Source organism: Paraburkholderia youngii (genome assembly GCF_013366925.1).
GTDB lineage: Bacteria > Pseudomonadota > Gammaproteobacteria > Burkholderiales > Burkholderiaceae > Paraburkholderia > Paraburkholderia youngii.
In genome coordinates this window covers 4354220-4467731 of the sequence record NZ_JAALDK010000001.1, presented here as the reverse complement: position 1 = coordinate 4467731, position 113512 = coordinate 4354220, and the positions used below count along the sequence as shown (strand labels likewise).

102 protein-coding genes and 4 pseudogenes (2 of these 106 cut by a window edge) are annotated in these 113512 nt (G+C 65.1%); 44 read left to right on the top strand and 62 right to left on the bottom strand.

The features are described 5' to 3' along the window. From G5S42_RS20505 to G5S42_RS20485, 5 genes are all read left to right on the top strand, one after another. Window positions 1–460 carry the 3' end of an amidohydrolase family protein gene (locus G5S42_RS20505; RefSeq protein ID WP_176108464.1) on the top strand. Its footprint begins 542 nt before the window's first position, so the window shows 460 of its 1002 coding nt (coding positions 543–1002); its start codon lies off the left edge, out of view; its stop codon occupies window positions 458–460. Between the two features lie 33 nt (window positions 461–493). Beyond that, on the top strand, window positions 494–1732 hold the full coding sequence (locus G5S42_RS20500) for an aromatic ring-hydroxylating dioxygenase subunit alpha (protein WP_176108463.1): 1239 nt from the start codon (window positions 494–496) through the stop codon (window positions 1730–1732). 82 nt (window positions 1733–1814) lie between these two features. Beyond that, on the top strand, window positions 1815–2798 hold the full coding sequence (locus G5S42_RS20495) for a PDR/VanB family oxidoreductase (protein WP_176108462.1): 984 nt from the start codon (window positions 1815–1817) through the stop codon (window positions 2796–2798). A 54-nt stretch (window positions 2799–2852) separates the two neighbouring features. Beyond that, complete coding sequence (locus G5S42_RS20490) at window positions 2853–3635, top strand: crotonase/enoyl-CoA hydratase family protein (protein WP_176108461.1); 783 nt, start codon at window positions 2853–2855, stop codon at window positions 3633–3635. 7 nt (window positions 3636–3642) lie between these two features. Beyond that, window positions 3643–4968, top strand: coding sequence for a 3-hydroxyacyl-CoA dehydrogenase (locus G5S42_RS20485; RefSeq protein WP_176108460.1), 1326 nt, complete (start codon window positions 3643–3645; stop codon window positions 4966–4968). Between the two features lie 272 nt (window positions 4969–5240). Here the strand turns inward: G5S42_RS20485 and G5S42_RS20480 are convergent, their stop codons facing one another. The 5 genes from G5S42_RS20480 to G5S42_RS20460 form a co-directional block, all read right to left on the bottom strand. Continuing rightward, entirely contained in the window at window positions 5241–6401 is a 1161-nt protein-coding gene (locus G5S42_RS20480; RefSeq protein ID WP_176108459.1) for a porin, read from the bottom strand. A gap of 512 nt (window positions 6402–6913) precedes the next feature. Then, window positions 6914–7636 carry a GntR family transcriptional regulator gene (locus G5S42_RS20475; RefSeq protein ID WP_176108458.1) on the bottom strand — a complete coding sequence of 241 codons (723 nt, stop codon included), beginning with the start codon at window positions 7634–7636 and terminating at the stop codon, window positions 6914–6916. 156 nt (window positions 7637–7792) lie between these two features. Beyond that, window positions 7793–9178: a spinster family MFS transporter gene (locus G5S42_RS20470; protein ID WP_176108457.1), complete on the bottom strand. Its 1386-nt coding sequence runs from the start codon at window positions 9176–9178 to the stop codon at window positions 7793–7795. A gap of 371 nt (window positions 9179–9549) precedes the next feature. Continuing rightward, window positions 9550–10224, bottom strand: coding sequence for a response regulator (locus G5S42_RS20465; RefSeq protein ID WP_176108456.1), 675 nt, complete (start codon window positions 10222–10224; stop codon window positions 9550–9552). A gap of 496 nt (window positions 10225–10720) precedes the next feature. Beyond that, window positions 10721–11440 (bottom strand): response regulator, encoded by a 720-nt coding sequence (locus G5S42_RS20460; RefSeq protein WP_176108455.1) that lies wholly within the window; start codon window positions 11438–11440, stop codon window positions 10721–10723. 466 nt (window positions 11441–11906) lie between these two features. On the opposite strand from G5S42_RS20460, the gene G5S42_RS20455 reads away from it, so the two are divergent. The 3 genes from G5S42_RS20455 to G5S42_RS20445 all read left to right on the top strand — a co-directional run bounded on the left by G5S42_RS20455 (window position 11907) and on the right by G5S42_RS20445 (window position 13603). After that, window positions 11907–12593 carry an NnrU family protein gene (locus G5S42_RS20455; RefSeq protein ID WP_176108454.1) on the top strand — a complete coding sequence of 229 codons (687 nt, stop codon included), beginning with the start codon at window positions 11907–11909 and terminating at the stop codon, window positions 12591–12593. A gap of 153 nt (window positions 12594–12746) precedes the next feature. Continuing rightward, window positions 12747–13091, top strand: coding sequence for an SDR family oxidoreductase (locus G5S42_RS20450; protein WP_176108453.1), 345 nt, complete (start codon window positions 12747–12749; stop codon window positions 13089–13091). Between the two features lie 47 nt (window positions 13092–13138). Next, the gene (locus tag G5S42_RS20445; protein WP_176108452.1) at window positions 13139–13603 is read left to right on the top strand and encodes a RidA family protein; all 465 of its coding nucleotides are present in this window, start codon (window positions 13139–13141) and stop codon (window positions 13601–13603) included. Between the two features lie 65 nt (window positions 13604–13668). On the opposite strand, the gene G5S42_RS20440 is transcribed toward G5S42_RS20445, so the two are convergent. From G5S42_RS20440 to G5S42_RS20415, 6 genes and pseudogenes are all read right to left on the bottom strand, one after another. Next, window positions 13669–13857 carry a copper chaperone gene (locus G5S42_RS20440; protein ID WP_217709927.1) on the bottom strand — a complete coding sequence of 63 codons (189 nt, stop codon included), beginning with the start codon at window positions 13855–13857 and terminating at the stop codon, window positions 13669–13671. Between the two features lie 187 nt (window positions 13858–14044). Continuing rightward, window positions 14045–15349 carry an HlyD family secretion protein gene (locus tag G5S42_RS20435; protein ID WP_176108450.1) on the bottom strand — a complete coding sequence of 435 codons (1305 nt, stop codon included), beginning with the start codon at window positions 15347–15349 and terminating at the stop codon, window positions 14045–14047. A gap of 34 nt (window positions 15350–15383) precedes the next feature. Continuing rightward, window positions 15384–16904 (bottom strand): efflux transporter outer membrane subunit, encoded by a 1521-nt coding sequence (locus G5S42_RS20430; protein WP_176108449.1) that lies wholly within the window; start codon window positions 16902–16904, stop codon window positions 15384–15386. Window positions 16905–16958: 54 nt separating this feature from the next. Further along, complete coding sequence (locus G5S42_RS20425; protein ID WP_176110353.1) at window positions 16959–17396, bottom strand: MarR family winged helix-turn-helix transcriptional regulator; 438 nt, start codon at window positions 17394–17396, stop codon at window positions 16959–16961. A gap of 106 nt (window positions 17397–17502) precedes the next feature. Next, a pseudogene (locus G5S42_RS20420) lies at window positions 17503–19069 on the bottom strand (DHA2 family efflux MFS transporter permease subunit). 79 nt (window positions 19070–19148) lie between these two features. Beyond that, entirely contained in the window at window positions 19149–19586 is a 438-nt protein-coding gene (locus G5S42_RS20415; RefSeq protein WP_176108448.1) for a MarR family winged helix-turn-helix transcriptional regulator, read from the bottom strand. Window positions 19587–19883: 297 nt separating this feature from the next. Here G5S42_RS20415 and G5S42_RS20410 point away from each other — a divergent pair, with 297 nt between their 5' ends. Beyond that, a complete protein-coding gene (locus G5S42_RS20410; protein ID WP_176108447.1) occupies window positions 19884–20594 on the top strand; it encodes an SDR family NAD(P)-dependent oxidoreductase in 711 nt (236 codons plus the stop codon). 32 nt (window positions 20595–20626) lie between these two features. Here G5S42_RS20410 and G5S42_RS20405 read toward each other — a convergent pair whose 3' ends face one another. The 4 genes from G5S42_RS20405 to G5S42_RS20390 form a co-directional block, all read right to left on the bottom strand. Next, a complete protein-coding gene (locus tag G5S42_RS20405; protein ID WP_176108446.1) occupies window positions 20627–21580 on the bottom strand; it encodes a LysR family transcriptional regulator in 954 nt (317 codons plus the stop codon). A gap of 79 nt (window positions 21581–21659) precedes the next feature. After that, complete coding sequence (locus G5S42_RS20400) at window positions 21660–22760, bottom strand: NAD(P)H-dependent flavin oxidoreductase (protein WP_176108445.1); 1101 nt, start codon at window positions 22758–22760, stop codon at window positions 21660–21662. A gap of 58 nt (window positions 22761–22818) precedes the next feature. After that, complete coding sequence (locus tag G5S42_RS20395) at window positions 22819–23028, bottom strand: hypothetical protein (protein ID WP_217710223.1); 210 nt, start codon at window positions 23026–23028, stop codon at window positions 22819–22821. Between the two features lie 127 nt (window positions 23029–23155). Further along, on the bottom strand, window positions 23156–23431 hold the full coding sequence (locus tag G5S42_RS20390; protein ID WP_176108444.1) for a DUF1488 family protein: 276 nt from the start codon (window positions 23429–23431) through the stop codon (window positions 23156–23158). On the opposite strand from G5S42_RS20390, the gene G5S42_RS20385 reads away from it, so the two are divergent. Beyond that, complete coding sequence (locus G5S42_RS20385; protein ID WP_176108443.1) at window positions 23426–23578, top strand: hypothetical protein; 153 nt, start codon at window positions 23426–23428, stop codon at window positions 23576–23578. The genes G5S42_RS20390 and G5S42_RS20385 overlap by 6 nt on opposite strands. A 23-nt stretch (window positions 23579–23601) precedes the next feature. Here G5S42_RS20385 and chrA read toward each other — a convergent pair whose 3' ends face one another. The 4 genes from chrA to G5S42_RS20365 form a co-directional block, all read right to left on the bottom strand. Further along, window positions 23602–24843, bottom strand: a complete 1242-nt coding sequence (gene chrA / locus G5S42_RS20380; protein WP_176108442.1) for a chromate efflux transporter — start codon at window positions 24841–24843, stop codon at window positions 23602–23604. 141 nt (window positions 24844–24984) lie between these two features. Beyond that, a complete protein-coding gene (locus tag G5S42_RS20375; protein WP_176108441.1) occupies window positions 24985–26025 on the bottom strand; it encodes a zinc-dependent alcohol dehydrogenase family protein in 1041 nt (346 codons plus the stop codon). 140 nt (window positions 26026–26165) lie between these two features. After that, window positions 26166–27437 (bottom strand): MFS transporter, encoded by a 1272-nt coding sequence (locus G5S42_RS20370; protein ID WP_176110578.1) that lies wholly within the window; start codon window positions 27435–27437, stop codon window positions 26166–26168. A 117-nt stretch (window positions 27438–27554) separates the two neighbouring features. Further along, the gene (locus tag G5S42_RS20365) at window positions 27555–28445 is read right to left on the bottom strand and encodes a helix-turn-helix domain-containing protein (RefSeq protein ID WP_176108440.1); all 891 of its coding nucleotides are present in this window, start codon (window positions 28443–28445) and stop codon (window positions 27555–27557) included. Between G5S42_RS20365 and G5S42_RS20360 the strand changes: the two genes are divergently transcribed. Together G5S42_RS20360 and G5S42_RS20355 are read left to right on the top strand one after the other, a co-directional pair. Continuing rightward, the gene (locus G5S42_RS20360) at window positions 28435–28626 is read left to right on the top strand and encodes a hypothetical protein (RefSeq protein WP_176108439.1); all 192 of its coding nucleotides are present in this window, start codon (window positions 28435–28437) and stop codon (window positions 28624–28626) included. The genes G5S42_RS20365 and G5S42_RS20360 overlap by 11 nt on opposite strands. A 46-nt stretch (window positions 28627–28672) precedes the next feature. Continuing rightward, complete coding sequence (locus tag G5S42_RS20355) at window positions 28673–29689, top strand: alcohol dehydrogenase (protein ID WP_176108438.1); 1017 nt, start codon at window positions 28673–28675, stop codon at window positions 29687–29689. 134 nt (window positions 29690–29823) lie between these two features. Here the strand turns inward: G5S42_RS20355 and katG are convergent, their stop codons facing one another. Next, the gene (gene katG, locus G5S42_RS20350; protein WP_176108437.1) at window positions 29824–32082 is read right to left on the bottom strand and encodes a catalase/peroxidase HPI; all 2259 of its coding nucleotides are present in this window, start codon (window positions 32080–32082) and stop codon (window positions 29824–29826) included. 533 nt (window positions 32083–32615) lie between these two features. Here katG and G5S42_RS20345 point away from each other — a divergent pair. The 5 genes and pseudogenes from G5S42_RS20345 (at window position 32616) to G5S42_RS20325 (ending at window position 40450) form a co-directional block, all read left to right on the top strand. After that, window positions 32616–33860 (top strand): tyrosine-type recombinase/integrase, encoded by a 1245-nt coding sequence (locus G5S42_RS20345; protein ID WP_176108436.1) that lies wholly within the window; start codon window positions 32616–32618, stop codon window positions 33858–33860. A gap of 180 nt (window positions 33861–34040) precedes the next feature. Further along, window positions 34041–34682 carry a hypothetical protein gene (locus tag G5S42_RS20340; protein WP_217709926.1) on the top strand — a complete coding sequence of 214 codons (642 nt, stop codon included), beginning with the start codon at window positions 34041–34043 and terminating at the stop codon, window positions 34680–34682. Window positions 34683–35119: 437 nt separating this feature from the next. After that, a pseudogene (locus G5S42_RS20335) lies at window positions 35120–35721 on the top strand (DUF2760 domain-containing protein). Next, the gene (locus G5S42_RS20330) at window positions 35718–37577 is read left to right on the top strand and encodes an Hsp70 family protein (RefSeq protein ID WP_176108435.1); all 1860 of its coding nucleotides are present in this window, start codon (window positions 35718–35720) and stop codon (window positions 37575–37577) included. The pseudogene G5S42_RS20335 and the gene G5S42_RS20330 overlap by 4 nt, the downstream one beginning before the upstream one ends. After that, a complete protein-coding gene (locus tag G5S42_RS20325; protein ID WP_176108434.1) occupies window positions 37574–40450 on the top strand; it encodes an Hsp70 family protein in 2877 nt (958 codons plus the stop codon). The genes G5S42_RS20330 and G5S42_RS20325 overlap by 4 nt, the downstream gene beginning before the upstream one ends. On the opposite strand, the gene G5S42_RS20320 is transcribed toward G5S42_RS20325, so the two are convergent. Together G5S42_RS20320 and G5S42_RS20315 are read right to left on the bottom strand one after the other, a co-directional pair. Further along, window positions 40447–40725 carry a hypothetical protein gene (locus tag G5S42_RS20320; RefSeq protein ID WP_176108433.1) on the bottom strand — a complete coding sequence of 93 codons (279 nt, stop codon included), beginning with the start codon at window positions 40723–40725 and terminating at the stop codon, window positions 40447–40449. The two genes, G5S42_RS20325 and G5S42_RS20320, sit on opposite strands and share 4 nt — an antisense overlap. A gap of 143 nt (window positions 40726–40868) precedes the next feature. Then, window positions 40869–41711: an EamA family transporter gene (locus G5S42_RS20315; protein ID WP_176108432.1), complete on the bottom strand. Its 843-nt coding sequence runs from the start codon at window positions 41709–41711 to the stop codon at window positions 40869–40871. A gap of 121 nt (window positions 41712–41832) precedes the next feature. Here G5S42_RS20315 and gcvA point away from each other — a divergent pair, with 121 nt between their 5' ends. Next, window positions 41833–42723 (top strand): transcriptional regulator GcvA, encoded by an 891-nt coding sequence (gcvA, locus tag G5S42_RS20310; RefSeq protein ID WP_176108431.1) that lies wholly within the window; start codon window positions 41833–41835, stop codon window positions 42721–42723. A gap of 78 nt (window positions 42724–42801) precedes the next feature. Here the strand turns inward: gcvA and G5S42_RS20305 are convergent, their stop codons facing one another. The 5 genes from G5S42_RS20305 to argG all read right to left on the bottom strand — a co-directional run bounded on the left by G5S42_RS20305 (window position 42802) and on the right by argG (window position 49714). Beyond that, window positions 42802–44901, bottom strand: coding sequence for a D-(-)-3-hydroxybutyrate oligomer hydrolase (locus G5S42_RS20305; RefSeq protein WP_376776950.1), 2100 nt, complete (start codon window positions 44899–44901; stop codon window positions 42802–42804). A 231-nt stretch (window positions 44902–45132) separates the two neighbouring features. Further along, window positions 45133–45291, bottom strand: a complete 159-nt coding sequence (locus G5S42_RS20300; protein WP_176104968.1) for a BBE domain-containing protein — start codon at window positions 45289–45291, stop codon at window positions 45133–45135. 189 nt (window positions 45292–45480) lie between these two features. Next, window positions 45481–47034, bottom strand: a complete 1554-nt coding sequence (locus G5S42_RS20295; RefSeq protein ID WP_176108429.1) for an MltF family protein — start codon at window positions 47032–47034, stop codon at window positions 45481–45483. Window positions 47035–47168: 134 nt separating this feature from the next. Beyond that, on the bottom strand, window positions 47169–48200 hold the full coding sequence (locus tag G5S42_RS20290) for a sensor domain-containing diguanylate cyclase (protein WP_312883580.1): 1032 nt from the start codon (window positions 48198–48200) through the stop codon (window positions 47169–47171). 179 nt (window positions 48201–48379) lie between these two features. Next, window positions 48380–49714, bottom strand: coding sequence for an argininosuccinate synthase (argG, locus tag G5S42_RS20285; RefSeq protein WP_176108428.1), 1335 nt, complete (start codon window positions 49712–49714; stop codon window positions 48380–48382). 300 nt (window positions 49715–50014) lie between these two features. Between argG and G5S42_RS20280 the strand changes: the two genes are divergently transcribed. Together G5S42_RS20280 and G5S42_RS20275 are read left to right on the top strand one after the other, a co-directional pair. Next, window positions 50015–51232, top strand: coding sequence for an amidohydrolase family protein (locus G5S42_RS20280; protein WP_176108427.1), 1218 nt, complete (start codon window positions 50015–50017; stop codon window positions 51230–51232). Between the two features lie 62 nt (window positions 51233–51294). Further along, complete coding sequence (locus G5S42_RS20275) at window positions 51295–52224, top strand: LysR family transcriptional regulator (RefSeq protein ID WP_176108426.1); 930 nt, start codon at window positions 51295–51297, stop codon at window positions 52222–52224. Between the two features lie 18 nt (window positions 52225–52242). On the opposite strand, the gene phnX is transcribed toward G5S42_RS20275, so the two are convergent. After that, window positions 52243–53046, bottom strand: coding sequence for a phosphonoacetaldehyde hydrolase (phnX, locus tag G5S42_RS20270; RefSeq protein ID WP_176108425.1), 804 nt, complete (start codon window positions 53044–53046; stop codon window positions 52243–52245). 48 nt (window positions 53047–53094) lie between these two features. After that, window positions 53095–54348, bottom strand: coding sequence for a 2-aminoethylphosphonate--pyruvate transaminase (locus tag G5S42_RS20265; RefSeq protein WP_176108424.1), 1254 nt, complete (start codon window positions 54346–54348; stop codon window positions 53095–53097). Window positions 54349–54466: 118 nt separating this feature from the next. On the opposite strand from G5S42_RS20265, the gene G5S42_RS20260 reads away from it, so the two are divergent. Beyond that, window positions 54467–55366 (top strand): LysR substrate-binding domain-containing protein, encoded by a 900-nt coding sequence (locus tag G5S42_RS20260; protein ID WP_176108423.1) that lies wholly within the window; start codon window positions 54467–54469, stop codon window positions 55364–55366. A 114-nt stretch (window positions 55367–55480) separates the two neighbouring features. Here the strand turns inward: G5S42_RS20260 and G5S42_RS20255 are convergent, their stop codons facing one another. Then, a complete protein-coding gene (locus tag G5S42_RS20255) occupies window positions 55481–56227 on the bottom strand; it encodes a glucose 1-dehydrogenase (RefSeq protein ID WP_176108422.1) in 747 nt (248 codons plus the stop codon). A 662-nt stretch (window positions 56228–56889) separates the two neighbouring features. On the opposite strand from G5S42_RS20255, the gene G5S42_RS20250 reads away from it, so the two are divergent. After that, window positions 56890–57777 (top strand): LysR family transcriptional regulator, encoded by an 888-nt coding sequence (locus G5S42_RS20250; protein WP_176108421.1) that lies wholly within the window; start codon window positions 56890–56892, stop codon window positions 57775–57777. 35 nt (window positions 57778–57812) lie between these two features. Here G5S42_RS20250 and G5S42_RS20245 read toward each other — a convergent pair whose 3' ends face one another. From G5S42_RS20245 to G5S42_RS20235, 3 genes are all read right to left on the bottom strand, one after another. After that, on the bottom strand, window positions 57813–58184 hold the full coding sequence (locus G5S42_RS20245) for a copper resistance CopC family protein (protein ID WP_176108420.1): 372 nt from the start codon (window positions 58182–58184) through the stop codon (window positions 57813–57815). 19 nt (window positions 58185–58203) lie between these two features. Next, window positions 58204–59133, bottom strand: a complete 930-nt coding sequence (locus G5S42_RS20240) for a hypothetical protein (RefSeq protein ID WP_176108419.1) — start codon at window positions 59131–59133, stop codon at window positions 58204–58206. Between the two features lie 108 nt (window positions 59134–59241). Further along, window positions 59242–59700, bottom strand: coding sequence for a DUF2946 domain-containing protein (locus G5S42_RS20235; RefSeq protein ID WP_176108418.1), 459 nt, complete (start codon window positions 59698–59700; stop codon window positions 59242–59244). A 206-nt stretch (window positions 59701–59906) separates the two neighbouring features. Here G5S42_RS20235 and G5S42_RS20230 point away from each other — a divergent pair, with 206 nt between their 5' ends. Continuing rightward, the gene (locus tag G5S42_RS20230; protein WP_176108417.1) at window positions 59907–61256 is read left to right on the top strand and encodes a TAXI family TRAP transporter solute-binding subunit; all 1350 of its coding nucleotides are present in this window, start codon (window positions 59907–59909) and stop codon (window positions 61254–61256) included. Between the two features lie 27 nt (window positions 61257–61283). Here the strand turns inward: G5S42_RS20230 and G5S42_RS20225 are convergent, their stop codons facing one another. The 3 genes from G5S42_RS20225 to G5S42_RS20215 all read right to left on the bottom strand — a co-directional run bounded on the left by G5S42_RS20225 (window position 61284) and on the right by G5S42_RS20215 (window position 64310). Then, the gene (locus G5S42_RS20225; protein ID WP_176108416.1) at window positions 61284–62195 is read right to left on the bottom strand and encodes a ProQ/FinO family protein; all 912 of its coding nucleotides are present in this window, start codon (window positions 62193–62195) and stop codon (window positions 61284–61286) included. Between the two features lie 91 nt (window positions 62196–62286). Further along, the gene (locus G5S42_RS20220) at window positions 62287–63651 is read right to left on the bottom strand and encodes an ATP-binding protein (protein ID WP_176108415.1); all 1365 of its coding nucleotides are present in this window, start codon (window positions 63649–63651) and stop codon (window positions 62287–62289) included. Then, the gene (locus tag G5S42_RS20215; RefSeq protein WP_176108414.1) at window positions 63648–64310 is read right to left on the bottom strand and encodes a response regulator; all 663 of its coding nucleotides are present in this window, start codon (window positions 64308–64310) and stop codon (window positions 63648–63650) included. Before G5S42_RS20215 ends, G5S42_RS20220 begins: the two co-directional genes overlap by 4 nt. Window positions 64311–64532: 222 nt before the next feature. Between G5S42_RS20215 and G5S42_RS20210 the strand changes: the two genes are divergently transcribed. From G5S42_RS20210 to G5S42_RS20200, 3 genes are read left to right on the top strand one after another with little or no spacing between them, the layout of a single operon-like run. Next, window positions 64533–65945, top strand: coding sequence for a TolC family protein (locus G5S42_RS20210; RefSeq protein ID WP_176108413.1), 1413 nt, complete (start codon window positions 64533–64535; stop codon window positions 65943–65945). Continuing rightward, window positions 65935–67059: an efflux RND transporter periplasmic adaptor subunit gene (locus G5S42_RS20205; protein WP_176108412.1), complete on the top strand. Its 1125-nt coding sequence runs from the start codon at window positions 65935–65937 to the stop codon at window positions 67057–67059. The genes G5S42_RS20210 and G5S42_RS20205 overlap by 11 nt, the downstream gene beginning before the upstream one ends. Then, window positions 67056–70112 (top strand): efflux RND transporter permease subunit, encoded by a 3057-nt coding sequence (locus tag G5S42_RS20200; protein WP_176108411.1) that lies wholly within the window; start codon window positions 67056–67058, stop codon window positions 70110–70112. Before G5S42_RS20205 ends, G5S42_RS20200 begins: the two co-directional genes overlap by 4 nt. A 37-nt stretch (window positions 70113–70149) precedes the next feature. Here the strand turns inward: G5S42_RS20200 and hpnK are convergent, their stop codons facing one another. The 3 genes from hpnK to G5S42_RS20185 are packed head-to-tail and all read right to left on the bottom strand — an operon-like array spanning window position 70150 to window position 72615. Continuing rightward, window positions 70150–70983, bottom strand: coding sequence for a hopanoid biosynthesis-associated protein HpnK (gene hpnK, locus G5S42_RS20195; protein WP_176108410.1), 834 nt, complete (start codon window positions 70981–70983; stop codon window positions 70150–70152). Further along, complete coding sequence (hpnI, locus tag G5S42_RS20190) at window positions 70980–72245, bottom strand: bacteriohopanetetrol glucosamine biosynthesis glycosyltransferase HpnI (RefSeq protein ID WP_176108409.1); 1266 nt, start codon at window positions 72243–72245, stop codon at window positions 70980–70982. The genes hpnK and hpnI (G5S42_RS20190) overlap by 4 nt, the downstream gene beginning before the upstream one ends. Window positions 72246–72264: 19 nt before the next feature. Further along, complete coding sequence (locus G5S42_RS20185) at window positions 72265–72615, bottom strand: hypothetical protein (RefSeq protein WP_176108408.1); 351 nt, start codon at window positions 72613–72615, stop codon at window positions 72265–72267. A 384-nt stretch (window positions 72616–72999) separates the two neighbouring features. On the opposite strand from G5S42_RS20185, the gene G5S42_RS20180 reads away from it, so the two are divergent. Continuing rightward, window positions 73000–73659: a response regulator gene (locus G5S42_RS20180; protein ID WP_013089566.1), complete on the top strand. Its 660-nt coding sequence runs from the start codon at window positions 73000–73002 to the stop codon at window positions 73657–73659. Beyond that, complete coding sequence (locus tag G5S42_RS20175; RefSeq protein ID WP_176108407.1) at window positions 73656–75059, top strand: ATP-binding protein; 1404 nt, start codon at window positions 73656–73658, stop codon at window positions 75057–75059. The genes G5S42_RS20180 and G5S42_RS20175 overlap by 4 nt, the downstream gene beginning before the upstream one ends. 60 nt (window positions 75060–75119) lie before the next feature. Here G5S42_RS20175 and G5S42_RS20170 read toward each other — a convergent pair whose 3' ends face one another. From G5S42_RS20170 to G5S42_RS20145, 6 genes are all read right to left on the bottom strand, one after another. After that, window positions 75120–76181 carry a lysylphosphatidylglycerol synthase domain-containing protein gene (locus G5S42_RS20170; protein ID WP_176108406.1) on the bottom strand — a complete coding sequence of 354 codons (1062 nt, stop codon included), beginning with the start codon at window positions 76179–76181 and terminating at the stop codon, window positions 75120–75122. Continuing rightward, complete coding sequence (locus tag G5S42_RS20165; protein ID WP_246392040.1) at window positions 76178–76357, bottom strand: hypothetical protein; 180 nt, start codon at window positions 76355–76357, stop codon at window positions 76178–76180. The genes G5S42_RS20170 and G5S42_RS20165 overlap by 4 nt, the downstream gene beginning before the upstream one ends. 26 nt (window positions 76358–76383) lie before the next feature. Then, window positions 76384–77544: a bacteriohopanetetrol glucosamine biosynthesis glycosyltransferase HpnI gene (gene hpnI / locus G5S42_RS20160; RefSeq protein ID WP_176108404.1), complete on the bottom strand. Its 1161-nt coding sequence runs from the start codon at window positions 77542–77544 to the stop codon at window positions 76384–76386. Beyond that, the gene (gene hpnJ, locus G5S42_RS20155; RefSeq protein ID WP_176108403.1) at window positions 77541–78962 is read right to left on the bottom strand and encodes a hopanoid biosynthesis associated radical SAM protein HpnJ; all 1422 of its coding nucleotides are present in this window, start codon (window positions 78960–78962) and stop codon (window positions 77541–77543) included. The genes hpnI (G5S42_RS20160) and hpnJ overlap by 4 nt, the downstream gene beginning before the upstream one ends. A 380-nt stretch (window positions 78963–79342) precedes the next feature. Further along, window positions 79343–79753 carry a hypothetical protein gene (locus tag G5S42_RS20150; RefSeq protein ID WP_176108402.1) on the bottom strand — a complete coding sequence of 137 codons (411 nt, stop codon included), beginning with the start codon at window positions 79751–79753 and terminating at the stop codon, window positions 79343–79345. Window positions 79754–79789: 36 nt separating this feature from the next. Next, window positions 79790–79993, bottom strand: a complete 204-nt coding sequence (locus G5S42_RS20145; RefSeq protein WP_007181784.1) for a cold-shock protein — start codon at window positions 79991–79993, stop codon at window positions 79790–79792. Window positions 79994–80286: 293 nt separating this feature from the next. Between G5S42_RS20145 and G5S42_RS20140 the strand changes: the two genes are divergently transcribed. Further along, window positions 80287–81732 (top strand): NAD-dependent succinate-semialdehyde dehydrogenase, encoded by a 1446-nt coding sequence (locus G5S42_RS20140; RefSeq protein WP_176108401.1) that lies wholly within the window; start codon window positions 80287–80289, stop codon window positions 81730–81732. Between the two features lie 134 nt (window positions 81733–81866). Further along, on the top strand, window positions 81867–82487 hold the full coding sequence (locus G5S42_RS20135; RefSeq protein WP_176108400.1) for a GNAT family N-acetyltransferase: 621 nt from the start codon (window positions 81867–81869) through the stop codon (window positions 82485–82487). Between the two features lie 53 nt (window positions 82488–82540). Here G5S42_RS20135 and kdgT read toward each other — a convergent pair whose 3' ends face one another. Then, window positions 82541–83545: a 2-keto-3-deoxygluconate transporter gene (gene kdgT / locus G5S42_RS20130; RefSeq protein WP_176108399.1), complete on the bottom strand. Its 1005-nt coding sequence runs from the start codon at window positions 83543–83545 to the stop codon at window positions 82541–82543. Between the two features lie 306 nt (window positions 83546–83851). Here kdgT and G5S42_RS20125 point away from each other — a divergent pair. The 5 genes and pseudogenes from G5S42_RS20125 to G5S42_RS20105 all read left to right on the top strand — a co-directional run. Beyond that, window positions 83852–83973 (top strand): annotated as a pseudogene (locus tag G5S42_RS20125) (5-dehydro-4-deoxy-D-glucuronate isomerase); the annotation flags it as partial. Between the two features lie 6 nt (window positions 83974–83979). Continuing rightward, window positions 83980–84750 carry a 2-dehydro-3-deoxy-D-gluconate 5-dehydrogenase KduD gene (kduD, locus tag G5S42_RS20120; protein WP_176108398.1) on the top strand — a complete coding sequence of 257 codons (771 nt, stop codon included), beginning with the start codon at window positions 83980–83982 and terminating at the stop codon, window positions 84748–84750. A gap of 150 nt (window positions 84751–84900) precedes the next feature. Then, window positions 84901–85752 (top strand): DNA-binding transcriptional regulator KdgR, encoded by an 852-nt coding sequence (gene kdgR / locus G5S42_RS20115; protein WP_246392039.1) that lies wholly within the window; start codon window positions 84901–84903, stop codon window positions 85750–85752. Between the two features lie 650 nt (window positions 85753–86402). Next, a complete protein-coding gene (locus G5S42_RS20110) occupies window positions 86403–86786 on the top strand; it encodes a hypothetical protein (protein ID WP_176108396.1) in 384 nt (127 codons plus the stop codon). A gap of 75 nt (window positions 86787–86861) precedes the next feature. Continuing rightward, window positions 86862–87110 (top strand): hypothetical protein, encoded by a 249-nt coding sequence (locus tag G5S42_RS20105; RefSeq protein ID WP_026228520.1) that lies wholly within the window; start codon window positions 86862–86864, stop codon window positions 87108–87110. Between the two features lie 46 nt (window positions 87111–87156). Here the strand turns inward: G5S42_RS20105 and G5S42_RS20100 are convergent, their stop codons facing one another. After that, entirely contained in the window at window positions 87157–88539 is a 1383-nt protein-coding gene (locus G5S42_RS20100; protein ID WP_176108395.1) for an MFS transporter, read from the bottom strand. A gap of 353 nt (window positions 88540–88892) precedes the next feature. On the opposite strand from G5S42_RS20100, the gene G5S42_RS20095 reads away from it, so the two are divergent. Then, a complete protein-coding gene (locus tag G5S42_RS20095) occupies window positions 88893–89783 on the top strand; it encodes a helix-turn-helix domain-containing protein (RefSeq protein ID WP_176108394.1) in 891 nt (296 codons plus the stop codon). Between the two features lie 35 nt (window positions 89784–89818). Here the strand turns inward: G5S42_RS20095 and G5S42_RS20090 are convergent, their stop codons facing one another. From G5S42_RS20090 to G5S42_RS20070, 5 genes are all read right to left on the bottom strand, one after another. Continuing rightward, window positions 89819–91009, bottom strand: a complete 1191-nt coding sequence (locus G5S42_RS20090) for a 4-hydroxybenzoate 3-monooxygenase (protein ID WP_176108393.1) — start codon at window positions 91007–91009, stop codon at window positions 89819–89821. Between the two features lie 254 nt (window positions 91010–91263). After that, entirely contained in the window at window positions 91264–92835 is a 1572-nt protein-coding gene (gene ilvA / locus G5S42_RS20085) for a threonine ammonia-lyase, biosynthetic (protein WP_176108392.1), read from the bottom strand. Window positions 92836–93198: 363 nt separating this feature from the next. After that, window positions 93199–94464, bottom strand: a complete 1266-nt coding sequence (locus G5S42_RS20080) for a virulence factor family protein (protein ID WP_176108391.1) — start codon at window positions 94462–94464, stop codon at window positions 93199–93201. Beyond that, window positions 94461–97052: a bifunctional lysylphosphatidylglycerol flippase/synthetase MprF gene (gene mprF / locus G5S42_RS20075; protein WP_176108390.1), complete on the bottom strand. Its 2592-nt coding sequence runs from the start codon at window positions 97050–97052 to the stop codon at window positions 94461–94463. The genes G5S42_RS20080 and mprF overlap by 4 nt, the downstream gene beginning before the upstream one ends. A 367-nt stretch (window positions 97053–97419) precedes the next feature. Further along, a complete protein-coding gene (locus G5S42_RS20070; protein ID WP_013089588.1) occupies window positions 97420–97563 on the bottom strand; it encodes a hypothetical protein in 144 nt (47 codons plus the stop codon). Between the two features lie 230 nt (window positions 97564–97793). Between G5S42_RS20070 and G5S42_RS20065 the strand changes: the two genes are divergently transcribed. Continuing rightward, the gene (locus tag G5S42_RS20065) at window positions 97794–99197 is read left to right on the top strand and encodes an MFS transporter (RefSeq protein WP_176108389.1); all 1404 of its coding nucleotides are present in this window, start codon (window positions 97794–97796) and stop codon (window positions 99195–99197) included. A 65-nt stretch (window positions 99198–99262) separates the two neighbouring features. Here the strand turns inward: G5S42_RS20065 and G5S42_RS20060 are convergent, their stop codons facing one another. From G5S42_RS20060 to G5S42_RS20040, 5 genes are all read right to left on the bottom strand, one after another. Continuing rightward, window positions 99263–99757: a DUF421 domain-containing protein gene (locus tag G5S42_RS20060; protein WP_176108388.1), complete on the bottom strand. Its 495-nt coding sequence runs from the start codon at window positions 99755–99757 to the stop codon at window positions 99263–99265. Window positions 99758–99846: 89 nt separating this feature from the next. Then, window positions 99847–100512 (bottom strand): glycosyltransferase family 2 protein, encoded by a 666-nt coding sequence (locus tag G5S42_RS20055; protein WP_176108387.1) that lies wholly within the window; start codon window positions 100510–100512, stop codon window positions 99847–99849. Beyond that, the gene (locus tag G5S42_RS20050; RefSeq protein WP_176108386.1) at window positions 100509–101114 is read right to left on the bottom strand and encodes an SAM-dependent methyltransferase; all 606 of its coding nucleotides are present in this window, start codon (window positions 101112–101114) and stop codon (window positions 100509–100511) included. The genes G5S42_RS20055 and G5S42_RS20050 overlap by 4 nt, the downstream gene beginning before the upstream one ends. A gap of 33 nt (window positions 101115–101147) precedes the next feature. Further along, window positions 101148–102302: an acyl-CoA dehydrogenase family protein gene (locus tag G5S42_RS20045; RefSeq protein ID WP_176108385.1), complete on the bottom strand. Its 1155-nt coding sequence runs from the start codon at window positions 102300–102302 to the stop codon at window positions 101148–101150. 120 nt (window positions 102303–102422) lie between these two features. Further along, window positions 102423–104393: a PAS domain-containing hybrid sensor histidine kinase/response regulator gene (locus G5S42_RS20040; RefSeq protein WP_176108384.1), complete on the bottom strand. Its 1971-nt coding sequence runs from the start codon at window positions 104391–104393 to the stop codon at window positions 102423–102425. Between the two features lie 280 nt (window positions 104394–104673). On the opposite strand from G5S42_RS20040, the gene G5S42_RS20035 reads away from it, so the two are divergent. After that, the gene (locus G5S42_RS20035; protein WP_176110575.1) at window positions 104674–104907 is read left to right on the top strand and encodes a hypothetical protein; all 234 of its coding nucleotides are present in this window, start codon (window positions 104674–104676) and stop codon (window positions 104905–104907) included. 48 nt (window positions 104908–104955) lie between these two features. On the opposite strand, the gene G5S42_RS20030 is transcribed toward G5S42_RS20035, so the two are convergent. Next, window positions 104956–106014 (bottom strand): NAD(P)/FAD-dependent oxidoreductase, encoded by a 1059-nt coding sequence (locus tag G5S42_RS20030; protein WP_176108383.1) that lies wholly within the window; start codon window positions 106012–106014, stop codon window positions 104956–104958. Window positions 106015–106256: 242 nt separating this feature from the next. Between G5S42_RS20030 and G5S42_RS20025 the strand changes: the two genes are divergently transcribed. Continuing rightward, complete coding sequence (locus G5S42_RS20025; RefSeq protein WP_176108382.1) at window positions 106257–106694, top strand: carboxymuconolactone decarboxylase family protein; 438 nt, start codon at window positions 106257–106259, stop codon at window positions 106692–106694. Between the two features lie 42 nt (window positions 106695–106736). Here the strand turns inward: G5S42_RS20025 and G5S42_RS20020 are convergent, their stop codons facing one another. Then, the gene (locus G5S42_RS20020; protein ID WP_018435610.1) at window positions 106737–107597 is read right to left on the bottom strand and encodes a LysR family transcriptional regulator; all 861 of its coding nucleotides are present in this window, start codon (window positions 107595–107597) and stop codon (window positions 106737–106739) included. Window positions 107598–107746: 149 nt separating this feature from the next. Between G5S42_RS20020 and G5S42_RS20015 the strand changes: the two genes are divergently transcribed. From G5S42_RS20015 to G5S42_RS20005, 3 genes and pseudogenes are all read left to right on the top strand, one after another. Further along, window positions 107747–109147 (top strand): DHA2 family efflux MFS transporter permease subunit, encoded by a 1401-nt coding sequence (locus tag G5S42_RS20015; protein ID WP_176108381.1) that lies wholly within the window; start codon window positions 107747–107749, stop codon window positions 109145–109147. Window positions 109148–109189: 42 nt separating this feature from the next. Then, a pseudogene (locus tag G5S42_RS20010) lies at window positions 109190–109681 on the top strand (LysR substrate-binding domain-containing protein); the annotation flags it as partial. After that, window positions 109678–109905, top strand: coding sequence for a hypothetical protein (locus tag G5S42_RS20005; protein ID WP_176108380.1), 228 nt, complete (start codon window positions 109678–109680; stop codon window positions 109903–109905). The pseudogene G5S42_RS20010 and the gene G5S42_RS20005, both read left to right, overlap by 4 nt. Before the next feature lie 39 nt (window positions 109906–109944). Here the strand turns inward: G5S42_RS20005 and G5S42_RS20000 are convergent, their stop codons facing one another. Then, window positions 109945–110127 carry a hypothetical protein gene (locus G5S42_RS20000; protein ID WP_176108379.1) on the bottom strand — a complete coding sequence of 61 codons (183 nt, stop codon included), beginning with the start codon at window positions 110125–110127 and terminating at the stop codon, window positions 109945–109947. 2 nt (window positions 110128–110129) lie between these two features. Between G5S42_RS20000 and G5S42_RS19995 the strand changes: the two genes are divergently transcribed. Together G5S42_RS19995 and G5S42_RS19990 are read left to right on the top strand one after the other, a co-directional pair. After that, window positions 110130–111248 carry a glycosyltransferase family 2 protein gene (locus tag G5S42_RS19995; protein WP_176108378.1) on the top strand — a complete coding sequence of 373 codons (1119 nt, stop codon included), beginning with the start codon at window positions 110130–110132 and terminating at the stop codon, window positions 111246–111248. Between the two features lie 166 nt (window positions 111249–111414). After that, window positions 111415–111636, top strand: a complete 222-nt coding sequence (locus G5S42_RS19990; RefSeq protein ID WP_176108377.1) for a hypothetical protein — start codon at window positions 111415–111417, stop codon at window positions 111634–111636. Between the two features lie 134 nt (window positions 111637–111770). Here G5S42_RS19990 and G5S42_RS19985 read toward each other — a convergent pair whose 3' ends face one another. Together G5S42_RS19985 and G5S42_RS19980 are read right to left on the bottom strand one after the other, a co-directional pair. Further along, window positions 111771–113078 (bottom strand): MFS family transporter, encoded by a 1308-nt coding sequence (locus G5S42_RS19985; RefSeq protein ID WP_176108376.1) that lies wholly within the window; start codon window positions 113076–113078, stop codon window positions 111771–111773. A gap of 286 nt (window positions 113079–113364) precedes the next feature. Next, window positions 113365–113512, bottom strand: partial view of a SpoVR family protein gene (locus G5S42_RS19980; protein ID WP_176108375.1) — the end only. The gene runs 1376 nt beyond the window's last position; only the last 148 of its 1524 coding nucleotides appear in the window; its start codon lies beyond the right edge, outside the window; its stop codon occupies window positions 113365–113367.

Genomic DNA, 113512 nt, shown 5'->3' with positions numbered 1-113512 from the left:
CGAGTCGTACACGCTCAAGTTCATCAACGAAGAGAACATCGCCGTGATCTCGCTGCTCGAATCGACGGTGTTCGAGAAGTATCCGAACCTGAAGATCATCGTCGCGCACGGCGGCGGCGCAATCCCCTACCAGATGGGCCGCTTCCGTTCGTGGGCCGCGCGCCGCAACAGCCCGCAAACCTTCGACGAGCAGCTCAGGAAGCTCTACTTCGACACCTGCAACTACTCGAAGGATTCGATCGAGCTGCTGCTGAAGGTGGCCGGCACCGACAACGTGATGTTCGGCACCGAAAAACCGGGCACGGGCAGCGCGCGCGATCCGATCTCGGGCCGTGACTACGACGACATGAAGCCGGTGATCGAAAGCATCGAGTGGCTGACCGACGAGCAGCGCAAGAACATCTTCGAATGCAACTGCACGCGCGTCTACACGCGTGCCTTCCGCCACTACAAGGACTGACGCGCAAACCGCGAAGCCCGCAGAGGAGAGATCATGGCAATGACTCGTGAGGACAATGAGCTGCTGACCCGCGTCGAGAACGGCGCGCCGATGGGCGACATGATCCGCCAGCACTACTGGATTCCGGCCGTGCCGTCGGCGAAGCTCGAAGCCGACGGCGCACCGGTGCTGGTGCGCTTGCTCGGCACGAACTACGTGGCGTTCCGGGCGACTGACGGCCACGTCGGCGTGGTGGACGAACTGTGCCCGCATCGCCGCACGTCGCTGATGATGGCTCGCAACGAGGACAACGGCCTGCGCTGCATCTTCCACGGCTGGAAGATCGATGCGACCGGTGCCGTCGTCGAAGCGCCGAACCAGGTCGGGGACCAGGCGCAGTTCTGCAAGCGCGTGAAGACCGGCCAGTACCGCGTTCAAGAGCGAGGCGGCCTCGTGTGGGTGTGGCTCGGCAAGGGCGACACGTCACCGGTGTTCCCCGAACTGCCGTTCATGGACCTGCCGCCCGAACACCGCTCGGTGACGAGCGTCGAAGTGCCGACCAACTGGGTGCAGGCCGTCGAAGCCTCGATGGATTCGTCGCACGTCGGCGTACTGCACGAATCGACCACGCAGATCACCGCGGGCGGCGGAAACGAACGCATGCTCATGTCGAAGGCGCTCGCGCCGCGCTTCGAGTTCGAAGATCGTCCGTATGGTTATCGCTATGCCGCGCTGCGCGACATGCCCGACGAGAAGGTCTACGCACGCGTGAACAACTTCGTGATGCCGTGGTACGGCATCATCTGCCCGCCTGATGCGAAAGGCCCGACCACGGTGTTTTTCTCGACCCCGGTGGACGACGTGACGCACCGTGCCTGGTTCGTGCAGTACAACCCGCACCGCCCGCTCGGCATGACGATCATGTCGGCCACGCCGGACGTCTGGAATTTCCCGCCACTGCCGCCGGGCACGCGCGAGGAATCGTTCGGCCAGAACCGCGACCTCATGAAGCGCGGCCACGCGACGGGCTTCTACCAGCACCTCGGCACGGAAGACTTCGCGATGTTCCTCGGCCAGGGCGCGATCTACGACCGCACCCAGGAACAGCTGTGCTCGGCCGACGGCGCCGTGCTGCGCGTGCGCGCATTGCTGCTGAAGGCAGCGCGCGAGTTCATGGCCGGCAAGACGCCGACCCTCGCCGAGAGCCCGGAACTCGATTACTCGAAGGCCGTCTCGGTCGGCGGCGTGATTCAGGCCGGCGCCGATTGGCGCTCGCTTGCGGACTCGAAGTAGCACCGCGAAATAAAACCCTGCAGTAAAACCGCGCGGCGTTCCCGCGCGGTGAGACCGATGCAATCTCCACGGAAAGACCACCATGCTCGCGCCTACTCTCAAGCTGCGTGTCGCGTCAGTCAGCGCGCCGACCTCGCTGATCAAGTCCCTCACGCTCGAAGCTGAGGACGATGCGCTGCTGCCCGGCTACGAGCCGGGCGCACACATTCAGGTTGAGATCCCTGCGGCCGATGGCGGCGTCGCGCAATGGCGCTCGTATTCGCTGATCAACACTGATCCGCAAGTCGATACGCGCGCGGGTGTGCGTGCCTACCGCCTCGGCGTCCGGCGCGAGGACGAAGGCCGCGGCGGTTCGCGCTTCATGCACACGCTGCAGGCGGGCGCCACACTCACGGTGCGCGCACCCGTCAACCACTTCCCGCTCGCCGCACCGCCCTCGGTCATCCTGATCGCGGGCGGCATCGGCATTACGCCGATGGCGGCTATGGCGGCGGAACTGAGCAGGCAGAACCGCGACTACTCGCTGCACTTCTCGGGCCGCACGCGCGATGCGCTGCCGTTCGTCGAAGAACTGCGTGCCGTCGCGGGCAAGCGCCTCGTGCTGCACGCCGACGACGACAACGCGACGCGCCTGTCGATCGAGGTGCTGCTCGACGGCGCCGAGGTCAACCAGCCGATCTACGTGTGCGGGCCGTCCGGCATGATCGACGCGGTGCTCGCGGCGGCACGCCAGCGCGGTTGGCACGAGTGCGACCTGCATTACGAACTGTTCAGCGAAGTTGCACCGCAGGACGGCGACAGGACCTTTGAAATCGAACTCAAGTCCTCGGGCAAGGTGCTGACCGTGCCCGCCGACAAGTCGGTGCTCGACACCCTGCTCGATAACGGCGTCGACGTCATGTACGACTGCCGTGCCGGTTACTGCGGTCTGTGCTCGACCCAGGTGGCGAGCGGCGACATCGAGCATCGCGACACCTACCTCTCCGATACGGACAAGGCGGGGGGGAAAGTCATGCAGGTGTGCGTGTCGCGCTGCAAGAGCGAACGCCTCGTGCTCGACCTATGACCTGTCGCCCGGTCATCCTGAACATCACCAGACAAACATCCAACGGAGCGCCGCATGAGCGAAACCCAGGTTACCTATGAACTCGACGGCGCCGTTGCGCTGATCGGGCTGAATCGTCCCGAGAAGCGCAACGCGATCAACGAGGAAGTGATTGCGCAACTGCGTGATGCCGTCAACCGCGCCGGCGACGAAGCCATGTGCGGCGTGATCTACGGCCATGGCGGCAACTTCTCCGCTGGTCTCGACCTGCGCGAGGCGCTGTCGCGCGCCACCGGCCAGACCGCCCCGCCGAAGAAGCGCCGCCGTCATTCGTGGCACGAAGTGTTCGACCTGATCGCGCGCGGCCCTATTCCGTTCGTCGCGGCGCTGCACGGCGCCGTGGTCGGCGGCGGTCTCGAACTGGCGACGGCGGCACACGTGCGCGTCGGCGACAACTCATGCTTCTTCGGGCTTCCCGAAGGCCAGCGCGGCATTTTCGTGGGCGGCGGCGGCACGGTGCGCATCCAGCGTGTGGTCGGCTATACCGTCATGGCCGACATGATGCTGACGGGGCGTCTGCTGACCGCCGAGGAAGGCCAGCGCGAGCACATCATCACCTATCTGACGCCGATCGGCGGCGCACTCGACAAAGCCAGGGAAATCGCCGCAAAAATCGCGCAGAACGTGCCCGACACCAACTGGCGCATCACCAACCTGCTGCCGCGCGTGAACGATCTCTCGCATGAGGACGGCCTGTTCCTCGAGTACATGAGCTCGAACATGATGCGTTCTCCCGAAACCGCCGCACGTCTGCAGAGTTTCGTGGACGGAAACGCCAAACTCGTCAAGCCGGAGTAAAGCAACGATGAATGCACCCGCAGAACTCACGCCGCAGGAAGCTGCGGCACTGGCCCATGTGAAGGCCGCCGAAAAGCTCGCCGCGCAAATCCCGGTTGCCGCCGGTGTCAAGCCGCGCGATATCGGGCGCGCAGCCGTGATCGGCGCGGGCACGATGGGCGGCGGTATCGCGATGGCGCTCGTGGCGGCCGGCATCCCGGTCACGCTGATCGACGCGAACGACGAAGGTCTGCAGCGCGGCCTCGCACGCATCAGCGACAACTATAACCAGAGCATCAAGCGCGGCAAGCTGGACGACGCCACGCGCGATGCGCGGCTCGCGCTGATCACGGGCTCGACCGCGATCGCCGACGTCAAGGACGCGGACATCGTCATCGAGGCGGTGTTCGAAGATCTCGGCCTCAAGCAAGGCATCTTCCGCGAACTCGATCGCCACGCGAAGACTGGCGCGATCCTCGCCACCAACACGTCGGGCCTCGACATCAACGAGATCGCGGCTGTCACGACGCGCGCGCAGGACGTGGTGGGCGCGCACTTCTTCAGCCCGGCGCACGTGATGCGTCTGCTCGAGGTCGTGCGCGCCGACAACACCTCCGACGAGGCGGTCGTCACGCTGATGGAACTCGGCCGCCGCATGGGCAAGGTGGCGGTGTACTCGCTCGTGTACCCCGGTTTCATCGGCAATGCGCTGTTCCGCAACTACAATCGCGAAGCCCACTTCCTCGTCGAAGACGGCGCGCTGCCGCACGAAGTCGATGCCGCGCTCAAGGATTTTGGCTATGCGATGGGTATTTTCGCGGTGCACGACATGGCCGGCAACGATGTCGGTTACCAGACGCGCAAGGCACAGATGGCCACGCGTCCGAACGATCGCCGCTGGAACGACCTCATCATGAAACTGGTCGAGATGGGCCGCCTCGGACAGAAGAACGGCAAGGGCTGGTACCGCTATGAAGCGGGCGACCGCACGCCGCATCGCGACCCGGAGATCGAGCAGTACATCGTCGAGGAATCGGCACGCCTGGGTATCACGCGCCGTTCGATCCCCAAGGTAGAGATCATCAAGCGCTGCATGTACGGCATGATCAACGAAGGCGCGAAGCTGCTTGAACAGGGTATCGCGCTGCGCGCGAGCGATATCGACGTCGTGTACGTGACAGGCTACGGCTTCCCAGCCAAGCTCGGCGGCCCTATGTACTACGCCGACCAGATCGGCCTCGCCAATGTCTATCAGGACATCAAGCGCCTGTACGAAGAGTACGGCTACTGGTGGAAGCCTGCGCCGCTGCTCGAAAAGCTCGCGGCCGGCAACGGCAGGTTTGCCGATCTCTGATCTCCGCCATCAACCATGCTGCCCGCTTCACGCGGCAGCATGACTCGAATAGAAAGGCCAGACCTCATGTGAATGAGTATCTGGCCTTTCTTTCTTGACGAAGCACAACCCAGGTGTTTCGTTGTTGGCGCGAAAGCTCTCCCAGATGCACAACGAGGCAACCGGGCGTGATCCGGTCTGCAGGACGAGCAAACGCCACGCATAAGCGTGGCGTCCGAGGCATGGCATGCCGGGAAACCCCATGCATACCTGTACGGCTTGTTCCTGACCGGTCAGAACAGGTGACGAATACCGACTTGCACGGAGAGCTGGTTGGCGGTGCTCGAACGCCCGTTCCCAAAGATTGCATTCGTACCGACGCTGGCGCCGTATGACATCGGCGTCGAGATCAGGAAGTTGTCAGCAAATTGGCGACCAGCAAATGCATGCTGGAGGGTGCCGAAGGCATACACGTCCGTACGCTTGGACAACCGATAGTCGGCACCCAAGCTATACAGATTGAATTTGCCGAGCCGACGCTGATCCATATAGGTAAAACCAGCGCCGAACGTCATAAACGGCGAAGCCTCATAGGTTAGGCCTGCTTCATAGCCGCTTGACACAACGGTGCCAAGCGTCCGGCTATTCGCACTCGTGTACGTGTAGACACCGTTCAAGGCGAAACGATCACCGAGACGCACTTGACCAGCCAACGCTGCCGTGTAAATCGCATCGGCCTGTAGGGCGTATTGCGCCATCGTACCTGCGCCCGGTCCACCAGTTGCACCGACGGCACCGCCTTGCGTGCGGGTAAAGCTTGCGGCCAACGAGTACGGCGCCTTCAACGAACCGGTCGGGCTGTACTTCAGGCCAGCACTGAATACGCTTGCGGCACCGTTGAACGTTCCGCCGAGACGTCCCGGCGTATTGCTGAAACCATACATCACGCCAGCACCGAAGCCATGCCAGATCGGCGTTTCATAGCGCACCATGTTGCTGACTGGCTCACCCGCCAGACGGTCGACGTCATACGAACCGTGGAACGCATACGACGGGGCGAACTGGGCAACGTTCGTGTAGTACGAAATGTAGTCGTAGATGAAGTCGTAGTCGTAACCGGCAATCAGGGTACCGAACCTGTCGCTCGTCAGACCGACAAAAGCGCGGCGGCCGAACAGCGCGCCGCCGTGACTCGCCGTACCGGTATTCAGCGAGAAACCGTTCTCGAGCGTGAAGATTGCCTTCAGACCGCCGCCAAGGTCTTCGACGCCACGCAGACCCCAGCGCGACGCCTGATTGATGCCGTCGTCGAGCTTGAACTGCGAGCTGCCTTTTACGTTGTTCACGTAGGTCAGGCCATTGTCGATAATGCCGTACAGCGTGACGCTGCTTTGTGCATGCACACCTACCGAAGCCAGCGCTGCAATCGCGCCTGCCAATAGTTTCTTCCTCATGTCCACGTCTCCACCTATCTCATTTTTTCAGATCAAACGTAATTTGCTGGTCAGCTTCGCACCGGATCCGAACCATCCCGGTTCCGGTCACCCAACCCCGCCCGCTACACTCGCCAGTGGCTTTAATATTCCACCGACCGATTCGTGGAATACTAATTTGGATTTTGATGCATACCTGTTGCAGCGCGCAAGAATACATTTAGGATATCGACCTATCGTTTTCCCTCACCGGTCATGCGAGCAGACCACGCGGCGCGCAAAGGCTTGCCAGAACTGGGCCTTGGAGGGGATAGCGGGAATGAAGGTGGGAACTGCAGGAATGGGAAGCGTAAATCGCGCGGCGCAGCGATGTATGCGTACAACAGAGTGTAGGTATACCTATTGCGTCTGGCCGTCAGTTCAGTTTGGCAGCCAAAAGAAATGCCCCCAGGGAGCTCAGCTCAAAAAACCAGGGGGCAACGAACGGCAGGGGAGCGGGACTCGACCATCCCGGAAGACGCCAATACGGCGCATCAACGATCGTCGTAAGGCGGTTCCGTTGAGGAAGAACCACCGTCACGCCCAGGCGTGGGCGCACTCGCGAAGTACTCTTCCGGCAAAGTGGCGAGGAACTCCGAAAAGCCCGGCGAGTGCTCGGCCATGGCGGCTTCGGCGGCGGCTTCGTCGCCGGAAAGCAACGCCTGGGCGAGCTTCTGGTGATCGGTGATGGCCTTCTCGCGGCGGCTCGGCGCGAGGAACGGCTTGGGCCGGTAACGCGAGATCAGGCGGCGGATGGAACGAATCTGATCAGCCAGATAATCGTTGTGGCAGGCGTTGCAGAGCACTTCGTGGAATGCCACATTGGCGCGGGCGAAAGCGCGCGGATCGTTTTCCTGCAAGGCGGCGACGCCATCGTCGATCGCCTTTTGGAGCGCCGCTCGCTGTTGGTCGTTCATTCGCCGCGCGGCGAGGCGGGCCGACACCACCTCAAGCTCGCTGAGCAGTTCAAGCACGTCACGCAGTTGCGGCACCGACATCTTGCTCACGAATACGCCCTGCCGCGGCACGATCTGTACATACCGCTGCGCGGCGAGCTGCTGAAGCGCCTCGCGGATCGGCGTGCGCGAGACATTGAAGCGCGTCGCCAGTGCTCGCTCGTCCAACGTTGCGCCCGGGACCAGCTCACCTCGCTCAATTTCCGCTTCGAGAAGGGCCTTGATTTCAACCGACCGGCTTATTTTTGGGATCTGGCTCATCGAACGAGAATGACAGACATAAAAGGTTTAACAGAAAAAATGAATTCCTATGATACCGCAGAGGTATACCAGACATGGATTTCCCGACTAGCGATAATGGGAAACGGCGCCGTATTTGCATACGGCGCCGTCGGGACAACGCTCGCCAAACAGGTCTTACGAATTCTTCAGATGACGCGTCGCACGGAGGTAATGGAAGGCCGACCAGATTAGCACCACGCTCGCCGTCAGCATCGCGTAGCGCACACCATTGGCCGAGGCGTCATGACATGCCGATGCAAATGGACCCTGCAACACGGCCGCGGCACCATGCGGTCCTTTCGGCACGGTACACACCGCGTGGAAATCACCTTGCGTGAACAGGTGCGATGCGAAACGATCACTGAGAAAACCCACCGTCGGCGTACCGAGGCCCTGGCCGATCAGGTTCATCAGCAGGAACACAATGGCCGACGCGGTAGCACGCATGCGCGGCTCGACGATGCTCTGCACCACCGCGAAGGTCGGGCCGTTCCACACGTTCAGCAGGATCGTGCCCATGAACAGCAGCGCGACGCTCAGCTGCCACTGATCTGCGAGGAAGGCTAGTGCCAGCAGCGGGAAACCAAGTCCAGTACCCAGCGCCGGGATTCGCGCATACCAGCGGCGATCGTTGACGCCGACCCGGTCCGCACACACGCCGCCGAGCGTAGTGCCGATGATGCCGCCGACGCCGAGCACCAGACCGAAAATCACGCCGGCCTGGGCAAAGCTCATGCTGTAGACGCGGATGAAATACATCGGGATGAACAGGTTGATACCGTACTGGCCAAACGCACCGATCACCGTGCCGAGCAGCATCTGCACGAAGGCGCGGCTCGAGGTCAGCCGCTTGAACACCACGCTCAGGGGCGGAGCACTGGCGCTGGTGCCGGCTGCGACACCATCGGCGCCGCCGCGCTTGGGCTCACGCAGTGTCAGCCATGCCAGCAGGCCAAACACGAGCCCCGGCAGGCCCACCACAAAGAACACTGGACGCCAACCCAGATGCTCCACGAGCCAGCCGCCTCCGAACGCGCCGGCCAGCACGCCGATCGGCGGTCCCAGCGCATAGACGGCGAGCGCGCTCGCCCGGCGGCGCGGACCGAACTCGTCGGCGATCAGCGAGTGCGAGGTCGGCGTGCTGCCGGCTTCGCCGATACCCACGCCGAGGCGATACAGCATCAGTTGCCAGAAGCTGCCTGCCGTGCCGCAAAGCGCGGTCATCGCCGACCAGGCGACGATCGAGATCGAGATCAGTACGACACGGTTGAATTTGTCAGCCAAACGCGCAATCGGCAGACCAAGCACCGAATAGAAAATCGAAAACGCGAGGCCGCCGAGCAGCCCGACCTGATAATCACTGAGGCCCATGTCTATCTTCACGGCCTGACCAACAACCGCGACGATGATGCGATCGACGAAGCTCGACGCATAGATCAGCACCAGGACCAGCAAAAACCATCCGCGATACCAGCTGCTGCTCGATCTCGTGCCCACATTCTGGGCGATCAGTTCTTCCATATTGCGCGTCTCCACTCGTTCGGGGCTCGGGCGGCCAAGCAGGCAACTCACCTACCCTCTATATCGAAACCTTCTTGTATGCCACGATACCATCGTGGAATTTCAAGTCGATTTTGATGCATAACTGGTGGTCGCGCAATCGGAACATGACCTTGAAGCGTCATCGTTTTCACCTAGCCCAACTTGCGAACGCGTTGCCTTTGGGCAGCCATCACAACGGACCACGCGCTACAGATTGTTTGCTGGTATGGAGCGCCCTCACCGGCAGCAGTCGCGCAGTCCAACATCGGGAGCGTCGCCAGGGAAGCCGGCACCCGGGCCACGCTCGCGCTGATTCAGGCCTGAGGCCAAAAACTCACGCGCGGACTCTGCTACGAATTGGCCGGCTCCGCGGACGGCACCAGGCCGCTTTCCATTCCATAACGCACCAGGTCCGCGTCTCGCTCGATACTCAGTTTGAGCATTGCCGAGCTCTTTTGCGTGCTGATCGTTTTTTTACTGCGACGCAAAAGCTCGCCAATTTCCGTCACAGTCATCCCGGAAACAAACAGGCGTACGACCTCCAGTTCACATCGCGTCAATGGGGCTCCGGCCGTGTTGCCGCGCGCACCCGGGTTGATCGTGTCTGAGATCGACGCCACGCGCGGCGACAGATAGCGACCATTCGCGTAGGCGGCATGTACCGCGATCGTCAGGTTACTGATCGGATCAGCCTTGCTGAAAATACAGCAGTGGCCTCCCTGCATCAGCAGCCGCACAACCGCCGGATTTTCCATCATGCTCAGCACAACCACCCGCACGTTCGGAGAGTGCTGGCGAATGGCAGCGAAAAGAGCCAGTCCGTCGCCATAACGTCCGCCGGGCATCACGTAGTCCGAGACAACCACGTCACAAGGCGAGTTGGTCAGCGCAGCCATCAGTTCGGTCGAATTTTTCGCCGTGCCAACAACCGAGATCGTGTTGCTTCTTTCGAGTTCGTATCGCACGCCTTCGAGAATCACTGGATGATCGTCTGCGAGTATTACGCGAATTCTTGATGTGGTCATAGTCGACTTCCGTCGCAATGTAATTTGAGGCGTTAGAGACGCCATTAAAGTGAGGGGCGGAATTCAAGTTGCATTTCCACGCTTCTCGTGTCGTGTCCTATTGACAATGAACGGGCAAGACTTTATCTACGCCGCATCGGATCAGTAATAGGCTTAGTCTTATAAGTGAGAAATATCAGAAAATAGGACAGGCGTACGTTCGCGGTCTTGAGCGGTCTGTGTGCGGTCGCGACCGTGTTCCGGCGCAGTGACGGTGACTCAATCCAGATGTTTCGTGCAATGCGTAGTTTTTCGTCCCGATGGCGCATGTAACGCGTGACGACGGACGCGCCTATGCCACTTCGAGAGCCAAGATTCCGGACCTGCACTTGCCACGTATGCGTTCTTCAGTGCGACTATCCGGTCAACGACGGAATGCAAATCCGCAAGAATGCAAGCATCCCGTCACGGCTTTACCTTCTCAATGTTATTTGCAAGGGCGAATCGCTTCCTGCATTTATTCTGTGGAGGAAGAACCGTCCGGCATCTTCTGCGATGAAGTCACCAGCCCATTTTCCATCGCATACCGAAACAGATCGACTTCTCGTTCAATGCCGAGTTTTTCCATCGCCTTTGATTTCTGTGTGCTGATGGTTTTCTTGCTGCGACTCAATTTCTCGGCAATCTCGTTCACAGTCAGCCCGGATGCAAAAAGACGCACAACTTCGGACTCGCGCTGACTCAGCACGTCCGATGAGCCCCTGCCCCGACGGTTCCAGTCGATCGACTGGACTATCTGATTGATCGTTGGCGAATAGTATTTGCCGCCGCTATGGACGGCATGAACGGCGGGAATAAGGTGGGCGCCAGCATCGGATTTGCTGACGATGCACGTTACACCTTGTGTAACGAGCGCACGAATCACCGCCGGGTTGTCGAGCATGGTTAGAACGACGATCTTGATCTCGGGATAGCGACGTTTGATCAGAGAGAACAGCGCGATTCCGTCACCGTAGTCGCCCGCAGGCATTGCGTAATCGGATACGAGAACGTCGCACTCTGTGCTCGTTAGAAGCGCGATCAGCTCAGTCGAATTCCTCGCTGTCCCTACCAGCTGGATTGTCTTCACCTCTGCGAGCTCATGCGAAATACCGCTGAGCATGACGGGGTGGTCATCGGCAAGGATGACCCGAATGGCGAACGCATCCATATTGTCAATATCATCGAGATAGGACATTTGTATGATAGTCAGCGGCGGGATGTTTGCTCTGCGGGTTTACCTTCACGTTTTGCGATCGTCGGTTTCTTCGCAGCCAAACACCTGAGGCGTTTAATTTATTGCGTGGAAGGTCGCCGCAGTCCATCCTCGTCATCGTTTACTCCCGTATTCGAGTCTAAATCTCCAGCGAGCGCACTTCCCGGCGCCTCAACCAGCGACCTGCCGCGGTGGCCAGGCAGCGCTTGCAGAACATGATCTCTCTGCCTTGCAAAGTTGGCTTCGGCGATCGTTCGATCACCTACTCTCTTTAGCGAGGGGCCGCTCCCGTCCCGTCGACGGGCCATGTAGAGGCTTGTGACCCGAGCCGGATGCCCGCGCGCGGCAATCGAACTCGCGAGACGCCCGCCGCGCTCGTTGCGGCACACGAAGTAGTATTCTCCAGTGCACACGTTCGACCGATCATCTGATTCGAGGAGCCGAGCCCATGGAAAGCACACTTGTCGTGGCGGCATTCGCTTTTGTCGGTAGCCACTTTCTCCTGTCCCATCCGCTGCGGGCCGGTATGGTCCGGGCAATCGGCGAACGGGCCGCCATGGGCGTCTATTCGCTGATCGCGATACTGACGTTCGGCTGGATGGTCATGGCTTACGACCGAACGCCCGTCTCCGAGCCGCTATGGCCGGCAGGCAACGTGCTGTGGGCGATTGTGACCGTGGTCATGCTGATCGCATCGATCCTTCTGATGGGCTCGCTGATCCGCAACCCGGCGTTGCCCACCGTTGGCCGGTCCGCCGCTCTTCCCGACGCGGCGCACGGCGTGTACGCGGTGACACGTCACCCGATGATGTGGTCGTTCGCGCTTTGGGGGCTGTGCCATATCGCCGTGCTCCCGGTCACCCGGAACATCGTGCTTGCCGGGGCGATCGTCATTCTCGCGCTGGTCGGTGCCGCGTTGCAGGACCGCAAGAAGCGGCGTCTGCAACCGGATCTGTGGCCCGCATGGGAGTCGCAGACGAGCTATCTGCCGTTCGCGGCGATCGCCGCCGGCCGCGCGCGGCTGGGCGGGTTCGGCATGCACGCGCTGATTGGCGGCGTGGTGTTCTGGCTCGTGGCGACCTGGGCGCATATCCCGCTCTCCGGCTGGCCCGCGGGCATCTGGCGCTGGCTCTAGCCGGCCGATTCCACGAGACTTGTTCTCGTGGCGCAAGACTCTTTGTCCACGGTGTGTGTTCGAATTCGCGGCGGATGCGCCTACAGTGCGCTGCATCGGGTCCATCGATTCGAACGGCCAGCAGGCCGAATCAATCTCGCTGTGAGACAAACCATGAGCACTTCCAGGGCCGTCATCGTCACCGGCGCCTCGCAAGGCGTCGTCGCTGAAACCGTCAAAGCTTTCCGCGCGCAGGGTCATCGCGTCGTCGCCACGGCTCGTTCCATCGCACCGGCCGTCGAGGCCGACGCCGGTATCCGCGCCAACGCGGTGTCGCCCGGCATCATCAAGTCGCCGATGCATCCCGCGGAATCGCTCTCGACGCTCGCCGGGATGCATCCGGTCGGGCGCATGGGCGAGATGAGCGACATCGTCAACGCGATCCTCTACCACGACTCGGCACCGTTCGTGACCGGCGAAATCCTGCATGTGGACGGCGGCCAGAGCGCAGGCCAGTGAATGATCTAGCGCCGCCCGTGCTCGCCACCACACTCAAGGAGCCCATCATGTCCGTCAAACAGAAACTCGCCGAACTCGGTCTCGAACTGCCTACTCCGCCGCAACCGCTGGGCAGCTATACAGCTGTCAGCGAAGCCGGCAACCTGCTCTTCATCTCCGGGCAGGTGCCGCTGTCCGCCGGCAAAATGATTTACACGGGCCGTGTCGGCGAGACCCTGACGCTCGAAGAGGGCCGCAAGGCGGCCCAACTCGCCGCGCTCAACGCGCTCGCGCAGATCTCGCAGCATCTCGGCGGCTTCGAGCGCCTGCATCACATCGTTCGCGTCGAGGGGCACGTCAGTTCGGCCGATGGCTTCTACGATCAGCCCGCCGTGGTCGACGGAGCTTCGGATCTGTTCGCCGCCGTGCTGGGTAACAAGGCGGGACATGCGCGCTCGGCGTTCTCGCATAGCCAGGGGCCCGCCAACGCCGCTGTCGTGATCGTCGTCATTGCTGAGATCCTGGCTGCCTGACCGACGCGTGCGACGCGCGACGCTTGCGCTGCCCGCCGACCACATCCGCGCGAGCGTCGTTCATGTCACCACTCCTTGATGGCCACGTCGTAGTCCTCGTCGTAGAACGCGACCAGAAACTCTTCGGGCATCAGCCACGAGTCGACGCTGACGCTTTGCGTGCCAACGTCGACCGCGACTTTCGCGTCGGGGTCCACCGACTTCATTGCATGCTCGATCATCGAAACATCGTCTGCGCGGATTTCGGTTTTCATCGAGAACTTCACGTTTCCCCTCCTCAGTCAGCAACGTTGGATACCGAACGGGACGATGCCCGTCCAGACATGGCGTGTCATGAACCAGCCGCTGACCTCGCACCGATCGCACCGTCGAATGACGATGCCGATACTAGCGCCGCCTGCCGTTTCCTGCTCTGTCGCCGCAAGCTCGCCCTGAATCGGATCAACCTGCGTTCGTCTTGCGCTGATGCGTCGCCACACGCTGCGATTGCGGTTGAGGTTGCGCCGCCATCGCGCGCGAGACCATTTCGTTTTGCTTGATGATCTTGTTGATCTCGGCGTCGGCCAGCGCATCGTACTGCGCGAAAACATCGGTGCTGTAGCGCGTGTTCCGCGCCGCGCCGAGCTGCGAACCGGATTCGTCGCGCGTGTCGGCATCGACCGTCATCGACAGGCCGATACGCAGCGGATGCGCGGCCAGCTCGGCCGGGTCGAGCGCGATGCGCACCGGCAGCCGCTGCACGATCTTGATCCAGTTGCCGGTGGCGTTCTGCGCCGGCAGCGTCGCGAACGCGCTGCCCGTGCCGGCTGAGAAGCCCTCGATACGACCGTGATACCTCGCGCCTCTGCCGTAGACGTCCGAGCTCAGCGTGACCTGCTGGCCTACCCGCATGTGCTTGAGCTGCACTTCCTTGAAGTTCGCGTCGACCCACACGCCGTCGAGCGGCACGATCGCCATCAGCGGCGTGCCCGGCGCGACGCGCTGGCCGACCTGAACCCGGCGTTGCGCGACGTAGCCGGTCACCGGCGCGGGCAACGTATCGCGCGCATAGGCGAGCCACGCGGTCCGCACTTTCGCGGCGGCGGCCTGCACGTCTGGATGCTGCTCGACCGTCGTGCGGTCGGTCAGCGCGTGATTGGCTTCGCCCTGCTGGCGCGCAGCGTCGAGCGCGGCCTGCGCGACGCTGACGGCATCGCGGGCGTGCGCGATGTCTTCGGCGGACACGGCGCCCGTGTCCGCCACGGCCTCGCGCCGGCGCAGGTCGTCGCGGGCTCGGGCCAGATCGGCTTCGCGCTGCGCGACGTTCGCCGCGTAGAAGTCATTGTTGACATACAGGCCGGAGACGCGCCGCACGGTCTGGCCGAGTTGCGCTTCGGCATCGGCGAGCGCGAGCTTTGCATCGGCCGGATCGAGCGTGACGACGGGGTCGCCTTGCTTGACGATCTGCGTGTCGTCGGTGTTGACCGCGATCACTGTGCCCGTGACCTGCGGCGTCAGTTGCACGAGATTGCCGCTGACGTACGCGTCGTCGGTTTCCTGATGATAGCGGCCCTCGGTGTAGTAGTAACCGCCGTAGGCCGCGCCCGCGAGCACGACCGCGGCACCGAGCAGCGCGATCAGGCGCTTGCGGCTCGACGGGGGCGTCGCCTTGTTGTCGCCTTCGGGCGTGGCGGGCGCTTGCGCGCCGCTCTTGTGTTCGGCTTCCTGATCCGCCAGTTCGCGGTCGGTCGTGATCGAATCGCTCATTGCAGTTCTCCTGATAGGTTTCCCGGCGTGCCGTTCAACGTGCGGCAACCGTGGGATTGACTTGACTGGCGGATGCGCGAGCCGCGTCCGCATGATGGTCGGTGCCCGCCGACGTATCGACATAGCCGCCGCCCAACGCCGACGCGAGCTCGATCTGCTGGTCGCGGCGGTTCATCTTCAGATTGGCGATCGCCTCGTCGGCGTTCAGTGCGGTGACGTCGGCATTGAGCACGGTCAACTGGTTGGTCAGGCCGGCCTTGTATTGCGTGGTCGCGAGGCGATCGGCATCGCTCGCGGCCTGCTGCGCGGCCAGCGCATCGCCGAGCTGCGCGTCGCTCGCGCGAATCTGCGCGAGCTGCGTGGCCACGCCGCTCAGCGCGCCGATCAGCGTCTGGTTGTAGGTCGCCACCGCATAGTCGAACTCGGCGTAGCGGCCCTTCAACTGCGCGCGCAGCTCGCCCGCATCGAAGATCGGCAAGTGGATCGCCGGGCCCACCGACGCGGTGCGGCTCGCGGCGCTCAGGAAGCGGCCGAAGCCAAACGCGTCGAGACCGATCGCGGCGCTCAGGTTGATGTCGGGATAGAACTCGGCCTTCGCTTCTTTCACTTCGTGCGTGATCGCGTCGACGCGCCAGCGCGCCGCGACGATGTCGGGCCGCCGGCTCAGCAGATCGGCCGGCAGGTTGTCAGGCAGACGCACGTCGTCGCCGACGCCGAGCGTCGGCCGCGTGATCGCGAGTCCGCGGTCGGGACCCTTGCCAAGCAGCGCCGCCAGTTGATACCGGGTGGTCAGGATGCTGCCGTCGAGCGCGCTGACACGGGCACGGCTCGTCGACAGATTCGCCTCGGCCGTCTTGCGCTCCACTTCGGTGTCGAGACCGTTTGCGATGCGGCCGGAGGTAATGCGGTCGATCTGCTCGCGCCGCGCGACTTCCTGTTGCGCGATATCGCGTAACGCGTAGAGCCGCGCCAGCTCGTTGTACGTGCGGGCGATCGAGGTGTCGAGCGTGAGCCTGACGACCTGCTCGTCGGCCTCGGCAGCGGACGCCTCCGACACAGCCGCGCGCAGCGCTTCGCGGTTCTTGCCCCACAGATCGAGATCGTAGGAAGCGCTGAGCAGCCCCTTGTTCTCCGTCTGCCACGAGCCGGCATAGGGCGGCGGGATCAGCGCGCTGCTGCTGAACTGCTGGCGCGTCAGCGAGTACGAAGCGTCGACGCGCGGCAGCGTGCCCGCCTTCGCCGTTTCGCTGTAGGCTTGTGCCTGTTCGACCCGGGCGCGCGCCTGGGCAAGCGTCGGACTGCCTTGCAGCGCCTCGGCGATCAACGCCTTCAGTTGAGCGTCGCCGAACTGGTCGGCCCAGTCCGGGGACGGCCAGTTCCCATGCTCCTGCGGCAGGCTCCGGGCCGTTTCCAGCTGTTGTGGCTGATTGATCTGCTTGTCGCTGTGGATGCCCGCATAGTTTGCACAGGCTGCCAGCACTGCGAATGAGATCACCGAAACACCGAGCTTCAGCGTACGGGCGACGGTGTTTGCCCTGGAAGTCTGCGTATTCATTTTCTGACAAATCAGATTAATGGGTGAAAAAAACGCGGCCCACGGCCGCGCCGCTCAATCGCCTGTGAACTTGCGAAGCAGGCGGTCCAGCTCGGCAAACTCGGCCTTCGTGAATTTGCGCAAGCGCGCGTTCAACACATGCGGTGCGACTTCCGGAATCCGCGCGGCGGTTTTCTGCCCCTGCGCGGTCAACGTCAGATTGACCACGCGGCGATCTTGCGGGTCGCGCGAACGTTCCAGCAGCCCTTTCGATTCCAGCTTGTCCAGCATCCGCGTCATCAGGCCGGTGTCGATTCCGAGCAGCTTCGACAGCTCGAAAGGCGTAGTTGCCACACCCTGCTTCAGCGAAAGCAGGATGCCCATCTGCTGCCCGTTGATGTCGAGGTCCTTGAGCGCCGCGTCCATTTCCGCGACGACGACGTTGCGGGCCTTGACGAGCCTGAAGCCGATACTCTCTGTAAGCATGAAGTTCTTCGTCGTGTAGTGGTCCATGGCGGCGTCCTCCTTGTTGATTTTCACAATATCTGCATTATCAGATAATGTCAAGAAGAGGATTGTGTGTTTCATTTTCCGTCCGAACCGGGTTGCCCAATCGGAATCAGTGTCCGCCGGCGGCTGCCGCGCCCGCGGCACCACCTTTGGTCGGCTTCGTCACCCAGATCAGCGGGATGATGACCACAAAGATCACCGCCGAGATCCAGAAGATGTCGTTCAGGCCCAGCATCGTCGCCTGCGCGTTCAGCGAGGCTTCGTAAAACTCCGTGGCCTTGGGAATGCCCGCGTCCAGCGCCGCCTGCAGGTGCGCGATCGCGCCGGAAAAAAACCGGGGGTCCTCCACGCTGCTTTGCTCGGCAAGTCGCGCATGGTGCAGGATCGTACGATCGCTCCATGCGTTGCTCATCAGCGACGTGCCCACCGCTCCCGCGAAAAATGCGCACGAAGTTGGACAGACCCGCCGCCGCCGGAATCTCCTCCGGCTTCAGACCCGACAGGATGATCGCGGTCAGCGGCGTGAAGAACAGCGCGGTCGGAATGCCTTGCAGCAAAGTGGGCAGCACGAGCGTCCACGCGTCGATGCCGGTCGTGTAGTTGGAACGCATGAAGAACACCCCGGCGAATCCGACGAACGCAAGCGTGGCGAGCACCCGCATGTCCGAGCGCGGCATGATCTTGCCCATCACCGGCGCGAGGATCACGGCGAAAATGCCGAGCGGCGCGGTCACGAGCCCCGCATCCACCGCCCGGTAGCCGAGGAAGCCCTGAATCCACTGCGGCAGGATCACGAGGTTGGCGAAGAAGATCGCGTAGGCGACCGAAATCGCAATCGTGCCGCCGAGGAAGTTACGTCTGGCGAAAAGCCGCAGGTTGACGATCGGCTTTTCCTCGGTCAATTCCCAGATCAGGAAAAACAGGAAGCTGACCGCGGCGACGATCATCAGCGCCCAGATCACCGGCGAGCTGAACCAGTCGAGGTCGCGGCCCTTGTCGAGCATGATCTGCAGCGGTGCGACCCATGCGATCAGCGAGATCAGGCCGACCTTGTCGATCGGGAGCTTGCGCGACGGCGTCTCGCGATCGCGGTAGATCGCCCAGATCGCGCCCGCGGCAAACAGGCCGACCGGCACGTTGATGTAGAAGATCCACGACCAGCTGTAGCTGTCGGTGATCCAGCCGCCGAGCGCCGGACCCGCGATCGGCCCGACCGTCGCGGTCATCGCCCACAACGCCAGCGCGTTCGAACTTCTTTCCTTCGGAAACGACGCGAGCAGCATGGCCTGCGACAACGGCACCAGCGGCCCCGCCACCGCGCCCTGCACGACGCGGGCGACGAGCAGTACCAGCAGGTTCGGAGCGAGTCCGCACGCCGCCGATGACAGCACGAACAGCAGAATCGCCCAGACAAACAGCTTGACCTGGCCGATGCGCTGCGTGAGCCACCCCGTCAACGGAATCGACACCGCGTTGGCCGCGGCAAACAGCGTAATAACCCATGTGCCTTCGTCGATCGACACGCCGAGGTTGCCCGAGAGCGTCGGAATCGCGACGTTGGCGATCGACGAATCGAGCACGTTCATGAAGGTGGCGAGCGCTACGGCAAACGTGCCGAGTGCGAACTTTGCGCCAGTCAGCTGGGCCGGCGCGCCCGGGTTGGTCGGTGGATTCATGTCCTCGTCTCGGTTCGGAGCGCCCTTCAGTGCCGGGCGATTATCTGCATTGTCAGATAAGTGGTTGAAAAAAACCGCCTTAGCGGTCGAGCAGTCTTGAAAGAAGCAGGCTCAACGCGTCGAAGTCCGACTTCGAGAAGTGCGAAAGCCGCTCGCTCCATGCTCCCTGGACAACCCGTGTGTGGCGCGCGGCGATGGCCCGCCCTTTCTGCGTCAATGAAACATTGACGAGTCGACGATCCCTGCCGTTGCGGGCGCGCTCGATCAATCCGCTGTCTTCGAGCCTGTCCAGCACGCGGGTCATCCGTGTCGGGTGGACGCCAGCCAATTTCGACAGGGCGGCCGGTGTTTTCGCGCTCCCGCGCGCCAGCGTGAGCAGAACGCCGCGCTGCTGCAGATTGAGTCCTGCATCCGCGAGCCCTGCCCTGAGTTCGCTTGCAATCAGCTGACGCACCTGACCCAGCATGGACACCAGCTTCTGCGTCCGCTCGAAGTCTTCGTTGATCGAATCGTCCATCGATCGCCTCTTCGGTATCTGACTTCAATATATTTGACTATGCAGATTTGTGCAAGCGCATTTCCTCGCCGTATGCGCTGCGCGGTGCAAAACTGAATTGATCTACCGGCGACAATCGCGACCGGCACCGACAGAACGACTGCCGACACGTGTCATCACTCACCGCTTGTTCCTGCGGCTCACAACTGTTTGTCCGCGCCTTGTGTGCAAAAGCGCAGCACGACTGCATAAATTAGTAGCCATCGGAGCCAACAGTCCGATCACAGATTGCTGATCCAACCAACTTCGAGGTTCACTATGAGTCAGTCTCCCAAAGTCATCGTGGTCACCGGTGCATCGCAAGGCATCGGCGCCGAAACCGTCAAGGCATTTCGCAAGCTCGGCCATAACGTGGTCGCGACATCGCGCAGCATCAAGCCGTCCGACGATCCCAACCTCGTCACGGTGGCCGGTGACATTGCCGATCCGGCCACCGCCCGACGCGTGATCGACACAGCGGTGGCACGTTTCGGTCGTGTCGATACGCTCGTGAACAATGCGGGCATTTTCGTGGCCAAGCCGTTCACGCAGTACACGGCCGAAGATTACGCGACCATCACCAGCATCAATCTCGCGGGCTTCTTCCACATCACGCAGTTGGCGATCGCCGAGATGGAGAAGCATGAGCGCGGCCATGTGGTCAGCATCACGACGACCCTCGTCGATCACGCGATCGACGGTGTGCCGTCCGTGCTGGCCTCGCTGACCAAGGGCGGCCTCGCCGCCGCGACCCGCTCGCTTGCGATCGAGTACGCGAAGCGCGGCATTCGCGCCAATGCAGTTTCGCCCGGCATCATCAAGTCACCGATGCATGCGCCCGAAACCCATGCGGCGCTCGGCGCATTGCATCCGGTAGGTCATATGGGCGAGATGAGCGACATCGTGAATGCGATCCTCTATCTCGACTCGGCGCCGTTCGTGACCGGCGAGATCCTGCATGTGGACGGCGGCCAGAGCGCGGGCCACTGAGCGGGGCCATGCGATGAAGACGCGCGCGCCGCTCAGTGCGCGCGCGTGCGTGGCGCGGGCACAGGGGGTGTCGTGGGCGTGGCCAACTGCTCGATCAGAAATTCGACGAAAACCCGCACGCGCGAAGTCAGATAGCGCGCGTGCGGATAAAGCAGGATGAATGGCCGCGTACGCCCGCCCGCTTCGCGCAACACTTCCACGAGCCGACCTTCGCGCAGGTCGTCGGCCACGACGAAGCGATAAGTCTGAAAGAGACCCGCGCCGGCACGCGCGAGCGTCACGCCGGCGAGCGCATCGCCCGAGGTTCCATAGCTTCCCCGGGTCAGCACGTCGCCATTGTCAGCCGAGCCCTCGAAGGTCCACGCGAGATGACGCCCGCTGCTCGGCATTTCGAACTGGATGCACTCGTGAGTCTGCAGGTCCTCGACGGTGTTCGGCACCCCCGCGCGTTGCAGGTAGGTGGGCGTCGCCACCACGACCATTTCCGCATCTTCGAGCTTGCGCGCGACGAGGTTTGAATCGGCCGGTGCGCGTCCGCGTATCGCCAGATCGAAACCTTCGTCCGCGAAGTCGATGTTGCGGTTGCTCAGGTGCGTCTCGACCTGGACTTGCGGATAGCGCTCGCGAAACGCCGGCAGCAGCGGCAACACGCGATAGTGCCCATACGGCGTCGGCATGCTGATGCGCAGCATGCCTGCCGGTGTGGTTTGCTCGCCCGTCACTTCGCGCTCGGCGTCCATCAGTTGCGACAACGCCTGACGGCACTGCTCGAAGTAGCGCCGCCCCGCGTCGGTCAGACGGATCTGGCGCGTCGTGCGCACGAACAGGCGCACGCCGAGCCGTTCCTCGAGCCGCGCCACCGAGCGGCTCACCGCCGCCGGCGTGACACTCGCGGCGTTGGCCGCGAGCGTAAAGCTTCCGAGCTCCGCCGCGAAACAGAAGAGCTCGATGCTGCCCAGCAGCAGATCGTCGAATTTGCGTTGCATGCCTGTCTCCCTTTGTTTTTTTGTTTCGAGGATGCGTGCCGATGTTTTCGATCGATGCGAGGCATGAAAATCAGACTGCTCAGTTCCACACCGATTGCAGCCGCTCGATACTTTCACGCGTTTCGCGTTCGAGTTGCGCGATCAGTTCGCCGGCGGGCATCGAACGCGCAAGCGGCGCGGCCTGCCCCGCCCATTGCGCGCCGTAGCCGAACTCACCCTTGGCTTTGGCGGCAGCATTGAGCGCCTTGCCGGCGTCGTAAGTGATCGGATAGGAAGGCGTTTGCGGGGCCTGCGGGTCCTCGCCGAGCGCCGTGAAGCGATTGACGATGCTGCGCGCGAGGCGCCCCGATATGGCCGAAGTGAATGTCGTCGAGCGCGCCGCATCGCTGAGCAACGCGCTGCGATAAGCGTCGTCGATCGAGGTCTCCGGGCATGCGACGAAGGCCGTGCCCATTTGCGCCGCCTGCGCGCCCAGCGCAAGCGCGGCCGCGATGCCGGCGCCGTCCATGATGCCGCCCGCCGCGATCACGGGCAGGTCGAACTCGCTCGCCAGCAGACGCGTCAATGCGAACGTGCCGAGGCGCTCGTCGCGCGAGGTCGTGTCGAATATGCCGCGATGACCGCCCGCCTCGATGCCCTGCGCGACGATCGCATCGACGCCTGCTTCGACGGCCGTCGCCGCTTCGTCGAGATTGGTCGCGCTCGCCAGCAAACGGATGCCCGCGTGCTTCAGTTGCGCGATCACCGCATCGGGCGGCAAGCCGAAATGGAAGCTGACGACGGCCGGCTTCTCCGCGAGCAGCATCGCCTGCATCGCGGTGTCGACGACGAAGCTCGTGTAGATCTCGGAGAGCGCTTGCGGCGGCGTCGCGCCGTATTGCCGGAACACCGGTTCGAGCCAGGCGAGCCATGCACGCTCGACGGCCGCATCGGGTGTGGCCGGGCGATGGCAGAACACATTGATGTTGAACGGTTTCGTGGTTAGCTCGCGGGTCTGGTGGATCGCGCGGCGCGCGTTCTCCGCGTTCATCGCGGCAACGCCGAGCGAGCCCAGACCGCCCGCGTTCGACACCGCGGCCGCGAGCGCCGGCGTGGTGACGCCGGCCATCGGCGCCTGAATGATCGGCTTGTGGATGCCGAGCGTGCGCAGTAACGCGCGATTGTCCGCTTGAGTGCTCATGTTCCCTTCCCACCGGATGCGTTAAAAGGTTCAATGTACCTGCCGGCTTGCCTGCCTGTCAGGCTCCAGCGCGGCCGTGCGCCCAGCGCGCGAGGCCACCGCAGGCGATCAGCCGCGCGCCGGTCACGAAGAATACACGGTGATGATCGGCTCGATCGACTGGTTGGCGAGCAGATGCATAGCCGCCTACCAAACCGGCGATCAAACGCAGCGCGATCAGCTCGTCAACATTGTGCGCCACGCCGATCAACGGCAGCGCCAGGGCCATACCGATCGCCGGTACAGACGAAACCGTCGCATTCATTTCGCGCTGCGCGCGGCAAACGGATCGACGGCGAGTGCGAGAAGGAGCGCCACCGCGCCAATCGCGTAGAGCACCGGATAATTGCCGCCGGTCACGCGGAGAACCTGAAGAACCCGCTGTGCAGCAGCACGGGCTTCGCGCCGACCTCCTCGAGCAGCTGTTTGGCGGCCTGCTCGATCTGATAGCGGTGCGCGAGGAACGCCTGGACCAGATCGTCCTCGCGCAGCGAGCGCGCGCCGAAGTGATCTTCGAGCGCCTCGGCGGTAATCGCGCACTGCACGGACCGATCGTCGACGTGCGCCGGAAACGCCAGCACCAGATCGCGGGCGCAGTATTCGGGCATGCAGGATGGAAAGGAAATATGCATGGTGACGCCCCCAAGCGCATGAAGTGCCGCGACGTCTCCAGCTTAATCACGCAATCCACCGCGGATTTGACGTACGTCAAGGCGGCGTTCCGCGTCATCAGCGGCGGCGTCGCGTCGTGGTGCGGCAAACGCACCGAGGCCGCGTGATCATCCGTGCGCCATTAGCGCTGTCAGAGCGGGTGCCACACGGTTTGAGCAACGCCGGCCGCCACACACAGCACGACAACCGCAAGCGGCGGCACCTTCCAGCGCAGTAACAGCAAAAAGCCGATACACGCGACCGCGAAATCCGTCGCGGACAACACCGCGCTCGTCCACACCGGCGAATAGAGCGCGGCGGCCAGCAGCCCGACCACCGCGGCATTGACGCCGGCAAGCGCCGCCGCCATCGCCGCACGCGCTCGCAGCGCCTGCCACCACGGCAATGCGGCGAGCACGAGCAGCAGTCCCGGCAGAAAGATGCCCACTGTCGCCAGCAGTGCGCCGCTCCAGTGTCTCGGTGGCAGCGCCATCATCCAGCCGAGAAACGCCGCGAACGTGAACAGCGGTCCGGGTACCGCTTGGACCGCGCCATAGCCGGCCAGGAAGTCGTTGGGCGAGACCCATCCGGTCGCGACGGTTTCACGCTGCAAAAGCGGGAGCACTACGTGCCCGCCGCCGAACACGAGCGCGCCCGAGCGATAGAACGCGTCGAATACGCGCAGGCCTTGCGAGGGCCCGCTTGCCGCCCATAGCGGCAACGCGAACAGCAATGCGCAAAACACCACTAGCGCGACGATGCCGGCCGTGCGCGACACCTGAAAATCGCCGGCCCGCAGAGGAGTGGCGCGTGGCGCTTGCGCCGCCGTGGTTCGGCACAGCGCGACACCGAGCACGGCGCCAGCGCCGATCACGATCAGTTGGGCGTAGACGGTGCCAAGCACACTCAGCAATGCGAGCGATGCGAGCGCGATCGCCGCGCGGCGGCGATCCGGACAAAGACGCCGCGCCATGTCCCAGACGGCCTGCGCGACGACGGCCACCGCGACGAGTTTCAGGCCATGGATCACAGCCGTGCCGAGCGCCCCGCCGAGGTCCGGCGCGATCGCGGCAAAGGCCAGCATCACGAGTACCGACGGCAGCGTGAAGCCGCACCAGGCGGCAAGGCCCCCAGCCCACCCGGCCCGCAGCAACCCGATCGAAAATCCCGCCTGGCTGCTCGCGGGGCCCGGCAGAAACTGGCATAGGCCGATGAGGTCGGTGAAGGCTTCGTCGTCGAGCCAGCGGCGCCGCTCGACGAACTCGCGCCGGAAGTAACCGATGTGAGCGATCGGGCCACCGAAACTGGTCAGCCCGAGTTTGAGAAATGCGCTGAACACCTCGATAACGCGCGTGAACCGTGAGCGGCGCGGCGACGACAAATCAGTATCCATGGATGGGCGGGGCGAGCGATGTCGATTTCGCGAGGTGGCGGAGCCACGGGTCGGCGACAGGGCCTCGTGTTTTGACGACGCACAGTATAGAGGTCTGCCGCGCGACCATGCGCGCCACCGCTCCGGCTCGCCGCGCCCCGCCTAAGACGCCTCGATCAACACCTTCAGCGCGCGCGTGCTCGACGCGCTGGAGAACGTCTCGTAAGCCGAAAGAATATCGTCGAGCCGGAACCGATGCGTGATCAGACGCGTCGGATCGATCCGCCCCGCCTTGACCGTCTTCATCAGCATCGGGGTACTGACGGTATCGACGAGACGCGTCGTAATCGCGATGTTGCGATCCCACAGCTGTTCCAGATGCAGATCGCACTTCACGCCGTGTACGCCGATGTTCGCGATCGTTCCGCCAGGCGCGACCAGTTGCTGGCAAAGCTCGAACGTCGGCGGAATGCCGACCGCTTCGATCACGCAGTCGGCGCCGACCGATTCCGTCAGCTTCAGCACTTGCGCGACCGCATCGGTATGCGCGTTGTCGACACACGCGGTCGCGCCGAAGCGGTGCGCGACCTCGAGCCGGTTGACATCGGGATCGATCATGATGATCTGCGCCGGCGAGTAGAACTGCGCGGTCAACAGCGCCGCGAGCCCGATGGGTCCGGCGCCGACGATCGCCACCGTAGAGCCCGGCTGAACCTTGCCGTTGAGCACGCCGCATTCGAAGCCGGTCGGCAGAATGTCGGACAGCATCACGAGCGCCTCTTCGTCGAGGCCGGCCGGAATCCGGTACAGACTGCTCTGCGCATGCGGAATGCGCACGTATTCGGCCTGCGTGCCGTCGATCCGGTTACCGAGAATCCAGCCGCCCGTCGTGCAATGCGAATACATCCCGCGCCTGCAGTAGTCACAGCGACCGCACGAGGTAATGCACGAGATCAGCACGTGATCGCCGGCCGCGAGCCCGCTCACCGCGTCGCCGACCTGATGCACGACACCGACGCCTTCGTGGCCGAGAATGCGGCCCGGCTCGCAGCTCGGCACTTCGCCTTTGAGAATGTGCAGATCGGTGCCGCAGATCGTCGTGCGAGTGACTTTGACGATTGCATCGGTGGGCGCCGCGAGTTCGGGGATCGGCCGTTCGTCGAGCGACTTTTTGCCCGGACCGTGATAAACGAGTGCTTTCATGACGGACTTCTCCTGTGGCCGGAATGAAACACGATGCTTCCTATTGCGTCACGCGCTTACATCATGCGCCCCGGCATGGCGGGCGGCTTGATCTGGGTCAAGCATGTGGGTTCAACTAATTGCGGGCCGCGGCGTCCGAGTTACGAAAACAACGCCGACGCATCGATGTCGGTCATTTTCTCGAGTTCGTCGCGGCGCGTATCGCACGCTCGCCTGATCGTCGCGCCTTGGGCGATCCACACGGCCAGCGAAATGAACGCGAAGCTACCGAGCGCAATAAATGCCGTCGGGTAGCCGAAGCGGCTGGCGAGCCATCCGCCGAGCAGTGGACTCAGGCAACCGCCGGCGGCTTCCACGCTTTGCACCGCGCCCTGACCGAGGTTCACCCGCCCGCTGCCATGCAACAGGTGCACGACGAGAGCCGGGATCGCGACGCTTTGCAGCCCGGAGCCCAGACCGTCGAAGATTTGCACCGGCACGATCCCCCACTCGGCCGTGATCCATGCCGCGGTCAAGCCGCGCAGCGGCAGCGTGATCAGCGTCGCGAGGATGACCCACCAGAAACCCCAGCGGCGGATCGCGCGGCTCGCGTAGACAGCCGCGCACAGCATCACAAGCTGGGAAATGATGATATTGGCCGCCGTGATCGCGCTGGCGTCGCGGTGGTGGGCCGCCGCTTGCGCAAGGCTGTAAAGCGGCAGCAGCGTGGAATTGCCGAGGCTGAAGGCGGCCAGCGCGAGCGCGAGCAACAGCAACGGGCGGCAGCGGATCAGCGCGCGCACGCTGTCCGCGCGCACCTGCGAGCGATCCTTGTCGTCCTCGTGCGCGAGGCCGCGCGCATAGTGCCGATGCACCGCGCGCGCGGGAATCAGCAACACGGAGACAATGCACGCGATCCCGAACGCCGCCCCGAGCGCGAACACCCAGACGATGCCGAGCCACCAGCCGATCGCACCGGACAAAGCCGCCGCCACGATGTTGCCGGCGTGGTTCGCCACCTGGTTGCGGCCGTATTGCCGGTCGAAGTTTCTGCGGCCGGTCATGCCGAGCGTCAATCCCATCAGCGCGGTGCCCATGACCGAGCCCGCCACTGCCGTGGCGATCTGCGAGAACGCGATCGGCCAGTAGCCGCGCGAGAGCCAGATCACGCACGCGGCGGCGACCGTCAGCGCGCTTGCGGCAACCACCACCGCGCGCCGATGGTAAATGGCATCGACCAGCGCGCCAGCCGGGGCCGTCACGAGCACGCTGACGATGGCCCCCAGCGTCAGCACGGTGCCGATCGTGTCGGGGCTCCATCCATGCGCTTGCAGATAGATGCCGAGAAAGGGTCCCGCGCCTGCCTGCACATCGGCGGCGAAGAAGCTGACTGCCAGTAACGGGGTGGTCGGTTTCGTGTTGTGTTCTTCCAGTTTTTGGCGGGCGCGAGCGACGGGCTTCCATCGATCAGGCGTCCGTCGGGACACTGCGCAAGGCGATCAGCGCATATCCCGCTGGAGCATCGAGCGTGCCTGGGACTGCCTTGAAGGTCACTGCCATTCAGTTCCCGTCCATCGGTTTGCCGATATTGGAGGTTGCGGCAATGCATGCATCGCAAGCAGTTGCTGATGGCGTGCTTCGGTGGCCTCGTCGGCGGGAAACATGGATTCGATGCGCAGTTCCTGCGCGGCCACGTTTTGCGGTGTACCCACGGTCGTGACCATCGAGAAATAGCGCAGCACCACGCCTTCGCTGATGAAGCCGAGTGGAATCATCGGCAGCGTCGCGGGCGTCGTGGAAGAGCCATGATGCGTCTTCCAGTCGCGTGGCACATCGGGATACGCAAGCAGTTCATCGAGTAGACGCTTCGTGTGGGCACCGATGACATGACCCACCGATTCACGATACACGCGTTGCAGCAGGCTTCGCGCGACCTCATCCCAATCGGCCACGAACGGACGCATGCCGAGCGGATCGAAGATCAGATGCAGCATGTTGCGCGGGCCTTCGCGCGCAGCCATGTCGATGAAGCAGTTGAAAAAGCGCGGAGCCGCGTCGTTGCTCATCAGCACGTTCCAGTCGCGGTCCATCACGAGCGCCGGAAACGGCTCATGCTGACGCACGACCCGTTCGAGCGCGCGAACCACGCCGTTCATCTCTTGCGCATTCCACGGCGCTTCCGAATAGACCGGTGCGTAACCGGCGGCAAGCAGCAGCGCATTGCGCTCGCGCAGCGGCACGTCGAGAGTCTGCGCAAGCGTCAGCAGCGTGTCGCGGCCCGGCACGCTGCGCCCGCTTTCGATGAAGCTGATCTGCCGCTGCGAGAAGCCGGCCTCGAGCGACAGATCGAGCTGACTCACGCCGCGCACGTCACGCCAATAGCGCAACAGACTACCGAGATCGCCCGGCTGCACTTTCGGATCGTGACTCGTGACGTTCATCGCATTGCCCTCCTTTTTATCGGCTGAAAACAACTGCTGCGCGCCATCCAATTGGCGGCGCAATAGCCGAAGATTAGCGGCGGCCGCGCGGCGCGCCAATTACATCGGATGTCATCGTCATCGGCCAATCGACGGCGGCTTCTTTCTGGCGACCCGCCTGGGCGCGGACTATGATGTTTGAGTTTGTTCCCCTCTTGTCCCGTTCACCACTGGAAAGGAAGAACGTCATGCCCACGATGAAAGCAGTCGAAGTGAAGCAGGCAGGCGGCCCGCTCGAACTGGTCGAGCGTGAAGTGCCCGAGGCGGGCGCGGGGCACGTGCGCATCAGGATTCAGGCTTGCGGCATCTGTCATAGCGATGTGATGACCAAGGACGGGCTGTGGCCGGCCCTCGCCTATCCGCGCGTGCCCGGTCATGAGATCGCGGGCGTGATCGACTCGCTCGGTGCGGGTGTCGAGGGCTGGCAGCTCGGGCAGCGCGTCGGGGTCGGCTGGCACGGCGGCCATTGCGGCAAATGCGAACACTGCCGCCGGGGCGACTTCGTGCTGTGCAAGTTTGCGCTGATCCCCGGCATCAGCTACGACGGCGGCTACGCCGAATACATGGTGGCCCCGGTCGAAGCGCTGGCGCGCATTCCCGACGATCTGTCCGATGTCGATGCCGCGCCGCTGCTGTGCGCGGGCATTACGACCTTCAACGCGATACGCAATAGCGGCGCGCGCGCCGGCGACGTGGTCGCGATTCTCGGCATCGGCGGCCTCGGTCATCTAGGCGTGCAGTTCGCGCGCAAGATGGGTTTTCGCACGGTGGCGATCGCGCGCGGTCAGGACAAGGCCCCGCTCGCGCAGCAACTGGGCGCGCATCACTACATCGACAGCAAAACGGAAAACGTCGCCGAGAAGCTCCAGGCACTGGGCGGCGCGAAGCTGATCCTCGCCACGGTGACGAGCGGCAAGGCGATGACAGCCACGCTCGGCGGTCTCGGCCTGAACGGCAAGCTCGTGATGGTCGGCGTCTCGGAAGAGCCGATCGAAGTGCCGATCGTGCAGTTCATCATGGGACGCAACTCGGTGCAAGGCTGGCCGTCCGGCACCTCGGCCGATTCGCAGGACACACTCGCGTTCAGCGCGCTCACCGGCGTCAAGCCGATGATCGAGGAGTATCCGCTCGCCGAGGCCGCGCAGGCCTACGACCGGATGCTGAGCGGACACGCGCGTTTCAGGGTGGTGCTGAAGATGGTCTGAGTCGATGACTGGGAAGGAGACGAAGAAAAAACGCGATTGCCGGCATCCCGGCAATCGCGCTCGATGACTACTCAAAGCTACCTTCAAACACTGCGTCGGCGTGGTAAGCAACCACGCGCGCCGCAGTGGCTGGATCAAGCCAGATCGAAACGATCCAGATTCATTACCTTGACCCACGCGGCAATGAAGTCGCGCATGAACTTCTCCTTACCGTCCTCGCTCGCGTAGACCTCGCTCAAGGCGCGCAGCACCGAGTTCGAGCCGAACACCAGATCGACACGGGTACCCGTCCACTTGACCTCGCCGGTCTTCGCGTCGGCGCCTTCGAACGTTTCCGCGGCCTCCGACACCGGCGTCCATTCCGTACCCATATCGAGCAGGTTACGGAAGAAGTCGTTGGTCAGCGTTTCCGGTTTGTCCGTCAGCACACCTTCCTTGCCACCGCCCACCTTCAGCACGCGCAGGCCGCCGATCAGCGCCGTCATCTCGGGCGCCGTCAACGTCAGCAGTTGCGCCTTGTCGATCAGCAGCTTCTCCGCCTCCACCGGGAACTTGCCGCCCAGATAGTTGCGGAAGCCGTCGTGGACCGGCTCGAGCGCGCCGACCGATTGGACGTCGGTCTGATCCTGCGACGCATCCATGCGACCCGGCGAGAACGGCACCGTCACCTGCTGCCCGGCGTTCTTCGCGGCCTGCTCGATGCCGGCGCCACCGGCCAGCACGATCAGATCGGCGAGCGAAATCTTCTTGCCGCCGGACTGCGCACCGTTGAACTCGCTCTGGATGCCTTCGAGCACCTTCAGCACCTTCGCGAGCTCGGCCGGCTGGTTGACTGCCCAGTCCTTCTGCGGCGCGAGCCGGATGCGTGCGCCGTTGGCGCCGCCGCGCTTGTCCGAGCCGCGGAACGTCGAGGCCGATGCCCACGCGGTCGTGACCAGCTGCGACACCGACAGTCCGGACGCGAGGATCTTCTGCTTCAGCGCCGCGACGTCCTTGTCGTCGACGAGCGGGTGATCGACGGCCGGAATCGGGTCCTGCCACAGCAGTTCCTCGGCCGGCACTTCCGGGCCCAGATAGCGGGCGCGCGGACCCATGTCGCGGTGCGTGAGCTTGAACCATGCGCGCGCGAACGCGTCGGCGAACTCGTCCGGGTTATCCATGAAGCGCCGCGAGATCTTTTCGTAGATCGGGTCGAGGCGTAGCGACAGGTCGGTCGTCAGCATCGTCGGCAGCAGTTTTTTCGACGGGTCGTGCGCGTGCGGGATCGTCGGCTCCGCGCCCTTCGCAACCCACTGATTCGCGCCGGCCGGGCTCTTGGTCAGTTCCCACTCGTGGCCGAACAGGTTGTGGAAATAGCCCATGCCCCACTGCGTCGGCGTCGAGGTCCACGTGACTTCGATACCGCTCGTGATCGTGTCGCCACCCTTGCCGGTGCCGAAGCTGTTGCGCCAGCCGAGCCCCATCTCCTCGAGACCGGCACCTTCCGGTTCCGGACCGACGTTCTCGGCGGGCCCCGCGCCGTGCGTCTTGCCGAATGTGTGGCCACCGGCGATCAGCGCGACCGTTTCCTCGTCGTTCATCGCCATGCGGGCGAATGTTTCGCGGATGTCGACCGCCGCGGCGAGCGGATCGGGATTGCCGTCCGGGCCTTCCGGGTTCACGTAGATCAGGCCCATCTGCACCGCGCCGAGCGGGTTTTCGAGGTTGCGTCCGGGCGGATCGGTGCGGCTCTTTTCGGTGCCGTGCAGTTCTTCGTCGGCGACCAGCACGCCTTCGTCGTCTTCCCTGCCGGCCGCGCCCTTGCCATAGCGCACGTCGCCGCCGAGCCAGGTCTTTTCATTGCCCCAATAGACGTCCTGATCCGGTTCCCACGTGTCCTCGCGCCCGCCGCCGAAACCAAATGTCTTGAAACCCATCGTTTCGAGCGCGACGTTGCCGGTCAGGATCAGCAGGTCGGCCCACGAAATTTTCTGCCCGTATTTCTGCTTGATCGGCCATAGCAGCCGGCGCGCCTTGTCGAGGCTCACGTTGTCCGGCCAGCTGTTGATCGGCGCGAAACGCTGCTGGCCGCGCCCTGCGCCGCCGCGGCCGTCGCCGATGCGGTAGGTGCCGGCGCTGTGCCATGCCATACGGATAAACAGCGGTCCGTAGTGGCCAAAGTCAGCGGGCCACCAGGGCTGCGAATCGGTCATCAGCGCGGCGAGGTCTTTCTTGATCGCGTCGTAGTCGAGGCTCTTGAATGCCTCGGCATAGTTGAAGTCCTTGTCTAGCGGATTGGAGCGGTTGGAATGCTGGTTCAGCAGATCGACGCGCAATTGCTTCGGCCACCAGTCTCGAATGGTCGTCCCGCCGCCGGCGGTGTGGATGAACGGGCACTTTGCTTCGTTTGACATGCGTTCTCTCCTTTGGAGGATGTCTCCGTTGTCGATCGGAGTCGGTGCGAAGCACTTTCTCCAATCCCATGCAAGGTACTTGTTATGCGTTTGTCATCCTGTCAGGCGTCCGTGGCAATTTGACGATCGAGGAACCCGACAGTCGGCCGAATGATTCGGCAGTGCACTCATGAAATCCAGGGTTGAAGGAAACGCAGCCGGAGTCTCCAACAGATGACTCCGGCCGACGCGCCACTCCTATTCGAATATAGGCGAGGGCAAAGTTCAATAGAATTCGAATCCGGCAATGCCGGTAATAGATGGCGACTATAGCGGCCAACAATCGCGCGGCGCGCTCCATTACTGTATGCCGATCGATCGTCGCTGCGTCGAAGCTTGAGCGCGCCCCGCTGTTTTGCGCCAGGCGCGGTCTACTGTGTGATAGGGTTTCGCGTTTCATCAGCAACAGAATGGGCACTGTTTTCTTTTCAGGCAAACGCTTCGGACAACGCCTGAGCGGAGCAGAATGACGCCAACCGGCGTGCGCCCGAGGAGTGTCCCGAACCGTGTCCAAAGCTGCCCCGAATGCTGAGCTCGCCACCGTCCAGCCCGTCGAATCGCTCCTCGTGCCGGAACTGCTCGATGGCCGCGACGGCACCAATCGCGGCGCGGCGGAAAACTCCCAGCTATCGGCGCGCAACGACCTCGACGCCGTGCGCGCGTGGCTCTCCAATTACGCCGACACCAAGACCACCTTCGACAACTACCGCAAGGAAGCCGAACGGCTGCTGCTGTGGGCCGTCGTGCAGCTCGGCAAGCCGCTGTCGTCGCTGACGCACGAGGATCTGCTGCTGTTCAAGGCGTTCATCGCCGATCCGCAGCCGGCCGCGCGCTGGGTGTCGGCGAACGGCGGCAAGTACGCGCGCGGCGACGCGCGCTGGCGGCCGTTCAACGGGCCGCTGTCGCCGGCCAGCCAGCGCCAGGCGCTGATCATCCTGAACGCGATGTTCACGTGGCTCGTCAACGCGGGCTATCTGCGCGGCAATCCGATGGCGCTGCTGCGACAGCGCGCGAAGCGCTCGGCGCCGCGCGTCACGCGCTATCTGTCGACGTCGCTGTGGGACGAAGTGAAACTGTTCGTCGAGCAGTTGCCGCAAGATACCGATGCGCAGCGCGCGTACTACGCGCGCTGCCGCTGGCTGACCACGCTGTTCTATCTGCAGGGCATGCGCATTTCCGAGGTCGCCGGCGGGCAGATGGGCCAGTTCTTCCGAAGGCTCGGCGCCGACGGTCAGGACCAGTGGTGGCTCGAAACGCTCGGCAAGGGCGACAAGGAGCGGATCGTGCCGGTGTCGGCCGAACTGGTTCAGGAACTGCGCAGCTACCGGACGCTGAATGGCCTCGCCGCGCTGCCGACCCGCGCCGAGGAAACCCCGCTCGTGCTGCCCTTCAAGGGTCGCAACCGCTGCCTGTCGCGCTCGGCGATTCACGACGCGATCAAAGGCATCTTCGCGGGCGCGGCGATGTGGCTGCGCGCGCGCGGCGCCGAATTCGCCGATCGCGCCGACGAACTCGAGCGCGCGTCGGCGCACTGGCTGCGGCATACGGCCGGTTCGCACCAGGCGGACGGCGGCGTCGATTTGCGCACGATCCGCGACAATCTCGGCCACGTGTCGCTGAATACGACCAGCCTTTATCTGCACACCGAGGACGACGCGCGCCATACCGAGACCGTCAATCGGCACCGGATGAACTGGCACGACGCGAAGTCTAAAGAAGGCAATCCGGGCGGCAATTAAGCGCGGATCGGAGCCCCGGCTGCGCACGCATTGGCGCATGCGTTTTCGCCTGCGCGGTTTTCGCCTGCGCATTCATCAACTAATTTTCCCGATCGGCGATTCGTATCTCAAGAACGCAAAACGCCTGGCCGTTAAAAGGGCGTCGCTCGACAAATAAACAAGACAAACCGGGGAACGAAGTTGAAAAAGATCACCAAGGCGCTGTTGGCGTCGGCTGCGTGCGCGAGCTTTCTCGCGGGCTGCGTGACCAGTGGGCAAGGCCAGCTCGTCAGCGCCCCGAACCGCCCTACCGAAGTGACCGTGACCGCCTATCAGCCGTTGCCCACCGATGTGTACGTCGCGAATGTGGTCGACCGCGACGTGGTATTCGTCGGCGGCGATACGTATATCTGGGTCGTCGGCCGGGACGGCGTCCGGCAGCGCCAGTTCTACGCGCATGGCGATCGTCGCGCGGAGGTTTTCCATCGCCGTGAGGAACTGCGTCGCGTGATGGCAAGCCATGACGGTCATCTGCCGGGGTATCCGGGTGATGCGCGTGCGCCGCTCGCGCGCGCTGCCGGTCCCGCGCCGGCGCTGGCCGCGCACGGACAGTCGCCGCGCGCCCACAGGCACGCCACCGGGCCGCTCAGGCCTGCGCGCGTGACAGCCGCGCACGGGCAACCGCGCGTTGCCAACATGCACGCCGCCGGGTCGGTCAGGCCTGGACGCTCGATGGCCGCACACAGACAACCGCACAGCGCCGACATGAAAGTCGCCGGGCCGGTCACGCCCGCGCCGGCACCATCGGGCAAGCGGGTACCGAAAGAGCCGAGCAAGTCGTAACGTCGCCGACATGCGCATCATCGCGTAAGCGGCAAGACTGCGCGGGGAGCGGCTGGCGAGCGGCCGGCCTCTCGCGCCGGTGCGCCAGCAGCAAGCCGGAACCCGCTCCCAAAGCACCTGCGCACACCGCCCCTTCCCCCAACTCCCCGCCAATCCCACCCCATTGCCCGCTAGAATTGCCGGCTTTGCCCGCGTCGGGCGCGCCGCAAGGCAAAAATACGGGTTTTGCGCGCGCCGCACGCGCGGCCGACCCGGTCGCGAAGCGTCCCGGACAGTCTGGCGGCCCGGCGGTTGCATGATCATCGCCCAAGGCTCGCGCCCCCGGCCGCGCGCCGACCCGCAACATCACAGCCGCGCCCGGCCCGTCAGCTTCGCTGCCCGGCGCACGTGGCGCGGCGAGGACCGCTCGTCCCTAACAGAGCAGATCAGGAGCCTTTATGAGCGATTCGAACCCATCCTTCCTCGGCCGGATTTCGCTGGCCGTGGGCACGTTTTTTTCCGCATTCTCGGCAATGGCGAGTTCGCCGCCGACGTGCTGCGCCTGCGCAACGGCGAAAAGTTCGGCGCGGCCCCGGCGCCCGCCCCCGCCGCCGCGGCAACCCCGGCACCCGCACCCGCCCCGCAACCGAAGCCGCAACCCGCCCCGGTGCTGAAGGAGGCCACCCCCGACGCCGCGCTGCAACTGCTCGGCCTGCTGCAACGCGACGCGCGCTTCATCGATTTCGTCGAGGAAGACATCAAGGCCTATAGCGACGCCGACATCGGCGCGGCCGCGCGCCTCGTGCACGAAGGCTGCCGCGCGACGCTGCGCGAGCACTTCACGATCCGCCCGGTGCGCGACGAAGCCGAAGGCAGCCGAGTGACGCTGCCCGCCGGCTTCGACGCGAGTTCGGTGCGTCTGACCGGCAACGTGGTCGGCAGCGCGCCGTTTAGCGGCAGCATCAGCCATCGCGGCTGGCGCGTCGACGAGGTGCGTCTGCCGAAGCTCGCGGACGGCCATAACGCGAAGGTCATCGCGCCGGCGGAGGTGGAGCTATGAGCGACGCACGCTATTCCATCGGCATCGACCTCGGGACCACGCACTGCGCGCTGTCCTACGTGGACACGCACGCGAGCGACGGCGAGAAAACCACCCAGGAGGTGCTGTCGATCGCGCAGCTGACGGGCCCCGGCGCAATCGACACTCTGCCGCTCTTGCCATCGTTCCTGTACCTGCCGCATCCCGACGAACTGGCCTCCGGCGATCTGTACCTGCCGTGGACCGGCCAGCGCGAATTCGCGGTCGGCGAATTCGCGCGCAATCGCGGCGCCGGCACGCCGATCCGGCTCGTGTCGAGCGCGAAAAGCTGGCTGTGCCATCCAGGCGTCGACCGTCGCGCGGGCATTCTGCCGAACGACGCGCCGCCCGAAGTCACACGCGTGTCGCCGCTCGAAAGCTCGGTGCGTTATCTGACGCACCTGCGCGAGGCGTGGGACCACGCGCATCCGGACGCGCCGTTCGGCGAGCAGGACGTCACGGTGACGATCCCCGCGTCGTTCGACCCGGCCGCGCGCGAACTGACCGCGGAAGCAGCCGAGGCCGCCGGCTTCACGCGCATGACGCTGCTCGAAGAGCCGCAGGCGGCGCTCTATAGCTGGATCCAGAAGAGCGCCGGCCAGTGGCGCAAGCAGGTCAAGGTCGGCGACATCATCCTCGTCGTCGACGTCGGCGGCGGCACCACCGACCTGTCGCTGATCGCGGTGATCGAGCGCGACGGCAATCTCGAACTGCATCGCGTCGCGGTCGGCGATCACATCCTGCTCGGCGGCGACAACATGGACCTCGCGCTCGCGCACGTGGTCGCGCGCAAGCTCGCCGCGCAGGGCACCCAGGCCGACGCGTGGCAGCTGCGTGCGCTGACCTACGCTTGCCGCGCGGCGAAGGAAACACTGCTCAGCGACCCCGCGACCGACACCGTGCCGCTCGTCGTGCCGAGCCGCGGCTCGAAGCTGATCGGCGGCTCGATCCGCACCGAGCTGACGCGCGCCGAGCTCACGCAGACGATCCTCGACGGCTTCTTCCCGCAGGTCGACAGCGCCGCGCGTCCGGTGAGCCGCGCGCGGGTGGGTCTGACGCAGCTCGGTCTGCCCTATGCGCAGGACGCGGGTATCACGCGGCATCTGGCGGCGTTCCTCGGCCGTCAGGTCGGCGCGCTCGCCGAACTCGAAGGGCTCGGTGAAGCTGCGGCCAATGCCGCCGCGCAAAACGCGAGCTTTCTGCATCCGACCGCAGTGCTGTTCAACGGCGGCGTGTTCAAGTCGACGCTGCTGGTCGAGCGCATCATGAGCACGCTGAACGGCTGGCTCGCGGCCGAAGGCGCGGCGAGCGCGCGTCTGCTCGAAGGCGCGGACCTCGATCTGGCGGTCGCGCGCGGCGCGGCCTACTACGGCTACGTGCGACGCGGCCGCGGCGTGCGGATTCGCGGCGGCACCGCGCGCGCGTACTACATCGCGATCGAATCGGCGATGCCGGCCGTGCCCGGCCTCGAGCCGCCGGTGCAGGCGCTGTGCGTCGCGCCGTTCGGCATGGAAGAAGGCACCGACGCCGAGTTGCCCGCGCAGGAGTTCGGGCTGGTCGTCGGCGAGCCCGTGCATTTCCGCTTCTTCGGCTCGTCGGTGCGTCGTCAGGATCAGGTGGGCACGCTGCTCGAATACTGGGGCCCCGAGGAGTTGCAGGAACTCGAGGAAATTCAGGCGACGCTGCCGGCGGCCGGCCGCACCGCCGGTGAAGTCGTGCCGGTGAAGCTGCACGCGCGCGTGACCGAAACGGGCACGCTCGAACTGGAGGCGATCCCGCGCGGCTCCGACGAGCGCTGGAAAGTCGAATTCGACGTGCGCGGCAACCCGAATGCGTGAGTGACATGAAGCGGTACAGCGTCGGCATCGATCTCGGCACCAGCAACACGGTGCTCGCGTACGCGGAAGCAGGATCGCAGCAGATCCGCGTGTTCGAGATCGAGCAGCTGGTGAGCCCCGGCGAGGTCGCCGCGCGGCCGCTGTTGCCGTCGGTGCGCTATCAGGCGGCCGACGGCGAGCTGAGCGCGGCCGATCTGCAGTTGCCGTGGTCCGCCGCGCGCGCGGCGTCCGGCCAAGGCATACCCGCCGGGCAGCCGGTCGTGGTCGGCCGGCTCGCGCGGCTGCTCGGCGCGCAGGTGCCAGGGCGGCTCGTCGCGAGCGCGAAAAGCTGGCTGTCGCACGCTTCGGTCGATCGCGTCGCGCCGATCCTGCCGTGGGGCGCGCCCGACGACGTCCGCAAGATTTCTCCGCTCGACGCGAGCGCGAGCTACCTCGCGCACGTGCGGGCCGCGTGGAACCAGCACTTTCCGAAGGCGCCGCTCGAACAGCAGGACGTCGTGCTGACGGTGCCCGCGTCGTTCGACGAAGGCGCGCGTGCGTTGACCGTCGAAGCGGCGCGGCTTGCGGGGCTGCCGTCGCTGCGGCTGCTCGAAGAGCCGCAGGCCGCGTTCTATGACTGGCTGTTCCGGCATCGCGACACGCTTGCCGACGAGTTGGCGCACACCCGGCTCGTGCTGATTTGCGACGTCGGCGGCGGCACCACCGATCTGACGCTGATCGAAGTCGGCCTGACCGACCACGGCGAGCCGCGCCTGACGCGGGTCGGTGTCGGCAATCACCTGATGCTCGGCGGCGACAATATGGACCTCGCGCTCGCGCATCTGGTCGAGGCGCGGCTGTTGGGTGGTGCCGGTGGCGCTGGGCAGGCGCCGCAGCGGCTGTCGGCGGCGAGCCTGTCGCAGCTGGTCGAGCGATGCCGCGTCGCGAAGGAGCAGTTGCTCGGCGCGCAGGCGCCCGAGGCGGCGCCGGTCACGCTGCTCGGCGCCGGCTCGAAGCTGATCGGCGGTGCGCGCACCACCCAGGTCACGCGCGACGAGGTCGAGAAGATCATCGTCGATGGATTCTTTCCGCGCGTCGCCGCAGATCAACGACCGGGCCGCCCGCGCGGCGCGATCGTCGAATTCGGCCTGCCGTACGCGACCGATGCGGCGGTCACGCGGCATATAGCGGCCTTTCTCGAACGCTTCGCCGCGCAGTCGCGCAAGGCCCTCGGCGCGCACTCCAGCACGCCGGACCCATCCGGCACAGCCGCCCTGCCCGTTCCCGACACGCTGCTGCTCAACGGCGGCGTGTTCCGCGCCGACGCGCTATCGAGGCGTCTCGCCGACACGCTCGGCGGCTGGCGCGGCGCGCCGCTCCATGTGCTGCACAACGACAACCCCGACGTCGCGGTCGCGCGCGGCGCGGTCGCCTATACGCTCGCGCGCGCCGGCTTCGCGCCGAAAATCGGCGGCGGTTCGCCGCGCAGCTATTTTCTGGTGCTCGACGAAACGTCTGCCGGCAAAGACGTTGCCGAGCCGGACGCAGCGCCCGCGCAACGCGGCATCTGCCTGCTGCCGCGCGGCACCGAGGAAGCTCACGAGATTCTGATCGAGGATCGCACGTTCGCACTGCGGCTCGGACATCCGGTGCGCTTTCACCTGGTGTCGTCTAGCGCGGACACCGCATATCAGCCTGGCGAGCTGGTCGATCTCGCGGGCGGCGACTTCGTGCGCCTGCCGCCGATCGCGACGATCGTCCAGCCACGCGACGGCCAGCGCGCCCGCGAAACCGCGGTGCGCATCGCGACGTCGCTGACCGAGGTCGGCACGCTCGACGTCCATTGCATCGAGCTCGACGATCCATCGCAACGCTGGCTGCTCGAATTCCAGCTGCGCCACGGCGACGCGCAAGTAGACCTATCCGCCGATGGCGCGCCGCAACGCCACCCGGCGCTCGATCGCGCGATCGAACTGATCGACCGTTGCTTCGGCGCCCGCGCGCATAACGTCGACCCGAAGGAAATCAAACGCCTGCGCGCGCAGCTCGAACATCTGCTCGGCCCGCGCGATGGCTGGGGTAGCGCATTGCTGCGCGAGCTGTTCGGCGCGCTGTGGGAACGCGCGCGGCGCCGGCGCCGCTCCGCCGATCACGAGCGGCTGTGGCTGAATCTGGCCGGCTATTGCGTGCGGCCCGGCTTCGGCTATCCGCTCGACGAATGGCGCGTCGAGCAACTGTGGACGCTGTTCGACGACGGCATTCAATACGTGACCGACAGCCAGGTGTGGTCCGAATGGTGGACGCTGTGGCGCCGCGCGGCCGGCGGTCTCGGCGAGGACGAACAGTTGCGCGTGCTCGACGCGATGGACTATCTGCAGAAGGCCGCGCAATCGCGTCACAAGCTGCCGTTCGATGTCGCGAAGACCGGCTTCGCCGATATGTTGCGCCTGTCCGCATCGCTCGAACGGATTCCGGCGGAACGCAAGATCGAACTCGGCGAGGCGGTGCTCACGCGCTTGAAAAAGCCCGCGGAAAACCATCAAAGCTGGTGGGCAGTCGGACGGATCGGCGCGCGCCAGCCGTTCTACGGCAGCGCGCACAGCGTCGTGCCACCCGAGGTCGCCGCGCAATGGCTCGACGCGATCCTCGCGCTCGACTGGAAGAAGGTCGACCCGGCCGCGTTCGCCGCGGTGCAGATCGCCCGCATGACCGGTGATCGCTCGCGCGATCTGCCCGACGAACTGCGCGCGAGCGTCGTGCGACGCCTCGAAGCGGCGAGCGCGCCGCGCGCCTGGATCACGATGGTCAGCGAAGTCGTCGCGCTCGATAACGCCGACGAAGGCCGCGTGTTCGGCGAATCGCTGCCGGTGGGGTTGAAGCTGATCGGCGGCTAGAGCGTTTGGCGCTGCGCGAAGCTCAGCACCGCTCGCGCCGCGTCCGGATTGTCACGGTCCTCGAGGCTTTCCGCGAGCAGAGCGCGAAAGACCGGCAACTTGTCCTTGCCGTATTGGAGGCCAAATTCGCACAGCACTTCGGCGATCGCCGCTTGCCGGCTGTCGGCGCCCAGCGTGCTCGAAATGTGCGAGCTGCCGCGCGCCAATTCGAGCAGATAGGTCGAGCGGTAACGGTTCTTTTCGGCCTGTCGGCCGGATCGGGGTCCACGGGGCATCGTTGTTTTTCTCTGCCATTGTCGAACCCGCTATCTATCAGTCAAAGCTGAAGGAAACCTTAGGACGAATCGCGCATGGCTTGCTTGCCACCCGTCACATCAAGGCAAGCCGGCGATGAACGACCCGCATCCTCTCTCTCTCGTCAAAGCCCCAGACATGCCGCTCCAGCCGCAACGACCAGGCAGGCGAGCCAGCGCCCGCCATTGACCGCTTCCCCAAGAAACACCCGCCCGATCCGCACCGCGAACACCACGCTGGTTTCGCGCAACGCCGACACCGCACCCATCGCGCCCGACTGCAGCGCCCAGATCACGATGCCATACGCCGCGATCGACACCAAACCGCCGACGAGCGACGAGCCCACCGACAGCGGCTCGGCACGTACCGGTGTGCATAGCGGCGCGAGGCCGCGCATTGCGACGAACAGCAGCGGCATCAGCCAGTAGAACAGGAACATCCACGCGGTGTAGGTCAGCGGCTGACCGTCGGACAGTCTCACGCCGATGCCGTCGATCACGGTATAGAGCGCAATCGTCGCACCAGTCGTCAGCGCGCTCAGCACACCCGCGCGCGACACGTGCCGCCCCTGCAACGCGATCGCGATGATGCCGCCCGAGACCATCGCGATCCCGAGCGCGTGCAACGGGCCGATCGCTTCACGCGCGAACAGCGCCGCGCCGAGCGTGACGAGCAGCGGCGACGAGCCACGCGCGATCGGATACGCGAGCGCCAGGTCGCTGCGTCGATACGACCGCACGAGGCTCACGTTGTAGAAGATATGCACGAGCCCCGATGCAACGAGGTAGGGCCAGCAGGCGCTGGCTGGCAAGGGATTGACCAGGACGACGAGCGTGGCGACAGCCGCGATGGCGATGCTCATCCAGGTCATCGACAGGAACCGGTCGCGGTTGCCGTGCAGCATCGCGTTCCAGCTCGCGTGAAGCATCGCGGCAAAAAGCACGATGCCACCGGTATAACTAAGCATGGGGTTTTGGGGCCGAGAGTGAGCGGGAATGGCATTAGCGGTACAAGAGGAAGGATATCTATCTTGTCGTGGCCCCTCAAACCAGATAAATTGGCCGCCTGCGTTAGAAAAACTCTTGCAAATGAAACGGGTATTGCCTCCGCTCAATGCGTTACGGGCCTTCGAGGCTGCGGGCCGGCTCGGCAGCTTCAAGGAAGCCGCCGCGGAGCTGCACGTGACTCACGGCGCGGTGAGCCAGCAGGTGCGTCTGCTCGAGGAATGGCTCGGCGCCTCGTTGTTCGAACGGCACCACCGGCGCGTGACACTGACGGCGGCGGCGAAGGCCTATCTGGAGGAAATCGGCCCACTGTTCGAACAGCTGTCGCAGGCAACCGCGCGATACGGTGTGCCCGAAACGCTGTCGCGGACGCTATCCGTCAACGCGCCCGCGACATTCACGTTGCGCTGGCTGGTGCCGAGACTGGCGACATTCCGCGCCGAGCATCCCGACGTGGAGGTCAAGGTGGAGACGTCGAACGGACCGCTGGAGAGTTTGAAAGAGAGTTACGACATCGTCATCCGGGGCGGCCCGGACACGTTCTACGGCTATTCGATGCGGCCATTCCTGTCCGAGGAGAGGCTTCCGGTCTGCAGTCCGGCGCTCTTGCAGCGGGTGCCGCTTCGATCGCCAGACGACTTGCGGCAACACACGTTGCTGCACACCTCGAGTCTTCCGCGGCTTTGGCCCGACTGGCTGGCGAGCACGCAGCTTGCCGCGCTGAGGCCGGCCGCCACCTTGACCTTCGATCACTTCTATCTGACCTTGCAGGCCGCCATCGACGGAATCGGCATCGCGATGGGACCGACCGCGCTGGTCTCCGACGATCTCGCCGCTGGCCGGCTCGTCGCGCCGTTCGACGGTCCGCGTCTGCGGTCTCGCAGTTACTGCACTTACATTGCGGATGAGAAGTCTGGCGACGAACTGGTCGTGCAGTTCCGTTCGTGGCTCGAGCGCGAGGGGATGTGTTCTTGAGCGCAGAAGTAGGTCATCTCACAGCAACGCGCACACAGGCGGGCGCCTGTGTGCGCGTATTGCTTCGGCACGCGCCGCTCAATTCGGCACGTTCACGGCGCCGTTCGTGGCGGAAATCGCATTAGCACCCGGGCTCGCCGCGATCGCCGGCAGGTTGGCCGTGGTCAGCGCCGGTGCGGCTCCCGGCGTGCCGCCGCGAGGTATCGTGTGGATCACTTGCGACGGCGGCAGCGGCGTGCCGTTCTTCAGATGCGCCCACATCAGGTTGAGCGCCTGAAGATTGTAGTAGTGCAACGGCACGAAACGCGTGTCGAAACCGGCGACGCCGAGGAACGCGTCAAAGTGCTGACCGTTCGTGACTTCGTAAAGCGCCAGCTTGCTCGCACCGCCCTCGGCCACCTGGTTCAAGCCGAGATACGGCCGCGACGCGTGGTTGATCGGCACCAGCGCATCCGCGCGTCCTTGCACGATGATGGTCGGCTTGCCATGCAGGTTCGCATTCACGCGGATTGCATCGACGCTAGCATTCAACGAACCGCTCGTCCACCGCGCGCGCAGGCATGCGGCGCCCGCGTAGCTCGCATCGGCGGTCGCGAGCCGATGATCGACCGCGCCCGAGGTGCCCGCGTTGTAGACGAGGTTGATGCCATTGGTCGGCGGCACGCCGTTGCCGTTGCCGAACACCGTCAGCATCGGCGAGACCGCCGGCGTCACGCCGGCTGCGCCCGTCGCGCTGGTGGTGCCGAAGCTGAAGTCGCACAGGTTGTCGGCGACGCTTGCACGCGCATATGCATTCGCATAGGTCACGGCGACGGCCGGCACTGCCTGCGAGTCCCACATCGGCGCTTGCAGCAGGTCCGAGTCCGTCTGATAGCCGTTCTGATGCAGCAGCGCGAGCGCATTGGTGGCCTGCGTCACCGTATCCGCTCCCGCGATCACACCGGCTGCCGCGAGCGACGCGCAACGCGCGGTGCGCAGCGCGGTGGTGGTCGCGCTCGGCAGCGCGGTCAGATACGGCGCGCCGGCCGCGGCCGGAGCGAGCGCGGCGCACGGCTGCAGCAGGTTCGCGAGCGTCATGTAATCGGCGAGCGGTTTGCCGAACGCGCCGACCGGCACGCCGCCCTGCGCGACCGACACCTGCGGCGTAAGCCGCATGTTGATCTGCGGTTCGCCCACCACCACTGCCGTGATGAGGCCCGACGTGTCCTGCTCGGCCGCCGCGAGCGAAGCGCCGCCGCCGTTGCTGACCGACGCGGCGATCGTCGTGATGCTGCCGCTCGCATAGCGCACCGTGCGCGTCGTGCCATTCAATACGCCGAACGAATCGTTGAGCGCCCAATATGCGAACTGGATCGCCTGCAACGTGTTCTTGCCCCAGTCCTGCTCGGGGTTCTGTTGCGAGTGCGCGTGCTTGAACGCATAGCGGTTCGGGAATTGCGCGTTGAACGTTGCCAGCGTGGTGCCGCCGAGTTTCGCGGTGAAGAGGCTTGCCTTGCCCGCTGTGCTCGCATCCTGCAACGTGCCGTCGATCAACGTCACGCGATTCGTCGACAGCTCATGCGCGCCGTTGCCGCTGCCCTTGTCGGTGTAGGCCACGGCGCAGCCGCGCTTCAAGCCCCACTCGCCGGCCGCCGAAATCGCGCCGTACACACCGCGCGAACCGGACGACGTCGCGGTGACGATGCACGGTTGGTCCGGATTGAAGCTGGTGGGAATCTGCACGAGCAGGCTCACGTTCTGCGCGCCGCTGCCGTCATCGGCATAGGCGAGGTATTCCTTGCCCGCGATCTTGCCTTCGCCCAGCGTGTCGTTGCCGTTGAGGTCGACGTTGGGGCCCCAGAAGCGTCCATAGCCGCCGTTCGCCGTCATGTCGACAAGCGCCCGGTAGTTCGACCAGATCGCGAGACGCCGCAGTTCGGCGGCCGTTGGTTGCGCGGTATTCGCGATGGCCGGCGCGGTCGCCGAGGCGAGGCCGGTCTTGCCGAGGCCCGCGGTCAGCAGATCGTCGCTGTTGCCGTCATAAGATTTCGTCGTCACCGCGCTTTTGATGAAGCCTGGCAGCACGTTGTTCGGCGGCGGTGGATGCAGTCCGTCGTCGTTGCCGCCGCCGCAGCCGGCCAGCACGATCGCGGACGCCATCAGGCTCGCCGCGATAGTGAGCCACCAAGGGTTGTGCATGGCCGCCGGGATCTTCTTCGGTGTTGTCATCTTTTCTGTCTCCGTCATTTATACGACGTTGTATTGGCAACGGCACCGAACTTATTACCGACTCCGCTTCATCAGGTTCGCTAGAAAGAGATGCTTCGGATGCCGATGCATCGCTAGCGTGCATTGAGCTCTCGCCGGAGTCAATACACGCTCATACCGACACATAGCGAGCATCAGAATTCGCTTGAAACGGCCGGCCGGCTAGTCGGAATCGGCCATGCGGGTGAACCCGTCGTCGCTCCAGGCTTCGGAGCCGACACCGTGACGAACGAAGAAAACTCCGTGCGGGTCGTAACGTTTCTTGATCGACAGCAGACGCGCCCTGTACAAATCGACCCACGCCGCCGGTAACGGCTTCATAGGTATGCATCCAGATCGCCCCTGCCCCGACGCTTACCGCGGGTCCGGGTGGAATGATCCCGTCACAACCGCTTGGAACGAAAGCATCGTGATTCCTGATGTCGTTCATCGCGCGCGTCCATATCATCAAGGAAACCGGTGCGTTCGAAGCGTCGCTGCGGTGACAGCGCTTTCAGACGAGCACTTCCATTACGTTCCGCCCTGCTTGCGCATCTGCCCGATAGCGCGAGCCCGTGCCGCCTCGGCCTCCCGAACGAGCCGGTACGCCACATAATATTTGAAGACATTGCGCACGTACGTAGTGGGTTCGATGCCGATTTTCTCGGCGACTACGATTTCGACATTGTTGAACCACTTGTTCGGATCGAGACCGCGCGCCTGTGCCTCCTTGCGCATCCTGGCGATGTTTGCGGGTCCTGCGTTGTAGCTCGCGAATGCGAACAGCGAGCGGTCCCTTTCCGAGAAGTGAGCATCGGGAAAGTAACGGGCCATCAGCACGTCGAGATATTTCGCTCCCGCATGGACGTTGGACTCCGCCACCCTGATGTCGCCAACCGCAAGTTCCTTCCCCGTGGCTGGCATCAGCTGCATGATGCCGATTGCTCCAACGTGACTGCGCGCACTCTGGTTCAGCTGCGATTCCTGATAGCCCTGAGCCGCAAGCAGGAGCGGATCGAAGCCGTACTGCGCGCCGTATTTTTCGAAAAGGCCGACCGTCTGTTTGAATCGCTTCAGCTCCGCTGACTCCGTATTGTTGGAGATCTGCTTGATGCGCTTCATTTCCTGCTGCAGACGGACTTCCGCGACACTCTGCTTTTTCACGTAATTCAGGTAGAAGTCGTTGATCGCGTCCCGTAGCTTCGGGCTCTTGAGGCGGACCGCCCAGCCGATGTAGCCTGCGTCGCGCACCGCGATGTCGTTATGCACGACGATTCCCGGCAGTATCGGCGCCCATACCTTTGCCTTCCAGTCATCCACGACGAGAATCTGGAGCAGCCCGGCATTGAGCATCTCCATCGCATCTTCGTCTTCTAGCGCGTCGGGCAGCGGTACGAGCTTCACGGGGGCTTTGCGTTCCCTGGCAAACCGCGCATTCAACGCGTTCAGGCTCTCGTAGTAGCTGCTGCTGGGCCGCACATGGACGGTCTTGCCGCTCAGATCGTCGAGCTTCGCGAGGGTTGGCGACTTCGGCCCGGTCACGACCACTTCGCGTACTGCTGTCCGGTCACGCGGCGACACGAAGTCGACCTGCTTCAGGCGGGCCTCCGTGACCGTCAGATTGCCCGCGGCGATGTCGCCCCGGCCCGCTATCAGCCCTGGCAGCAACTGGTCGCGCGTCGTCGGAATGATGACCAGCGTGAGCGGACGTTTGCCGAGCGTCGCCTGGTATTTCCTGTTCAGATAGCGCTCGAAGTCCCGCATCAGGCCGGCGGTCAGCCCTCGCTCGTGGCCTTGCTCATTCACATAGAGCGTTCGACTGTAGGGAACCAGTACGCGGATCAGCCGCCGGTCCAGCATGGCGTCGAAATCGCCGGTGAACGGTTGATTGCCCAGATCGATTTGGCGCGCGGCGGGAGTTGAGGCGGGGGCACCTGGGGTTGCCGGAACGGAAACGGCCGACGAGGCGGCCGACGACGCGGCCGGTTGCGCAGCGGCAGTTTGGGCGGCGACGCACGTCGCAACGCCGACGGTCATGCCTGAGCAGAACGCCGCGATGAACAGCAACGTTTGAATGATGCGCATCGTAAAAAGCCCTGCTGCCGCACCCGGCGACTGCGTCGACGTTCACTACGCGCTTCGATATTGCCACGATGACAACGGTTGGAAATGGGACGTTGGTCCTATAAGCGATGCCGCCGTCACGACGAAGACTAGAGCTACGCCATCGTCACGCGATTTCGCCCGTTATGCTTCGAGCGATACAGCGCCCGGTCGGCGCTCGCGAAACCGTCGCGATGCGCGGGCCGCGACAAGTCGCTGATACGCGTAAGCGACGCGCCTACGCTGACCGTCACCACCCCGAGCGGCGACGCGCGATGTTCGATCGCGAGATCCGCCACGCCCTGGCGCAGCGTTTCGAGCGTGTCTTCGAGCTTCGACTTCTGTGCTTCGAGCATCAGCAGTCCGAACTCCTCGCCGCCCATGCGCCCGACCACGAAGTGCTCGCTGTCGGCGGCGGCCTGCATCACCGAGGCGACCAGCCGCAGACAATGATCGCCGGCCTGATGGCCGTAGGTGTCGTTGTACTGCTTGAACCAGTCGACGTCGACGACCACCGAGCCCATCATGTCGCCGTCGCGCGCCTCCTTCCAGCGTCGCGCGATGGTTTCCAGCAGAAAGCGCCGGTTGTACAACTGCGTGAGCGGATCGATCGCGGTGGCCGTGCGCATCTTCAGATCGTTTTCGATCATCGCGCGCAGGTGGTAGAACACACCGCGCTGGGCCGCGTCGAGCCGGCCCGGTGCCGGGTCCATCGCGCATAGCGCGCCGACGATCTCGCCGTTCGGCGCACGCAGCGCGATCGCCGCGTAAAAGCGCACGAACGGATGACGCTTGACCAGCATGCATTCACCGAAACGGCTGTCGTTGTGAGCATCCTCGATCACGAACAGATCGGCGTCGCGCACCGCGTAGTCGGCGAGCGAACGCGCGCGCGTGACGAGCGGCATCGCCATGCCGACCTCGGCGCGATAGTGCTGATACTCCTCGTCGAGCAGCACGATCGCGGTAATCGCCGCGCCGGTCACGCTCTTCAGAATCTCCGCCGCGTGCGTGAAGCACTCGCGCATCACCTGATCGTCGTGCAACAGCCACTCGATGACCGAGGACTCCACCTCGGGTTCGCCGCCGGCGGTCGAGTCGACTGGCATCCGGCTGGCGAGGCGGTCGATACTGTGAGCGAGTTGCACGGAAGGGTTCCAGAATGGGCTTAGCTTATGTCAACGGCATAGGCAGGCCAAACTTGAGCACAGAATGTGGGACCGCGAGCACGCGCCGGAGCGCATCCGGCGGCCCCAAAGAAAATGGGCCGGCTCTCGCGAGCCGGCCCATCGATCGATGCGACGTTGAGATAATCGGACGCGCCGCTTTACTCCTTGTCGCCCTTCACCTGCGGCAGCGCCGACGTCTCGTTCGACGACAGCAGACCCACCTGCGAGTAAATGCGCAGCTTGTCGCGCGTGTCCTTGATGTCGAGGTTGCGCATCGTCAGCTGGCCGATGCGGTCGCGCGGCGAGAACGTCGATTCGACCTTCTCCATCGACAGACGCTCGGGCTGATACGTGAGGTTCGGCGACTTCGTGCTGAGGATCGAGTAGTCGTTGCCGCGGCGCAGCTCGACGGTCACTTCGCCGGTGATCGCACGCGCGACCCAGCGCTGCGCGGTTTCGCGCAGCATGATCGCCTGCGGATCGAACCAGCGGCCCTGGTACAGCAGACGGCCGAGACGGCGGCCGTTCTCACGGAACTGCTCGATCGTGTCTTCGTTATGGATGCCGGTGACGAGACGCTCGTAAGCGATATTCAGCAGCGCGAGGCCCGGGGCTTCGTAAATGCCGCGGCTCTTCGCCTCGATGATGCGGTTCTCGATCTGGTCGCTCATGCCCAGACCATGACGGCCGCCGATACGGTTCGCTTCGAGCAGCAGTTCGACCGCGTTAGGGAACGTCTGGCCGTTCAGCGCGACCGGCTGGCCTTCCTCGAAGCGGATCGTCACTTCTTCCTTGGCGATCTGCACGTCGTCGCGCCAGAACGCGACGCCCATGATCGGATTCACGATCTTGATGCCGGACTCGAGGCTTTCGAGATCCTTCGCTTCGTGCGTCGCGCCGAGCAGGTTCGAGTCGGTCGAATAGGCCTTTTCAGCCGACATCTTGTAGTCGAAGCCCGACTGGCGCATGAACTCGGACATTTCCGCGCGGCCGCCGAGTTCGTCGATGAACAGCTGGTCGAGCCACGGCTTGTAGATCTGCAGGTTCGGATTGACGAGCAGACCGTAGCGGTAGAAACGCTCGATGTCGTTGCCCTTGTACGTGCTGCCGTCGCCCCAGATGTTGACGCCGTCTTCCTTCATCGCGGCGACCAGCATCGTGCCGGTCACGGCACGGCCGATCGGCGTGGTGTTGAAGTAGGTGACGCCCGCCGTCGAGATATGGAACGCGCCGCACTGCAGCGCCGCGATGCCTTCTGCGACCAGTTGCGCGCGGCAGTCGATCAGACGCGCGCCTTCGGCGCCATATTGCGTGGCGCGACGCGGGATCGAATCGTAGTCGTCTTCGTCGGGCTGACCGAGATTGGCCGTGTAGGCGTACGGCACGGCGCCCTTCTTGCGCATCCAGTGCAGCGCGGCGCTGGTGTCGAGGCCGCCGGAAAACGCGATACCGACCTTCTGGCCGATCGGAAGACTTTCAAGGATTGTACTCATAAGCAGTAGCGTTAAACTCGACGTACGGGGAGATTTGGGGATAACAGCTGAGTATCGGGCAAGCCTGGCGATCAGGCAAGTTACGCGGGAGTATACCGTGAACCGCCGTCCGGCCTTGGATTTTGCCGGTCGGCGCGGCTCTCCGCCGCGATCTCGGCGTGTCGAATTCCCGGATTAATTCACGCTTTATCAGTCGTAACGGGGACCGATTTATTATCGTCTCGGGGTAGCATCGCGGGTTGCGTCAACGCACCGGCCGCGTATCCCTTGCACCCCGTTCACTCCCCTTGCCTACCGCTCATGACCACGACCACTCCACGCCCCACGACGAACGCCTCGCTGATCACCAACGTGCGTCTCGCCGACGGCAAGCGCGTGGAGGTGTCGATCGTCGATGGCCGGATCGCCGCGCTCGGCGCCGCTCTGCCGCGCGAGCCCGTTGTGCCGGTCGAGGACGGCGGCGACGCGCTGCTGCTGCCAGGTTTCGTCGAAGGGCATACGCATCTGGACAAGACCAACTGGGGCTTGCGGTGGTATCGCAACGAAGTCGGGCCGAAGCTGACCGACCGCATCGAAAACGAGCGCCGCTGGCGCGCCGAAAGCGGCCACGACGCGGGTGCGCAATCGCTCGCGCTCGCGCGCGCGTTTCTCGCGGCCGGCACGACGCGGGTGCGCACGCACGTCGATATCGACACTGACGCGGGCCTGCGCCATCTCGACGGCGTGCTGGCCACGCGCGACACACTGCGCGACGTGCTCGACCTGCAGATCGTCGCGTTTCCGCAGTCGGGGCTGCTCGGCCGGCCCGGCACCGACGCGCTGCTCGATCGTGCGCTCGGGGCGGGCGCCGACGCGCTCGGCGCGCTCGATCCCGCGCTGATCGACGGCGATCCGGTGAAGTCGCTCGATCTGACGTTCGCGCTCGCCGAGCGTCACCGCAAGCCGATCGACATTCATCTGCACGAGCCCGGCGAAATCGGCGCGTTCACGCTCGGTTTGCTGCTCGATCGCGTTGCCGCGCACGGCATGCAGGGGCAAGTAGTGGTGAGCCACGCGTTCTGTCTCGGCGCGCTGCCCGAGCGCGAACGCGATGCGCTGCTCGCGCGTATCGCCGAGCTGCGTGTCGCGCTGTTGACCACCGCGCCGCCGTCGGTGCCGGTGCCGCCGCTCACGGCTTGCCGCGCGCACGGCGTCACGCTGTTCGGCGGCAACGATGGGATTCGCGACACGTGGACGCCGTACGGCTCGCCCGACATGCTGGAACGAGCGATGCTGATCGCGATGCGCTACGGCCTGCGCCGCGACGACGATCTCGCGCTCGCGTTCGATTGCGTCAGCGGCGTCGCCGCGCGCGCCTGCGGATTCGAAGCTTACGGTTTGCAGCCGGGCGCCCGCGCCGATCTCGTGCTGGTCAATGCCGACACGCTCGCGCATGCGCTCGTCGCGCGGCCGGTGCGCAAGCTGGTGGTCGCCAACGGCCGCGTCGTCGCGCGCGATGGCGCGCTGCTCGCGCGGTAGTTGAGCACGGGCGCGAACGCGGCCCCGCCGTGCGCAACAACAAAGACGTTTCTTGCACTCAGATGATCAATCTCTTTCAGGCCATGCAGGCTTTCGTCAAGGTCGCCGATGTCGGCAGCTTCGCGCAGGCCGCCGCGCAACTGAACGTGTCGACATCGGTCGTCACGCGCCATGTGTCGGGCCTCGAACAGCATCTCGGCATTCGGCTGTTTCAGCGCACCACGCGCAAGGTCGTGCTGACCGAGGCCGGTGCGCAATACGCGGACGGTTGCCGCGTGCTGCTCGCCGAACTGGAGGAAGTGGAATCGCGCGCGACCACGGCGTCGCGCGAAGTGGCCGGCGACCTGCGCATCGTCGCGCTCGGCAGTTTTTCGCTGTTTCGGCTGACGCCGCTGTTCGCCGAATATCAGGCGCGCTTTCCGCAGGTGAACCTGCGCGTCACGCTGACGGAAAAACGCGTCGATCTGCTCGAAGGCGGCTTCGATGTCGGCATCGTGACCGAGCATATGATCCGCTCGGAGTCGCTGGTGGTGCGGCGTCTGATCAACTCGCACGCGGTGCCGGTGGCCGCGGCCGCGTATCTGGCGCAGGCCGGTCATCCGCAAACGCCGGCCGAGCTGGAGAGGCATCGGCTGATCGCCGCGCCGTTCGACACGACCGGCCCGATGTGGATCTTCCGCAAGGGGGACGGCGACGCCGACAGCACGAGCGAGCCCGGCGACGACAGCGGCGAGAGCATCGCGATCGATGCCTCGTTCACGGTCAACAGCATGATCATGCAGAAGCAGGCCGCGCTCGGTGCGATGGGCATCGCGCTGCTGCCGCTCGAAATGGTCGAGGACGAATTGCGCGCCGGCACGCTGGTGCGCGTGCTCCAGGGCTATGCGGTGCTCAATGGCGACGTGGCCGTGTCGCTGGTGTACCCGAGCCGGGAGTTCGTGCCGCGCAAGGTGCGCGAGTTCATCGATCTCGCGGTCGGTTTCTTCAAGTGACGTTATCGGACTGACGCTTCAAGGGCGCTCGCCGCGCGCGAGCCGCGCGTCGATGTCGTACACGACCGGCATCAGATCCGCGACGCTGTCGATCACGTAATGCGCGCCCGCCGCCTTCAACCTGATCGTCGCGGCGGTGCGGCGCGCGGCGAATTCGTCGGCCGGCAGCGCCTTCACCTCGGCCTCGCTCATGCCGAACGCGTTGCCGCTCACCGCGACGCCGACCGCCCAGGTGCCGCCGTTGATGCCCTCTTCGATGCCGACCTCGGTGTCGTCGACCTTGATCGCCTCTTTCGCGCGCCATACGCCGAGCTGCGGCAGCGTCCGGTAGATCATGTACGGCGACGGCCGTCCTTCCGGCGTGTCGCCGGTGCATACGATGCTGTCCGGCGAGAAGCCCTGCGCGGCCGCGCCCGGCACGATTTCGTCGATGATCTCGCGGGTATAGCCGGTGGTCGTGCCGATGCGGATAGCGTCGTGACGCAGTGCGCTCGCGACTTCGGCGACGCCCGGGATCACCGCGCTATAGCTCGCCGCGACCGCGATGTTCTTCGGCACGAACACGTCGTACACGGCGTCTATATCCGCGTCGGTCGGTGTATGGCCGTGACGCTTGGCCCAAGCCTGCGCGACGCGCGGCAGCGCCATCAGCGCCGCGATATGCGGCCGCTTCGCCATGCCCATCGGGCCGCGTGCTTCGTCGATCGTGATCGGCACGCCGAACTGCTCGAAGGTCTCGACGAAGGCGCCCATCGGCGCGCGTGAACCGTAGTCGACCACCGTGCCGGCCCAATCGAAAATCACCGCCTTCACGTATTTCATCTGCTTGAATCCCCAGGAATCCGAATGTGTTGGGTTTGCCGTCGCGGCTCAGGCCGCCTGGGCGAGCGCCTTGCGTTCGTCGAGCGCGGCGGGCGGCGGCGCCGCGTGCGTGACGCCCATCGTGCGCAGCGCCTGCGCGCAGGCCTCGACCACGCGACGCATCACGTGCTCGTCGACCAGACCGATACAGCCGATGCGGAAACTGTCGACCACCGTCAGCTTGCCCGGATAGATGATGAAGCCCTGCTCCTTCATCAGTTCATAGAAGCGCGCGAATTCGAACGACGGATGCGCGGGCGAGAAAAACGTCACGATGATCGGCGAGCGCCAGTGCGCGCTGAGCAGCGGCTCGAAGCCGAGCTCGTGCATGCCGGCCACCAGCACGTCGCGATTGTTCGCATAGCGCGCGAGCCGCGCGGGCTGCCCGCCTTCGAGCCTGAACAGCCGCAGCGCCTCGAGGAACGCAGCCACCGTATGCGTGGGCGGCGTGAAGCGCCACTGGCCCGTGCGATTCATCACGTCCCATTGATCGTGGAGATCGAGCGCGAGCGAATGGCTGCGGCCCTTCGCTTCGGAGAGCGCGCTCCTGCGCGCGATCACGAAGCCGAAACCCGGCACGCCCTCGATGCACTTGTTCGCCGAGGACACGAACGCCTCGCACGCGATCTGCCGCACGTCGAGCGGCACCGCGCCGAAGGCGCTCATCGAATCGATCAGCAGCTTGCGGCCGTGCTTCGCGACCGCGGCCGCAATTTCTTCGAGCGGATTGAGGATGCCGGAGCTCGTTTCGCAATGGATCGCGACCACGTGCGTGATCGACGGATCGGCGGCCAGCATGCGCTCGACTTCGACGCCGCGCGGCGGCAGGTAGTCGCCCTTGTCGAGCAGCGTGCAGGCGCGGCCGAGGTAGCCGAGCGTGGTCGCCGCGCGCTTGCCGTACGCGCCGTTCGCGAGCACGAGCGCATGGCCGTCGCGCGGAATCAGGCTGCCGAGCATCGCTTCGACGCAGTAGCTGCCGCTGCCCTGCAGCGGCACGCAGTCGTACTCCCCGGCGGTGTCGCCGGCGATTTCGAGCAGGCTCGCGCGCAACTGAGCGGTCATCGCGCGGAAGTCGCCGTCCCATGAGCCCCAGTCGCGCAGCATCGCCTGTTTCGTCGAGAGTGCCGTGGTCAGCGGACCCGGTGTCAACAAGTAAGGCTCGCCGCCAGCCGGCGCCGCGCAGGATGTCGTGCCACGGGTGACGGACGTTGCCGCGGCCGCAACGCTCAATGCCGCCGCCGAACCGCCGATCGCGCTTTCCATGTCGGGTACTCCGATATCGCTATGTCGATACCTCACACGATATAGAAACGCTGTCCATCGGTAAAATCGATATAATCGATGACAGTATCGTAAAAACTTATCAGCTGGCGAGGCACACGTGCAGTACGCGCAATTGCGGGCGTTTCATGCGGTCGCTGAACATGGCGGCTTTTCTAAAGCGGCACAGGCGTTGTCGTTGACGCAGCCGGCGGTGTCGGACCATGTGCGGCGCCTCGAACAGGATTACGGCGTCAAGCTGTTCGAGCGCGGGCCGCGCGGCGTGGAGACGACCGAACTCGGGCTGCGCCTGTTCAGCGTGACGCGGCATATGCTCAGCTGCGAGCGTGATGCGCGTCAGTTGCTCGAATCGGCGGGCGGGCTGGAGTCGGGTTCGCTGTCGCTCGCGGCCGATGCGCCCGATCTCGCCGTCGCGCTGATCGGCGCGTTTCGCCAGCGGCATCCGGGCATCGTCGTCACGCTGTCGATCGCCAATGCGGCCGAGTGCATGCAGCGCGTGCTGTCGAGTGCGGTCGACGCGGCGATCACCGCCGCGCCGCAAGTGCATAGCCGCCTGCGGTCGCGCGTGTTGCGGCGCGATCCGCTGGTCGCGATGGTGCCGGCCAGCTATGCGGCCGCGAAGAAGCGCCGCCTCAGCTACGCGGAGCTCGTCGAACAGCCGATGATCTTCCGCGAGCCGCAATCGGTCACCCAACAACTGCTCGAAATCGAGCTCGTGCGCGAGTCGTTGCAGGTCGAGCCGGTCATGTACGTGGATGGCCGCGAGGCGCTCGAGGAAGCGGTCGCGCAGGGAATCGGCGTCGGCGTGATCGCGCGCGCCGAGTTCAACGAGTCGCGTCGCATCCGGATGGTGCCGCTCGTCGACTGCCGCGTGCAGATGATCGAATCGCTGACGCGGCTCGCCGAGCGGCCGGGTTCGAATCTGCTCGACGCTTTTTTTGCGGTGGAATTGCCGGGAGCGGAAACCGAGGTCTCGGTCGGCGAGGTTCAACGCGCGTAGCTCGCGCCCCGTCGCTGCAACAGGCGGCGCGGCCGTCGTGCTACCGGCCGCGCCATCCGTTATCGCACTCGATCTGAAGAGCGGGTTGCCGGAAGCGTCGGCAACCCGTCGGACTCAACGCGCGCCGCCGCTCGCGATCAGGCTCTCGCCCGTCAACCAGCGCGCGTCGTCCGAAGCCAGGAACGTGACGACATCGGCGATATCGTCGGGTTGGCCGATACGGCCGAGCGGCGTCGTGCTGATCGCCCACGTTTCGAACTCCGAGCCCATCACGCCGGCGGTGTGCGCGCCTTCGGTTTCGACCACGCCCGGATTCACCGAATTCACGCGGATCTTGCGCGAACCGAGTTCCTTCGCGAGCACGCCGGTGATCGCATCGACCGCGCCCTTGGTCGCCGTGTAGACCGCGGTGGTCGCCGGTGTGATGCGGGTCACGACCGAGCTCACGTTGACGATGCTGCCGCCTTCGCCCAGATGTTTGGCCGCCGCCTGCGTCACCAGCAGCAGACCCAGCACATTCACATCGAAGTGCTTATGAAAATGCGCTTCGGTGATCTCTTCGAGCGTCGCGAATTCGTAGACACCCGAGTTGTTGACGAGAACGTCGAGCCGGCCATAGGTTTCGATCGCCGCATCGATGATGCCCTTCGCGTCCGCGGCCTTCGACACGTCGCCGCCAACCGCGACCGCCTTGCCGCCCGCCGCGGTGATATCGGCGACGACCTTGTCGGCGCCCGCGCGGCTCGACGCATAGTTCACCACGACCGACGCGCCTTGCGCCGCCAATGCCTTCGCAATCGCCGCACCGATGCCTTTCGATGCACCCGTTACAACCGCTACCTTGCCTGTGAGCTTGCTCATCATCGTGTCCTTTCAATGGTTCGCGCCGGCATGCCTCGCGAGAAGTCACGAGGTCCACGCCGCTAAAAGCTGGAAATGCAGTGGCGCTGTCACAGGTCGTAAATTTAGGCATCGCGTGAGCTCGGATAAAGCGGCTCGAGGCGAATTGACACGCCGCTTCCGACGAACAATCGAATCGAAGCGGATTTCGTTGGATATGTTTACGCGGGGCTTACGAAGATTTCGGGCAATACGCGCTGATCTGGTTCGCGGTGCATCTCGTACCAGATCGATGCATAAAACTCCTACGAGTAGACGCCACGATCAGGCGCTACACACTGAAAGCGCTTTATTCACTGCGCTTTTTATTCAATGCTTGCGCAGCAGCGCGATCTGCGCCGCCACGCTCGCGAGCACCGCGAGCGCACCGAGCGTATCGAGAATAATGGGCCACATGATCTTCCTCCTCCGCTATCTGCTGCCTCGACGTCATTTAAACGAATGCGCGCGGTATTGATTGAACGTCGAGGCCGAGCAGACAGATAGGGTTTGACGGTGCTGTTGCTATCATTCGTTGCCGCCGCGGAGCGCTCCTGCGGGAGCACAGAGCCGTAAACGAACATTCAGCGCGCGGCATTCCAACACCAACCCGATCGCCGACGCATCACACCTCTGAGGCATGCATGGAATTTCGCCAACTTCGCTACTTCATCGCGGTCGCCGAGGAGATGAACATCACGCGGGCGGCCAATCGTCTGCATATGACGCAACCGCCGCTGTCGCGGCAGATCCAGCAGATCGAGGAAGACGTCGGCCTGCCGCTGTTCGAGCGCGGCTCGCGACCGTTGCGGCTCACCGAAGCCGGCCGCATTTTCTACACCCAGGCGAAGCGTCTGATCGATGAAGCCGACGAGCTCGCGCCGCTCACGCGACGGCTCGCACAACTCGCGGAGCGCATCGTGATCGGCTTCGTGCCGTCTACGCTGTATGGCGCGCTGCCCGCGGTGATCCGCTCGTTCCGCGAGGCCGCGCCGCATATCGAGCTATCGCTGATCGAGATGTTCACACTCGAGCAGTTGGCCGCGCTCAAAGGCGGCCGCATCGACGTCGGCTTCGGCCGCCTGCGCTTCGATGATGCGCAACTCGCGCGCGAAGTGCTGGTCGAGGAACGGATGATCGCGGCGTTGCCGCAGGACCATCCGCTCGCACGGCAGAAGAAGCCTCTGACGCTCGCCGCGCTCGCCGAGGAAACGCTGATCGTCTATCCAAGCACGCCGCGGCCGAGCTACGCGGACCAGCAGATCTCGGCAATGCACGATCAGGCGCTGGAGCCGAAGGCGATTCACGAAGTGCGTGAGTTGCAGACCGCGCTCGGTCTGGTCGCCGCGCAGGTCGGCGTGTGTCTCGTGCCGGAGAGCGTCGAGGGCTTGCGCGCGCACGGCGTCGCGTACCGGCCGATTCCGTCGGCAAGCGCCGCGTCGCCGATCATCATGAGCCGGCGCCTGCAGGACGAATCGCCCGCGACGATGCTGATGTGCTCGCTCGCGCGGCAGTTGTTCAAGCGGGTTTGAGCGCCGCTTGCGCGAGCACGGCGCATCGTGCCGCCCTACTTCACATCGAAGCCATAGTCCCCATGCGTTCGATGCCCGTCCGACGCCACCGCGACCCAATGCACGGTGTAGTGTCCGGCCGCGAGCGTCGGCAGCGGCAGCGTCATCACCGCGGGTTGCCGCGCATCCACCGATGACTTCTGCGTGCCGACCTGCTTGCCACTCGCATCGGTGACGCTCAGCGAGCTGAACGCCGGTTCGAGCGGCCCGTCGAAGGTCACCTTGACCTGCGCGGGCGCGGCCACCGATGCGCCCGCGCCCGGCTCCTGCTTCTGCGGAAACACATGCGCGAGTGCCGCGCTCGCGAACGTCACACCGGCGATCAGTGCCGCCAGGCGCATTGCGTGATATTCGAAGCTGTTCATCATCGTTTTTCTCCTGCACTACTCATGGGAACAGCGGCTTGCCGAGCGTAGTCGGCGCAATGTCGTCGAAGAACAAGTGCGCCTGCACCAGAATGCCGACGTGCGAGCCGCTCGCACGGTTGATCGGAATCTGTGCCTCGACGCCGAACTGTCCGTAGCGATTGATCCAGATAAAGCCCGGATTGACCGTGCCGGTCGTCTGACCCTGGCTGCGCGACAGCGGGACCTCGACGAGCGGGATCAGGTTCGAGAACGGCTGCGGCAGACCCGCGTCGTGCACGTGCTGCTGCAGATACGGCAGGCTGTACTGCACGGTGAAGCCGTAGTTGAACGCGTTCGGCTGACCCGCGCCGGTGTTGAGCGCGGGGGCCGCCTCGGCCGTGATCGCGACCGGGCGCAGATACGCGAGCGAATCGGGCAGATCGCCCATGCCCTTGCCGATGTAGACGGTCGGCGAGATCGTCGAGAAGTTGTCGGCGATCGCTCGACTGCCGGTGCCGCCGAGCTCCGCAGTGACGCCGATCGACGTCATCAGCTCGTGCGGCTCGTTCACGTACAGCAGGTACTTGAGGCCGACGCCGAAGTTGTTGAAGCCGGCCGCGCGCGGGTTGTTCTGGAGCACGTACGCGCCGTCGATCGACACGGCCAGACGCGGCGTGATCAGCTTGTCGTACTCGAAGCTGAACGTGTTGATGCTCTGGTCGCCGTTGTCGCCGGGCACGCGCTGATGGCCGTACTCGAAGTTCGCTTCGTCGCCGACGCCGGGGTCGTCGACCGCGAGAGTCGCCGGGAAGACGCGGTTGCCCGCGATCGCGTGCGCCTGCGCGATGGACGGCGCGGTGATCAGGCCTACGACGCCGCACGCGACGTAAGCGGTGTAGGCGACATAGGCGGCCGCGGCGAGCGGCGCCGCGCGCCGGGGACGGCTACCGCGCATTGCTGATGTGTGCATGAGTGCATCCTGTCTGTTCGGTGATGACGAGGCCGGCGCGCGCCGTCGAACGGACGCGCGCGAGCAAGCGCGATGCACGTAGGCGCATCGCGTCGTAAGGGATTCGGATCAGGAAGCGGAAGGCGGGGCGCGGGGCTGCGCGAAGGTCCGCGGTTCGACACGGCGCACGCTGTTATAGCGCGTCACGGCCGTGTGCTGGCGCGCGCGGAACGCGGCGACGAACAGCATGCCGACGCTCGGCATCACCGGCAGATGCGCGAGCAGGCTGCAATAGCCGCAGGCATCGCCGGACATCTGCGCGTGCTTGTCCGTGGGATTGCCGGTGTCGTCGGTGTTGTCTGGCGGGTTGGCGATGGCCTGGGTGGGCTCGGGCGTGCCGTCCTGCATCCGCATGCCCGGCATCGACGCCATGTCGTCCATCGACGCCATCTGGCAATGCTCGCCCATCATCGCGTCGGCATGGCGATGGGCGGCGAGCGTCTGCGAGATCGTCGGCGCGAGCGTCGTCAGCAGGATCGCGAGCAATCCCAGCCAGTTGCCGATCTTCCGATGCCGACGATTCAACATGCGCCCAGCGACACTCCGCGAGTTGTGAAGTCCACTACTGCCAGACCGCGATTTGCGGCAAATTATGCCATGTACGCGTTATTCTCCGGCCGCGGGCGGCAGTCTCCGTCGAGCGCCGCGCGCCCGGTCGATAGAACGAACCGCTACGGCAAAGCCACCGCGCACAGGCGACAATGCCTGCTCCCGGCTTCAAGCACGGAGTATTCATGAAAGCGCAGCGTCCGCGTCCTCCGCACTTTTCCGCCGAACTTACGCGCGCCGAATGGCGCGAGCACCTGCTGCCCTACTTCATCACGGCGCTGCTGATCGCGTTCGCGATCGTGCTGATCGTCTGGATCGCCAATCCGGCGCCGCCGCGCACGATCACGATCAGCGCCGGCCCGCGCGACAGCTCGTTCGTCGTCACTGCGAACCAGTACCGCAAGATTCTCGCGCGCAACGGCATCCGCCTGAACGTGCTCGAATCCGATGGGTCCGTGCAGAACCTGCAGCGGCTGCTGGACCCGAAGCAGCAAGTCGATATCGCGTTCGTGCAAGGCGGGGTGGCCCAGGGGCTGGATACGTCGTCGCTGGTGTCGCTCGGCAGCGTGTTCTATGTGCCGATCGTGGTGTTCTATCGTGGCGCGGCGCTCGCGCAACTGGCGCAGCTCGAAGGCAAGCGGATCGCGGTCGGCCGCGAAGGCAGCGGCACGCGGCTGCTCGCGCTGCAACTGCTCGCGGCGAACGGCATCGAGCCAGGCGGCGCGACGACGCTGGTGCCGAGCGACGGTCTGCAGGCCGCCACGCAGCTGGTCGCCGGCGAGGTCGACGCGGCGCTCCTGAGCGGTGACTCGGCGACGCGCGGCCTGATGCTGCGGCTGTTGCGCGTACCCGGCATTTCGGTGATGAATTTCGACGAAGCCAGCGCCTATACGCGGGTGTTTCCGTTTCTCGACCAGATCGACCTGCCGCCCGGCGTGCTCGACCTGAAGCGGCGCATTCCGCCCGAGACCGTCCACCTGATCAGTCCGACGGTCGAACTCGTCGCGCGCAGCACGCTGCATCCAGCGATCTCGGATCTGCTGATCGAGGCGGCGCAGGAAGTACATGGCGCCGCGGGCCTGTTGCAGCACGCCGGCCAGTTCCCGACACCGGTCGAGCACGAATACCGGATCAGCGAGGACGCGCAGCGCTATTACCGGACCGGCAAGGGCTTTTTGTATCGGACGCTGCCGTTCTGGCTCGCGAGCATCGGCGATCGCACGCTGGTCCTGCTGTTGCCGGTCGCCGTGCTGCTGTTGCCCGCGATGCGGGTGATTCCGGCGCTGTACCGGTGGCGGGTGCGCTCGCGCATCTATCGTTATTACGGTTCGTTGATCGCGATCGAGCGGCACGCGCTCGCCGGCGCAACCGACGAGGAGCGCACACAGCTACTGGGGCAACTGGACGAGATCGAGGCGGCGCTGAACCACCTGCGCATGCCGTTAGCGTATGCGGATGCGTTTTATGTGCTGCGGGAGCATGTGGGATTCGTGCGCAGCCGGCTGACGGCTGCGCCGCACGTCATGGCCTCTTGAGCGAGGCCGCGACGGGTTATGCCAAGGTTAGGCCTGGGAGGGAGTGGAAGCTTGCGTCTCGTGTTGGGCGCTGGTTTGCGCCTGGGCGTCCGCGCTGCCGGCGGCATTCGGTGCTACGGCTTCCGGCGTTGCAGCAGCGGCATCCGCCTGCGGAACCGCCTGTCCCGCGACTGCCGCTACGACTGCTTCGGCCTGCGGCTCGTCGGCGGTCGCCTTCCCGGACGGTGACGGTGTACCGGCATCGGTCGGGGCATTTGCGCTTGCCGTCGCCGCGGCGGCCTTCTGCGCGCCCTTCGCCGCGCGATGCGCGAGCAGGCGCTGCGCACCGGCCGCTTCCTGCGCCGTGACCTTGCCGGCTTCGACACCCGCCAGATCGACGCGCGCGGCGCCTTCGACGAGGCTCTTCCAGTAGCGCCCGCCACGGCACCACGTCTTGATCGCGTCGCGCAGCTCGGCTTCGGTCAGCGACAGCTCCTTCGCATGCACGACGAGATCTTCGAAAACGCCGATCTTCAGCGGCAGCTTCGGGGCCGGATTCTTCGGGAAAGCGACCGGGAAACGCTTTTGCAGACGACCGATCGAGCGCACCACCGGGTCCACCGGCTTGGCGTCCGCCGCCGCCGGCCTGGCGGGCGCGGCGCCCTCGGGTGCGGCGTGGCGCGGCTGCGGGCGGCCGGGTCGCGTGCCCGGCTTGCCGTCCGGCCGACCACTGGCCTTCGCGGCCGGCTTTCCGCCGGGCCGGCCACCGGGCTTCGTGCCCGGATTGGCGCCACGCTCGGCGTTAGAGCCAGGATGTGCCCCAGGATTTGAAGCGGGCTTGCCAGTGGACTTCGAAGCGGGGCGCGCAGCCGATTTGCGATCGGGCTTGCCGGCGCCCTCGGCGGCGGCTCGCGCCGCGGCCAGTTGCTTCTTCAGTTCAGCGAGTTGTTCGAAACCCATAGTGCACAACCAATCTGTCGATCTGTAAAAATGAGATTGTAGCAGCGTGCGCCTATATGCTTGTGACAACCGCTAGCTGCAATGACGATCGTTAATTCGCGGCCGTGACGGGCGCATCGGCGGCGGGCGCGTGCAGCCCGGTGACCGACACCCGCAAGCCCGGCGCGCCGACATTGTTGTGCAGCGACAGCCCGAGCTGATGCCGCTCGGCGATCCGCGCAACGATTGCGAGACCGAGCCCGCTGCCCTCGCCCTTCGACTCCTCGCCGCGATAGAAACGATCGAACACGCGTTCGAGCTCCGCCTCCGGAATCCCCGAGCCGCTGTCGACGACCTCGAAGCCAACCCGCTCGCCCGTGCGCCGCAGCACCACGTCGACACGGCCGCCCCGCGGCGTATGACGAATCGCGTTGTTGATCAGATTCCCCAACAACACGCTGATACTGTGCGGCTCGGCGAGCACCGTGTAGGCGTCGTTCGGTGTGCGCGCCTGTTCGCATTCGAGGCCGAGATCGATTTCGCGCAGCTCCGCGAGCACGGAACAATCGCTGACCGCCTGCTCGCCGATGCGGCGCAGGCTGACCGGCACCGTCGAGGTGACCGGCTGCGCGTCTTCGCGCGCCAGCGTCAGCAATTGCTGCACGAGGTGAATGATCCGGTTCACCCGATTTTCGACACGCTCGAGCGTCTGCCCCTCGCCCCTCAGCGAGCCATCGCGCGACGCCGCCTGCAGTTGCAGCTTCAGCGCCGCGAGCGGCGAGCGCAGCTCGTGCGCGGCATCGGCGATGAACGTGCGCTGCGCCTGCGACGCCGTATGCAGACGTTGCAGCAGATCGTTCAGCGCTTCGACGAGCGGGCGGATTTCGACCGGCATGTTGCCGTCGAGCCGCAGCGGTTCGAGCGAATCGATCGAACGCGTCGCGAGCGCGCGCGACAGCCCGCCGATCGGCGCGAGCCCGCGCGCGACCACCAGCAGCACCAGCGCGATCGTCACCGGCAGCAGCACGCCGAGCGGCCACAGCGTGTGCAGCGCGAGATGCAACGCGAGGTCCTCGCGCACCGACACGGGCTGCGCGACCTGCACGTAGCGGTCCGGCTGCGCGACGCCGAAGATGCGCCAGTGGTACTCGCCGCGCGGCACCGTGTGGAAGCCCGGCGCGAGACGCTCGAACATCGGCGCCTGCGCGGAGTGATAGACGAGCGTGCCGCTCTTGTCCCAGATCTCGATGACGATGCGGTCGTCGGCGAGATCACCGAGGTCGGGGGCACGATGCTCGCGCGGCCCCGCGCCGCTCAGCGACGACGGCAGCGACAACGCGACGCTGCGCAGTTCGTAGTCGAACAGCTCGCTCGCCTCGCGCCGCGCGGTATGGAAGATCGCGAAAGCCGCGACCATCGAGGTCGCCGCCATGCCGAAGATCAGCCAGCCGAGCAGCCAGCGGCGAATCGACGTCATCCGCACCTCTTCAGGCGGTAGCCGACCCCGCGCACTGTCACGACCTGGTCCGCGCCGATTTTGCGCCGCAGACTGTGCACATGCACTTCGATCGTGTTGCTGCCGACTTCTTCGCCCCAGCCGTACAGCTTTTCTTCGAGCTCGGCCTTGGTGAACACGCGGGTCGGCTCCTCGATCAGCGCCTGCAGCAGCGCGAATTCTCGCGGCACCAGCGGCAGCGGCACGCCGTTCTTGGTCACTTCATGCGCGGCGGGGTCGAGCGTCAGTTCGCCGTGGCTGTAGACCGGCTGCTTCTGGCCGGTGCGCCGGCGCAGCAGCGCGCGAATGCGCGCGGCCAGTTCGTCGAGATCGAACGGCTTGATCAGGTAGTCGTCGGCGCCGGCGTCGAGACCGCGGATGCGTTCGTCGATCGCGTCGCGCGCGGTCAGGATGATGACCGGCGCCGCGCCGCCGTTGCGGCGATACGCGTTCAGCACGTCGATGCCGTCTTTTTTCGGCAGGCCGAGGTCGAGCAGTACGAGGTCGTACACGCCGTTATCGAGCGACAGTTCCGCCGCGCGGCCGTCCTCGGCCCAGTCGATCGCGTAGCCGGCGCGGCGCATCGCGCCCAGCACCGATTCCGCGATCATGTCGTCGTCTTCGACCAATAGCAGGCGCATGGTCTCTCCCCTCCTTGCTGCGGTTTTAGCCGCCGCATTATCGGCCCCAGCAGCTTAACGAAGCCTTACGGGGTACTGATGACGGCGCCGATTTCGCGCGGCTCGGGTCAGGCGATTCGACGTTAAGCCTGTCTTAAGCGCGCGCTTCGGAAAATTGGCTCCCATTGCGAGGCCTCGTTCGCGAGTCGCTCGCCCCTTCCGATGATTCGCAGGAGCCGGATTTTGCCTGATTTCCATCCCGTGACGGCGCTGCGTCGGCGCGCGCTGATGCCGTTGTGCGCGCTGCTGATGAGCGGCTGCGCGACCTATCACCGCGAACCGCTCGCGCCGCAGGTCACCTCGACGTCCGCGCGATCGCTCGAACGGGTCCGCATCGATCCCGCGAGCATGCCGCTGCCCGAGTTGGCCACCCATCGGTTCGATCCCGCCGACGGGCTCGACATCGACGAAGTCGCGATGCTCGCGGTCGCCAACAACCCCGATCTGAAGCTGGCCCGCGACGATCTCGGCATCGCCCGCGCGCAGGCTTATTCGGCGGGTCTGCTGCCCGATCCGCAACTGAGCGTGTCGAGCGATTATCCGGGCGCGGCCGGCACCACGCGCGCGTTCAATTATGGCCTCAGCATCGACGTGATGGCGATCGTGCTGCGCAGCGCGAACAAACAGTCCGCCGACGCGACGCTGGCGAAGACCGATCTCGGCCTTCTGTGGCAGGAATGGCAGGTCGTCGCGCAGGCGCGCCAGCTGTTCGTGAAGAGTTGCTTTCAGCAGCGCACGCTGCCGCTGTTGCAACAGCAACGCGAACTCGCGCGCACCCGTTACGAGCGCATGGCCGCGGCGCGCGCGGACGGCAATCTGACCGACGATACGCTCACCGCCGCGCCCATCGCTTACAGCGACGCGCGCAAGCAGTACACGGACGCCGAGCGCGCGGCCGCGCAAACCCATCACGATCTGAACGCTCTGCTGGGTCTCGCGCCCGACGTGCAATTGCAGTTGCAGGCAGGCCACGACGACGAAGTCGCACCGCTCCCCGACGCCACGCTCGACTCAGCGCTCGCCGAGCTCGCGCACCGTCGCCCCGACCTGATCGCGCTACAGGCCGGCTACGAAGCGCAGGAGCAGAAATACCGCGCGGCGATTCTGAGCCAGTTCCCGAGTCTGTCGGTCGGTTTCGTGCGGGCGCGCGACACCTCGAACATCTACACGAGCGGCTTTCAGATCAACCTGAGTCTGCCGATCTTCAACCGCAATCAGGGCAATGTCGCGATCGAAAAAGCGACCCGTCAGCGGCTTCGCGACGAGTACCAGACCCGGCTGAACCAGGCGTATGCGGACGTCGCCCGGCTGCGCGAGGACAGCGCGATTCTCGCCCGGCAGTTGCAGCAGACCGAAGCCGCATTACCCGGCGTCGAGCGCTCCGCGCGCGAAGCCGCGGCGGCCTACGCCGAACACAACCTCGCGCTCGGCGCGTACACCGACGCGCAAAGCGCCGCGCTCGCGAAACGCATCGACGTCGCGACGCTGCGCGAAGCGCTCGACGAACAACGCGTCGGCTTGCAGGCGCTGCTCGGCAGCGCGATTCCCGACGCTTTCACTCCCGCTCAAACTTTCATCGACACTCATGCGAAATAGCCTGTTTCCATCGCGGTACGGATGGCCGCGTGTTGCGGCCGTCGCCGCGCCGCTGGTTTGCGCGGTCCTGCTGTACGCAGCAGTCCATCCGGTTCGTGCGGACGACAACCCCGCCAGCGAAACTCAATCGTCGGTCGCGGTGCAGACCGTGCACGTGCAGCGCGCCGCGATCGCGCAGCCGGTGCGCGGCTTCGGGATCGTCGCGACCACCGCGTCGAACCTGACGACGATCAACCTGCCCTATGTGTCGCGTATCGCACAGATGCGCGTGCAGGCGGGCGAGACCGTCAAGCGCGGCACGCCACTGTTCGTCGTCCAGGCCGATCCTGCCGCGGTGCTTGCCGCAACTCAGGCGAGAAGCGCGCTGACGCTCGCGCAAGGCGAACTCGCGCGGACCCGGTCGCTGTACGACAAAGGTCTCGCGACGCAATCGCAGCTCGCGAGCGCGAGCAAGGCCGTCGACGATGCGCGCGAAGCGCTCGCCGCGCAGACTCAGAGCGGCATCGCAAGCGGCAACAAGGTCGTGACCGCGCCGTTCGACGGCGTGGTGCTGCAGCTGTCGGCGGCACAGGGCGACCAGGTGCAGGCTGGCGCGGCGATTCTGCAACTCGCGAGTGGCGCGAGCCGTGATGCGCGCGCAAACGTGACGCTCGGCGTCGAGCCCACCGACGCCGCAGCGATCCATCCCGGCGATGCCGTTACGCTGCACGGCCTGTCCGCGGCACTCGCGCAGACGTCGATCGAAGGCCGTGTGGTGCTCGTCGGTGCCGCGATCGATCCGCAATCGCAACTGGTCAACATCGGCGCGACGGTACCGCTCGCGCAGACGCCGTTCATTCCCGGCACACGCGTTTCTGGCGACATCGCGACCCGCACGGGCACGCACTGGATCGTGCCGCGCGCGGCCGTGCTGCAAGATGGGCAGCATGCGTACGTGTTCCAGATCACGCCGCAAAACAAGGCGCATCGCGTCGCAGTGAGCATCGCGATCGAAAACGGCGAGCGCTACGGCGTCGATGGCCCGCTCGACCCCATGCTCGGCGTCGCCACGAGCGGCAACTACGAGCTGAAAGACGGCATGGCGGTCCGCGCCGCGGGAGATGGCGCGCGATGAACTTCGGCCAATGGATGCAGACGCATCGCCGCTCGCTGCTGTTCGTCATCGCGTTGCTCGCGATTGCCGGCGTGTTGAGCGCGTTCCGTCTGCCGATCTCGCTGTTTCCGAACGTCGCGTTTCCGCGCGCGGTCGTATCGCTCGACGCGGGCGACCGCCCCGCCGAGCAGATGACCACGCTCGTCACGATGCCGGTCGAAGAAGCGCTGCGGCGCGTGCCGAACGTGCGCGACGTCGAATCGACGACGAGCCGTGGCGCCGCGGAGATTTCGCTGAACTTCGACTGGGGCACCGACATGGCGCAGGCGACGCTGCAGGCTCAATCGGCGATCAGCGAAATTCTCGCGACGCTGCCGCCCGGCACGACGATGCAGGTGCGGCGCATGGACCCGACCGTGTTTCCGGTGCTCGCGTACAGCCTCACGTCGAAGCAACAGTCGCTGTCCGCGCTGCGCGATCTCGCGCAGTTCCAGATGCGGCCGCTGCTGTCGTCGGTGGAAGGCGTCGCGCGCGTCGAGGTGACCGGGGGCGCCGAGGACGAGTTCGAGGTCGCGGTCGATCCCGCCCGCCTCGCCGCGTACAAGCTGTCGCTCGCCGATGTATCGAAGGCGATCGGCGCGAGCAACGTGCTGATGGCAAACGGCCGCATCGAAGATCACGACAAGCTGTACCTCGTCGTCACCAACTCGACGATCACGCAGCTCGACGAACTGCGCAACGTGGTCGTGTCCGCCAACGGCAATGCGAACGGCGCGCAGATCCGTCTCGGCGACGTCGCGATGGTGCGCCAGGGCGTCGTGCCGCAATGGATGCGCGTCACCGCCGATGGTCAGGATGCGGTGCTCCTGAACGTGTACCAGCAGCCCGGCGCCAACAGCGTCGCGATGGCACGCGCGATCCGCGCGAAGATTGCTGCGTTCCAGCCGCAGATGCCCGCGGGCGTGCATCTGTCGAATTGGTACGACCAGAGCGAACTCGTGATCGCGTCGGCCACCAGCGTGCGCGACGCGATCATGATCGGCATCGTGCTCGCGGCGTTGACGCTGTTCTTCTTCCTGCGCAACTGGAAGATCACCGCGATCGCGGTCGCGCTGGTGCCGGTCGTGATGGCCGCGACGATCCTGCTGCTCGACGTGTTCGGCATGGGCTTCAACATCATGACGCTGGGCGGTATGGCGGCCGCGGTCGGCCTCGTGATCGACGACGCGATCGTGATGATCGAGCACATCGTGCGGCGCATGCGTGAAGCCGGCGCGCGCGCGTTCCATGGCCGCGTGATGGCCGCGGCGCTCGAATTCACACGGCCGCTCGCGGGTTCGTCGGCGGCAACGCTGATCATCTTCGTGCCGCTCGCGTTTCTGTCGGGTGTGACGGGAGCCTTTTTCAAGGCGCTGTCGCTGACGATGGCGAGCGCGCTGTTCATTTCGTTCCTCGTCACGTGGCTCGCGGTGCCGATCCTGTGCGACCACTGGCTGAAGCCCAAAGACGCCGAGGAGCACCAGGAAACCCGTTTCGCCGCATGGCTGAACCGGCGCTATGCGGTGACGATCGGCCGCGTGATCGCACGGCCGCCGCTCGTGCTGCTCGGCGTCGTGCCGTTGATCGTCGTCGCGGCGTTCGCATTCACGCGCGTCGGCAGTGGCTTCATGCCGAGCATGGACGAAGGTGGCTTCGTGCTCGACTATCACACGCAGCCGGGCACGTCGATCACCGAAACGGACCGGCTGATGAAGCAGATCGAGCAGATCGTGCGCGCGAACCCTAACGTCGCGACCTATTCGCGCCGTACCGGCGCGGGCCTCGGCGGCGATCTGAACGAGCCGAACAAGGGCGACTTCTTCGTGCGCCTGAAGTCGGGCAAGCGCGAACCGATCGACACCGTGATGGAGGAAATCCGCTCGCAGATCGACACACAGGTGCCGGGCGTCAGCATCGAGCTCGCGCAGCTGATGGAAGACCTGATCGGCGATCTGACCGCGGTGCCCCAGCCGGTGCAGATCAAGATCTTCTCCGACGATCCGCACACGCTCGACACCACCGCGCGCAGAGTTGCCGCGCGTATCGGCCAGATTCACGGCATCGTCGACGTGAACGACGGTATCAACCCGGCCGGCGACGCGATCGAGCTGCACATCCTGCCCGCCGCCGCGGCCGAAGGCATGGACCCGCAGGCGATCGCGCAGGCCGTCACCGACATGCTCGAAGGCAATGTCGCGACGCAGTTCCAGAGCGGCCCGAAAACGGTAGGCGTGCGCGTGCGCGTGAACGGCGCGCGCCAGATGACCGATACGCAACTCGGTCAGTTACAGATTCGCGCGCCGGACGGGCATCTGTTCGCGCTGAAGCGCGTCGCCGATCGCGTGAGCGTCACCGGTCAGCCCGAAATCAGCCGCTCGAATCTGAAGCGGATGGTCGCGGTCACTGCGCGCATCGACGGGCGCGATCTCGGCTCGACGATCGCTGACGTGCAGAAGGCGCTCGGCAACGCGGACCTGCTGCCGTCGGGCGTCTATTACGAGCTCGGCGGTCTGTACCAGCAACAGCAGATCGCCTTCAAGGGGCTCTTGACCGTGTTCGGCGCCGCGATCGCGCTCGTGTTCGGCCTGCTGCTGTTCCTGTACGAACGCCTGCGTGTCGCGCTCGCGGTGCTGGCAATGCCGCTCTTCGCTGCCGGCGCGGTGTTCATCGGCCTTTGGATCACCGGCATCGAGTTGAATATCTCGGCGATGATGGGTATGACGATGATCATCGGCATCGTGACGGAAGTTGCCATCTTTTACGTATCCGAATTGCAGGCGCTGGTGCGCGACGACGAAATGCCGTTCGACGACGCGTTGCAGGCCGCCGGCCGCAATCGTCTGCGGCCGATCGCGATGACGACGATCGCCGCGATCCTCGCGCTGTTGCCGCTCGCGTTCGCGCTGGGGCAAGGCTCGGCGATGCAGCAACCGCTCGCGATCGCGATCATTTCCGGACTGATCGTCCAGTTGCCGCTCGTGCTGTTGCTGCTGCCCGCGTTGCTGAAGCTATTGATGAAAAAGCAGCCGGTGTGAGCGCGGCCCAGGTTTTCCGCGTTTCGCGAAGCTGACGCTACGCAAGCACATCCGCGAACCCGCCGACTCGCGCGCCGAGCGCGCGGATCGCGGCGGCCACCTTTGGCGACAACAGCGCCTGCAACTCGTCGGCATGCCGGTAGTCGTGCATGCCCTCGCTGAGCGCGTCACCGGCCAGCGCCGGATGACAATAGATTTCGCCGACGCCATGCGGCAGATTCGCGAGCGCGGCGAGCCAGCTCGCCTCGTCCATGCGCCCGCTCGCCGCAATGCCGACCACGTAGTCGTTGTGCGCGATCCCCGCGCGCTCGAGCCGCGTCTTCACGTGCGCGACCCACGGCCGCAGCCACAGCGGCGCGTTCGCTTCGAACGGCAGACGCATCGCCTTCATGCCGTAGTCGCGGCCGATGTCGAGGATCAGGCCGAGCACGGTCGGATGCAGATGAAAATGCTTGTGCGTGTTCACGTGGTCGAGCCTGAGGCCGGTCGCGGCGAAGGCTTCGAATTGCGCGCGGATTTCGTAGGCGAGTTGCCGGCGCACGTGCGGCAGAAAGAAGAAGCGCACGCCGTCGCGCACCATGTTGCTGCCGAAGCGGCCGTTCTCGTCGAGCAGCGCGGCGACCTGCTCGCGCGGCGCCAGCGCGGCGCCGTCGGCCAGCACCAGATGCAGGCCCACGCGCAGTTCCGGCAGCGTATGCGCGCGCGCAACCGCGTCTTCGGCGGCCGGCGCGCCGACCATCAGACTTGCCGCGCGCAGCACACCGTTGCGGTGCGCGCGCTCGACCGCGAAATTGACGCGCTGATGCAGGCCGAAATCGTCGGCGGTGATGATCAGTCCGCGCGGCTGGGCCGGTTTGCCGCGCGCTATCACGTGAGGCTGTCCAGCCGGCCGCTGCGCTCGGCGGACGGCGTGCCGAGCTGCATGCGCTCGCCGCGCCACACGACGTGCGAACCGAACGCGCTGACGAGCCACTGGAGCGCGAGCAGCGTATCGCGCAACGGCACCAGCGGCAGATCCCGCCAGAACGTGCGCGCACGGCGCGCCGCACGCAAATGCAGCAGCAGGCGCGCACCAACGCAGAGCGCGGTCGCCGACGCGCTCGCGACCACCGCCGCGAACGGCGCGTGAGCACAGGTTGCGAGCGACACGGTCAGCCCTGCGCTCGTCAACAGCCACGGTGTGGGGAATGTGATCAGCAGCGACACGAAACCCGGCGGATTGACCGAGCGGATCGTGCGCAGCCAGCGCGTTTCGCGCTGCCACAGCGCCGCGAAGGTCGGCTCGATCACGTCGGTGGCGACCATCACCCGCGACAGCACCGTTTGCAGACCGAGAGCGCGCACGTGCTCGGCGAGCCAGTAGTCGTCGGCGAGGCAGTTTTTCAGTGCCTCGAAGCCGCCGATGCGCTCCAGCGTCGCGCGCCGCAACGCGAGGGTCGCGCCGAAACCGAAGCGGCGCGAGCCCATCGCATGGGCGACCCGCACCGACGGCGCGAACCACTCGTTGATGAACAGCGCACCGACGCGCGGCCAGAAGCCGCCGACGCCGCGCGCGACGTACAGGCACGTGACCACGCCGACGCTCGGGTCCGCGAGCGGCGCGGCGACGCTGTCGAGATAGTCGGAGTCGACCGCGATGTCGCTGTCGGCGATCACGATCACGTCGTGGCGAGCGCGTGCGGCCATGTTGATCAGGTTGCTGACTTTCAGATTGCTGCCATGTACGCGCGTGTCGATCGCGAGTTCGATGTCGCACCTGGGATAGGCGGCCTGCAAGCGGCGCACCACCGCGATGGCGGGATCGTGCGGCGACGACACGCCCAGCACCAGCTGAAAATGCTGATGCCGCTGCTCGCAGAAGGTCCGGAGATTCTCGTAGAGACGCGGTTCGGCGCCGCACAGCGGCTTCAGCACGCTGACACCGACCTGCGCGAACGGCCCGCCTGGTCCATCGGACGAACCCACTAGCGAACCGCCGTATGCGCCATTGACCGCCCTGCCGCCATGATGGTTCGATTTATGCCGCGCGGTGAAAAACGGCATGGCGAGCGCGGCGGCTACCGTGTAGATCGAAGCGCTAACGCAGCCGGCCAACAGAAGCCATTGACATGCAATCAACGCGTGGGCCGCCATCGTGTGTCGTCCGTATCCGTCAGTGCTCGGCCAGCACGAACGGTTGCCCCGTTAGCCGGAGGTGAAGCACGACGAGCCACCGGCGTGGACAGTTCGCTGAGATCACGGCGGGCCATGCGCCGCGAGCAGCGCGAATCGCGTAGTCGCGCCGCACCGCGAGCTCGAAGGCGACCTCGGAGAATTCGCGCGCAATCACTACGCCGCCGATGATCAGCGCGAGCGCGAACAGCCTGAACGATGCTGAAGCGAAAAAAGCGTCAGAGACCGGCAGTACAGGCAGCGCGATGCACAGCAGCGCTTCGGTGCCTGCGGCGGTCAGAGACGCGACTAGCAAATGGGCTCGTAGCATGTCGATGGTGACTCGCTTCATAACGTGCCTCGTGCGGGGCCTTGCAGCCTGACCGGATGCTGGCATTGGGCGGGACTCGTCGATACCGTCCATTGACGCTATCGACCAGCATAAAGAATGCCTCGCGCGTCACTCCATCGAAGTCCTTACGATCAGGTTGCGATGGCCTGACGACAACCTGGTCTCGCACATGCATCACGATCTGCGACGACCATTTTATAGCGCGTCGATGGTATCGATTCAAGCTGAAGGAAACCTTAAGCATCCGCATGGCATAAAGCGGCTAACGAACGGCGTGGTTACACTTCGAAACACCGGCGGATTGTTCGTATAGACGCATCAATGCCGCTTGCATAAAAATGCAGGACGTTATGCAATAAATCCCCACATTGGAACATTTGCCTCATGCGCTTACTCCTCGTAGAAGACGACGAGCTCATCGGCTGCGGTGTCGAAGCGGGCCTCCGCCAGGCCGGCTTCACGGTCGACTGGGCACGCGACGGCCACAAGGCCAGCCTCGCGCTCGACACGACTCAATATGCATTGGTGGTACTCGACCTCGGCCTGCCACGCGTGAGCGGCACGGAGCTGCTCAAACGCATGCGCGACGCCGGCAATGACGTGCCGGTGCTGGTGTTGACCGCGAAAGGCACGGTCGTCGATCGCGTCGGCGGTCTCGAAGCGGGCGCCGACGACTATCTCGGCAAGCCGTTCGATCTCACCGAGCTGGTCGCGCGGTGCCGCGCGCTGTTGCGCCGCGCACAAGGTCGCAGTATCGATCTGATTCGTTACCAGAATCTGACAGTGAATCCGGCCGCGCAAACAGTGCAGATCGACGAGGCGCGCGTGCCGCTTACATCGCGCGAATGGGCGATTCTGCTGCAACTGCTGACCAATCTCGGCATTCCGCAGTCGCGCTCGCGGCTCGAAGAAAGCCTGTACGGCTGGCAGGAAGAAATCGAAAGCAATGCGATCGAGGTGCATGTGTCGAACCTGCGCAAGAAGCTCGGCGCAAATCTGATCAAGACCGTGCGCAACATCGGCTATGTGATGGAGAAAGAATGATCGGTCCGTCGATCCGGCGGCGCCTCGTGCTGCTGGTGCTGGCGAGCATCGCGCTCGTCTGGGGCGGCGCGCTCGCGTCGAGCTACCGGCAGGCGACGCGCGAAGTCGGCCTATGGGAGCAAGCCCGCCTCGCCGAACTCGCGCAGATGCTCGCGCTGCTCGATTCGGCCAATCTGATGACGCTCGCGAATGCGCGCATCGACCTGCGCGAAGAAGAGCGAAACGGCGAAGCCGGCGCGAACAACTACGATGACGACGACACCCTGCCGCGCGATGCGCTTTTCCAGGTGCGCTCGGCCGACGGCGTCGTGCTGGCAGGCAGCCCGCAACTGCATGCGCTGGCCGCGTGGGATTTGCCGTTGCCGCCCGCGAGCGGCGCGCAAGACGTGATGCTGGTCGGTGAGCTCTATCACTCGTTCACGTTGCGCGAGACCGTGCTCGGCCACAGCGTGCGCGTGTTCGAGCCGGCCAATACCCGCAGCGACCTGGTGAGCGAAATCGCGAGCCGCATCGCACGGCCCACGCTGATCGCGCTGCCGGTGCTCGCGGTGCTCGTGTGGTTCAGCATCGGCTGGAGCCTCGCGCCGCTGAAGGTGCTATCGGCCGCGCTCAGTTCTCGCGACATCAACCGCATGGAACCGGTCGGCATCGGCCGCACGCCGCTCGAGGTGCGCCCGCTCGTCGATGCGATCAACCAGATGCTCGCGCGTCTGCAGCATGCGCTCGAACTCGAACGCGCCTTCACCGCCGATGCCGCGCACGAACTGAAGACGCCGCTCGCCGCGATCAAGGTGCAGGCGCAGGTCGCGCTCGCGGAGCCCGACATCGGGCTGCAGCGGCTCGCGATGGAGCGCGTCGTGCAAGGCGTCGATCGCAGCGCCCGGCTCGCCGAGCAGTTGCTGCTGCTCGCGCGGCTCGACGTGCAGGAGAAGCTGCCCACCGAGCCGGTGAAGCCGGCCGCGATCGCGAGAGATACGCTGCTTGCGAACCGGCGTAATGCGCAGCAAAAGCACATCAACGTGATGCTGGTCGGCGACATGCTCGCCGAGATCGATGCGGAGCCGGTGCTGATCGGCATCCTGCTCGACAATCTGCTCGACAACGCGATCAAGTATGGACGTACGGGGGGCAATATCGAAGTCGCGGTGCGCCATGCCGACGAGCACGTGCAGCTGAGCGTGCGGGACGACGGTCCCGGCGTCGAGCCAGACGATCTCGCGCGCCTCACGAACCGCTTTTTCCGCGCGACCGGCAATCAGGCGACCGGCAGCGGGCTGGGGTTGTCGATCGTTGCGCGGATCGCCGAGCATTTCGGCGCGAGTCTGCAGCTAGGCGCGGGAATCGGGGGCCGGGGGCTGGCGGTGCAGGTGTCGTTTCCGGCCTATCGCGCGCCGCGCTGACGGCGCGCGGCATGCGCGTCGAAGACGCGAGCGGGAAGCGGGAAACCGCGCGCCGATCGCTCAGCGCCGCTCGCCGCCGCGGTTCACGTCAGCGACGCCCGAACGCTGTTTGGCCAGCCCGGCGCCCACCCCGTGTGGCGCGGCATGCGGCCGCGCGCTGCCGGACGCCTCGAACAACTGCCACGCGATCAGGCCCGGCACGAACATCAGCAGGTCGCGAATGCGCCGCGCGGCCGCGAGCGCAAGACAGGTGGCGGGATCGAGCCCGAGTGCGCCGCCAATCAGTACGAAGGCGCCCTCCTGCACGCCGAGACCGCCCGGCACGAAGAACGCGGCGCTGCTGACCGCCTGGATCAGCGATTCGATCACGATCGCCTCGACGAGCGTCACGCGCGCGCCGAGGAAATACAGCGCGAGCCAGATTTCCAGCGAGGTCAGAACGCATTGCAGCGGCTGCCAGAAAAACAGATAGCGCAGCACGACCGCGCGGCGTCGCCAGATCACCTTGATCGATTGATCGATCTGCGCGGACTGGCCGACCAGCGCGGTCAGCTTGCCGCTCGTCATATTGTTTGCCACGCGCGTGATGCGCTCGAACGGATTCGCATGCTGCACGAGCCCGAACAGCAATAGCAGCGGCGTCAACGCGACCACGCCCCACGCGAGCTGCCCGGCGAGCCGCAGCGCGCCCGATTGCGCGTTGGCGAACAGAAAGCCGATGCCGACCATCGTGAACATCAGCTGACTGATCAAGGTCAGTTGCATATCGACGATGGTGCTGGCGACCGCTGTCGATGGCCGGACGCCCCAGCGCTTGAACATGCGGAACGCCACGAGTTCGCCGCCGATCCGCGCGACCGGCAGCATGGAGTTGACCGATTCGCGCACCCATACCAGATGCATCATCCTGCCGAAGCTCGGGCGATTCGCGCCGCGAATCAGCGAGCGCCAGTCGCAGGCGTTGGCGACCATTGGCAGCACGTGCGCCAACGCGGCCAGCACGAGGCCCGCGCCGGCTGCGCGCAACGCGCTGAGCACCGCGCGCGGATCTTCGCGCCAGACCAGCCACAAAGAGATCAGCAAACCCGCGAGCGCGGCCGCGCGGCCCAGATGCTTCATCATGCGGGCACCTCGCACGCGACCTCGATGGGCGCGATGCGCCGCACGCCGCGTGCCGCGGTATGTGATGCCGTATGGGTTGCCGAGTGCGCCGCCGCCTGTGCCGCCTGGGCCGCCAGGCCGCTGCCGTGCGTCTCGAGTGCGGTGCTGTGTCGCCCGCTCGATCCTTCTTCGCTCATTGCCCGCCCAATCTGCCGTTCGTTCGTCATTCGTCCTGTGCCGCCGACAGCAGCCCGTCGCCGTCGACCTTGAAGCTGAAGCCCCGCCAGATCACCCGCGAGGAGCGGAAGCTCGCGACGAAAATCGCAAACGATACGATATCCCATAACGGCAGTAGCCACAGATCGCGGCAGCGCTGACGCAACGCCCGATCCGCGCGCCACTTCAACGCGACACGCGCGAGCACCGTCACTGCCGCGAGCAGCCACGCCCACGGCGCGCCGCCCGAGCACGCGAGCGCGAGCAGCGCGAACGGCAACGGATGCACGAGCGCGGTACCGAAGTGTCCGAGCGGATCGATGCGGCGGATCGTGCGGCTCCAGCGCAGTTCGTGCGTCACCAGTTGCGCGGCGCTCGCTTCGACACAGGCATGCGCGATCGCGAACGGCGGAATCGTGACCTGCTCGCCCGCCGCGCGCACCGCCGCGCCGATTTCGTAGTCTTCGGCCAGGTGCCGCACGAACGGCTTGAAGCCGCCGATCCGCTCGTAGGTGTCGCGCCGCATCGCGATGGTCTGACCGAAGCACGGGCGTGCGAGCCCGAGCGCGAGTCCGGTGACGACGCCCGGCAGGAACTGGTAGTTGGTGGCGATCGCCGACAGCCGCGGCCAGAAACCCGGATCGGGCTGGCCGCGATACGCGCAGGTGACGAGCCCGACGCCCGGCTTCTGCAATTCGCCGATCACGTTGCGCAGATAGTCGGGGCCGACGCACACGTCGCTGTCGGCGAACACGAGCACGTCGTGGCGCGCCTGCGGCAGCATGTTGAGGATGTTGCTGATCTTGCGGTTCGGGCCGTACAGGCGCGCATCGGCGACCACGGCGATGTCCGCGCGCGGATGCAGGCGCCGCAGTTCGTCGACGGTTTGCAGCGCGGGGTCGGCCGAGTCGTGCACGCCGAACAGGAATTGCACGGGCCCCGGATAATCCTGGGCGCAGAAGCTCGACAGATTATCGAGCAGCGCCCACTCGTTGCCGTGCAACGGTTTGATCACCGTAATGGGTGGAAAGCTGGAGGGAACGGCCACCGCCCTCGCGAAGAAGCGCCCGATCAGCGCGCTTGCGAGCACGGTGTAGCCGATGCCGACAACAGTCGCCGCCGCGCACGCGTACGCGAGCGTGACGGCGGCGATGTGTACGGCGCTCACGCCTCGTGCGCGCGCAGGAAGCGGAAAAATTCGACGCCTTCGCGCAGGCGCCGTTTCATCATGTCCCAGCTCGTCAGCATTTCGCGCAGGATCTCCCAGATCTTCGACGGCCGGAAATAAAAGCGTTTATAGAAGTTCTCGAGCTGGTGGTACATCTCGTCGCGCGACAGATGTGGATAGCCGATCGCCGCGAGTTGCACGCCCTGCTTGCTGACGAGATTGATCACCTTGTTCTCCGCGAGCCAGCCGCTCTCGACCGCCTGGTGATAGAGCCGGGTGCCCGGATACGGCGCGGCGAGCGACACCTGGATGGTCAGCGGATTGATCTCTTTCGCGTACTCGATGGTCTTCTGGATCGTTTCCTGGGTCTCGCCGGGCAAGCCGATAATGAAGGTGCCGTGCACCTTGATGCCGAGCGTGCGGCAGTCCTGCGCGAAGCGCCGCGCGATGTCCGTGCGCAGGCCCTTCTTGACGTTCAGCAGGATCTGGTCGTCGCCGGACTCGTAGCCGACCAGCAGCAGGCGCAGGCCGTTTTCCTTCATGATCTTCAGCGTCGAGTAAGGCACGTTGGCCTTCGCGTTGCACGACCACGTGACGCCCAGCTTGCCCATGCCGCGCGCAATTTCTTCGGCGCGCGGCTTGAAGTCGGTGAACGTGTCGTCGTCGAACATGATCTCCTTGACTTCGGGCATGTTGTCGCGAATCCACTTCACTTCCTCGAGCACGTTCTCGACTGAACGCACCCGATAGCGATGGCCGCCGACCGTTTGCGGCCACAGACAGAACGTGCACTTCGAGCGGCAGCCGCGGCCGGTGTACAGCGACACGTACGGATGCTTCAGGTAGCCGTTGAAGTAGTTCTTGATGGTCAGATCACGCTTGTAGATCGGCGCGACGAACGGCAGCTCGTCCATGTTCTCGAGAATCGGGCGCGCTTCGTTGTGTTCGATCGAGCCGTCGGGGGCGCGATAGCTCAGGCCCAGGATCTGCGAGAACGGCTTGCCCTCGGAGATTTCCTTGCAGGTGTAGTCGAATTCCTCGCGGCAAACGAAGTCGATGGCCTCGGTCGCGATCAGCGAATTATGCGGATCGACCGCGACCTTCGCACCGACCATGCCGATCAGCAGCGACGGCTTGCGCTTCTTGAGGTCCTGGGCGAACAGTGCGTCGGTCGGGAAGGATGGCGTGCTGGTGTGAATCACCACCAGCTCGTATTGCGAAGCGATGTCGAGCGCGGCTTCAACGGACAGGCCGTCTGCCGTTGCGTCGAGCACGCGGCTGTCGGGAACGAGTGCGGCGGGTTGTGCGAGCCACGTCGGATACCAGAACGAGCGAACTTCACGCTTGGCCTGATAGCGCGAACCCGCGCCACCATCGAAGCCGTCGTACGACGGCGCCTGCAAGAACAGAGTTTTCATGGATGCTCCAGCAAGCCTTTATAGGCGCTTTCAGTTTTCAGTCAGGAATCTATCTGTTCCATTGCCCGAATGCAGGTCGTGAAAGCCTGTGCTCGAGCCGCACGTAGCGGCGGCCGCGGTCCTGAAAGGCCACGGGCAGTGGCGCAAATAGTACGGAGCAAAGCTGAAGGAAACCTGAAGAATAATACTGCGTTCAGACCGTCCGCGGCATGCTCCGATGGGTCGATTTGTGCGATCGACGCGCTCGTGTAGCCGTGTCGCATCGATGTCCTATCGGTGTGGTACATGCATAGGTTGTCGCGTGGTTTGCGGGCTAGCCCCATTGGCGCCTCCGATGCACATCACATTCACGGGCGCGAACGCGCGGCCCGACGCGTCGCTTATTGCGCAAGATGCCTTGCCCATTCGAGCCAGCCGAGATTGAGGGCCGCGTTTACCACTACGCCCGTCGCCGACGCGAGCGCGGCGATCATGGTCCAGAAGGCCGAGCGCCGAGCCGCGCGCGCCGATGTGTGCGCGGCGGCCGCCGCGTCGCGCGACGCGCTCGCCGCCGCCTGCGCGATATGCGACGACGCCTCCATGCGCGCGAGCGACCTCAGCGCGAAACCGCGCTCGTCGTCGTGCGTGGCCGCGGCCGCGTCGTGCTCCGCTTCATCGCGCTGCGCCTGTTCGAACAGATAGCGATGACAGAACGGTGTAAGCGGTTCGTCGGGATAGCGCGCGGCGAAGGTCTTCGCATAAGCGGCGCCGCCATTGCGCTCGATCTCCGCGTAGGCGGCGTCCTTATCCATCGTTACCTCGCATGCGGATGAACCGCCATGCCGACGTCACACGGGCTTGATATCGGCCGCCTGCTTGCCTTTCGGCCCCTGCTTGATTTCGAAGCTGACTTTCTGGTTTTCCTGCAACGACTTGAAACCTTCGGATCGAATCTCCGAAAAATGCGCGAACAGATCTTCGCCGCCGTCATCGGGGGTAATGAAGCCGAAGCCCTTCGCGTCGTTGAACCATTTCACTGTTCCGGTTGGCATGGCGATGTCCTCGTGACGCGCTGTAGTAGCGGTTGAATGGATGAAGCGCTGCGTCTCGCAGGCGTTTCGTGCGGCGCGGACGCGGCACCTCGGCGTGACCCGCAAAGTCGCTCCGGTGCCAAGTCTCAGCAAACCGCATGCCACGAGCGGAGGCCCGCGGTCCGCGTCCGGTGCGATTGCCCGCAATCAGATAAGATAATTGATATCGGCAATTCATTCATGGCCGCGTAGGTGTGTCGCCTCGTGCCGCACAACCACGCGGCCTGTTGTTTTCCCTCTCACAGGAACCCAGCATGGCCATCTCGAGCTATACCGATACCCGTCTTCTGATCAACGGCGAATGGTGTGACGCCGCCAGCGGCAAGACCCTCGACGTGATCAACCCCGCGACCGGCCAGGCCATCGGCAAGGTCGCGCATGCCGGCATCCCCGATCTGGACCGCGCGCTCGAAGCCGCGCAGCGCGGCTTCGAAGCCTGGCGCAAGGTGCCGGCCAACGAGCGCGCCACCATCATGCGCAAGGCTGCGGCTCTCGTGCGCGAGCGCGCCGCCGACATCGGCCGCCTGATGACGCAGGAACAGGGCAAGCCGTTCGCCGAGGCGCGCGTCGAAGTGCTGGCGGCCGCGGACATCATCGAATGGTTCGCGGACGAAGGCCGCCGCGTGTATGGCCGCATCGTGCCGTCGCGCAACCTCGCCGCGCAGTCACAAGTGCTGAAGGAGCCGATCGGACCGGTCGCCGCGTTCACGCCGTGGAACTTCCCGGTCAACCAGGTCGTGCGCAAACTGTCGGCGTCGCTCGCCTGCGGCTGCTCGTTCCTCGTGAAGGCGCCGGAAGAAACCCCGGCGTCGCCGGCGGCCCTGCTGCAGGCATTCGTCGAAGCCGGCGTGCCGGCCGGCACGGTCGGCCTCGTGTTCGGCGATCCGGCCGAAATCTCGAGCTACCTGATCCCGCATCCGGTGATCCGCAAGGTTACGTTCACCGGCTCGACGCCGGTCGGCAAGCAGCTCGCGGCGCTGGCCGGTTCGCACATGAAGCGCGCGACGATGGAACTCGGCGGCCATGCCCCGGTGATCGTCGCGGAAGACGCCGACGTCGCGCTCGCGGTTAAGGCAGCCGGCGCCGCGAAGTTCCGCAACGCGGGCCAGGTCTGCATTTCGCCGACGCGCTTCCTCGTGCACAACAGCATCCGGGAAGAGTTCGCCGCGGCGCTCGTCAAGCACGCTGAAAGCCTCAAGCTCGGCGACGGTCTCGCCGAGGGCACGACGCTCGGACCGCTCGCCAACGCGCGCCGTCTGAGCGCGATGGCCAAGGTCGTCGACGACGCCCGCAAGACCGGCGCGAAGGTCGCGACGGGCGGCGAGCGCGTGGGTACCGAAGGCAACTTCTTCGCGGCCACCGTGCTGACCGACGTGCCGCTCGAAGCCGACGTGTTCAACAACGAGCCATTCGGCCCGGTCGCCGCGATCCGCGGCTTCGACAAGCTCGAAGAAGCGATCGCCGAAGCGAACCGTCTGCCGTACGGCCTCGCCGGTTACGCGTATACGAAGTCGTTCGCCAACGTGCATCTGCTGTCGCAGCGCATGGAAGTCGGCATGCTGTGGATCAACCAGCCCGCCACGCCGACGCCGGAAATGCCGTTCGGCGGCGTCAAGGATTCCGGCTACGGCTCGGAAGGCGGCCCGGAGGCGATGGAAGCCTACCTCGTCACCAAGGCTGTCACGGTAATGTCGGTTTAATCACCTGATTTAATCACCTTGATCGCGCGCTTCGGTAACGGCGCCGCGGGTTTGCCGCTCGCGTCGTTCCCGAGCACGGATCAACCGGTCTGCCAGGTCCACGAGTGTTCCGCTCGCGGACCTTTTTCATTGCCATGAACGATATCTCCGCCGAATCGATGCAACCCACGCTGAGCGGCTCGTTCGTCGAGTTGCGGCCGCTGCGCGAAGACCACGCGCAGGCGCTCGTCGACGCCGCCGCCGATGGGCAATTGTGGGACATGAAGCTGACCGTCGTGCCGGGCCCGGCGACGATCGATGCCTATATCGCCAGGGCGCTCGCCGGCCGCGCTGCGGCCAAGGTGATGCCGTTCGTGATCGTGCGGCGTGACGAGGAAGACCGGAATGACGGCGCCGGCCGCATCGTCGGCAGCACGCGGTTCTGGAAGATCGATCGCGCGAACCGTAAGCTCGAAATCGGCCATACGTGGCTCGCCGCCTCGGGGCAGCGCTCGGTCGTCAACACCGAGGCGAAGTATCTGCTGCTGTGCCACGCATTCGACGTGATGCGCTGCGTGCGCGTGCAATTCACGACCGACGAGCTCAACGACAGATCGCGCGCGGCGATCCTGCGCATAGGCGCGAAACAGGAAGGCATCGTGCGGCACGAGCGGATCATGCCCGATGGGCGCAAGCGCAACTCGGTGCGCTTCAGCATCATCGACGACGAATGGCCCGCGGTGAAAGCGATGCTCGAAACGAAGCTGGCGCGCTGAGCGGCGCGCCAGCTTCCTGCCCTCTACTGACTCATTCAAACAAGTGCATCGCGCTACTCATTGAGCGGCGCGGCCTGCGTCACCGTGGCGAACTCCTCGCGCAGCGTGCCGCGCGGATGATGCCGGCGCACCCACAGCGCCGTGAGGATCGGCACCAGAATCGCGGTCACGAGGCAAGCGGTGGCGACCATCGCGGTGGCGGCCGGCACCAGCGGTTTGAAGCTCGGAATCATGTCGGCGATGATCGCCGGATTCGCGACCGCCGCCCCCGCCGTCGACGACGCCGCGAGCCCCGCCGCGCCATTGCCGCCGGCGATCCAGCGATCAGCCAGAATCAGCGGCACGCCGGTCACGACGATCACGCCGAGCCCCAGCACGATGCCCGGCAAACCGCTAGTGACGATCACGTTCAGATCGATGCCGTTGCCGAGCGCAAAGCCGAAAAACGGAATCAGCGGATGCACGCAGCGGCCGAACAGCTCGCGCAGCTCGCTATCGAAGTTGCCCAGTGCAAAGCCGATCAGAAACGGCAGCACCGCGCCGACGAACAGCCGCGGCTCGAAGAACGCCACACCCGTGGCACCCAGAATGATCATGCTGATCAGCGGCCCCGATTCGACCGACATCAGCACGAACGCGCCCGCCTCTTCCTTCGTGCCGTACTGTTGCATGACGGCCGCGTAAAGACCGCCATTGGTCATGTCCATCGAGGTCGTGATTGCGAGCAACGACAGCCCCGCGAAGAGCCCGGTCTTGATGCCGTCGATCGGAATGAAGCGCGCCGCGATCAGCGTGACGATCCATGCGACCAGCATCTTGGTGGCGAGCAGCGTGCCCGACTTGCGCAGCACGGTGCCGGTCGCGCGCAGGTCGAGCGTTGCGCCCATGCAGAAGAACCATACCGCTAGAATCGGCACGGTGCCGGTAATCAGGCCGTTGGTGAACGAGCCGAAATATTTGCCCGCGCCGGGCGCGAACGTATGCACACAGGCGCCGAGCAGTAGCGGCACCAACATCAGGCCGCCTGGAATGCGGTCGATGGCCTTCTTGATCTTCATGTCTCCTCCATGGACGGTGACGCCCCGTTATCGGATCAATGACCCGTGTTGGTGTCCCGGTCTGCGCTGGGCTCTCCCTATCGGGCGCAATATAGCATCATGAAAGGAACGTCGTTCCGCTTTATTTCTTAAACCTGACTATCGTTTACCCGGTCAGTCTCAGTAGCCCATTCCAGCCGCGATCGCTCGCCGAAAAACTTTCGGACCGATGTTCCGAAATTGCGATTCTGCGTTACAGTCTCGGCACAAGGCGGCACCGCGCCCCGCATACCGACAGGAGAACGATCAATGGATGTGAGACAGGCCGAGCCGCACGAAACCCGGCATATCGTCGTGCGCAACGAGCAGGCGGTGATCTCGCCGGGCTGGCCGGTGAGAACCAGGTGTTCGGCGACATGGACCATCTCGCGGTTCGCGAGCTGCGCTGAGCGAACATGAGCCCGACCACAATGAATACTTTCGATCTGAGCGGCAAGGTCGCCATCGTGACTGGCAGCAACACCGGCCTCGGCGCCGGCATGGCGGTCGCGCTCGCCGCGGCCGGCTGCGACATCGTCGGCGTCAGCCGCGCGGACGCGGGCACGACCGCCGCGCGCGTCGAGACGCTCGGACGTCGCTTCGCCGACGTGCGCGCCGATCTCGCGTCGACCTCATCGGTCGACGACATCGTGCGCGCCGCGGTCGAAGCATTTGGCCGCCTCGACGTGCTGGTCAACAACGCGGGCATCATCCGCCGCGAAGATGCGCTCGAGTTCGGCGAAGACGACTGGGACGCGGTGATGGACGTGAACCTGAAGAGCCTGTTCTTTCTGTCGCAGGCGGCAGCGCGTCAGTTCGTGCGGCAGCAAGGCGGCGGCAAGATCATCAACGTCGCGTCGATGCTGTCGTTCCAGGGCGGTATTCGCGTCGCGTCGTACACCGCGTCGAAAAGCGGCGTGCTCGGTCTCACCCGACTGCTCGCCAACGAATGGGCCGCGCGGGGCATCAACGTGAACGCGATCGCGCCCGGCTATATGGCGACCGCGAACACCGCCGCGTTGCGCGACGACGCGCAGCGCCAGCAGGAAATTCTCGGGCGCATTCCGGCCGGCCGCTGGGGCGTACCCGACGATCTCGCGGGGCCGGTGGTTTTTCTCGCCTCGTCGGCGTCGGACTACGTGCATGGGCATACACTGGCGGTGGATGGCGGCTGGCTCGCGCGCTAGGTTCGACACAAGCTCGCCACCAGCGCGCGCGACGCGCTATGCTCTCGCGCCGGGCGAGCATCGGCTCGATGCGACAGCGGCGCGGCTTGGCACAGACAGGGAATGATGGACATGGCGGCAACGGGAACAGACAGGAACACGGCGAGAAACATGGCGAGAAGCACTGCGCGCGACAAAGCGCTCGATAAGGCGCTGGATGCGGACAGCGGTGAGCGAGGCGAATCGGCGTCGTCGATCGGGCGCGTGTTCGCGATTCTCGGCGCGATCGGCGACACCGGGCGGATCGGCATCAGCGAGCTGTCGCAACGGCTCGGCATGTCGAAGACGACCGTGCATCGCGTGATTCAAACACTGAAGGCGCTCGGCTACGTGACTCAGGAAGTCGAAACCGAGCGCTATCGGCTGACGATCCGCCTGTTCGAGCTCGGCGCGAAAGCGCTCGAAAGCGTCGATCTGGTGCGCGAGGCCGACGTCGACATGCGCCGCATCGGCCAGATGACGCGCGAAGCGGTACACCTCGGCGCATTCGACGAGGACGCGATCATCTACATCCACAAGATCGATGCCGACTACGGGCTGCGCATGCAGTCGCGAATCGGCCGGCGCAATCCGCTGCATAGCACGGCGATCGGCAAGGTGCTGCTCGCATGGATGGACCCGGCCGATGCGCGTGACGTGCTCTCGCACATCGAATTCCGCAAGTCGACGCAGAAAACCTTGACCTGCGCCGAAGCGGTGCTGAGCATCCTGCCGCACGTACGCGAGCAGGGCTACGGCGAGGACAACGAGGAGCAGGAAGAAGGCCTGCAATGTATCGCGGTGCCGGTGTTCGACCGCTTCGGCCGCGTGATCGCCGGTCTGTCGATTTCGTTTCCGACGATGCGCTGTGGCGCCGACACGAAGCAGCATTACGTCGCGCTGCTCAAAGAAGCCGGTCTCGCGATTTCGGCGCGGCTCGGCTATCGCGAAGCGACCGCCCAGGAGCCCGCGGCCGCGCAGTAAGACAGCCAGATGACGCTACAGGTGTGGCGTCATTTCATCGTGCTCGCACGAACGCATGGCGAGCCCGATGACCAGTCTGCAACCGAATGTATCTGCGTGGCATAGATAAGGCGAAATTCCATTCGCTTCTTTTTTCACCAATCGATGCGCCGAACCTTCGCTCCGCATCCATGCATCGCCGGCGCTTGAATGCGGTTTTTTTCATAGCCTCTTCAAGGGTTTGCCCGCACGCCTGACTATCGCCCGGCATTTCGACATCTCACCCCCGGCGCTTTCCCTCTCCGTTCATCGCACTCGCGTGAACGTATCGATGTGACCTCCAATCGACACGTCCTGTTACACACAAACACATCGGTAATCGCGCCGCTCAGTAGAGTTCGGTTCAAACGAAAGCGGTTTAGATGAAACGCTTCGCACGACAGGCACTCGCATCACAGATTTCAGGGAGCAACATCATGAAAAAAATTCTCGCATTGGTCATTCTTGCCGCCACGCTCGGCGGCGCGTTGAGCGGCTGCATCGTCGTCCCTGGCGGCGATCATCCGCATCACGACCACTACTACGAACGCTATTGATCGGGCCATCACGCGCAGTAGGTGCGCGTCCGGCTCGCCACTCCATCACAGACATCCACACAACAGAGAACAATCATGAGTCTTTCACGCAACCGCTGGATATCGTTGAGCGTCGTCGCGGGTCTCGCGATCGGCGCATCGACGGCCGCTTTCGCGCACGTCGATGTCGGCGTGAATATCGGTGTGCCGGGCATCGCGGTCGCGCCCGCCGTGGTCGAGGCTCCGCCGCCCCCGCCGGTCTATGTGCAGCCCGCGCCCGTGTATGCGCCTCCGCCGCCCGCGGTCGTGATCGCGCCGGGCTGGTACGGCGATCGTTACTACGATGGTCGTCGCTATTGGGAGCGTCGCGAGTGGGAACGTCACCACGACGAATGGCGCGATGCACGCGGCCCGCATCGCGACTGGCACGACAACGACTGGCACGACAACGGCTGGCACGGTCACGGACATGACCATTGATGGAAGCCAGGTGGCGTCAATCGCGCCACCATGCCGCGCTTGCATTCGCGCCACCCCTTTGACAGGAGCGACGACGTGCTACGCAATGATCCGAGACGAGTAAGCGCGCAGGTCGACGGTGCGCACATCTGCGCCGAATACAGCGAGCTGACCGGCCAGCTGTGCCTGCGCCAGGACGGCACGCTGGTGCGCGAATGGTTTCCACCGCATTCGTGGATAGCGATCGCGTCGGTGGCCGGCGCGCGCCACTGGGGCACGCGGCCGACCGACGACGAATTGCTCGCGCTGCTGCACAACGAAATGGCGTTGCTGCGCGCGACCTGAGCGGTCGCGCATTGTTCGAGCGTAGCGGCACGCCCGACGCCGGACTTCACTCCATCGCTATCGCGCCAACGTTGTCATCGACCGATGCGTGATCGAGCGGCTCGCGCCGCATCATCAGCACCACCCCGCCCGCCGCGATCACGGCCGGCACCGCGAGCAGGCTAAACACCGCGCCGAACTGCCAGCCGAGCCCCATCAACGCCGCGCCGACGAACGCGCCCGCCACGCCGCCGACCCGGCCGATTCCCAGCATCCACGCCACGCCCGTCGCGCGCGCCCGGGTCGGGTAGAAACTTGCCGCGAGCGCCGACATCGACGTCACCGCGCTGGTCGCGACCGTGCCGGTCAGGAAGATCAGCGTGCCGAGCCAGACCTGATGGCCGACGCCCCGCCCGACCAGCAGCACGAGCGCACCGACGAGCACATAGGTGAACGCGATCACGCGATGGCCGGCGAAGCGATCCATCACCCAGCCGACGCACAGATTGCCGAGGATGCCGCCGAGCGGAAACAGCGACGTCATCAACGCCGCCTTTTCGCCGGAGAAGCCGGTGTCCTTGAACAGCGTCGGCAGCCAGTTGGTCAGCAGGTAGTAAATCAGCAGCCCCATGAAATAGGCGAGCCACAGCATCAGCGTGCCGAAACGGTAGCGCGCCGACAGGATGATCGCGAGCGCCCACTGCGAGCGCGAGTCGGCGCTATTGCGGCGCACGTCGACCGCGAAGAAGCGGCATCCGTCGAAGCGGTCGTGAGGCGCGATGCGTTGCAGGATTCGCGCGATCCGTTGATCGGCCCGCTTGCGCACCGCGAGGAATTGCGCCGATTCCGGCAGCAGCAAAATCAGCAGCACGCTCAGCACGATCGGGCCGATGCCGCCCGCGACCAGCACGCTCGGCCAGGCGAGATTCGGAATCAGCCATGCGGACGCGAAGCCACCGAGCGCGAGCCCGCCCGAAAAACCGCAGAACATCGCATTGACCGCGACCGCGCGAATCCGCGCGGGCGCGTACTCGGACATCAGCGTGACCGCATTGGGCATCGCCGCGCCGAGACCGAGGCCGGTGAAAAAGCGCAGCACGGTCAATGATTCGATCGACGTCGCGCGGGACGCCGCGAGACTCCACAGCCCGAAGAAGAACACCGACAGCACCAGCACCGTCTTGCGTCCGATGCGGTCCGCGAACGGGCCGGCCGCGAGCGCGCCGATGCCGAGTCCGACCAGCGCCGCGCTCATCACCGGGCCGAGCGCGCTGCGCGCGATGCCCCACTGCTGCACGAGCGACGGCGCGATAAAGCCGACCGCGGCGGTGTCGAAACCATCGGCCGCGACGACCAGAAAACACAGCACCAGAATCGTCCACTGAAACGGCGAGAAACGCTGTCCGTCGATGAAGGCCTGCACATCTACACTGCGTTCGGAGCGGCTCATGTGCGTGCTCCTTTCTGCTTGGTCATTGCTATGTCTCCTTGAGATGAAGAGATATTTTCTTGTTGTTCGAATTGCCTGGTCGCCTGCCGCGCCGTAGGCGTGCGAGCTGCCATCGACGCTTAGGACCGGGCCCGTGATATGGCTGGCCGCGTCCGACATGAGAAAGCCGTTCGCATTGGCGATTGCTTCGCGATGCGCGAGGCGTTCCATCCGCGTGCACTTCTCTGGGTCATGCCGCGCGGACGGCATTCGGCCGCGTCTTCGATGGAAAAAAGTATAGCCACGCGCTTCGGGACGAAATTGGACAAAGGCAGCGCATCGCAGGACAATTCGAACATAGGAGACCAAACTGCATGAGAAATATCCCTAACTACGATCTGTACGGAGAGTCCGCGCGGCCGCCGTGGTACGACGCGTTCAATTTCGAATGGATCGTCGAGCGCAGTCGGCCGAACGACTGGCATATCTCCGCGCACCGGCACGATGCGTTGCTGCAGATTCTCTATATCCGCAGCGGTTCGGGCTACGTGCTGATCGAGAGCGAAAAGCTCACGATCGAAGCGCCATGCCTGATCCTGCTTCCGGCGCAAACGGTGCATGGTTTCGTGTTTTCGCCGGAGATCGACGGGCTCGTGATTACCGCCGCACAGCGCGCGTTGGAGACGATTTCGAAAGCGGTGTCGCCGGGCCTCATGCTGGTGCTGCAACGGCCCGCGCTGATTCCCGTGCGGCCCGCCATCGGCGAGCGCACGTTGATGCCGTTGTTCGGTTTGCTGGAGCAGGAATTTCGGGGCAGCGCGCGCGGCCATATCGCCGCGGGCATGTCGCTGATGATTGCACTTTTTGTGCAGGTCGCGCGTCTGACCGATGCCGCGTTAAGCGCGGGTGCGACCGTCAATGACCGGCGCGCCGCGCAGATCAAACGGCTACGCGAACTGATCGCCGCGCATGTGCGCGAGCATCTGCCAATCGATTTTTACGCGGGAAAGTTGGGGGTGACCGCGGCGCAACTGGGCCGCATCTGTCGTGAGGAGCTTGGCCATTCGCCGCTGTCGCTCGTCAACGACCAGTTGATACGCGAGGCGCAACGCGACCTGGTTTACTCGGGTTCGAGTATCAAACAGATCGCGCATGCGCTCGGATTCGAAGACGCGGCCTATTTCAGCCGCTATTTCCGCAAGCAGACCGGTGTCACGCCCAAGGAGTTTCAGGCGGCCGCGCATCGGGATCTGTCGATCAATTAGCGATCCCGACGATCGCGCGGTGCTTGCAGTGGCATTTACAGATTCGCCTGCATCTGCGCGCCGGCGGCGCCTACGTAGTTCTCCGCCAGTACCGTCGCGGCCGTGCGCGACGTCGTCACGTACTCGAGCTCGGCAACCTGCAACTGCTGCTCGAACGCCGAAGCGCCTTCGATACGGTGCAGCATGCTGGTCATCCAGTACGAGAAGTGCTCGGCGCGCCAGATGCGCTTGAGCGCGGTTTCGCTATAACGGTCGAGCAGATCGGTGCGGTTTTCCTTGTAGAACGCGTCGAGCGCCTTGCTTAGCACGTTCACGTCGGCGACCGCGAGGTTCAGGCCCTTCGCGCCGGTCGGCGGCACAATATGCGCGGCGTCGCCAGCGAGGAAGAGGCGGCCGTACTGCATCGTCGTCGACACGAAGCTGCGCATACCGACGATATTCTTCTGGAAGATCTTGCCGTCGATGAGCTTATGGCCCTCGTCCGAATCGGCGCGCGCATGCAGTTCCGCCCAGATGCGATCGTCGGACCAATTGTCGACCGAGTCCTTCGGATCGCACTGGAAATACATGCGCTGCACGTTCGGCGAGCGCGTGCTGATCAGCGCGAAGCCGCGCTCGTGGCGTGCGTAGATCAGTTCGTCCGACGACGGCGGGCCTTCGCACAGAATGCCGAACCAGCCAAACGGATAGACTCGCTCGAAATCCTTGCGCAGCGCCTGCGGAATAGCCTGGCGCGACACGCCTTGCGAGCCGTCGCAGCCGATCACGAAGTCGCATTGCAGTTCGTGCTCCGCGCCTTCGTGGCGATAGCGGATCGACGGCTTATCGGTATCGATGCCGTGCACCGACGTATCCGACACGCCGAAACGCAGTTCGGCGCCCGCGGCGACACGCGCCGCGACGAGATCCTTGATCACTTCATGCTGGGCATAAACCGTGATCGCCTGACCGGTGAGATCGGTGAGATCGATGCGGCGGCGCTTGCCGTCGAACGCGAGTTCGAAACCGTGATGCAGCGCGCCTTCGGCTTTCATGCGTTCGCCGACGCCGGTTTGCGTCAGCAGGTCCATCGTGCCCTGCTCGAGCACGCCGGCGCGGATCGTCGATTCGATCTGATCGCGGGTGCGCGTTTCGAGCACGACGGAGTCGATACCGCGCAGATGAAGCAGATGGGAAAGAAACAGGCCGGCAGGCCCTGCACCGATGATGCCAACTTGGGTGCGCATAGATGTCTCCTGAATGCGGTGATGAAATTTGCGCTCAGTGTGACGATCGTGACACCTATCCCGCAACGCGATATGGCGGATAGGCCGTATCGCGCTGCGCGATAGAAGGTGTGAGGCAGGAGCCGGTGCAGTGTCGCTGTATCGGCCGTAAACGCAAGAGTGGCGGGGCTTTCCGGCGATTTGGACGACACCCGGCTCGTTCTGCCGGCGTGGCGTCCACTCAGGTAAACCCCGATCCGCTAAACGAGCTTCGACTAGCCGAGAAACAGTCGGTAGACAGGATTTTTCGTTTCTTCCCAGCACGGATAGCCGAGCGTTTCGATGAAGCGCTCGAATGCCGCGTGGTCGCTTTCGGGCACCTGAATGCCGACCAGAATCGAACTGTAGTCCGCGCCCTGGTTGCGATAGTGGAACAGGCTGATGTTCCAGTTCGGCGCCATCGACGACAGGAATTTCATCAGCGCGCCCGGACGCTCGGGAAACTCGAAGCGGAACAGTCGCTCGTCGCGCGCGAGCGGCGAGCGGCCGCCGACCATGTAGCGGATGTGCTGCTTCGACAGTTCGTCGAAGGTCAGATCGACGGTCGCGAAGCCGTGCGCTTCGAAGGCGCCGGCGATCTGCGCCGGTTCGCTGCGGTTGCGGATCTGCACGCCGACGAAGATATGCGCCGAGTTCGCGTCGGCGATCCGGTAGTTGAATTCGGTGACGCTGCGCGTGCCGACCAGCTCGCAGAAGCGCCTGAAGCTGCCGCGCTCTTCGGGGATCGTCACCGCGAAAACCGCTTCGCGGGCTTCGCCCACTTCGGCGCGTTCGGCGACGAAGCGCATGCGGTCGAAGTTCATGTTCGCGCCCGACGTGATCGCGATCAGCGTCTGGTTCTCGATGCCTTCCCGTTCGGCGTACTGCTTCGCGCCCGCCACCGCGAGCGAGCCCGCCGGTTCGAGCACGCTGCGCGTGTCCTGGAACACGTCCTTGATCGCGGCGCACAGCGCATCGGTGTTCACGAGCAGCACTTCGTCGAGATATTCGCTGCACAGGCGGAAGGTTTCCTCGCCGACGAGCTTCACCGCGGTGCCGTCGGAGAACAGGCCCACTTCGTTCAGCGTCACGCGCTCGCCCGCCTTCAGCGACGCGGCCATCGCGCACGAATCATCGGTCTGCACGCCGATCACCTTGATCTCCGGGCGCACCGATTTCACGTATGCGGCGACACCGGCCGCGAGACCGCCGCCGCCGATCGGCACGAAGATCGCGTGAATCGGCCCCTGGTGCTGGCTGAGGATTTCCATCGCCACCGTGCCCTGGCCGGCGATCACGTACGGATCATCGAACGGATGCACGAAGGTCAGGCCGCGCTCCTCCTGCAGCTTGACCGCGTGACCGTAGGCATCGCTATACGATTCGCCGAACTGCACGACCTCGACGGTCGGCCCGCCATGCGTGCGGATCGCGTCGACCTTGAGCTGCGGGGTCGTCACCGGCACGACGATGATCGCCTTCACGCCCATGCGTGCGGCCGACAACGCCACGCCCTGCGCATGATTGCCCGCCGACGCGGTGATCACGCCGCGACTGAGCGCTTCGGCCGGAATATGCGCCATCTTGTTGTACGCGCCGCGCAGCTTGAACGAGAACACCGGCTGGTTGTCCTCGCGCTTCAGATAAACCGGATTGCGCAGCCGTGCCGACAGGTTCGGCGCGCGTTCGAGCTCGGTCTCGCGCGCCACGTCGTAGACGCGCGCGGTCAGGGTCTTTTTCAGGTAGTCGTGAGACGGCGCGACGCGCCCGGCCGCTGCGGCGGCCTGTTCGAGTTCGGTTAACAGCACGGCAAGCTCCTGGGTGGCAACGTTCGATGCAACAACGAATCAACCGCGATCGACATCCATCGATGGCAATCGCAGCATGTTCGCCAGGAGGCAGGTAGAGAATGGACCTGAAAGCGGACATAAAAAAACCCGCCTCGTTTGGCGGGTTATGTGTCACTGCAAGTCGACGCGCGCTAACCCACCATTCGATGAATGATGCTAATAATCAGCGCAATACGGATGTCGAGGCAGTTCATGCCGACGATCTTCGTCGACTTGGCAGGCTTTGTCAATCTCCGCGGACCACGGTTCTGGCCAGAACGGAGTAGCAAAAAAACGGGGCGCGCCGTCAAGCGCGCCCCGCTGATACAGCCAACGCCGCAATCAATCGCGCACGCCGCTCTGCTTCTTGAATGCCGCGAGAATGCGTCGCTCCAGCGCGTTGTAATCGCGGCCGAAGTGATGGTCGCCGGAGGTGCGGATGACTTCTACACCGCTCTTGTCGAGCGCCGGACACAGCGTGTCGGTCTCGCTCTCGCCATAAAAGCATAGAACGATTGACGGCGGCACATGCGTCAACTCGGGCCGCACGTTCAGCGCCTTGTCACTCGCGGGCATGCCGAGCCAGCCGCCGACGCGGATCTGGAAGTCGGCGTCGGGCGCGAAGCCGAGCAGCGACATCAGCGACACCTTGTCGCGCTGCGCCTGCGGCAGACGGTTATACGCGAACGGCATCACATCGGCGCCGAACGAGTAGCCGATCAGCGCAACGTGCTGCGCGTGCCAGCGCTCGCCATAGGTTTGCATCACGCGCGCGAGATCGCGGCTCGTTTGCGCGGGCGGCTTCTCGCTCCAGAAATAGCGCAGGCTGTCCCAGCCGACCACCGACACGCCATCTTTCTGCAAGGCCTGCGCGATCGTCTTGTCGAGATCGCGCCAGCCGCCATCGCCGGAAATCACGATCGCCATCAGGCCGTTCGGATGCGCGGCCGGCAACTCGATCAGCGGCAGGTCGGAGACGTCGTCGGCACTCGTCGAGACCGGCTGCAGATGCGGCGTCAGCAAAGCGACCAGACGCGCGCGATCGGCGTTGCCCGTGCTCGCCTTTTCGACGAAGCCCGGCACCTTGTCGCGGATCACGGTCGGGTCGGGCGGACACGGTTCGAAGCGCGCGTCGAGCGTGCGGTCGGCGTCGACCGACACCGCGCCCGCGATCGTATTGGACGGCGCCTGCTCGAGCACGTGCATCGCCAGCGTTGCGCCCTGCCCCGTACCCGCGACGATCGGCGCGAAGTAGCGGCTCGACTGCGATTGTCGTTCGAGCTGATGGCTAAGCGCCTCGGCATCGCCCACCAGTTGATGGCAGGTTTCCTTTTTCGCGGCAAGGTTGGCCTCGTAGCGCGCGGTATCGACGCCGACCGTCATTGCGCCCGCTTTCGCGAGCGCATCGGCGCTCTGCTGATCGGCCGCGCTCCAGCCGCTCGCCTGCGAATACAGTACGACGAAGCCGCGCAGCGGCCCCTCGGGCTGCGTGACGCGCACGTCGCCATAGCGGCCGCCCGGTACGGTGGTGGTGGCCGCGTGCGCGAGCGCGCCGCAACTCAGAACGCTCGCCGCGACGGCGAGCCGGAACAACGGATGCAATGTCATGAACGCCGGCCTCCTGCCAGCAGCGACAGGTCCGCGAGCGTGAAGAACACGCCCGAACCGGATGCCGCGAGATAACGCGGCTCCCAGCGCGGCTGGAACTTGCTCTTGAAAGCACGCAGTCCGCGGAAGTTATAAAAGCGGCCGCCGAAGCGCCACACGATGCCGGCCAGCCGATGCCAGCGCGACGCGAGCGGAGTCGGCTGCACGCCGGAGAGCGGCGCAATGCCGAGACTGAGCGAGCGGAAGCCCGCCTGCTTCAGATGCAGCGCGAGTTGCGTGAACAGATATTCCATCGCGTACGGCGACGCGCTTTCGACGTGACGCATCACGCCGACGGTCGCCTCGGTATTCATATCGGTCGTCATGAAGGTGACGAACGCGACCGGTTCGCCGTTCTGGCGCACCAGCATCACCGACTGCGCGGCGAGGTACTCGTCGTGGAAAGCGGCGACCGAGAAACTCTTCTCGCGCGCATCGTGGCTGCCGAGCCAGCCATCGGAAATGCCGCGCAGCGTTTCGAGCGACGCCGGCACACGCGCCTGATCGATCACTTCGACGCTAAAGCCGTCGCGCTCGCCGCGCTTCAACGCATAGCGCAGATGCGCGCGGTGCGAGCCCTTCAGATCGAAGTCGTCGAGCACGACGTGCGCTTCCTCGCCGAGCTTCATCAGCGTGAGGCCGGCGTCGAGATACAGCGGGAGCGCATTCGCGCGCACCTGGTAGAACGCGGCGCGACCGCCGTGCGCATGCGCGAGCGCGACGAACTTTTTGATGAGACCCGCCCACTCTTCGCGCGGCCCCACCGGATCGTGCAACGCGGCCCACGTGCGGCCGTATTTCGCGTACATCAGGAACGCCTCGCGCGATTCCGAAAACAGGAAGCTCTTGTCGCCCATCAATGCGAGACCGGCATCGCTGCGTTCCTGCGCGCGCACGATGCGCGCGGCGTCGAGCAGATCTTCGGGCGCCGGCTTCACGAAGCGGCCCGGCGCCGGACGCAGCAATTGCCAGAACGAAAAGGTCGCGGCGAACACGCTGGCGGCGAGCGTCGCGCGCAGCGCGCGCGGCGCGCGCTCGTCGAACGCGAATTGCCACCACAGGTCGCGCGTGTACGGCACGTCACGGAAAGCGAACAGCATGACCCACGTCGCGAACATCAGCACCATCGCGATCGACACGAGCCAGCCGGCCGTGAAACGCTCGGCGAACAGCGACGAATGACGGTTGAAGCGCTTGCGCGTCGCGAGCAGCAGCACGATCAGCATGCCGAGCACACCAGCTTCGACGAATGCGAGACCCTTGGTCAGCGACAGCGCAAGGCTCAGCAATGCGAGCGCGAGCGTCATCCACCATGCCGCATCGAGCCGCCGCAGTAGCCCACGCGCGACGAACAACAGCAGCACGCCGAGCACGCTGCACAGCATCGCCGAGCTTTCGAGCACCCACAGCGGTACCACGTCGCGCAGCACATGAATGCGCTGCCAGAACGCCGGCGTCGCGCTCGAGATGACCAGCATGCCGCCGACCACGAACGTAACGAGGCTCAGAAACAGCGGCGCGAGTTCCGACACGCGCTGCGCCTGCAGCATCGACAGACGGTTCTTCAGCGCGCGCCCCTCGAAGCCCGCGAGCAGCGCCGCGGAGACGATCAGCGGCACGCCGAAATAGATCGCGCGATACGCGAGCAGCGCGGCGACCATCTGATGCATCGGCACGCTGCCGCTCAGCGTGAACACCATCGCCGCCTCGAACACGCCGACCCCGCCAGGCGTATGGCCGATCAGGCCGAGCAGCATGGCGGCCGCGTAGACGGTGATGAAGCCGATGAAGCTCACGTTCGCATGCGGCAGCAACGCCCACAGCGCGAGACCTGCGGCGACCACGTCGAGCACCGCCAGCGCGATCTGCGCGAGCAGATCACGGCGCGCGGGAATATCGAACGAGAGCCACTGCCAGCGCGTGCGAATCGGCCGCGTTTCGCGGCGGCACGCGGCGGCGGCGAGCGCCAGCGCGATCAGGAGCGCAGCGCCGCTCCAGCGCAGCGCGACCGGCGACAGATGCAGCATCGGCGCGAGCTGTGCGGCCATGCCGAGCATGCCCAGCGCGGTCATCAATACCAGGGCGAGTGCGAGCGACACGCTCGTGAACACGGTCATGCGGCCGATCTGCGCGGGCGTGATGTTCGCGACGCCGTACACGCGCGCGCGCACCGCTCCGCCCGTCAGCGCGCCGAAACCGGTCGCATTGCCGAGCGCCGAGCCGGCCGTCGCGCCGACCCACAGCGCCGCGCGCGGCACGCTCGCGCCGAGATAGCGCAGGCCGACCGCGTCGCGCCCGACCAGCGCGACGTAGCTAAGCGCGGTCGCGCCGAGCGCGCCGATCCACTCGCGCGGCGACAGCTCGCGCAGTTCGCGCATCACCGAACGGTAATTCACCGCCTCCGACAGATGCTGCAGCACGACCAGCAGCAGCCCGCAAATAACGAGCGCGAGCACGGGCGACAGGAGTCCCCGGCTGCCAAGCACTTTCGCTGCACGGCCGAGCAGCGCGCGCAGGCGCTCGAAGCTGTGTTGAAGTCGGTGGAACATGGTCAATGCGGGCCTTGCGAGAGCGGTCGCGGCGACGGGTGCGTCACGCGCGGTATCGCCTGTGGCGGCGATTACAAAGTGATAACGGCAAAACGTGCAAAAGGTTGACAGCAATAGCAATTTTGCTGTCGATTCGCCTACGCGTCGCGCGTCAAAAGCGCGCGCGAGCGATATCTGGAAGGGAAACGGCGATGGCGGGCCAGAACTGGCCCGATGGGAGGGCTACTCTTTGGGGACTGATGTCGACGGCGCGGATGACGCGCTGAACGCGCCCTGCCTGGCGGGGCCAAAAAGCACAATGCCCGCTACACGAGCGGGCATCGACACGGTTGGCGGGTCTTGCGCGGCCCGCGCGCGCAATACGCGCTTATTGCGGGCGACGATACGCTTCGGCGATCACCGCGCAGTTCTGCAGATGCAGGTTCAGCGCATGCAGCGCCAGCGCGCGCAGCTTGCCGAAGAACGTGGTGGCGGCGGGGGTGGAACGGACGACAGTCGATGCGGTGTTCATGGCGGCTCCTAACTAAGGGTTTATACCTAAGCGATAACCCGATTATAGCCATCTCGTGCCGCAGCGCAACAAAAATCAATATTTATTGGCGGTGTCGCACCGCCGCCGTCGCGTGTCGGATACAAAAAATGTAAAGGGTCGGCATCGGCCCAGCAGGTATTAACAATCCGCACCGTACAGGTGCAATAATGCCCCCTTTGCCTGCGACGCTTCGCCGCAGCCTCGCCGCCATGACCGTCGCCCAGTCTCAGAAAGCTCTGATTGCGCCCCTTATCGTCGCGTGCGCGATGTTCATGGAAAGCGTCGACGCCAACGTGATCGTCACCGCGCTGCCGGCCATGGCGCGCGATTTCGCCCGCGACCCGGTCACGCTGAAAATCGCGGTCACGAGCTACGTGCTCGGGCTCGGCGTGTTCATCCCGGTCTGCGGCTGGCTCGCCGACAAGTTCGGCGCCCGCACCGTGTTCCGCACGGCGATCGGCATCTTCGTCACGGGCTCGCTGTTGTGCGCGGCGTCGAACTCGCTTGCCACTTTCACGGTTGCGCGTTTCATTCAGGGCGTCGGCGGCGCGATGATGGTGCCGGTCGGGCGGATCATCATCTTTCGCGTGGTGGAAAAAGCCGACTTCATCCGCGCGATGAACTATCTGAGCGTGCCCGCGATGCTCGGCCCCGCTGCGGGTCCGCTGCTCGGCGGCTTCATCACCACGTATCTGCACTGGCGTCTGATCTTCTTCATCAACGTGCCGATCGGCATTCTCGGCATTTATCTGACCAATCGCTATATCGCCAATACGCGCGAACCGGACCCCGGCCCGCTCGACTGGATCGGCTTCCTGCTGTCGGCGGCGGGCGCGGTGCTGCTGCTGCTCGGTTTGTCGCTGGTCGGCGGCGAACTGATTTCCAATACCGACGCGTTCGGCATGTGCGCGCTCGGCGCGACGCTGCTCGCGATCTACGTCGTGTACGCGCAGCGCGTCGCGCTGCCGCTGCTCGACTTGCGCTTTTTCAAGGCGCCGACTTTCCAGGCGAGCGTGCTCGGCGGCTCGCTGTTTCGCATCGGTCTCGGCGCGCTGCCGTTCCTTCTGCCGCTGCTGCTGCAGGAAGGCCACGGCATGAGCGCGTTCCAATCGGGGCTGATCACCTGCGCGTCCGCGTTCGGCGGCATGTTCATGCGCACGATCGCCTCCACCGTGCTGCGCCGCTTCGGCTTTCGCCAGGTGCTCGTGTTCAACGCGGCGCTGTCGGGCATTTCGATCGCCGCGTGCGGACTCTTTTTCCCGCACACGCCGACGTGGATCATCTGGGTCGTTGTGCTGCTCGGCGGCTTCTTCCCTGCATTGCAATTCACCAGCCTCAATTCGCTGACCTACGCGGAGATTGCGAGCCGCGACGTCGGCCGCGCGACGAGTCTCGGCAGCGTCGTGCAGCAGATGTCGCTCGGTCTCGGCGTGACGGTCGGCGGGATCGTGCTGCAGATTTCGCGCGCGCTGCATGGACATCCGAGCATCACGTGGTCGGATTTCTGGCCCGCGTTTCTGGTGGTCGGGCTGTGCTCGTTCGCGTCGATTCCGGTCACGCTGCGCTTGCCGCGCGGCGCGGGCTCGGAGATTTCGCGAGGCGGGCGCGGCTGAGCCGCGCGTCGAGCCCTTACGGCCCGCCCGCACAAACGCGCCCCGCCCTTCCCGCGTTCAGGCGCTCACTCGCGCTTGCGTATCACGCTCACCTCGCCATTGCGTTCGAGGATCGCGGCGGCCACGTTGTCCATCGAGCGCGAGCCGGTTTTCTGCCGCACGCTTTCCTCGATGTCGGTGCGCGTGATGAGCGCCGCGTGCATTTCGTTCGCGTGGAACTTGCCGTCGCTGAACACCTCGCGCTCGACGCCGCACACCAGCAGCTCGAAGCGGCGCGAACGTATGAACGCCCACGCGAGCACCCGGTGACATACGACGATCACCAGCGACGCGACCACGGTCGCGATGAACGGCGACGCCCCGACAATCGCGCGGCTCAGCATCGCGCCGAGCAGAATCACGACGACCAGATCGAACGGCGTGCGCTGACCGAACGAGCGCCGCCCCGATACGCGAATCAGCACGATCGCGATCACGAACACGACGATCGAGCGCAGCCCCATCTGCAACGGGTCGAGTTCCCTGCCCTGGCCGAATAGAACGAAAAACGCGTCCATCATGTTCGTCCTCCCCGCGGCGTATTGCTGTGCCAATGCTCCGGTATCCGGATGGTTGCGAGCGAGACCAGCTCGCGGCGCAGCGCCGTCGCTCAGGCCAGCGCGCCATCCGTCGCCCATGCAATGAGCGTGTCGCCGAAACCGCCGCGCGCGCGGGCCGCGGTACGCGCGCTCGTCGTCACGCGCGGCGCGGCGCTCCACGCGATGCGCGCGCCCGTCGCGATCAGGCGATCGACGAGCGCAACGTCCTCGCTGCACTTGAGCGGCGGAAAGCCGCCCGCGCGCCGATAGGCTTGCGCGGATACGCCGAGATTCGCGCCGTGCACGTGACGATGTCCGTCGGCGTCGACATAGGTCTTGCGAAAATATTCGCGCACGCTGTGCGGATGCGCGCTCCAGTCGTCGACGGCGATCGAGCCGCACACCGCATCGGCGCCCAGCGCCAATTGCGCAGCGAGCCAATCCGGCGACACGCGGCTGTCGGCATCGGTAAACGCGAGCCAGCGCGCGCCGAGCGCGAGCAGCAGCGACGCGCCCAGCGCCCTTGCGATCCCGACGTTGCGCGCCTTCAGCGTCAGCGTCTGCACGCCGTAAGCGCGCGCGATCGCTCCGCTGAAATCGCTGCACGCGTCGAGCGCGACGACGATCCGCACCTCTTCGCCGGCGAGCGCTTCATGTCGCGACGCTTCGAGCAAGGCCGCGAGGCACCCCGCGATCAACGCCTCTTCGTTATGCGCCGGGACGATCACGCCAATCATAGAAGCCCCTCTCGCTGCGCGACCGAACGTGCGTCGCGCGACCACACGTCGATCAGCAAGTCGGCTTCGTCGTGATGCGCGAGACGTGCGAGGCCGCAGCGCGCATCGAATAGAGCGTGCGCGCGGTCGGCCGATTCGCGCGCTTCGGCGAACGGCCGGCGCCAATGGCAGGCGAGCAGCGTGCCATCGGTCGTCAGCGAACCAGCGATGCGCGCGGCCAGCGTTTCGAGCTCGGCCGCGTCGAGGTAGTACGCAAACTCGCTGATCACGATCAGATCGAACGGCCCGTGCTCCGTTGGCCATTCGCACGGCACGCTGCGCTGTTGGATCCGCACGTTCGATGCGCCCGCGACGCGTTCGCGCGCGAGCTCGACGGCGCGCGGATGCAGATCGGCAGCGAGCAGTGCGTCGCAGCGCGTCGCGAGCCCGGCCGTCAACTCGCCGTTCGCGCAGCCCGGTTCGAAGCCGTTGCGATAGCGCTGCCGCGGCAGCAGCGCGAGCGTCAGCGAACGCTTGCGGCGTTCGTACCAGCCTTCGCGCAAACGCCACGGATCGTCGCTGCGTCGGTAAAGTTCATCGAAGTACGGCATCGGCGAGCTCATCGCAGCGATCCTCCGAAGGCTGGGGAATAAAGGTCATAGCGTCCACGATGTGAGTGTTTGCAACGACGCGTGATCCGATGCCGGCACTGCGGTCGTGTCAGCGCACATAACGAGCCGTTCGCCAAGCGCGGCGAGATCGCGTTCCGCGTGGCTTTGCCGCAGAAACACTGGCAGGTCGGCGAGCGCTCGGGCGAAGCGCGCGTCGCGGCACAACGGACCCGCGCCAAGCGCGCGCGTCGCATGATCGATGACGGCGCTCGCGGCCTGCTCGACGGCCAGACGCGCGCGCAACACGCGCGTCTGCGCATCATCCGAAGGTCGCGCGTCGATCCACGCGGCGGTTTCACGCAACACCGCGGCGGCCGACCGCAACGCGACATCGGTCGCGCCGAGATGAGCCAGCCGATGCGCATCCGCGCGCCGCGCGCACGCGTCGCGCAGCGTGCGGCCGATCTGCGCGGCCGCGCCGTACCAGCACGCGGCGATACCGGCGCCGCCATGCCAGAAGCCCGCGCGCTGCAGATATTCATGCGGCGCGCCGACGAGCGTCGCCACGGTGTCGTTGAACGTCACATCGGCGCTCGCGGTCGCCCGCATGCCGACGGCCTGCCACTTCGATGTGTCGATCGAGATCGAGCTCTGGTCCAGCGCGACGGCCGCGAGCACCGGCTCGTCATCGCGCCATGCGGTCACGAGCGCATGGGTGAGCGCCTGCGCGCCGGAGCACCAGGCTTTGGTACCGGACAGGCGCACCTGAGCGCCCTCGCTGGAAGCGTTCTGGATTCCTTCACTGACTGCGCGCACTCGCGCGTCCGGCGCTTCGGCGGCCCACACGCCCCAGCGGCTTGCCGGCGGCGGCAACGGGCCGCTCAGCTCGGCGAGAATCGCGAGCGCATCGGTATGGCCTTCGAATAGTTTGACGAGACCGAGGTCGCACGCGGCAACGGCGGCCAGCGCGCGCCAGCGCACCAGCGTCTCGCCATGCCCCGGCAACGGCAAGCTCGGCGCGCGATCGTAGCCGCGCTCGATAAGATCAGCGAGCAGTGCTCCGAGAGCAGCGGGATCGTTCGCATCGAAGCGCGCGTCGCGCAGGAAATCGTCGAGCGGCGGTGCGCGGCCGCCGTGTTGATTCGAAATCTGCCGTGACTGGGCCTTGAAGCTGGCCGCGTGGTCGCGCGTGTCGAGCATCGTGCCTCCCTGCACCGATTCGATCCGCGGCCCGCCGAGCGGCGGCGGACCGGAACGTATGCAGAGTCACAGCAAACATCGTGCCCCAGCTCACGGGGCAGCCGCGCAGCGAAAAAGCGCCTACGTCCCCCCGCTTCCGCTCAGTCGACCATCGGCCTTCGTGAGCAACGCGTCGAGGACCGCCATCTCGACCGGCTTCACCAGGTGCGCATGGAAACCCGCGTTGCGAGTGCGATCGAGATCGCTCGCATGACCGAAGCCCGTCATCGCCGCGTACATCGTGCGAGCCATCTCGGGCAGCGCGCGCATCGCCGCGAGCGTCGCATAGCCATCCATCTTCGGCATCGCCAGATCGATCAGCGCGAGATGCGGTGAGAAGCGCGGCGCGATCTGCAGCGCCTGCTCGCCCTCGTAGGCGATACGCACCTCGTGGCCCTTCAGTTCGAGCAGCATCGCGAGGCTGTCGGCCGAATCGCGATTGTCGTCGATGAGCAGAATCCGCAGCGGCTGCACGTATGGCGCGGCATTGATCGCGCCGCTCTCCGCGGTGTCGGACTGCGCCGAGAGCGGCAGACTCAGAGTGAACGTGCTGCCGAGCCCCGGTCCTTCGCTGCTCGCGACGATGCTGCCACCATGCATTTCGACGAGCGACTTGCACAGCGTCAGGCCGATCCCAAGACCGCCTTCGCCGAAACTTTGCCCTTCCTTCTCCTGCGCGAACAGCTCGAAGATCTTGTCGAGCGAGCGCACCGGAATACCGCAGCCGGCGTCGCGCACTTCGAGCACCGCCATGCGAAAGTCGACACGTCCACGCATCTCGATCACGCTGCCGTGCGGGGAAAATTTCGATGCGTTGTGCAGCAGGTTTTGCAGGACCTGCACGAGCCGCGTCATGTCGCCGCGAATGCTCACGGGGGCGTTGGTTACCTGCGCGACCACGCGCTGCTCGCGCGAGTCGGTGAACGGCCGCGCCGCTTCGATCGCACGCGTGACGAGTTCGGTGAGGTCGACGCGCGCAATCCGCAGTTCGACCTTGTCGGACATGATGCGGCCGATATCGAGCAGATCGTCGACGAGTCGCGTCAGGTGCGTGACCTGGCGATCGATCAGATCGCGCGCACGCGCGACCACCGGGCTCAGATTGGCTTCCATCTGCATCGTGCCGACCGCGTTGCGCACCGGCGCGAGCGGATTGCGCAGTTCGTGCGCGAGCGTCGCGAGAAATTCGCGCATGCGCTCACCGGAGCGCTCGAGCTCCTCGCGCCGGCGCCGCTCGGTCAGATCCCGCGTGACCTTGGCGAAGCCGCGCAAGCGTCGGGATTCGTCATAGACGGCCGTGATGATCACGTTGGCCCAGAACGTCGAGCCGTCCTTGCGCACGCGCCAGCCTTCGTCTTCGACGGCGCCGATCTGCCGCGCGATCGCGAGCTCGCGCGCGGGCTTGCCGGCCGCGGCCTCCTCGGGCACGTAGAACTGCGAGAAGTGCCGGCCGACGATTTCATCGTGCGTATAGCCCTTGATGCGCGCGGCGCCCGAGTTCCAACTGACGACGAAGCCTTGCGGATCGAGCATGAAGATCGCGTAGTCCTTCACGCTATCGACGAGCAGACGGAAGCGCTCCTCGCTCTGGCGCAGCGCTTCGAGATATTCGCGCTGCGCGGTCAGATCGCGCGTGATCTTCGCGAAGCCGGTGACCTCGCCCTGCCCGTTGCGTATCGCGGTGATCACGACGTTCGACCAGAACGTCGTGCCGTCCTTGCGCACGCGCCAGTCCTCGTTCTCGAAGCGGCCGGTGAGCGCCGCCTGCTCCAGCTCGAAGCCTGGCCAGCCGCGCGCGACGGCTTCCTCGGTGTAGAAGCGCGAAAAATGCTGGCCGACGATCTCGCTTTCCGTGTAGCCCTTCAGCTTCTGCGCGCCGGCATTCCAGCTCACGACGTGGCCTTTCGCGTCGAGCAGAAAGATCGCGTAGTCCGAGATCGCCTGCACGAGCGACCAATAATCGACGCCGACGAGCGCCGACGGCGCGGCCTCGGCCTGCACTCGAGCGGGCTCGCCGTGGACGCGGAGAGTAGAAGCATCAAGCTGGGTCATGGCGGACACGTAATTGGAATTGTTGTGTTTAGCAAGCCTCGCGCCTGGCCGGCGCCGAAGCCTTCGCGAAAACGGTTGCGCGGCCCCGCATGGGTCGGGATGCGGCGCGAAGGGCGCTCGCGCGCCGGCTCACAAGGCGCAAAGCTTATAACGGCAGGCCCCGCGATTGCTAGTCGGTCATCACGGAAAGTGTCGCCGTGCGGCGGTTTCGGCTTTCCGTTTTGCCCTTCGATAGCAAAAACAGGAGTGTCAATTGAAAAAGGTATTCACGACTTTCGCCATGAACTTCGCGGCCCCGTGTGCCCTCGCCGCGGCATTGAGCTTCGCATCCAGCGTCGCGCAGGCCGAAGGCTGCGCCAAAGGCGCGGTCGTGGGCGGGGTGACCGGCCACGTTGCCGGACATCATGGGACGGCGGGTGCGGCCGCGGGCTGCGCGATCGGCCACCATGAGGCGAAGAAGAAAGAGAAGGCCGCGAGCGCCGCGGCCGCCGCGAGTCAGCCCGCTGGAAAATGATGCCAATGGCCGGTCCGGCTCGACATCGCTGCGCTTGCGCGCACGCCGTCAACCGGCCGCGCCGATCTTTTCCGCGAGCTTCGTGTCGTAGCTCGAATGGACATGCACGCGTTTCTTGTCGGGATACGCGTATGCATACGCCTTGCGCAGCGCGAGCGACGCCTCGTGAAAGCCTGACAGGATCAGTTTCTGCTTGTTCGGATAGTTCGCGATGTCGCCGACGGCGAAGATGCCCGGCCGCGAGCTTTCGTAGTTCGAGGTATCGACATCGATACGCCCGCCGTGAATCTTCAGTCCCCACTGCGCGATCGGGCCGAGATCCGCGACGAGTCCATACAGCGCGATCAGGTGTTCGGCTTCGAGCTGGGTCTCGCCATGGATCTGCCGCAGCGTCAGCGAACGCAGCGCGCCGTCTTCCACCTCGAGCGCCGCGATCGCGCCGATGACGAAGTCCATCTCACCCGCCTCGACCGCGCGCCGCATCAGCTCGACGCTCGAATCTGCCGCGCTGAAGCCGGCGCGCCGATGCACGAGGGTCACCCGCCGCGCGACCTTGCGCAACGCCAGCGCCCAGTCGAGCGCCGAATCGCCGCCGCCCGCGACGACCACGTTCTTGTCGGCGAAATCGGCGAGGCGCGCCACGCTGTAGTGCACGTAGCGCTTTTCCAGCGGCACGGCCTCGGGGAGCCCGAGCTTTTGCGGGACGAACGCGCCATTGCCGGCGGCGAGAAGGATCGCCGCGACATCGAACACGAGGCCGCGCTGGGTGCGCACGGTCCAGCGGCCGTCGTCGCGTTGCGCGACCGTATCGACGCGCTGTTCGAGATGAATCGGCACATCGAACGGCTTGCATTGCGCGACCAGTCGCTCGACCAGTTCGCGCGAGGTGCATGACGGAATCGCGGGGATATCGTAGATCGGCTTGTCGGGATACAGCTCGATGCACTGGCCCCCGACCCTTCCGAGTATGTCGACGATCTGGCAGGTGAGGCCGATCACACCGGCCTCGAATGCCGCGAACAGACCCACGGGACCGGCGCCGACGATCAGGACATCGGTGCGGATCGGCGAGGTGGACACAGAGGACGGGTCGGCGGCAACGGTCATGAGGCAGGTCTCCGGATCACGGTGAAAGGCGCAAAGCAAGCGTCGATAACTCACCTTACCGAATCGGCCCGCACGCGGCAACGATGCCATCGTCGGCGGTAAGGATGCTATGCGGGCCCGCTCAACGCCCGAAAGTGGCTACCTGAAAATATCTGGAATCGGCCATTTTGATGATCCAGATGACGGACTAAGCTAACACCTGTCCGATCCATCGCAGCGTCCCATCAACCCAGGAGCCCATCATGGAACAACGTCTCGACTTCTACAAAGCCAACCCCGCCGCGATCAAATCGCTGCTCGGCGTCGAAGAGCGCATCGGCAAGTCGGCGCTCGAAAAATCGCTGACCGAACTGGTGCGGTTGCGCGCGTCGCAGATCAACGGCTGCGCGTATTGCGTCGACATGCATACGAGCGACGCGCGCAAGGGCGGCGAAACCGAGCGGCGTCTCGCGACCGTCGTCGTGTGGCGCGAAACGCCGTTCTTCACGGACCGCGAGCGAGCGGCGCTCGAGTGGACCGAAGCGGTGACGCTGGTGTCGCACGATCACGTGCCCGACGCGGTATGGCAGGCGGTGCGCCCGCACTTCAGCGACGAGGAACTGGTCGACCTGACACTGCTCATCTCGGCGATCAATGCCTGGAACCGCTTCGCGATTTCGTTCCGGAAGATGCCGGCCTGAGTGGCGGCATAAGCGGCGGCATGAGGTGATGCACTGCCCGCCTCACTCGCCGATCCACGACCCGCGCAGATCGCTGTCATGCAGCAACTGCAGCAGCGTGCCGGCCGGGCGGCTCAAGCGCTTCGCCGCCAGCGCAATGAATTCCACCGACGGCAACGTCGGCAACCCGGCCGCATTCAACGGCGGCGCGAGCCCGCGCGCGGCCAGATACTGCGGCCGCACGGTGATGCCGAGTCCGCCGCGCGCAGCCGCGATACAGCCGGAATGACTGCTGCTCGTGCAGACGATCTGCCAGCTCGCGCCGGCTTCGGCGAGCGCATCGAGCACGACCGCGCGCGTCACGCTCGGCTCGGCGACCAGAATCAGTGGCAGCGGCTGGCTCAGATCGACGAGCGTGCCGGTCCGCGCGAGCCATTCGAGCCGCCCGGTGAAAAGCGGCACGCCGCGCCGGTCGCCGAGCCGGCGCTTGCCGACCAGCAGATCGATCGCGCCCGCGTCGAGCAGCTCATAGAGCCTGCCGGTCATGCCGATCGTGATTTCGAGCTCGACGTCGGGATGCGCATTGCGAAACGCCGCCAGCACAGTGGGCAGCGGGCCGAGCGCGATGTCGTCCGACGAGCCGAGCCGCACGCGCCCCTTCAGACGCGGCGCGCGAAATTGCGACTCCGCGCGCGATAACGCCTGCAGGATCACGCTTGCATGCGCGAGCATCGCTTCGCCGTCGGGCGTCATCGCGAGCGAATGGGTGTCGCGCACGAACAGGCGCCGGCCCACGCTCTGTTCGAGGCGCCGGATGTGTTCGCTGACGCTCGACTGCGTCAGGTCGAGCCGCCGCCCCGCCTCGGTGAAGCTATGGCAGGCTGCGACGGTCGAGAAGGTCTTCAGCCAGATCGGATTGAGCATGCGTGATTGTCGCGCTGCTTATCGGCATTGTCGATAACAGTCAGCGAGCTTAGTGGGGTTCCCGATTGACGGGGATGTCAATAAGATGACGGAATTCCGCCTGTCCCGGCTCCGGTGGCGTCTTTGCCGCCGCGCCCGCTGTCGAAACCATGACCAAGCATTCGTCTCAAACCGCCCTACTGTGGATCGTCGCCGCCGGCTTCTTCATGCAGTCGCTCGATACGACGATCGTCAACACCGCGCTGCCGTCGATCGCGAACAGCCTGCACGTCGCGCCGCTCGCGATGCAACCGGTCGTCGTCGCCTACACGCTGACGATGGCGATGCTGACGCCCGCCTCCGGCTGGCTTGCCGACCGCTTCGGCACCCGCCGCGTCTATTTCGCCGCGATTCTCGTGTTCGTGCTCGGCTCGATCTGCTGCGCGAGCGCACACACGCTCGGCGAGCTCGTGATGGCGCGGGTGCTGCAAGGCCTCGGCGGCTCGATGCTGCTGCCGATCGGACGTCTCGCGGTGCTGCGCAGCGTGTCGGGCGAGCAATATGTATCGGCGCTCGCGTTCATTTCGATCGCGGGCCAGCTCGGGCCGATCGCCGGGCCGACGCTCGGCGGCTGGTTCGTGCAGGCGATCACATGGCACTGGATCTTTCTGATCAACGTGCCGATCGGCGCGCTCGGCCTGTACGCGGTGCACCGCTTTCTGCCGTCGCATGACGAGACGCAGGCGCCGCCCTTCGATGTGATCGGCTGCGCGCTGCTGTCGCTGTGCATGATCGCGTTTTCGCTCGCGATCGACGCGCCGGTCCCGTCGCATCGCGCGGCGTGGTCGGCGGGGCTGTTCGCGTTGGCGGTCGCCTGCGCACTCGCCTACATTCCGTACGCGAGAAACCGCGGCAATCCGCTATTCAGGCTGTCGCTGTTCGGCGAGCCGAATTTCAGCGTCGGCCTGATCGGCAACCTCGTATGCCGGGTCGGTTCGAGCGCGGTGCCGTTCCTCGTGCCGCTCCTGCTGCAGTTGCAGCTCGGCTACTCGCCGCTGCACTCCGGGCTGATGATGCTGCCCGCGGCGCTCGCCGGCACGCTCGCGAAACGCTGGATCGCGCCGCTCGTGCGCCGCTACGGCTACGACACGTTCCTGCTGGTCAACACGATCATCGTCGGCTCGGCGATCGTCGCGTTCTCGCTGATTTCGCGCGGCACACCGCTCGTGGTCGAAATCGCGATTCTCGCGGTGTTCGGCGCGGCCAACTCGATGCAGTACGCGGCGATGAATAGCATCACGCTGAAGGACCTGTCGCACGAAGACGCGGGCATGGGCAATAGCCTGTTCTCGATGGTGCAGATGCTGGCGATCGGGCTCGGCGTGTCGATCGGCGGCGGGCTCGTCAATCTGTTCGCGGATCAATGGGGCTCGGCGGAACTCGGCTTCCGGCTCGCGTTCGTGTGCGTCGGCGTGATCACGCTGGTGTCCGCGTGGATCTTCCGTCATCTCGACGCCCCGTCCGGTACGCGCGTGATTCGCGGCCAGGCAGCGCAGAGCGCGGGGCGTTGACCCGCGACGCGTTTGCTCGCGTGTCAACGCATGAATTCGAACGTGCCGCTGCTCGGCGGACTCGAGGAAGCGGCGGCCTCCGCCGCGCAGGGTACGACCGCGGTGCGCGGGCGTCTGCGCGTCAACATGGACCCGTTCTTTTCACGGCTCGTGCTCGGGCCGCGCCTTGGCAGCTTCATCGACAAACATCCGGACCTGCAGCTCGAACTGATCACGCGCGATCAGTTGGGCGACATGGTCGCGGACGGCTTCGATGTCGCGATCCGCTTCGGAGACCCGCCGGTGTCGACGCTCGTCGCCCGCAAGCTGCTCGATACGCGCATCCTGACCGTGGCGGCGCCGTCGTATCTGAAGAAACATGGCAAGCCGGCGAACCCTGCCGAGCTCGCGCGCGTTTCTCGACTTCATCATCTCGCTGACCGGCGCCACGCCGCGCCACCCGGCCGCCCTGAGCGCAGAACTGCTGTTTGCCGCCCGCCGGGGTCCGCGTCTTGCTATCGAAGCCTTGTCTTCCCTCCAGGAGAGCAGCGATGAGCAAGACGACGGAAAAACCCCAAGGCGAAACCAAAAACCCGGGCGAAAACGAAACGAAAAGCGAGGCCGGCACGCAGACCGAGGATTTAGCGCATCCGCACCACGCCGTGCATAGCGACAATGCGAAGAGCAAGATGCCCGAGCGCCACGGCGAGGGCCACAAGCAGTCCCCGGCGGACCGTCCGGGCAAAAAGCGCGGCGACGACGAACCGTCGGTCGGTTGAAAAAACCCCGTGCCACGGCGGCCTGTCTGCTTCATGCATTCAGGCCGCATCACTTTTGCCTTCCAGTGCCTTTCTGTAAGCAAACATTTCTTCCTCATTTTTACCGAATATTTTTTCAGCGCCTTGGACTATTTTGCTGCTAGCAGCGAAGTGTGCGCCCTCCGAACCGGCCGCTCCGCGTTGCGCCGGTTCATGCCGCTTCCGATCGTTAAAAGGCGTCATTCATGTCCAACGCGTCAAGTGCTCCCCTCGCCCGTGCGGCCATCGCCCAAGTGTCCATCTGTGTGCCGACCTGCAATCGTCCCGAACTGCTCGTCGAGTGCGTCGACTCGTGCCTCGCGCAAAGCTATCCGCATGTGGAAATCGTGATTGGCGACGATTCGACGGACTCCCGCTCACGGCAACTGATCTTGCAGCGTTACCGCGACGAGCCGCGCGTGCGCTACGAGAAGCACGAGCGGCCGCTTGGCCAGGCGCGCAATGTGTCGAGCCTGTTCGAGCGGGCGCGCGGCGACAAGATCCTGTTGATCCACGACGACGATCTGCTGACGAGCGACGCCGTCGGCAAACTCGTGTCGCTCTGGCAGCGCTATCCGGGGCTCGATGCGGCATTCGGCGCCCAGTACGAAGCGGATCAGGACGGCGCGATCGACCTCGCCGCGAGCGAGCGCCTGAACGCGGCGTTCCGGCGCACCCAGGCCAATGAGGGGCTGCAGCCGCTCGCCGGCCGCACCGGCCTGATCCAGATGTTTCCGAACAATGGCTGGATGGCCGACGCGCGGCTCGTGAAGCGGATCGGCTACGACGATCGGTACGGCGTCTGCTGCGACTACGTGTTCGGCACCGAGCTATGCCTTGCCGCGCGCGAGGTGTTTTATCTGCACGACTACGTGTCGGTGTATCGGAAGACCGCGACGTCGATCTCGCACAGCACGCGCGGCACGAGCACGGCAGCGCCGTTGAGCGCGTATGGGTTCGTGAAGTCGCTGCGTCTGCCGGCGCGGCTCGAAGCGTCGCGGCGGCAGGCGCTGCGGCGGCTCGTGCCGATCGTCGTGTCGATTCACGCGAGAAACGGCGACGCGCGCGCGGGCTGGCGGATCGCGCGCACGCATCTGTTCGCCTACGACTACGGCTTTAGCGCGCGGCTTTACTACCACCTGCTGATGCTGGCGCGCGCGGCCTGGCGCGCACGTCTGCCGACGGCGAGCGCGGCGGCCGATGCTGCCGCCCGCGGGGCGGCGCCGTCGATGACGACGGTCGCCGCGCATGAGGCCGCGAGGGTCGAAGAGTTCGTCGACAAGCTGGTCGATGAATTCGTCGGCGACCGCTCGAAGCCGGTGTGAGCAGCGAGAAGCGCGTCGCGAACCGGACGGAGCGCGAGCGCAAGCGCAAGCGCAAGCCGATTTTCTGCTAAGCATTCCCTGCTTAGCAAACGCGTATTCGTTACTTGGTCCCGAGCGCGCCGCTGATTACGATGGGCACGACCCGTCATCGCAGAGGTGCTTCGCCATGTCAGACAATGCGTGTTTCAGACCGCGCGTGATTGAACCGGTCGTCGAAGATCAACCCGAAGGACTCGGCCTCGCGGTCGAGCTATGGTTCGCCCAACCGATCGACGGCATCGCGGGGCGTGCGGTGCAGATTCATCTGCGCAGCGGCGCGAGGATGGAACAGGCCGAGAGCTTGCGCGACCTGCTGCATGCGTGGGGGACACGGATCGTCGTCAGTTGAGCGGAGTGCGCTGCTGCCAGTTCGCCTAGTGGCGCGCGAACGTCGAGGCGATGAAAAACGGCGGTCCGGTTGCCCCGGACCGCCGCTCGAATGCTTCATCGCGGCACGACGTTTCGCCGTGCCCGGCTAGCGGCTCACGGCTCGTGCCGCAGATACCCTTCCGTCGATGGATCACGCATGCGCAGCGACACGATACCCGCGAGTGCGCACAGCGCCGTTACATACCAGAAGAACATCGTCTCGACGCCGGCCGACTTCAGCCACAGCGCGACATATTCCGCGGAGCCGCCGAAGATCGCATTGGCGACCGCATACGACAGCCCCACGCCGAGCGCACGCACTTGCGGTGGGAACATTTCCGCCTTGATCAGGCCGCTGATCGACGTATAGAAGCTGACGATCGCCAGCGCGACGACGACGAGCGCGAACGCCGCGAGCGGACTCGTCACGTCCTTCAGCGCATGCAGCAGCGGCACCGTGCCGAGCGTCGCGAACAAACCGAAGCACAGCATCGAATTGCGTCGGCCGATCCTGTCGGACAGCGCGCCGAACGCCGGCTGCATCAGCATGTAGACGAACAGCGCGGCGGTCATCACCGAACTCGCGGTCTTCGCGTGCATGCCGGCCGTATTGACCAGATATTTCTGCATATACGTGGTGAACGTATAGAAGATCAGCGAGCCGCCGGCCGTGAAGCCGAGCACCGTCATGAACGCGCCCTTGTGCTCCCACAAGCCGCGCAGCGTACCCGCCTCCTTGCGCTGGCGCGTCGCGGCGGTGGTGGTTTCGTCGAGCGATTTACGCAGATAGAGCGAGATCAGCGCAGCGATCGCACCGATCGCGAACGGCACGCGCCAGCCCCACGCCTTCAGCTCGTCGGTCGTCAGCATCTGCTGCAGGATCACCAGCACGAGCAGCGCGAACAGTTGCCCGCCGATCAGCGTCACATACTGGAACGACGCGAAGAAGCCGCGCCGGCCCTTCAATGCGACTTCGCTCATATAGGTCGCGCTGGTGCCGTATTCGCCGCCCACCGACAGGCCCTGGAACAGTCGCGCGATCAGCAGCAGCGCCGGCGCGAGCGCGCCGATCTGCGCGTACGTGGGCAGCATCGCGATCACGAGCGAGCCGCCGCACATCATAAAGACCGACACCATCATCGCGGTGCGGCGGCCACGCTTGTCGGCGAACCGGCCGAAGAACCAGCCGCCGATCGGGCGCATCAGGAAGCCGGCGGCAAACACCCCGGCCGTGTTGAGCAACTGCGTGGTGGTGTTGCCGCTAGGAAAGAACGACGGCGCGAAATACAGCGCCGTGAACGAATACACGTAGAAGTCGAACCATTCGACAAGATTGCCCGATGAAGCGCCGACGATCGCGAAGATGCGGCGCCGGGTGTCGTCCGCTCGTGCGACGACGGGTTGGTCGGTTAGATCGTTCATGCTGATGTCGGTCCTTTTTTCTCTAAACGAGGATGACGCTCGTGACGCCGCCTTCATGCGCGTCGCGGACAACCGCATACGCGCGCGCGGCGAATTTTACATAAGTGAAAAGTTCAGATGGGGTTTTGTCTGCGGAACTGCAGGAAAGCCCTGGGTACGGGCCGGAGGCGAAGTAGAACCGCAACGAAAAACGAACCCCCGCCAGCCGGGAGGCTGCGGGGGCTTCGGGTGATCGACGCGGACCGCCCGGGCGGTTACGAACCGTCGCCGCGCTCGGACGGAGACGTCAGATTCTCACCGAGGGCGGCACGTACCGGCAGTCGTAGCGCTTTCTGACGGTACCGTTTTCGTCGACGCTTTCGAGGTACACATCGAATTGCCACAAGCGCGCCATGTGCTTGAGCACTTCGTCGCTATCCGACGACAGGTGCCGG

Bases quoted from the DNA above. Each gene is read 5' to 3' on its own strand.
- G5S42_RS20500 (WP_176108463.1), top strand. From the start codon at position 494: ATGGCAATGACTCGTGAGGACAATGAGCTGCTGACCCGCGTCGAGAAC.
- G5S42_RS20495 (WP_176108462.1), top strand. From the start codon at position 1,815: ATGCTCGCGCCTACTCTCAAGCTGCGTGTCGCGTCAGTCAGCGCGCCG.
- G5S42_RS20490 (WP_176108461.1), top strand. From the start codon at position 2,853: ATGAGCGAAACCCAGGTTACCTATGAACTCGACGGCGCCGTTGCGCTG.
- G5S42_RS20485 (WP_176108460.1), top strand. From the start codon at position 3,643: ATGAATGCACCCGCAGAACTCACGCCGCAGGAAGCTGCGGCACTGGCC.
- G5S42_RS20480 (WP_176108459.1), bottom strand. From the start codon at position 6,401: ATGAGGAAGAAACTATTGGCAGGCGCGATTGCAGCGCTGGCTTCGGTA.
- G5S42_RS20475 (WP_176108458.1), bottom strand. From the start codon at position 7,636: ATGAGCCAGATCCCAAAAATAAGCCGGTCGGTTGAAATCAAGGCCCTT.
- G5S42_RS20470 (WP_176108457.1), bottom strand. From the start codon at position 9,178: ATGGAAGAACTGATCGCCCAGAATGTGGGCACGAGATCGAGCAGCAGC.
- G5S42_RS20465 (WP_176108456.1), bottom strand. From the start codon at position 10,224: ATGACCACATCAAGAATTCGCGTAATACTCGCAGACGATCATCCAGTG.
- G5S42_RS20460 (WP_176108455.1), bottom strand. From the start codon at position 11,440: ATGTCCTATCTCGATGATATTGACAATATGGATGCGTTCGCCATTCGG.
- G5S42_RS20455 (WP_176108454.1), top strand. From the start codon at position 11,907: ATGGAAAGCACACTTGTCGTGGCGGCATTCGCTTTTGTCGGTAGCCAC.
- G5S42_RS20450 (WP_176108453.1), top strand. From the start codon at position 12,747: ATGAGCACTTCCAGGGCCGTCATCGTCACCGGCGCCTCGCAAGGCGTC.
- G5S42_RS20445 (WP_176108452.1), top strand. From the start codon at position 13,139: ATGTCCGTCAAACAGAAACTCGCCGAACTCGGTCTCGAACTGCCTACT.
- G5S42_RS20440 (WP_217709927.1), bottom strand. From the start codon at position 13,857: ATGAAAACCGAAATCCGCGCAGACGATGTTTCGATGATCGAGCATGCA.
- G5S42_RS20435 (WP_176108450.1), bottom strand. From the start codon at position 15,349: ATGAGCGATTCGATCACGACCGACCGCGAACTGGCGGATCAGGAAGCC.
- G5S42_RS20430 (WP_176108449.1), bottom strand. From the start codon at position 16,904: ATGAATACGCAGACTTCCAGGGCAAACACCGTCGCCCGTACGCTGAAG.
- G5S42_RS20425 (WP_176110353.1), bottom strand. From the start codon at position 17,396: ATGGACCACTACACGACGAAGAACTTCATGCTTACAGAGAGTATCGGC.
- G5S42_RS20415 (WP_176108448.1), bottom strand. From the start codon at position 19,586: ATGGACGATTCGATCAACGAAGACTTCGAGCGGACGCAGAAGCTGGTG.
- G5S42_RS20410 (WP_176108447.1), top strand. From the start codon at position 19,884: ATGAGTCAGTCTCCCAAAGTCATCGTGGTCACCGGTGCATCGCAAGGC.
- G5S42_RS20405 (WP_176108446.1), bottom strand. From the start codon at position 21,580: ATGCAACGCAAATTCGACGATCTGCTGCTGGGCAGCATCGAGCTCTTC.
- G5S42_RS20400 (WP_176108445.1), bottom strand. From the start codon at position 22,760: ATGAGCACTCAAGCGGACAATCGCGCGTTACTGCGCACGCTCGGCATC.
- G5S42_RS20395 (WP_217710223.1), bottom strand. From the start codon at position 23,028: ATGGCCCTGGCGCTGCCGTTGATCGGCGTGGCGCACAATGTTGACGAG.
- G5S42_RS20385 (WP_176108443.1), top strand. From the start codon at position 23,426: ATGCATGGTGACGCCCCCAAGCGCATGAAGTGCCGCGACGTCTCCAGC.
- G5S42_RS20390 (WP_176108444.1), bottom strand. From the start codon at position 23,431: ATGCATATTTCCTTTCCATCCTGCATGCCCGAATACTGCGCCCGCGAT.
- chrA (WP_176108442.1), bottom strand. From the start codon at position 24,843: ATGGATACTGATTTGTCGTCGCCGCGCCGCTCACGGTTCACGCGCGTT.
- G5S42_RS20375 (WP_176108441.1), bottom strand. From the start codon at position 26,025: ATGAAAGCACTCGTTTATCACGGTCCGGGCAAAAAGTCGCTCGACGAA.
- G5S42_RS20365 (WP_176108440.1), bottom strand. From the start codon at position 28,445: ATGAACGTCACGAGTCACGATCCGAAAGTGCAGCCGGGCGATCTCGGT.
- G5S42_RS20355 (WP_176108438.1), top strand. From the start codon at position 28,673: ATGCCCACGATGAAAGCAGTCGAAGTGAAGCAGGCAGGCGGCCCGCTC.
- katG (WP_176108437.1), bottom strand. From the start codon at position 32,082: ATGTCAAACGAAGCAAAGTGCCCGTTCATCCACACCGCCGGCGGCGGG.
- G5S42_RS20330 (WP_176108435.1), top strand. From the start codon at position 35,718: ATGAGCGACGCACGCTATTCCATCGGCATCGACCTCGGGACCACGCAC.
- G5S42_RS20320 (WP_176108433.1), bottom strand. From the start codon at position 40,725: ATGCCCCGTGGACCCCGATCCGGCCGACAGGCCGAAAAGAACCGTTAC.
- G5S42_RS20315 (WP_176108432.1), bottom strand. From the start codon at position 41,711: ATGCTTAGTTATACCGGTGGCATCGTGCTTTTTGCCGCGATGCTTCAC.
- gcvA (WP_176108431.1), top strand. From the start codon at position 41,833: ATGAAACGGGTATTGCCTCCGCTCAATGCGTTACGGGCCTTCGAGGCT.
- G5S42_RS20305 (WP_376776950.1), bottom strand. From the start codon at position 44,901: ATGCACAACCCTTGGTGGCTCACTATCGCGGCGAGCCTGATGGCGTCC.
- G5S42_RS20300 (WP_176104968.1), bottom strand. From the start codon at position 45,291: ATGAAGCCGTTACCGGCGGCGTGGGTCGATTTGTACAGGGCGCGTCTG.
- G5S42_RS20295 (WP_176108429.1), bottom strand. From the start codon at position 47,034: ATGCGCATCATTCAAACGTTGCTGTTCATCGCGGCGTTCTGCTCAGGC.
- argG (WP_176108428.1), bottom strand. From the start codon at position 49,714: ATGAGTACAATCCTTGAAAGTCTTCCGATCGGCCAGAAGGTCGGTATC.
- G5S42_RS20280 (WP_176108427.1), top strand. From the start codon at position 50,015: ATGACCACGACCACTCCACGCCCCACGACGAACGCCTCGCTGATCACC.
- G5S42_RS20275 (WP_176108426.1), top strand. From the start codon at position 51,295: ATGATCAATCTCTTTCAGGCCATGCAGGCTTTCGTCAAGGTCGCCGAT.
- phnX (WP_176108425.1), bottom strand. From the start codon at position 53,046: ATGAAATACGTGAAGGCGGTGATTTTCGATTGGGCCGGCACGGTGGTC.
- G5S42_RS20265 (WP_176108424.1), bottom strand. From the start codon at position 54,348: ATGGAAAGCGCGATCGGCGGTTCGGCGGCGGCATTGAGCGTTGCGGCC.
- G5S42_RS20255 (WP_176108422.1), bottom strand. From the start codon at position 56,227: ATGAGCAAGCTCACAGGCAAGGTAGCGGTTGTAACGGGTGCATCGAAA.
- G5S42_RS20250 (WP_176108421.1), top strand. From the start codon at position 56,890: ATGGAATTTCGCCAACTTCGCTACTTCATCGCGGTCGCCGAGGAGATG.
- G5S42_RS20245 (WP_176108420.1), bottom strand. From the start codon at position 58,184: ATGATGAACAGCTTCGAATATCACGCAATGCGCCTGGCGGCACTGATC.
- G5S42_RS20240 (WP_176108419.1), bottom strand. From the start codon at position 59,133: ATGCACACATCAGCAATGCGCGGTAGCCGTCCCCGGCGCGCGGCGCCG.
- G5S42_RS20235 (WP_176108418.1), bottom strand. From the start codon at position 59,700: ATGTTGAATCGTCGGCATCGGAAGATCGGCAACTGGCTGGGATTGCTC.
- G5S42_RS20230 (WP_176108417.1), top strand. From the start codon at position 59,907: ATGAAAGCGCAGCGTCCGCGTCCTCCGCACTTTTCCGCCGAACTTACG.
- G5S42_RS20225 (WP_176108416.1), bottom strand. From the start codon at position 62,195: ATGGGTTTCGAACAACTCGCTGAACTGAAGAAGCAACTGGCCGCGGCG.
- G5S42_RS20220 (WP_176108415.1), bottom strand. From the start codon at position 63,651: ATGACGTCGATTCGCCGCTGGCTGCTCGGCTGGCTGATCTTCGGCATG.
- G5S42_RS20215 (WP_176108414.1), bottom strand. From the start codon at position 64,310: ATGCGCCTGCTATTGGTCGAAGACGACGACATGATCGCGGAATCGGTG.
- G5S42_RS20205 (WP_176108412.1), top strand. From the start codon at position 65,935: ATGCGAAATAGCCTGTTTCCATCGCGGTACGGATGGCCGCGTGTTGCG.
- G5S42_RS20200 (WP_176108411.1), top strand. From the start codon at position 67,056: ATGAACTTCGGCCAATGGATGCAGACGCATCGCCGCTCGCTGCTGTTC.
- hpnI (WP_176108409.1), bottom strand. From the start codon at position 72,245: ATGGCGGCCCACGCGTTGATTGCATGTCAATGGCTTCTGTTGGCCGGC.
- G5S42_RS20185 (WP_176108408.1), bottom strand. From the start codon at position 72,615: ATGAAGCGAGTCACCATCGACATGCTACGAGCCCATTTGCTAGTCGCG.
- G5S42_RS20180 (WP_013089566.1), top strand. From the start codon at position 73,000: ATGCGCTTACTCCTCGTAGAAGACGACGAGCTCATCGGCTGCGGTGTC.
- G5S42_RS20175 (WP_176108407.1), top strand. From the start codon at position 73,656: ATGATCGGTCCGTCGATCCGGCGGCGCCTCGTGCTGCTGGTGCTGGCG.
- G5S42_RS20170 (WP_176108406.1), bottom strand. From the start codon at position 76,181: ATGATGAAGCATCTGGGCCGCGCGGCCGCGCTCGCGGGTTTGCTGATC.
- G5S42_RS20165 (WP_246392040.1), bottom strand. From the start codon at position 76,357: ATGAGCGAAGAAGGATCGAGCGGGCGACACAGCACCGCACTCGAGACG.
- hpnJ (WP_176108403.1), bottom strand. From the start codon at position 78,962: ATGAAAACTCTGTTCTTGCAGGCGCCGTCGTACGACGGCTTCGATGGT.
- G5S42_RS20150 (WP_176108402.1), bottom strand. From the start codon at position 79,753: ATGGATAAGGACGCCGCCTACGCGGAGATCGAGCGCAATGGCGGCGCC.
- G5S42_RS20145 (WP_007181784.1), bottom strand. From the start codon at position 79,993: ATGCCAACCGGAACAGTGAAATGGTTCAACGACGCGAAGGGCTTCGGC.
- G5S42_RS20140 (WP_176108401.1), top strand. From the start codon at position 80,287: ATGGCCATCTCGAGCTATACCGATACCCGTCTTCTGATCAACGGCGAA.
- G5S42_RS20135 (WP_176108400.1), top strand. From the start codon at position 81,867: ATGAACGATATCTCCGCCGAATCGATGCAACCCACGCTGAGCGGCTCG.
- kdgT (WP_176108399.1), bottom strand. From the start codon at position 83,545: ATGAAGATCAAGAAGGCCATCGACCGCATTCCAGGCGGCCTGATGTTG.
- kduD (WP_176108398.1), top strand. From the start codon at position 83,980: ATGAGCCCGACCACAATGAATACTTTCGATCTGAGCGGCAAGGTCGCC.
- kdgR (WP_246392039.1), top strand. From the start codon at position 84,901: ATGGCGAGAAGCACTGCGCGCGACAAAGCGCTCGATAAGGCGCTGGAT.
- G5S42_RS20110 (WP_176108396.1), top strand. From the start codon at position 86,403: ATGAGTCTTTCACGCAACCGCTGGATATCGTTGAGCGTCGTCGCGGGT.
- G5S42_RS20100 (WP_176108395.1), bottom strand. From the start codon at position 88,539: ATGAGCCGCTCCGAACGCAGTGTAGATGTGCAGGCCTTCATCGACGGA.
- G5S42_RS20095 (WP_176108394.1), top strand. From the start codon at position 88,893: ATGAGAAATATCCCTAACTACGATCTGTACGGAGAGTCCGCGCGGCCG.
- G5S42_RS20090 (WP_176108393.1), bottom strand. From the start codon at position 91,009: ATGCGCACCCAAGTTGGCATCATCGGTGCAGGGCCTGCCGGCCTGTTT.
- G5S42_RS20080 (WP_176108391.1), bottom strand. From the start codon at position 94,464: ATGACATTGCATCCGTTGTTCCGGCTCGCCGTCGCGGCGAGCGTTCTG.
- mprF (WP_176108390.1), bottom strand. From the start codon at position 97,052: ATGTTCCACCGACTTCAACACAGCTTCGAGCGCCTGCGCGCGCTGCTC.
- G5S42_RS20070 (WP_013089588.1), bottom strand. From the start codon at position 97,563: ATGAACACCGCATCGACTGTCGTCCGTTCCACCCCCGCCGCCACCACG.
- G5S42_RS20065 (WP_176108389.1), top strand. From the start codon at position 97,794: ATGACCGTCGCCCAGTCTCAGAAAGCTCTGATTGCGCCCCTTATCGTC.
- G5S42_RS20060 (WP_176108388.1), bottom strand. From the start codon at position 99,757: ATGATGGACGCGTTTTTCGTTCTATTCGGCCAGGGCAGGGAACTCGAC.
- G5S42_RS20055 (WP_176108387.1), bottom strand. From the start codon at position 100,512: ATGATTGGCGTGATCGTCCCGGCGCATAACGAAGAGGCGTTGATCGCG.
- G5S42_RS20050 (WP_176108386.1), bottom strand. From the start codon at position 101,114: ATGAGCTCGCCGATGCCGTACTTCGATGAACTTTACCGACGCAGCGAC.
- G5S42_RS20045 (WP_176108385.1), bottom strand. From the start codon at position 102,302: ATGCTCGACACGCGCGACCACGCGGCCAGCTTCAAGGCCCAGTCACGG.
- G5S42_RS20040 (WP_176108384.1), bottom strand. From the start codon at position 104,393: ATGACCCAGCTTGATGCTTCTACTCTCCGCGTCCACGGCGAGCCCGCT.
- G5S42_RS20035 (WP_176110575.1), top strand. From the start codon at position 104,674: ATGAACTTCGCGGCCCCGTGTGCCCTCGCCGCGGCATTGAGCTTCGCA.
- G5S42_RS20030 (WP_176108383.1), bottom strand. From the start codon at position 106,014: ATGACCGTTGCCGCCGACCCGTCCTCTGTGTCCACCTCGCCGATCCGC.
- G5S42_RS20025 (WP_176108382.1), top strand. From the start codon at position 106,257: ATGGAACAACGTCTCGACTTCTACAAAGCCAACCCCGCCGCGATCAAA.
- G5S42_RS20020 (WP_018435610.1), bottom strand. From the start codon at position 107,597: ATGCTCAATCCGATCTGGCTGAAGACCTTCTCGACCGTCGCAGCCTGC.
- G5S42_RS20015 (WP_176108381.1), top strand. From the start codon at position 107,747: ATGACCAAGCATTCGTCTCAAACCGCCCTACTGTGGATCGTCGCCGCC.
- G5S42_RS20005 (WP_176108380.1), top strand. From the start codon at position 109,678: ATGAGCAAGACGACGGAAAAACCCCAAGGCGAAACCAAAAACCCGGGC.
- G5S42_RS20000 (WP_176108379.1), bottom strand. From the start codon at position 110,127: ATGACGCCTTTTAACGATCGGAAGCGGCATGAACCGGCGCAACGCGGA.
- G5S42_RS19995 (WP_176108378.1), top strand. From the start codon at position 110,130: ATGTCCAACGCGTCAAGTGCTCCCCTCGCCCGTGCGGCCATCGCCCAA.
- G5S42_RS19990 (WP_176108377.1), top strand. From the start codon at position 111,415: ATGTCAGACAATGCGTGTTTCAGACCGCGCGTGATTGAACCGGTCGTC.
- G5S42_RS19985 (WP_176108376.1), bottom strand. From the start codon at position 113,078: ATGAACGATCTAACCGACCAACCCGTCGTCGCACGAGCGGACGACACC.